Origin of the sequence: Vibrio sp. 10N.222.54.A3, assembly GCF_041474095.1 — a bacterium.
Classification (GTDB): domain Bacteria; phylum Pseudomonadota; class Gammaproteobacteria; order Enterobacterales; family Vibrionaceae; genus Vibrio; species Vibrio crassostreae_C.
This window is the reverse complement of the sequence record NZ_JBFRTN010000084.1, coordinates 1-110,586: the sequence shown is the minus strand read 5'-3', so window position 1 is coordinate 110,586 and position 110,586 is coordinate 1. Positions and strand designations below refer to the sequence as shown.

105 protein-coding genes and 1 riboswitch are annotated in these 110,586 nt (G+C 44.5%); of the genes, 45 read left to right on the top strand and 60 right to left on the bottom strand.

What is annotated here, in order from left to right:
* The 5 genes from AB4507_RS18075 to tagD all read right to left on the bottom strand — a co-directional run.
* On the bottom strand, nt 1–982 hold a 982-nt coding region (locus tag AB4507_RS18075; RefSeq protein WP_372183050.1), incomplete at its 3' end, for a lipopolysaccharide biosynthesis protein.
* Nucleotides 972–1,910 (bottom strand): glycosyltransferase family 4 protein, encoded by a 939-nt coding sequence (locus tag AB4507_RS18070; protein ID WP_372127693.1) that lies wholly within the window; start codon nt 1,908–1,910, stop codon nt 972–974. The genes AB4507_RS18070 and AB4507_RS18075, both read right to left, overlap by 11 nt.
* A gap of 94 nt (nt 1,911–2,004) precedes the next feature.
* Entirely contained in the window at nt 2,005–3,102 is a 1,098-nt protein-coding gene (locus AB4507_RS18065) for a glycosyltransferase family 4 protein (protein WP_371725393.1), read from the bottom strand.
* Nucleotides 3,102–4,271 carry a CDP-glycerol glycerophosphotransferase family protein gene (locus AB4507_RS18060; RefSeq protein WP_372127695.1) on the bottom strand — a complete coding sequence of 390 codons (1,170 nt, stop codon included), beginning with the start codon at nt 4,269–4,271 and terminating at the stop codon, nt 3,102–3,104. Before AB4507_RS18060 ends, AB4507_RS18065 begins: the two co-directional genes overlap by 1 nt.
* Before the next feature lie 43 nt (nt 4,272–4,314).
* Complete coding sequence (gene tagD, locus AB4507_RS18055) at nt 4,315–4,779, bottom strand: glycerol-3-phosphate cytidylyltransferase (RefSeq protein WP_371725391.1); 465 nt, start codon at nt 4,777–4,779, stop codon at nt 4,315–4,317.
* Nucleotides 4,780–5,279: 500 nt separating this feature from the next.
* On the opposite strand from tagD, the gene AB4507_RS18050 reads away from it, so the two are divergent.
* The 5 genes from AB4507_RS18050 to AB4507_RS18030 all read left to right on the top strand — a co-directional run bounded on the left by AB4507_RS18050 (nt 5,280) and on the right by AB4507_RS18030 (nt 9,699).
* A complete protein-coding gene (locus AB4507_RS18050) occupies nt 5,280–5,714 on the top strand; it encodes a rhodanese-like domain-containing protein (RefSeq protein ID WP_372183049.1) in 435 nt (144 codons plus the stop codon).
* A 106-nt stretch (nt 5,715–5,820) separates the two neighbouring features.
* Entirely contained in the window at nt 5,821–6,288 is a 468-nt protein-coding gene (gene secB / locus AB4507_RS18045) for a protein-export chaperone SecB (RefSeq protein ID WP_009847959.1), read from the top strand.
* A 178-nt stretch (nt 6,289–6,466) separates the two neighbouring features.
* A complete protein-coding gene (gpsA, locus tag AB4507_RS18040) occupies nt 6,467–7,531 on the top strand; it encodes an NAD(P)H-dependent glycerol-3-phosphate dehydrogenase (RefSeq protein ID WP_372183048.1) in 1,065 nt (354 codons plus the stop codon).
* 47 nt (nt 7,532–7,578) lie between these two features.
* Nucleotides 7,579–8,400 (top strand): serine O-acetyltransferase, encoded by an 822-nt coding sequence (cysE, locus tag AB4507_RS18035; protein WP_009847961.1) that lies wholly within the window; start codon nt 7,579–7,581, stop codon nt 8,398–8,400.
* A 147-nt stretch (nt 8,401–8,547) separates the two neighbouring features.
* Nucleotides 8,548–9,699 (top strand): murein hydrolase activator EnvC, encoded by a 1,152-nt coding sequence (locus tag AB4507_RS18030; protein WP_372183047.1) that lies wholly within the window; start codon nt 8,548–8,550, stop codon nt 9,697–9,699.
* A gap of 62 nt (nt 9,700–9,761) precedes the next feature.
* On the opposite strand, the gene AB4507_RS18025 is transcribed toward AB4507_RS18030, so the two are convergent.
* Nucleotides 9,762–10,400, bottom strand: a complete 639-nt coding sequence (locus tag AB4507_RS18025) for a TetR/AcrR family transcriptional regulator (protein WP_372183046.1) — start codon at nt 10,398–10,400, stop codon at nt 9,762–9,764.
* A 108-nt stretch (nt 10,401–10,508) separates the two neighbouring features.
* Nucleotides 10,509–11,672: a nucleotide sugar dehydrogenase gene (locus AB4507_RS18020; RefSeq protein WP_372183045.1), complete on the bottom strand. Its 1,164-nt coding sequence runs from the start codon at nt 11,670–11,672 to the stop codon at nt 10,509–10,511.
* 151 nt (nt 11,673–11,823) lie between these two features.
* On the opposite strand from AB4507_RS18020, the gene rfaD reads away from it, so the two are divergent.
* The 5 genes from rfaD (at nt 11,824) to AB4507_RS17995 (ending at nt 16,895) form a co-directional block, all read left to right on the top strand.
* On the top strand, nt 11,824–12,765 hold the full coding sequence (gene rfaD / locus AB4507_RS18015; protein ID WP_017063102.1) for an ADP-glyceromanno-heptose 6-epimerase: 942 nt from the start codon (nt 11,824–11,826) through the stop codon (nt 12,763–12,765).
* Between the two features lie 134 nt (nt 12,766–12,899).
* Nucleotides 12,900–13,856 (top strand): lauroyl-Kdo(2)-lipid IV(A) myristoyltransferase, encoded by a 957-nt coding sequence (gene lpxM / locus AB4507_RS18010; RefSeq protein ID WP_372183044.1) that lies wholly within the window; start codon nt 12,900–12,902, stop codon nt 13,854–13,856.
* Nucleotides 13,857–13,872: 16 nt separating this feature from the next.
* Nucleotides 13,873–15,072, top strand: a complete 1,200-nt coding sequence (locus tag AB4507_RS18005; protein ID WP_372183043.1) for an O-antigen ligase family protein — start codon at nt 13,873–13,875, stop codon at nt 15,070–15,072.
* Nucleotides 15,065–15,811, top strand: a complete 747-nt coding sequence (locus AB4507_RS18000; protein ID WP_229648005.1) for a glycosyltransferase family 25 protein — start codon at nt 15,065–15,067, stop codon at nt 15,809–15,811. The genes AB4507_RS18005 and AB4507_RS18000 overlap by 8 nt, the downstream gene beginning before the upstream one ends.
* A gap of 4 nt (nt 15,812–15,815) precedes the next feature.
* Nucleotides 15,816–16,895 carry a glycosyltransferase family 4 protein gene (locus AB4507_RS17995; RefSeq protein ID WP_102413997.1) on the top strand — a complete coding sequence of 360 codons (1,080 nt, stop codon included), beginning with the start codon at nt 15,816–15,818 and terminating at the stop codon, nt 16,893–16,895.
* 49 nt (nt 16,896–16,944) lie between these two features.
* Here AB4507_RS17995 and AB4507_RS17990 read toward each other — a convergent pair whose 3' ends face one another.
* From AB4507_RS17990 to AB4507_RS17980, 3 genes are read right to left on the bottom strand one after another with little or no spacing between them, the layout of a single operon-like run.
* On the bottom strand, nt 16,945–17,877 hold the full coding sequence (locus AB4507_RS17990) for a polysaccharide pyruvyl transferase family protein (RefSeq protein ID WP_372104084.1): 933 nt from the start codon (nt 17,875–17,877) through the stop codon (nt 16,945–16,947).
* A gap of 3 nt (nt 17,878–17,880) precedes the next feature.
* Nucleotides 17,881–18,648, bottom strand: coding sequence for a glycosyltransferase family 2 protein (locus AB4507_RS17985; RefSeq protein WP_065100471.1), 768 nt, complete (start codon nt 18,646–18,648; stop codon nt 17,881–17,883).
* 9 nt (nt 18,649–18,657) lie between these two features.
* Nucleotides 18,658–19,689 (bottom strand): UDP-N-acetylglucosamine 2-epimerase, encoded by a 1,032-nt coding sequence (locus AB4507_RS17980; protein ID WP_372183052.1) that lies wholly within the window; start codon nt 19,687–19,689, stop codon nt 18,658–18,660.
* Nucleotides 19,690–19,821: 132 nt separating this feature from the next.
* Here AB4507_RS17980 and waaA point away from each other — a divergent pair, with 132 nt between their 5' ends.
* On the top strand, nt 19,822–21,084 hold the full coding sequence (gene waaA, locus AB4507_RS17975; protein ID WP_372183042.1) for a lipid IV(A) 3-deoxy-D-manno-octulosonic acid transferase: 1,263 nt from the start codon (nt 19,822–19,824) through the stop codon (nt 21,082–21,084).
* Between the two features lie 40 nt (nt 21,085–21,124).
* Here the strand turns inward: waaA and AB4507_RS17970 are convergent, their stop codons facing one another.
* On the bottom strand, nt 21,125–21,838 hold the full coding sequence (locus AB4507_RS17970) for a 3-deoxy-D-manno-octulosonic acid kinase (RefSeq protein ID WP_108020216.1): 714 nt from the start codon (nt 21,836–21,838) through the stop codon (nt 21,125–21,127).
* A gap of 96 nt (nt 21,839–21,934) precedes the next feature.
* Between AB4507_RS17970 and AB4507_RS17965 the strand changes: the two genes are divergently transcribed.
* The 3 genes from AB4507_RS17965 to AB4507_RS17955 all read left to right on the top strand — a co-directional run bounded on the left by AB4507_RS17965 (nt 21,935) and on the right by AB4507_RS17955 (nt 24,496).
* Entirely contained in the window at nt 21,935–23,017 is a 1,083-nt protein-coding gene (locus tag AB4507_RS17965) for a glycosyltransferase family 9 protein (protein WP_017063093.1), read from the top strand.
* 1 nt (nt 23,018) lies between these two features.
* Nucleotides 23,019–23,501 carry a pantetheine-phosphate adenylyltransferase gene (coaD, locus tag AB4507_RS17960; protein WP_010433787.1) on the top strand — a complete coding sequence of 161 codons (483 nt, stop codon included), beginning with the start codon at nt 23,019–23,021 and terminating at the stop codon, nt 23,499–23,501.
* A 242-nt stretch (nt 23,502–23,743) separates the two neighbouring features.
* Nucleotides 23,744–24,496 (top strand): glycosyltransferase family 25 protein, encoded by a 753-nt coding sequence (locus AB4507_RS17955; protein WP_016792613.1) that lies wholly within the window; start codon nt 23,744–23,746, stop codon nt 24,494–24,496.
* 131 nt (nt 24,497–24,627) lie between these two features.
* Here AB4507_RS17955 and AB4507_RS17950 read toward each other — a convergent pair whose 3' ends face one another.
* From AB4507_RS17950 to radC, 6 genes are all read right to left on the bottom strand, one after another.
* Nucleotides 24,628–25,632, bottom strand: coding sequence for an NAD-dependent epimerase (locus AB4507_RS17950; protein ID WP_372183041.1), 1,005 nt, complete (start codon nt 25,630–25,632; stop codon nt 24,628–24,630).
* Nucleotides 25,633–25,723: 91 nt separating this feature from the next.
* Nucleotides 25,724–26,533 (bottom strand): bifunctional DNA-formamidopyrimidine glycosylase/DNA-(apurinic or apyrimidinic site) lyase, encoded by an 810-nt coding sequence (mutM, locus tag AB4507_RS17945; RefSeq protein WP_372183040.1) that lies wholly within the window; start codon nt 26,531–26,533, stop codon nt 25,724–25,726.
* 2 nt (nt 26,534–26,535) lie between these two features.
* The gene (locus tag AB4507_RS17940) at nt 26,536–27,060 is read right to left on the bottom strand and encodes a hypothetical protein (protein WP_032546317.1); all 525 of its coding nucleotides are present in this window, start codon (nt 27,058–27,060) and stop codon (nt 26,536–26,538) included.
* A gap of 204 nt (nt 27,061–27,264) precedes the next feature.
* On the bottom strand, nt 27,265–27,432 hold the full coding sequence (gene rpmG / locus AB4507_RS17935) for a 50S ribosomal protein L33 (protein ID WP_002535344.1): 168 nt from the start codon (nt 27,430–27,432) through the stop codon (nt 27,265–27,267).
* A gap of 13 nt (nt 27,433–27,445) precedes the next feature.
* Nucleotides 27,446–27,682 carry a 50S ribosomal protein L28 gene (gene rpmB, locus AB4507_RS17930; protein WP_004728407.1) on the bottom strand — a complete coding sequence of 79 codons (237 nt, stop codon included), beginning with the start codon at nt 27,680–27,682 and terminating at the stop codon, nt 27,446–27,448.
* A gap of 291 nt (nt 27,683–27,973) precedes the next feature.
* On the bottom strand, nt 27,974–28,648 hold the full coding sequence (gene radC, locus AB4507_RS17925) for a DNA repair protein RadC (protein WP_372183051.1): 675 nt from the start codon (nt 28,646–28,648) through the stop codon (nt 27,974–27,976).
* Between the two features lie 223 nt (nt 28,649–28,871).
* Here radC and coaBC point away from each other — a divergent pair, with 223 nt between their 5' ends.
* The 3 genes from coaBC (at nt 28,872) to lpxL (ending at nt 31,863) form a co-directional block, all read left to right on the top strand.
* A complete protein-coding gene (gene coaBC, locus AB4507_RS17920; protein WP_372183039.1) occupies nt 28,872–30,113 on the top strand; it encodes a bifunctional phosphopantothenoylcysteine decarboxylase/phosphopantothenate--cysteine ligase CoaBC in 1,242 nt (413 codons plus the stop codon).
* Between the two features lie 139 nt (nt 30,114–30,252).
* Nucleotides 30,253–30,843 (top strand): nucleoid occlusion factor SlmA, encoded by a 591-nt coding sequence (gene slmA, locus AB4507_RS17915; RefSeq protein WP_004741428.1) that lies wholly within the window; start codon nt 30,253–30,255, stop codon nt 30,841–30,843.
* 39 nt (nt 30,844–30,882) lie between these two features.
* Complete coding sequence (gene lpxL, locus AB4507_RS17910) at nt 30,883–31,863, top strand: LpxL/LpxP family Kdo(2)-lipid IV(A) lauroyl/palmitoleoyl acyltransferase (RefSeq protein WP_372183038.1); 981 nt, start codon at nt 30,883–30,885, stop codon at nt 31,861–31,863.
* 138 nt (nt 31,864–32,001) lie between these two features.
* On the opposite strand, the gene pyrE is transcribed toward lpxL, so the two are convergent.
* Nucleotides 32,002–32,643: an orotate phosphoribosyltransferase gene (gene pyrE, locus AB4507_RS17905; protein WP_017059267.1), complete on the bottom strand. Its 642-nt coding sequence runs from the start codon at nt 32,641–32,643 to the stop codon at nt 32,002–32,004.
* 107 nt (nt 32,644–32,750) lie between these two features.
* The gene (gene rph / locus AB4507_RS17900; protein WP_009847983.1) at nt 32,751–33,467 is read right to left on the bottom strand and encodes a ribonuclease PH; all 717 of its coding nucleotides are present in this window, start codon (nt 33,465–33,467) and stop codon (nt 32,751–32,753) included.
* Nucleotides 33,468–33,715: 248 nt separating this feature from the next.
* Between rph and AB4507_RS17895 the strand changes: the two genes are divergently transcribed.
* Nucleotides 33,716–34,582 carry a YicC/YloC family endoribonuclease gene (locus tag AB4507_RS17895; RefSeq protein ID WP_017063084.1) on the top strand — a complete coding sequence of 289 codons (867 nt, stop codon included), beginning with the start codon at nt 33,716–33,718 and terminating at the stop codon, nt 34,580–34,582.
* A 404-nt stretch (nt 34,583–34,986) separates the two neighbouring features.
* Here AB4507_RS17895 and AB4507_RS17890 read toward each other — a convergent pair whose 3' ends face one another.
* The 3 genes from AB4507_RS17890 to AB4507_RS17880 form a co-directional block, all read right to left on the bottom strand.
* Nucleotides 34,987–35,199: a cold-shock protein gene (locus tag AB4507_RS17890; RefSeq protein ID WP_017071067.1), complete on the bottom strand. Its 213-nt coding sequence runs from the start codon at nt 35,197–35,199 to the stop codon at nt 34,987–34,989.
* 310 nt (nt 35,200–35,509) lie between these two features.
* Nucleotides 35,510–35,935, bottom strand: a complete 426-nt coding sequence (locus AB4507_RS17885) for a phosphate-starvation-inducible protein PsiE (RefSeq protein ID WP_017062464.1) — start codon at nt 35,933–35,935, stop codon at nt 35,510–35,512.
* Nucleotides 35,936–36,156: 221 nt separating this feature from the next.
* The gene (locus AB4507_RS17880) at nt 36,157–37,527 is read right to left on the bottom strand and encodes an NCS2 family permease (protein WP_017062465.1); all 1,371 of its coding nucleotides are present in this window, start codon (nt 37,525–37,527) and stop codon (nt 36,157–36,159) included.
* A 58-nt stretch (nt 37,528–37,585) separates the two neighbouring features.
* Nucleotides 37,586–37,685: riboswitch (purine riboswitch) on the bottom strand.
* Nucleotides 37,686–38,033: 348 nt separating this feature from the next.
* Here AB4507_RS17880 and gmk point away from each other — a divergent pair.
* The 4 genes from gmk (at nt 38,034) to recG (ending at nt 43,485) form a co-directional block, all read left to right on the top strand.
* The gene (gmk, locus tag AB4507_RS17875; protein WP_017062466.1) at nt 38,034–38,657 is read left to right on the top strand and encodes a guanylate kinase; all 624 of its coding nucleotides are present in this window, start codon (nt 38,034–38,036) and stop codon (nt 38,655–38,657) included.
* Nucleotides 38,658–38,776: 119 nt separating this feature from the next.
* On the top strand, nt 38,777–39,049 hold the full coding sequence (gene rpoZ / locus AB4507_RS17870; protein ID WP_009848003.1) for a DNA-directed RNA polymerase subunit omega: 273 nt from the start codon (nt 38,777–38,779) through the stop codon (nt 39,047–39,049).
* A gap of 53 nt (nt 39,050–39,102) precedes the next feature.
* Nucleotides 39,103–41,229, top strand: a complete 2,127-nt coding sequence (gene spoT / locus AB4507_RS17865; protein ID WP_017062467.1) for a bifunctional GTP diphosphokinase/guanosine-3',5'-bis pyrophosphate 3'-pyrophosphohydrolase — start codon at nt 39,103–39,105, stop codon at nt 41,227–41,229.
* A 177-nt stretch (nt 41,230–41,406) separates the two neighbouring features.
* Complete coding sequence (gene recG / locus AB4507_RS17860) at nt 41,407–43,485, top strand: ATP-dependent DNA helicase RecG (RefSeq protein ID WP_017062468.1); 2,079 nt, start codon at nt 41,407–41,409, stop codon at nt 43,483–43,485.
* A 276-nt stretch (nt 43,486–43,761) separates the two neighbouring features.
* Here the strand turns inward: recG and envZ are convergent, their stop codons facing one another.
* Complete coding sequence (envZ, locus tag AB4507_RS17855) at nt 43,762–45,057, bottom strand: two-component system sensor histidine kinase EnvZ (RefSeq protein WP_102398527.1); 1,296 nt, start codon at nt 45,055–45,057, stop codon at nt 43,762–43,764.
* A 153-nt stretch (nt 45,058–45,210) separates the two neighbouring features.
* Nucleotides 45,211–45,930 (bottom strand): two-component system response regulator OmpR, encoded by a 720-nt coding sequence (gene ompR / locus AB4507_RS17850; RefSeq protein ID WP_008218409.1) that lies wholly within the window; start codon nt 45,928–45,930, stop codon nt 45,211–45,213.
* Nucleotides 45,931–46,108: 178 nt separating this feature from the next.
* Between ompR and greB the strand changes: the two genes are divergently transcribed.
* Nucleotides 46,109–46,591: a transcription elongation factor GreB gene (gene greB / locus AB4507_RS17845; RefSeq protein ID WP_017062470.1), complete on the top strand. Its 483-nt coding sequence runs from the start codon at nt 46,109–46,111 to the stop codon at nt 46,589–46,591.
* 663 nt (nt 46,592–47,254) lie between these two features.
* Entirely contained in the window at nt 47,255–49,585 is a 2,331-nt protein-coding gene (locus tag AB4507_RS17840; protein WP_102428474.1) for a Tex family protein, read from the top strand.
* 251 nt (nt 49,586–49,836) lie between these two features.
* On the opposite strand, the gene AB4507_RS17835 is transcribed toward AB4507_RS17840, so the two are convergent.
* Both AB4507_RS17835 and bioH read right to left on the bottom strand, forming a co-directional pair.
* Nucleotides 49,837–50,310: a hypothetical protein gene (locus tag AB4507_RS17835; protein ID WP_017063078.1), complete on the bottom strand. Its 474-nt coding sequence runs from the start codon at nt 50,308–50,310 to the stop codon at nt 49,837–49,839.
* Between the two features lie 355 nt (nt 50,311–50,665).
* Nucleotides 50,666–51,442, bottom strand: coding sequence for a pimeloyl-ACP methyl ester esterase BioH (bioH, locus tag AB4507_RS17830; protein WP_372169731.1), 777 nt, complete (start codon nt 51,440–51,442; stop codon nt 50,666–50,668).
* 93 nt (nt 51,443–51,535) lie between these two features.
* Here bioH and AB4507_RS17825 point away from each other — a divergent pair, with 93 nt between their 5' ends.
* From AB4507_RS17825 to cysQ, 4 genes are all read left to right on the top strand, one after another.
* On the top strand, nt 51,536–52,249 hold the full coding sequence (locus AB4507_RS17825; protein WP_170962812.1) for a ComF family protein: 714 nt from the start codon (nt 51,536–51,538) through the stop codon (nt 52,247–52,249).
* A 109-nt stretch (nt 52,250–52,358) separates the two neighbouring features.
* Entirely contained in the window at nt 52,359–52,943 is a 585-nt protein-coding gene (gene nfuA, locus AB4507_RS17820; RefSeq protein ID WP_004741449.1) for a Fe-S biogenesis protein NfuA, read from the top strand.
* A 289-nt stretch (nt 52,944–53,232) separates the two neighbouring features.
* On the top strand, nt 53,233–53,784 hold the full coding sequence (gene nudE / locus AB4507_RS17815; RefSeq protein WP_017062476.1) for an ADP compounds hydrolase NudE: 552 nt from the start codon (nt 53,233–53,235) through the stop codon (nt 53,782–53,784).
* A gap of 36 nt (nt 53,785–53,820) precedes the next feature.
* Entirely contained in the window at nt 53,821–54,648 is an 828-nt protein-coding gene (cysQ, locus tag AB4507_RS17810; protein ID WP_017062477.1) for a 3'(2'),5'-bisphosphate nucleotidase CysQ, read from the top strand.
* Between the two features lie 119 nt (nt 54,649–54,767).
* Here the strand turns inward: cysQ and AB4507_RS17805 are convergent, their stop codons facing one another.
* The 12 genes from AB4507_RS17805 to gspC all read right to left on the bottom strand — a co-directional run bounded on the left by AB4507_RS17805 (nt 54,768) and on the right by gspC (nt 66,300).
* Nucleotides 54,768–55,547, bottom strand: coding sequence for a type II secretion system protein N (locus AB4507_RS17805; protein ID WP_017062478.1), 780 nt, complete (start codon nt 55,545–55,547; stop codon nt 54,768–54,770).
* Between the two features lies 1 nt (nt 55,548).
* Entirely contained in the window at nt 55,549–56,037 is a 489-nt protein-coding gene (locus AB4507_RS17800; RefSeq protein WP_017062479.1) for a type II secretion system protein M, read from the bottom strand.
* Nucleotides 56,038–56,057: 20 nt separating this feature from the next.
* Nucleotides 56,058–57,287, bottom strand: a complete 1,230-nt coding sequence (gene gspL, locus AB4507_RS17795; RefSeq protein WP_017062480.1) for a type II secretion system protein GspL — start codon at nt 57,285–57,287, stop codon at nt 56,058–56,060.
* Complete coding sequence (gene gspK / locus AB4507_RS17790; protein WP_102398531.1) at nt 57,256–58,305, bottom strand: type II secretion system minor pseudopilin GspK; 1,050 nt, start codon at nt 58,303–58,305, stop codon at nt 57,256–57,258. The genes gspL and gspK overlap by 32 nt, the downstream gene beginning before the upstream one ends.
* Nucleotides 58,289–59,056, bottom strand: a complete 768-nt coding sequence (gene gspJ, locus AB4507_RS17785) for a type II secretion system minor pseudopilin GspJ (protein ID WP_065585035.1) — start codon at nt 59,054–59,056, stop codon at nt 58,289–58,291. Before gspJ ends, gspK begins: the two co-directional genes overlap by 17 nt.
* A complete protein-coding gene (gspI, locus tag AB4507_RS17780; protein WP_048612449.1) occupies nt 59,043–59,438 on the bottom strand; it encodes a type II secretion system minor pseudopilin GspI in 396 nt (131 codons plus the stop codon). The genes gspJ and gspI overlap by 14 nt, the downstream gene beginning before the upstream one ends.
* Entirely contained in the window at nt 59,425–60,018 is a 594-nt protein-coding gene (gene gspH, locus AB4507_RS17775; RefSeq protein WP_017062484.1) for a type II secretion system minor pseudopilin GspH, read from the bottom strand. Before gspH ends, gspI begins: the two co-directional genes overlap by 14 nt.
* 78 nt (nt 60,019–60,096) lie before the next feature.
* Nucleotides 60,097–60,540, bottom strand: coding sequence for a type II secretion system major pseudopilin GspG (gene gspG / locus AB4507_RS17770; protein WP_017062485.1), 444 nt, complete (start codon nt 60,538–60,540; stop codon nt 60,097–60,099).
* An 88-nt stretch (nt 60,541–60,628) separates the two neighbouring features.
* A complete protein-coding gene (gene gspF, locus AB4507_RS17765) occupies nt 60,629–61,849 on the bottom strand; it encodes a type II secretion system inner membrane protein GspF (RefSeq protein ID WP_017070113.1) in 1,221 nt (406 codons plus the stop codon).
* A gap of 1 nt (nt 61,850) precedes the next feature.
* Nucleotides 61,851–63,353 carry a type II secretion system ATPase GspE gene (gene gspE / locus AB4507_RS17760; RefSeq protein ID WP_102320992.1) on the bottom strand — a complete coding sequence of 501 codons (1,503 nt, stop codon included), beginning with the start codon at nt 63,351–63,353 and terminating at the stop codon, nt 61,851–61,853.
* On the bottom strand, nt 63,353–65,377 hold the full coding sequence (gspD, locus tag AB4507_RS17755; protein ID WP_102394589.1) for a type II secretion system secretin GspD: 2,025 nt from the start codon (nt 65,375–65,377) through the stop codon (nt 63,353–63,355). The genes gspE and gspD overlap by 1 nt, the downstream gene beginning before the upstream one ends.
* Before the next feature lie 41 nt (nt 65,378–65,418).
* A complete protein-coding gene (gene gspC / locus AB4507_RS17750) occupies nt 65,419–66,300 on the bottom strand; it encodes a type II secretion system protein GspC (RefSeq protein ID WP_017062489.1) in 882 nt (293 codons plus the stop codon).
* A 331-nt stretch (nt 66,301–66,631) separates the two neighbouring features.
* On the opposite strand from gspC, the gene hslR reads away from it, so the two are divergent.
* The 4 genes from hslR (at nt 66,632) to AB4507_RS17730 (ending at nt 72,018) form a co-directional block, all read left to right on the top strand.
* Nucleotides 66,632–67,018, top strand: a complete 387-nt coding sequence (gene hslR / locus AB4507_RS17745) for a ribosome-associated heat shock protein Hsp15 (protein ID WP_017062490.1) — start codon at nt 66,632–66,634, stop codon at nt 67,016–67,018.
* A gap of 18 nt (nt 67,019–67,036) precedes the next feature.
* The gene (gene hslO / locus AB4507_RS17740) at nt 67,037–67,930 is read left to right on the top strand and encodes an Hsp33 family molecular chaperone HslO (RefSeq protein ID WP_372169725.1); all 894 of its coding nucleotides are present in this window, start codon (nt 67,037–67,039) and stop codon (nt 67,928–67,930) included.
* Between the two features lie 337 nt (nt 67,931–68,267).
* Nucleotides 68,268–69,893 (top strand): phosphoenolpyruvate carboxykinase (ATP), encoded by a 1,626-nt coding sequence (gene pckA / locus AB4507_RS17735; protein ID WP_136977385.1) that lies wholly within the window; start codon nt 68,268–68,270, stop codon nt 69,891–69,893.
* Between the two features lie 154 nt (nt 69,894–70,047).
* On the top strand, nt 70,048–72,018 hold the full coding sequence (locus AB4507_RS17730) for an AsmA family protein (RefSeq protein ID WP_372183037.1): 1,971 nt from the start codon (nt 70,048–70,050) through the stop codon (nt 72,016–72,018).
* A gap of 28 nt (nt 72,019–72,046) precedes the next feature.
* Here AB4507_RS17730 and AB4507_RS17725 read toward each other — a convergent pair whose 3' ends face one another.
* Genes AB4507_RS17725 through AB4507_RS17715 form a run of 3 tightly spaced genes read right to left on the bottom strand, consistent with a single transcriptional unit; the run spans nt 72,047 to nt 74,346 of the window.
* Nucleotides 72,047–72,982, bottom strand: a complete 936-nt coding sequence (locus AB4507_RS17725; protein ID WP_010433534.1) for a bifunctional GNAT family N-acetyltransferase/hotdog fold thioesterase — start codon at nt 72,980–72,982, stop codon at nt 72,047–72,049.
* A gap of 16 nt (nt 72,983–72,998) precedes the next feature.
* The gene (dtd, locus tag AB4507_RS17720; protein ID WP_010433531.1) at nt 72,999–73,433 is read right to left on the bottom strand and encodes a D-aminoacyl-tRNA deacylase; all 435 of its coding nucleotides are present in this window, start codon (nt 73,431–73,433) and stop codon (nt 72,999–73,001) included.
* Entirely contained in the window at nt 73,405–74,346 is a 942-nt protein-coding gene (locus AB4507_RS17715) for a virulence factor BrkB family protein (RefSeq protein ID WP_372183036.1), read from the bottom strand. Before AB4507_RS17715 ends, dtd begins: the two co-directional genes overlap by 29 nt.
* Before the next feature lie 42 nt (nt 74,347–74,388).
* Here AB4507_RS17715 and AB4507_RS17710 point away from each other — a divergent pair, with 42 nt between their 5' ends.
* Together AB4507_RS17710 and AB4507_RS17705 are read left to right on the top strand one after the other, a co-directional pair.
* Nucleotides 74,389–75,030 carry a DUF2959 domain-containing protein gene (locus AB4507_RS17710; RefSeq protein ID WP_029235101.1) on the top strand — a complete coding sequence of 214 codons (642 nt, stop codon included), beginning with the start codon at nt 74,389–74,391 and terminating at the stop codon, nt 75,028–75,030.
* A gap of 31 nt (nt 75,031–75,061) precedes the next feature.
* The gene (locus tag AB4507_RS17705) at nt 75,062–75,592 is read left to right on the top strand and encodes an AAA family ATPase (protein WP_065585028.1); all 531 of its coding nucleotides are present in this window, start codon (nt 75,062–75,064) and stop codon (nt 75,590–75,592) included.
* 162 nt (nt 75,593–75,754) lie between these two features.
* On the opposite strand, the gene typA is transcribed toward AB4507_RS17705, so the two are convergent.
* Nucleotides 75,755–77,590, bottom strand: a complete 1,836-nt coding sequence (gene typA / locus AB4507_RS17700) for a translational GTPase TypA (protein WP_017070104.1) — start codon at nt 77,588–77,590, stop codon at nt 75,755–75,757.
* A 562-nt stretch (nt 77,591–78,152) separates the two neighbouring features.
* Between typA and glnA the strand changes: the two genes are divergently transcribed.
* From glnA to AB4507_RS17675, 5 genes are all read left to right on the top strand, one after another.
* Complete coding sequence (gene glnA, locus AB4507_RS17695; protein WP_017059221.1) at nt 78,153–79,562, top strand: glutamate--ammonia ligase; 1,410 nt, start codon at nt 78,153–78,155, stop codon at nt 79,560–79,562.
* 214 nt (nt 79,563–79,776) lie between these two features.
* Complete coding sequence (locus tag AB4507_RS17690; protein WP_017059222.1) at nt 79,777–80,346, top strand: DUF4124 domain-containing protein; 570 nt, start codon at nt 79,777–79,779, stop codon at nt 80,344–80,346.
* A gap of 168 nt (nt 80,347–80,514) precedes the next feature.
* Nucleotides 80,515–81,591 carry a nitrogen regulation protein NR(II) gene (glnL, locus tag AB4507_RS17685; protein ID WP_019826501.1) on the top strand — a complete coding sequence of 359 codons (1,077 nt, stop codon included), beginning with the start codon at nt 80,515–80,517 and terminating at the stop codon, nt 81,589–81,591.
* A 121-nt stretch (nt 81,592–81,712) separates the two neighbouring features.
* Nucleotides 81,713–83,116, top strand: coding sequence for a nitrogen regulation protein NR(I) (gene glnG, locus AB4507_RS17680; protein ID WP_017063059.1), 1,404 nt, complete (start codon nt 81,713–81,715; stop codon nt 83,114–83,116).
* 108 nt (nt 83,117–83,224) lie between these two features.
* A complete protein-coding gene (locus tag AB4507_RS17675; RefSeq protein ID WP_372183035.1) occupies nt 83,225–85,807 on the top strand; it encodes an EAL domain-containing protein in 2,583 nt (860 codons plus the stop codon).
* An 83-nt stretch (nt 85,808–85,890) separates the two neighbouring features.
* Here AB4507_RS17675 and hemN read toward each other — a convergent pair whose 3' ends face one another.
* The 5 genes from hemN to AB4507_RS17650 all read right to left on the bottom strand — a co-directional run bounded on the left by hemN (nt 85,891) and on the right by AB4507_RS17650 (nt 90,432).
* Nucleotides 85,891–87,282, bottom strand: a complete 1,392-nt coding sequence (gene hemN / locus AB4507_RS17670) for an oxygen-independent coproporphyrinogen III oxidase (RefSeq protein WP_372104539.1) — start codon at nt 87,280–87,282, stop codon at nt 85,891–85,893.
* Between the two features lie 284 nt (nt 87,283–87,566).
* Nucleotides 87,567–88,055 carry a DUF2489 domain-containing protein gene (locus AB4507_RS17665; RefSeq protein ID WP_017060164.1) on the bottom strand — a complete coding sequence of 163 codons (489 nt, stop codon included), beginning with the start codon at nt 88,053–88,055 and terminating at the stop codon, nt 87,567–87,569.
* 6 nt (nt 88,056–88,061) lie between these two features.
* A complete protein-coding gene (yihI, locus tag AB4507_RS17660; RefSeq protein WP_102394314.1) occupies nt 88,062–88,619 on the bottom strand; it encodes a Der GTPase-activating protein YihI in 558 nt (185 codons plus the stop codon).
* The gene (locus AB4507_RS17655; protein WP_010433503.1) at nt 88,619–89,257 is read right to left on the bottom strand and encodes a class I SAM-dependent methyltransferase; all 639 of its coding nucleotides are present in this window, start codon (nt 89,255–89,257) and stop codon (nt 88,619–88,621) included. Before AB4507_RS17655 ends, yihI begins: the two co-directional genes overlap by 1 nt.
* Before the next feature lie 557 nt (nt 89,258–89,814).
* Entirely contained in the window at nt 89,815–90,432 is a 618-nt protein-coding gene (locus AB4507_RS17650; protein ID WP_012602993.1) for a cytochrome c, read from the bottom strand.
* Nucleotides 90,433–90,580: 148 nt separating this feature from the next.
* Here AB4507_RS17650 and yihA point away from each other — a divergent pair, with 148 nt between their 5' ends.
* On the top strand, nt 90,581–91,240 hold the full coding sequence (gene yihA / locus AB4507_RS17645) for a ribosome biogenesis GTP-binding protein YihA/YsxC (RefSeq protein ID WP_017060162.1): 660 nt from the start codon (nt 90,581–90,583) through the stop codon (nt 91,238–91,240).
* 218 nt (nt 91,241–91,458) lie between these two features.
* Complete coding sequence (locus AB4507_RS17640) at nt 91,459–92,058, top strand: GTP-binding protein (RefSeq protein ID WP_372123836.1); 600 nt, start codon at nt 91,459–91,461, stop codon at nt 92,056–92,058.
* Nucleotides 92,059–92,564: 506 nt separating this feature from the next.
* On the opposite strand, the gene polA is transcribed toward AB4507_RS17640, so the two are convergent.
* From polA to hemB, 3 genes are all read right to left on the bottom strand, one after another.
* Entirely contained in the window at nt 92,565–95,363 is a 2,799-nt protein-coding gene (polA, locus tag AB4507_RS17635) for a DNA polymerase I (RefSeq protein ID WP_372183034.1), read from the bottom strand.
* 679 nt (nt 95,364–96,042) lie between these two features.
* The gene (locus AB4507_RS17630; RefSeq protein WP_372118381.1) at nt 96,043–96,477 is read right to left on the bottom strand and encodes a GNAT family N-acetyltransferase; all 435 of its coding nucleotides are present in this window, start codon (nt 96,475–96,477) and stop codon (nt 96,043–96,045) included.
* Nucleotides 96,478–96,553: 76 nt separating this feature from the next.
* Nucleotides 96,554–97,597: a porphobilinogen synthase gene (gene hemB, locus AB4507_RS17625; RefSeq protein WP_017060158.1), complete on the bottom strand. Its 1,044-nt coding sequence runs from the start codon at nt 97,595–97,597 to the stop codon at nt 96,554–96,556.
* 208 nt (nt 97,598–97,805) lie between these two features.
* Here hemB and AB4507_RS17620 point away from each other — a divergent pair, with 208 nt between their 5' ends.
* On the top strand, nt 97,806–98,567 hold the full coding sequence (locus AB4507_RS17620; protein ID WP_102394317.1) for a TatD family hydrolase: 762 nt from the start codon (nt 97,806–97,808) through the stop codon (nt 98,565–98,567).
* A 530-nt stretch (nt 98,568–99,097) separates the two neighbouring features.
* Here the strand turns inward: AB4507_RS17620 and tatC are convergent.
* The 7 genes from tatC to rmuC form a co-directional block, all read right to left on the bottom strand.
* Nucleotides 99,098–99,853: a twin-arginine translocase subunit TatC gene (gene tatC, locus AB4507_RS17615; protein ID WP_017060156.1), complete on the bottom strand. Its 756-nt coding sequence runs from the start codon at nt 99,851–99,853 to the stop codon at nt 99,098–99,100.
* Nucleotides 99,854–100,001: 148 nt separating this feature from the next.
* Nucleotides 100,002–100,409, bottom strand: coding sequence for a Sec-independent protein translocase protein TatB (gene tatB / locus AB4507_RS17610; protein WP_048612432.1), 408 nt, complete (start codon nt 100,407–100,409; stop codon nt 100,002–100,004).
* Nucleotides 100,410–100,412: 3 nt separating this feature from the next.
* Nucleotides 100,413–100,667, bottom strand: coding sequence for a Sec-independent protein translocase subunit TatA (gene tatA, locus AB4507_RS17605; protein ID WP_017060154.1), 255 nt, complete (start codon nt 100,665–100,667; stop codon nt 100,413–100,415).
* Nucleotides 100,668–100,720: 53 nt separating this feature from the next.
* Nucleotides 100,721–102,355, bottom strand: a complete 1,635-nt coding sequence (gene ubiB, locus AB4507_RS17600) for a ubiquinone biosynthesis regulatory protein kinase UbiB (protein ID WP_052880270.1) — start codon at nt 102,353–102,355, stop codon at nt 100,721–100,723.
* Nucleotides 102,352–102,957, bottom strand: a complete 606-nt coding sequence (locus AB4507_RS17595; RefSeq protein ID WP_102394318.1) for an SCP2 domain-containing protein — start codon at nt 102,955–102,957, stop codon at nt 102,352–102,354. Before AB4507_RS17595 ends, ubiB begins: the two co-directional genes overlap by 4 nt.
* Nucleotides 102,958–103,055: 98 nt before the next feature.
* Complete coding sequence (gene ubiE / locus AB4507_RS17590; protein WP_029235100.1) at nt 103,056–103,835, bottom strand: bifunctional demethylmenaquinone methyltransferase/2-methoxy-6-polyprenyl-1,4-benzoquinol methylase UbiE; 780 nt, start codon at nt 103,833–103,835, stop codon at nt 103,056–103,058.
* Nucleotides 103,836–103,900: 65 nt separating this feature from the next.
* Complete coding sequence (gene rmuC / locus AB4507_RS17585) at nt 103,901–105,433, bottom strand: DNA recombination protein RmuC (RefSeq protein WP_372183033.1); 1,533 nt, start codon at nt 105,431–105,433, stop codon at nt 103,901–103,903.
* A gap of 138 nt (nt 105,434–105,571) precedes the next feature.
* Between rmuC and AB4507_RS17580 the strand changes: the two genes are divergently transcribed.
* Nucleotides 105,572–106,465: a DMT family transporter gene (locus AB4507_RS17580; protein WP_048617749.1), complete on the top strand. Its 894-nt coding sequence runs from the start codon at nt 105,572–105,574 to the stop codon at nt 106,463–106,465.
* A gap of 145 nt (nt 106,466–106,610) precedes the next feature.
* Here the strand turns inward: AB4507_RS17580 and AB4507_RS17575 are convergent, their stop codons facing one another.
* The 3 genes from AB4507_RS17575 to ftnA all read right to left on the bottom strand — a co-directional run bounded on the left by AB4507_RS17575 (nt 106,611) and on the right by ftnA (nt 108,974).
* A complete protein-coding gene (locus tag AB4507_RS17575) occupies nt 106,611–107,804 on the bottom strand; it encodes an NAD(P)/FAD-dependent oxidoreductase (protein WP_029235099.1) in 1,194 nt (397 codons plus the stop codon).
* Between the two features lie 250 nt (nt 107,805–108,054).
* Nucleotides 108,055–108,378, bottom strand: a complete 324-nt coding sequence (uspB, locus tag AB4507_RS17570) for a universal stress protein UspB (protein WP_048661272.1) — start codon at nt 108,376–108,378, stop codon at nt 108,055–108,057.
* A gap of 68 nt (nt 108,379–108,446) precedes the next feature.
* Nucleotides 108,447–108,974 (bottom strand): non-heme ferritin, encoded by a 528-nt coding sequence (ftnA, locus tag AB4507_RS17565; RefSeq protein WP_004735556.1) that lies wholly within the window; start codon nt 108,972–108,974, stop codon nt 108,447–108,449.
* A gap of 189 nt (nt 108,975–109,163) precedes the next feature.
* Between ftnA and uspA the strand changes: the two genes are divergently transcribed.
* Nucleotides 109,164–109,598 (top strand): universal stress protein UspA, encoded by a 435-nt coding sequence (gene uspA, locus AB4507_RS17560; protein WP_017060149.1) that lies wholly within the window; start codon nt 109,164–109,166, stop codon nt 109,596–109,598.
* Nucleotides 109,599–109,650: 52 nt separating this feature from the next.
* The gene (locus tag AB4507_RS17555; protein ID WP_372112744.1) at nt 109,651–110,529 is read left to right on the top strand and encodes a carboxylate/amino acid/amine transporter; all 879 of its coding nucleotides are present in this window, start codon (nt 109,651–109,653) and stop codon (nt 110,527–110,529) included.
* The last annotated feature ends 57 nt before the right edge of the window (nt 110,530–110,586 follow it).

Genomic DNA, 110,586 nt, shown 5'->3' with positions numbered 1-110,586 from the left:
TTATTATTGGGATTATTTTAATACTTTCATAATAATCAGCCGATGAGAAAATAACAACTATCTCTTGCGTGTATAATATAGTAAAAATAGACAGAACCAATAATATTAAAGTTGAGCTTTTGCTAACTTTAGATATTTTATCTTTATCGCCATTCTCAATCAGTTTATACAGTCGAGGCTGCCATGAAGAGTTCCAAGCCATAACAATAACAACAATAGCCATAGACAAATTGTATGAAAATGAGTATATGCCTGTGGCTGCTGTACCTAACTGGTCATCAATAATTAGTCTATCAACTTGGGCTAATAGGCTATTGGCTAAAACATGAGGGAGTAAAGGAATTGAGAAGTATAGCGCTTCTTTTACGTATGAAAATTTAAAATTAAATGTCAATAACTGATAGAACTTAGGAGCCACATACAACAAAGACAATAGTACAATTATACTTTGTGCATATATTTTTGACAAATACTGGTTATTCGACAAATATATAGCGAAGAGAAACAATAAAATCACTTCACCTACTTTGGTAATTATATTTATCAATGAAAAATCTTTACTTTGCCTAGAAGCTTGCAAGTAACTAGTATATGTATAGAAAATTGACAGCAATGAACATATTAGAAGTACAAAAAAAATATCCCTTTCAGAAAGGTTGAATAACCCAGATAAGTAAGGTAAATAGAATGGCGATATCGATATTATTACCACCTGAATAGGTATAATAACCGCTATATTTGAGAATAGATAACTCCCAAAATCGGCATTATTTCGCATATATCGATTCGAAACAGCATTCTGTATATTGAGACTGAGAAATACAAACATAATCATTATTGCTGCATTAATCAAGGATAGCTTACCGTACTCTTCAGGAGACATAACTCGAGACAATAAAGGCAAGGATATAAAAAGAAAGCCTTTCACAAACAAGTCAGAGACAAGGTAATTTAAAAAGTCACTAATAGTTTTATTTTTCATTATTTAGACAATAAGCATTTATTTGAGCCTGATCTCTAATCGAAAAATCGACCGCTTGAACCTTTTTTTGATAGAAGTCATAATTGGACTCCAATGAGCAGGATGCACGTGCAAAGCTCATCTCATCAGATAAATCAAAAACAATACCCGTATCTGCTCTAGAAACAAGGTCTTCATAACAGCCGACATGATTACTTACAATAACAGGTAAACCATAAGAAAGAGCCTCTTCAACAACAAGCCCCCAAGGTTCAGACTTAGAAGGGAGTATAAATATATGGTGGTCTCGATAAATCCCTCCTAAATCTGCATTGTTAACATATCCAGTAAATTTTATATTACCATGACTTATGCTTTCTAATTCACTTCTTTGAGGACCATCTCCAACAATAGTCAACGACTTCCCATTGTTATTAAATTCATTAACTATAAAATCTAAGTTTTTCTCTTCTGAAATCCGACCAACATATAGATACTTATAGCTTTTTGATTTCCTATTTATTATTTCTTTCACTACACGCTTAGGTATACCAACACCATGCGTGACATGCTCTTCACCATCAAAACCAGCATGTGACAATATGTCAGATTGTAACTTACCTGAAGGGTAAGCATGTCCCATATTCCGTATAATTAATTTTTTAACCAGCCATAGCGGGCCAGTAGTTATTGTTTCTATAATACTACTTTCTAAAACGATTCCATTTTTTGACTTTTTACTTAATAACATAATGGGTATCAACTCAACTAACTCCCAACCCGGAAATATTATCTTATCAAACTTATGGTTAAAAATAACACCTAAGAATTTCAACAAACTTAATAATTTATTTCTTTTCTCATAACTTACATCGTGTAATATTTCATATTCAAATTTCATTTCCCCATCAATAAAATCAGAATTTCTAATATCAGAACTGTCTGACATAAAAATCACTTTTATATTAAGATATTTTGAAAGCTCATTATACAAATTTATCTTATAAAATGCCGGGAGGTTAGTTACAATAAGATAGTCGTAATTAGTGTTCCCCATATATCCCCCCCAACATTACATTCCATTTGTTAACAACACTAACTTCACTAAACTCTTTTATTGAATCAATTGAGTTTCTAGAAAATTCATTTCTTAACTCTTCACTTTCCATCAGTTCACTAATAGCATTAGCAAGCTTCTCTATATCACCGGTAGGTACTAACGTTCCATTTATTCCGTGTTTGATTATAGTTTTAGGCCCAGCAGGACAATCAAAACTAATACAGGGTAGTTTATGTGCTAGGGCTTCAATTAAAACCATTCCTAAACCTTCGAACCGAGAGGATAAAACAAATATACTTGAGGATTGATACTTTTCATCTATATTGGGAGTAAAAGGGAAAAGCTTCACATTATTCAAGTAATACTCTTCTATCATATTACTCAACAACTCTTCATCCTCTCCTTCACCATAAATATGTAGGTTCCAAGATCTATTATCAACTTTCTTCCATGCTGAGATTAGTAAATCGAACCCTTTTTGATGACATAGGCGACCAACAGCTATTACAGTCTTATCTTTATTCACTGATTTTAGACTATGCTTAACACTTACGATGTTTGGTATAGTATGTATCTTATTATTACCGAACCAAGAGTATTTATTTCTATCTTCGTCAGTCAAGATAACAACGCCAGAAACCCAACGATAGATAAATTTTCTAATTTTCTTAAGAAGATAGCTGGGTACATCGTATTCAAAATGTTCAATAACAACAACTTTTCTAGGAGTAAACATTGTTGCTAACAGCGCAATTACCGTCATTTTGATATCGCAAGATATAACCACATCACTACTATTTTTTCTCAAAGCTTTTCTCAAAGGGCTAGCCTTGAGCAACACATATATTAGATCAAAAAACACCCCAAACTTTCCAGTGCGATTATACATACTCTTCTCATTTCGAGGTTTCAAGTATGTTATTGGTACTTCATTAGCCTCAAATGATGATTCACTATTACTCTTATAAAGACTAATTATTGAAGTAGGCGTATGTTTGCAAAGGGCACTAGCTAAAGTCATCGTCACCTTTTCGATTCCCCCTTTAGCAGTACAATCTCCAAGTAAAAAAGCTAAATTCATTAATCCTCACTAAAAAAAAACTTATAAACGCGTTCACAGTTCTTATTATCATTGAACTTGTTTATTATGTGATTCACTTGATTACGTTTATCTGAATATTTGTCGTTACCATTTTTAATTTCAGATATTTCATCTAATAGAGCTTTCTGTGTAACAACTTTACTTCCAGGAGTCCAGGATTCGAAAGGTTCGAGAACAAAGCCGCCCCGTGATTTTTCATATTGCTCTTTATCAGGAACAAGAAAAACAATCGGTTTATTTAATATCATGAAGTCAAAGTAAATAGATGAATAATCACTAATTAAAACATCCGTCATTGACAATATATGATTTATATCTAACTCTTGTTCCTTTAAATTTTGACTTGTTACAACTCGAATGTTACTACCTAGAGTAGAATTAGTGATGCTTTTTTCTTCAAACGGGTGCAGCTTTAATAATAACAGAGTGTTATTATCAGCGAAATATCGATTAAGTAAATCCAAGTCAAAATCACTAGTACGTAAGAAGTTATGCCCTTCGATTTTAACTCCATCAGAATAGCGAGCGTCTTCTTGGTTTTCTCTGAAAGTCGGTGTATAAAACACGATTCTTTCATACTTACTTTTAATATCTTTGTAAAAGTCTGTCTTTCTAATTGAGTTATCAAAAAGATAATCATTACGAGGCTGACCAGTAACATAAACATTGTTAGCTTTTTCTCTAAAACAAGCAGATATAATTGAGCGCATAATTTCTGATGTTGCTATTCTCAAAGACGAATAATCCTCCATTCCTTGATGATCAAACTCACCTAGATAACAGATTTTTTTCATCGGCATTCCATGCCAAAGGCTAATATATATCTGATTATTAGCTCTAGTTCCTATCATCTCATTGTGAGTAGTAATTATATATTTGCTTGTTACATACAGCCAGAGTGCTTTAAATGTCCCTTTTTTCGCGATAGTTATGCCTTCCATAAATTCAGTCGAGCAATCTGAAACAATCCAGACAACATCGTATTTACACTTAACATTTAATAGGTAGTCACTAAAAGCTTTTCCATTTCCTGAAAAATCGGGGTTTGATTTAAATACAACACGCTTACTATTCTTAGGTATAATTCCACTTAAAATCCTGAACAATATTTTTATTGACTTAACAATTTTTTTTCTAATCTCAATCATTACTCATTACAACCTAAAAATAGTCGACTAAATAAATTAAAAATCAACTTGATGAAATAGCTTTTACAATTGATATTACATCATGAAGTGAGCTTTCAATTCTGTCTAACTCAGAACTTTTTAAAGTTGACAGTTTATTTTTTATTTTTGTTGTTGATATATCTTCAGTTCTCTTTAGGTAAACAACATCACAAATATCTTCCAAGAAATCAAACTCACCTTTCCAATCATCACCCATAGCAAAAATAGCAGCATCAAATTTTTTTATGTCATGAACTTTTTGATCCCAATCATTTTCAGGAAAGACTTCATCGACATACCGACAAGAAGATAATATCTCAGCTCTTTCTTCGTATGAGAAAAACGATTTTTTCCCTTTTATTTCATTAAATTCATCCGATGAGATACCTACGATTAGTCTATCTCCAAGTTCGCTCAATCTTTTAAGTAAGCGGACATGACCAACATGAAAAAGGTCATATGTGCCATATGTTATTACTGTAATCATATAATAAAGCCAAATCTTAATTTTACAGGATAGTTTAACTTTTTAGTCAACAGCCTAACCACTCTAAAGTAGACCAAAATCCCACATAGATACACTTGTCAAGTAGGTAACATTACCGATTAGAATCACATTACGCTAACTATGAGGACTTCCCTTGATACTTTTATAGTTGGCGTTGTCAAAACTACTCTTCGCAATATTTAGGAACGCTACCGCCCTTAGGTTTAGCTCCCAGAGGCAGACTCCACTAAATTCGCACAAAAACAATCAGTGCTCTTGTGATTTATAAGCCACTCATCTTAGCAAAAGGTGTGTATCAACGGCAACACAATGATTATTGACAAATCAAATAATAACTTAATGCTCGTGAAGCTTGGAGCTATATGCGGTGAGTAACCAAAATTATGATCTTCACTATGCTTATTCTGTATTCTCATTCCCTTTCTCGCTATACTCCTGACCTATAGTTTTTCGCCCAATAACGAATAAGAGTTCAAGATATGCAAGAGTTAGTTCCATTTGTTCAAGAGAATATGATTTTAGCCATCGTATGGATCGGCTTGGTTGTTGCCATCATTGCGAACGTTATCAAGACATCAAACGCAGCCTACAAAGAGATCACGGCAGCGCAAACCACACACATGATTAACCGTGAAAACGGCATTGTGGTTGATATTCGTACTAAAGATGAGTTCAAAAAGGGCCATATTACGGACGCAGTTCACATTTTGCCGTCAGACATCAAAGCAAATAGCTTTGGTAGCCTTGAAAGCCGCAAAGCAGACCCAATCATCGTAGTATGCAAGACAGGTCAAACCGCTCAAGAAAGCGCTAACCTAATGGTTAAAGCAGGTTTCGAAAACGTAAGCGTACTGAAAAGTGGCTTAGTGGCTTGGAGCGAAGCTAACTTACCTTTGGTTAAAGGTAAGAAGTAGTTCAAGGCAAAAAGTAAACTGACCTGATTACACGAATATGACTTTAAGGTTTTGTTCGGCTGATATGACGAACAAAACCTAATTATAAATTTTTAAGGACAAGAAAATGGCTGAAGCAGCACAACAAGACGCACAACAAAACTTCGCAATCCAACGCATCTTCCTAAAAGATGTATCTTTCGAAGCGCCAAACTCTCCAGACATGTTTCAAAAAGAGTGGAACCCAGATGTAAAACTGGACCTAGACACTCAAAGCCGTGAACTTGGCGAAGGCGTTTACGAAGTAATCCTACGTCTAACTGTTACAGTTAAGAACGCAGAAGACACTGCATTCCTTTGTGAAGTTCAACAAGGCGGTATCTTCTCTGCAAGCGAAATGGAAGCTGGTCAACTGGCTCATTGCCTTGGTGCATTCTGCCCGAACATCCTGTTCCCATACGCTCGTGAAACGATTTCTAGCCTAGTGGTTAAAGGTACGTTCCCACAACTGAACCTAGCACCTGTAAACTTCGATGCTTTGTTCATGAACTACCTACAGAACCAAGCTCAGCAAGCTGAAGGCGAACAGGCTTAAGTCTCAAAGTAGAACTTAACTCTAACGATTCAAGCGCTAGTTCGCTTTTAAATGCACATCGCAACTTCTGCGATGTGCATTTTTTCTTTACACTGTACTAAAGTTGAAAGCTCTTCTTATTTTAGTGGAAAGCTTTTCCAGAATTCTTCGATTTCCCTCAATATTTTTAGGTGGAAGCATGACAGACACAACTCACCCGACCAACACGACAGACGCTTACGGTAAAGACAGCGCTTACGGAAAAGAGATCGCCATGACTGTCATTGGTGCAGGTTCTTACGGAACCTCTTTAGCTATCTCTCTAGCGCGTAACGGTGCAAACGTTGTTCTTTGGGGACACGACCCTGTTCATATGGCTCGTCTTGAATCTGAGCGTGCTAATAATGAGTTCCTGCCAAATATCGACTTTCCAGAAAGCCTAATCATCGAATCCGATCTTGAGAAAGCAGTAACAGCAAGTCGTGACCTTCTCGTTGTTGTGCCTAGCCACGTGTTTGGTATTGTTCTAAACAGCCTGAAACCTTACTTAGGTACGGATTCTCGCATCTGTTGGGCGACCAAAGGCCTAGAGCCAGAAACAGGCCGCTTACTTAAAGATGTCGCGCACGATGTGCTGGGGGATGGGTACTCGCTAGCGGTTCTATCAGGGCCTACTTTTGCCAAAGAGTTAGCGATGGGCATGCCAACGGCTATCTCTGTCGCTTCACCAGATGAAGTATTCTTAGAAGAGCTGCAAGAGAAGATTCACTGCGGTAAAACATTCCGCGTATACGCAAACTCAGATTTCATCGGCATGCAACTTGGCGGCGCGGTGAAAAATGTTATCGCAATTGGCGCAGGCATGTCGGATGGCATTGGTTTTGGTGCCAATGCTCGTACTGCACTGATCACGCGTGGTTTAGCTGAAATGAGTCGCTTAGGCGCTGCACTGGGTGCACAACCCGAAACCTTTATGGGTATGGCAGGGCTGGGCGATCTAGTACTAACCTGTACTGATAACCAATCACGTAACCGTCGTTTTGGATTGGCTTTAGGTTCAGGTAAAGACGTCGATACTGCACAAGAAGAAATTGGCCAGGTGGTAGAAGGCTATCGCAACACTAAAGAAGTTTGGTTACTATCAGAACGTATGGGCGTTGAGATGCCAATTGTTGAACAAATTTACCAAGTGCTGTATCAAGGAAAGGATGCACACTTAGCTGCGCAAGATCTGCTTGCTCGAGACAAGAAGTCAGAGCGATAACATCGCTTATTAAGTCGTGGAATGAAATAGATAAAATGGATGGAAAAATGAAACACTGTGAACAACAAAAAGTTTGGCAATGCATTGTGAAGGAAGCTCGACAGCAGTCGGAGCAAGAACCTATGCTTGCGAGTTTTTACCATGCCACCATTATCAACCACGAAAGCTTAGGCGCTGCGCTTAGCTACATCCTAGCAAATAAGCTAAAAACAGCATCAATGCCAGCAATGGCAGTGCGTGAAGTGGTTGAACAAGCATTCAAGCAGGACCAATCGATTATTGATGCGGCCGCTTGTGATATTTGCGCGACGGTAAATCGAGACCCTGCGGTTGAGATGTACTCGATGCCTCTGCTTTATCTAAAAGGCTACCACGCTCTTCAAGGTTACCGAGTGGCTAACTGGTTGTGGAAGCAAGGTCGTATTGCGCTTGCCACTTACCTACAGAACCAAATTTCAGTTGCTTGCCAAGTGGATATTCACCCGGCGGCTCGTATCGGTAAAGCTATCATGCTCGACCACGCGACAGGTATTGTGATTGGTGAAACCGCTGTCGTTGAAAATGATGTATCGATTCTTCAAGACGTTACTTTAGGTGGTACGGGGAAAGAAGGTGGCGATCGTCACCCTAAGATCCGCGAAGGCGTAATGATTGGTGCTGGCGCTAAAATCCTTGGCAATATTGAAGTGGGTGAAGGCGCGAAGATTGGTTCTTGCTCTGTGGTTTTGCAAGCCGTACCACCTCATACAACAGTCGCTGGGGTTCCTGCAAAAATTGTAGGCAAACCAAAAACCGATAAACCATCTTTAGATATGGACCAAGGGTTCAATGGTCGCTCTCAGAACTTCATCCATGGTGATGGGATATAAACGTCAGTAACGGGATACGAGTATCGAGATGAGAAGAGCTTAAAAGCAGATTCGGGATGCGCGTAACCGAGATACCAAGAACTTAAAAGCAGATGTGGATTCGATTCAGCGAAATTCGAACAATTAAGAGCAGATGAATACAACTAAATGACGATAATGATGAAACAAATTCGAGCCATTAGCCGGACTCTTTTGATATCTGCCAGCCTTTGCGCTGCTTTTCTAGCTACATCGTCATTTGCCGCCTCTCAGGGGGAACTGAAAGGCGTATCGAGCGAAATATCTCGCCAACAAAAAAATCTTTCCTCACAGCAGAAAAAACTCGACAGCTTGCAAGCAAACCTCAAGAAACAAGAGCTATCCATCGCTTCGCTTGAAAAAGCGATTCTAGACAGTAAAAAGCAACTCAATACCGCTAATGCTAATATTGCTAACTTAGACACCAAGATTAAAGCGCTTACGGCTCAGAAAAAAATCCATACCGACAAATTAGAACAACTGATTCAGACTTACTACATGACAAGTCGAGCTAAAGCGTCTTCTCACATCCTCAACACTGGCGTGGAAGAAGATCGCATCAGTCACTATTACCAGCACCTTGCCAAAGCGCGCTCCGCAACAATCAAAACGATTGAACAGACGCAACTTGAATTAGAAGAAAGCCACAAACAGCGTCAACTTGAGCAAGAACAGATAGCAACACTGCTAAAACAGCAAACCACCAAGCGCGATACGTTAGCCAAAACTCAAACGCAGCGTAAGAAAACCGTTGGCAGCATCAAGAAAAACATCTCGGGTGACAAGAATTACTTGGCAGAGCTTCAACGCAATGAAACTCGCTTAAAAGCTGAAATAGCGAAAGCAGAGAAAGCGGCTCGAGAACGACGTAATGCAGTCCCGATGGATGGCCTAGCAAAACGTAAAGGTAAGCTGCCTTGGCCGATCAAAGATAAAGTTCTACATAACTACGGTTCACGTCAAACGGGGCAAATTAACTGGAAAGGCATGGTGATAAACGCCAAGTACGGTCAGCAGGTAAAATCGGTTTACTCTGGCACGGTGGTATTTGCAGAGTATCTGCGTGGCTATGGATTAGTGGTGCTACTTGACCACGGTAAAGGTGATATGACGCTCTACGGCTTTAACCAAGCACTTTTAAAGAAAGAAGGTGACAAGGTTAAAGCTGGCGAAGCGATTGCGCTTGCTGGTGACACTGGCGGCCAAACGCGCCCTTCACTGTACTTTGAGATTCGCAGAAACAGCCAAGCCCAAAACCCGAAGAGTTGGTTAGTTCGATAAAGAGCAGATACGGGATGCGAGTATCTTTCTTCGAATCCCGTATACCGCTTACTCGTCTCTTTCTATTTAGAGTTCAACGCCCTTACACCATCTTCTAATAATGTCAGCTGTTCAAAACCTTGCGCGGTCGCAATTGGTTTAACGGTCGCTATCATCTGCAGCATACCTTGATGAACCACCTGTTCCGTTATTTGCGCTTTTGGAGACATTGCTGATTGGTAAGCCAACCAACCCGATGCAATCAAGTGAAGAGAAGTCACCATCGACTTCATTTCTGCATCTGTTGCCTTGAGCAAGTTCAACTCAACAAAAGCTCTCATAATATCGACAAGGTTAGTTTGCAACCTTTCTTGCACAGCCATGTAATCGAGGTGAAGCTGCTCATCACGAGACAAAATTTCAGGGAGGTTTGCGTAGAAAAATCGGTACTTCCACATCAAAGTGAATATAGAATCTAAGTAAGTCTTTAGTAACGTCAGGCTTTCTTGTTGGCCTTGAATCGGTGTGAACCTTTCAAGTAACTCTGTCGAATAGAGAGTAAAGATGTCACGGACAATTTCTTGCTTGTTACGAAAGTGGTAGTAGAGGTTACCAGGGCTGATCTCGATGTGGTCAGCAATATGATTAGTCGTAATACTACGCTCACCATGCTCGTTAAAAAGCTCTAAAGCAGCGTAAACAATCTTGTCACGTGTTTTCATTATTTATTAGTATCCCTATCCGTTTAGTGGTTCAGTATATCGCCACTAAACAGATAGATCGAGCTGTTAACATCTGGTCTAATTAGCACTAGCTAAAATAGAACCAAATCAATCACTACCAAACAGATCTCGTGTGTAAACCTTGTCTGCTACGTCTGCGATCTCTTCTACCATTCGATTAGAAACAATCACATCGGACACCGCTTTGAACTCAGCAAGATCAGAATAGACTTTCGAGTTAAAGAAGTGCTCTTCTTTCAATACCGGTTCAAACACAACAACTTCGATACCTTTAGCTTTCAAGCGCTTCATGATCCCTTGAATTGAAGAAGCACGGAAGTTGTCCGAGCCTGCCTTCATGATCAAGCGATAGATGCCGACCACTTTAGGAGAACGCTTGATAATTGAATCCGCAATAAAATCTTTGCGGGTACGGTTTGCATCAACAATCGCACCCACAATGTTGTTTGGTACATCTTGATAGTTTGCTAATAGTTGCTTGGTGTCTTTTGGTAAGCAGTAACCACCGTAACCAAATGAAGGGTTGTTGTAATGATTGCCGATACGAGGGTCTAAGCCAACACCTTCTATGATCTGACGAGAATCCAAGCCATGCGCTTCCGCGTAAGAATCAAGCTCATTGAAATAAGAAACTCGCATCGCTAGATAAGTATTTGAGAATAACTTTACTGCTTCTGCTTCCGTTGAGTGAGTAAACAGTACGTCGATGTTTTCTTTTTCCGCACCTTCCACAAGAAGATTCGCAAACACTTTAGCGCGTTCAGAACATTCACCAACGATAATACGTGATGGGTGTAGGTTATCGTACAGGGCTTTGCCTTCGCGCAAAAACTCCGGTGAGAACATAACGTTTTCACAGTTCAGCTCTTGCTTAACACGCTCAGTATAACCAACAGGGACCGTTGATTTGATCACCATAACAGCATTTGGATTGATATCCATGACGTCTTTAATGACCGATTCTACAGAGCTGGTATCAAAGTAATTATTTTTTGGATCATAATCGGTTGGTGTAGCAATGATGACAAACTCAGCATCTTTGTAAGCCGCTTTATCTGTTGTCGCCCTGAAATTCAGCGCCTTATTTGATAGAAAGTGCTCAATCTCATTATCTACAATCGGTGACTGCTTATTATTCAGCATTGTCACTTTTTCATCGATGATATCTACCGCGACTACTTCATGATGTTGTGCTAACAGCATTGCGTTTGATAGACCCACATACCCAGTACCGGCTACTGCAATCTTCATGATAATACCTATAGTTTTGAGTAATTAACTCAACATAATTTATAACTTAGCTTGCCGTATCATACTCTGGTTGGGGAATTATTCCACTAGCCCGCTTTATCCATTCCTTGCTATACTCGTGACAGTTTTGTATTCAAAAGAGTTAGAAATTATGATTATCGTAACTGGTGGTGCTGGCATGATTGGCAGCAATATTGTTAAGGCGCTTAATGAAGCGGGCCACAACGATATTCTAGTCGTCGACAACTTAAAAGATGGTAAGAAATTTAAGAACCTTGTAGACCTAGACATCACGGATTACATGGATCGTGATGACTTCCTAACTCAAGTCATGGCCGGTGATGATTTTGGTCATATTGAAGCTGTTTTCCATGAAGGAGCATGCTCTGCTACCACTGAGTGGGATGGCAAATACATGATGCTCAACAACTATGAATACTCAAAAGAGCTACTTCATTACTGTGTTGAACGTGAAATTCCTTTCTTGTATGCCTCTTCAGCTGCAACTTACGGTGAAACCGACACTTTCATTGAAGAACGAGAGTACGAAGGTGCATTGAATGTCTACGGCTATTCAAAACAACAATTTGATAACTACGTTCGCCGCTTAACCGCGGATGCAGCAGCACACAACGAAAAGCTTTCGCAAATCGTAGGGTTTCGTTACTTCAATGTTTATGGTCCACGCGAGCAACACAAAGGCAGCATGGCCTCTGTCGCTTTCCACCTAAACAACCAAATGAATTCCGGTGAAAACCCGAAATTGTTCGCAGGTAGCGAAACCTTTAAGCGTGATTTTGTGTATGTGGGTGATGTCGCGGCTGTAAACTTGTGGTTCTTAGAAAATGGGGTATCTGGCCTCTTTAATCTAGGTACTGGCAATGCTGAGTCGTTTGAAGAAGTCGCCAAGGCAGTTATCAAGCACCATGGTAAAGGCGAAATCGAAACGATTCCTTTCCCTGAGCATTTAAAAGGTGCTTACCAAGAATTCACTCAAGCAGACCTAACGAAGCTTCGCGGTACAGGCTGCGATATCGAGTTTAAAGCAGTAGCCGATGGCGTTGCTGAGTACATGAAGATCGTAAACGCTTAACGGTATATTTCAGATTAGGACCAATAATACACCCTACTTTTAGCGTGTATTATTGGGAATGTCTAACGAATATAATCATTCCCAGAGTGACCGATATTAAGTTAACTCTCTGATTTAAATAATGTAGTGAATGAATGACCACACAACGCAATGATTTTGATCCAAAAGCTTACAATCCTGAGTTTGAATGGGGTTTTCTAGCACCTAAATACTGGGGAACTTGGATTGCTGTTTTGTTATCGTCTTTAGTCTGCTTCTTACCTAATAGCATTCGTTTAGCATTAGCTAAGTTTATGGCTAAGCAAGCTGTAAAAATTAAGAATAAGGCTAACCGCCGGGCTCGAGTGAATCTTGAGATGTGTTTCCCTGAGCAATCTATCGAAGAGCGCGAAGAAACTCTCTATCAGTCATACGTTACTTCCATCTCATTTTTGATGGGATTTGCTTCACTGACACTCAAGAGTAAAACTTGGTTAGAGAATAATACTTCGATAAACGGCCTAAGCAACCTAACCGATATTATAGACAGTGGCGAGAATGTGATCTTGCTGGTGCCACACACATGGGCTATCGATATCCCAGCGGTATTATTAGCTTCACGCAATTTACCTGTATCTGCGATGGCGAAAGCACAAAAAAACAAACTCAGTGACTGGCTAATGCACCGACAGCGCGTGCAATACGGCGGTCGTGTTTATGATCGCAGCGGTGGTATCAAACCTTTCATCAAGTCGGTACGTGATGGGTACCTGGGTTACTACCTCCCTGATGAAGATCTTGGCCGTGAGCACAGTGTCTTCGTTGACTTTTTCGCGACTCAAAAAGCAACTATCTCAGGCCTTGGTCGCCTATCAAAACTGAGTAAAGCTAAAATTGTGCCCTTGTTTGCTCAATACGATAGCAGTACAGGCCAATACACCTTGGACTTCTACCCTGCTCTACCATTCCCAACAGGAGGCGAAGAGGAGGACGCGCGTATGATGAATCAATGTATTGAAGACTACGTAAGCAAAAAGCCTGAGCAATATATGTGGATCTTAAGACTGCTTAAGACTCGTCCTGAAAGTAATATAAATCCTTATAGTGGTTAGCATTACATTAAACAGTATGAATATTATTAACAGAAAGCAGATTTATACAGCAATCTTACTATTACCTTACTTTTTTGCTGTTACAGGCATGTTAGTTTTAGATAGTGGTGATAAGAAAATGATCCCACTATTTTTGATTAGTATCATCGTCAGTATATTAGTATTTAAAAAAGAAACTATATTAAATAACATACAGAGCCAGTTTGTGTGGTTAATTGGCATTTCATGTATATATACTATCTTTAGCTATTATTATCACGGATCCAGTTCTAGAGAGCTAAGAGCACTGATTGGACTTACTCTTTTCCTTATAGCTTTTCCATACCATATACTTACTCAAAAAGTAATTCAATGGGTAGTTTTGATCGGTAGTTTGGCAATATTTGTCAATAGCGTCTATTTCAATGTTTATATCAGTACAGGGCGTAATGCTGGTTATATAAATCCGATACCTTACTCAACTGCATGCGCATTGATATCCATAATCGCGTTTTCTTTATTGCTAGGTAATTCTCCTTTAAAGGGTAAAACCCTTCCTTTGGTCGCTTTTCTGCTGTCGTTACCTCCTATAATCCTAAGTGAAACTAGAGGGATTTGGTTGGCGTTTACTTTAAGTATCTTTATTATAATCGCAGTTAAATGTATTAAAAATCCTCCTTCGAGAAAATATATACTATTTACACTTATACTCACAGCCATTCTAACTTCTACTGGCGCCTTCTTATTTAAAGATAAAATAAATGAGAGATATAACCAAACCATCTATGAAGTCAAAAAGATTCAATCAGGCGATTATAGTACATCCGTTGGGCTTAGGTTACAAATGTGGATGTTAGTTCCGGAATTAATAAAACAAAAACCAATACTAGGGCACGGACAAGAACAACGGGATATATTAAAAGGTAAGTTAGAACATGGTGAAATATCTAGATCGCTATATCACTATGCTTCAGCCCACTTCCACAATCAGTTTTTAGATAAAATGGTTAAGTCTGGGGTTATAGGAACGATGCTAGTAATTGGACTTCTGCTTTATCCACTAATGATGGTGAGGAAATCACCACCATCCGATGCATATATAATAATTGGTTTGGTTAGCTTATTTTTCATCGCAGGTTTAACTGATGTACCTTTTAATCACCCTCAACCTTTAATGTTATATTTATTATTTCTAATTCCTATTTGCTCAAGATGTAAGAGAGTTACCAATGACTAAAATATTTGTCATAAATTTAGAATCTTCCACAGATAGAAAAGAAAACATTAGTCGCCAACTAGATGAACTATCTCTTCCTTTTGAGCTATTTTCTGCTGTGGATGGAAGAACATTCCCCCCTCACCCACTACTAAACCTTTACAATAATGATTTAAGCCAAACATACCGAGCAAAAACACTAAGCGCTGGTCAGTTAGGGTGTTATGCAAGCCATTACTTATTGTGGCAGAAGTGTGTTGAACTCAATCAACCAATAGTCATAATTGAAGATGATGCTCTTATATTTAAAGAGGCATTCCTTAACTTCATACAAGATATTAGTGACATCCCCGAAACTGTAGAGTGCATAAGATTATTCAAAAACAAGCGCCGTAAATATGATTCTTACGAAGTGCTCGAAGCAAAATCTACTAGTATTCACAAGTTCACTAAAGGGCATATGAGTGCCACGGCCTATTTCTTAAGGCCTTCAGGAGCTAGAAAATTCCTTGAACACTCAAAAGAGTGGTATATGGCTGTAGATATTTATATGGACCGATTCTGGCAAAACGAAGTCGAGTGCTACGGCACTGCAGTACCCTGCTTAACGAACGACCCTAAGTTTGATTCCGATATCGGTTATGAAAAACGCACAAGCACCAGAAGTTTATTCAAGAAATGTAAGCGTGAATGGTTCAATTTAAACGAAACTATCCAGCGTCACCTACATAACATAAAATTCAAATACTCGAAGCGGTAATCCAATGAAAATTCTTATTGCTAGTTCCTACTATCATGCTCGAAATAGTGTACGTCCTGAAGCCGAAATGTTTATAGAAATGGTAAAGCAAGGTCATGAGGTCACAGTTCTTACCCAAGGCGATGCAGAATACGCTCAACGGTTTCAAGAAAATGGCGTAAGAGTTGTTGATGCCTACCCAAATAAAAAGATTTGTTTAAAGACTATCAAAGCTTATAGGGCTGAACTGAACAGCAAAGCCTATGACATTTTTTATGCATTTAATTCTAAGACGATACCAAACGCTGCGTTTGCTTGTATTGGTAAGAAAACAAAATTAATCACATATCGCGGGACTACAGGTGGCCTGTATCGCCATGATCCTTCAGCCTACCTCACTCACCTGCACCCAAAAGTCAGTGGTGTTGTATGCGTATCAAAAGCTGTCGCCAATGACGTTAAAAAGAGAGTTTGGTGCAATAAAGATAATGTAGTTACCATCTACAAAGGTCACGAACTAGACTGGTATACTGTTCAGGAAAATAAGCCAGAAGAGTTTGGCTTAGACTCCAATAATGTCATTGCTGTGTGTGCTGCTCATGTTAGGCCCAGCAAGGGAATTGATGTTCTAATCAGAGCTACACACTTTGTTGATAACCCAAACTTTCATCTTCTTTTAATTGGCAGTGGTTACGAGCCTTATTTTGATATGGCGAAAGATAGCCCTATGTCAGAGAGAATACACTTCATTGGTCACAGAAAAGATGTTCCATCCATTATGGCTATGGCTGATTTTCAAATTCAACCATCAATCAGTGGAGAGGGGCTCCCAAGAACGATTGTTGAAGCTATGGCAAATGGGACACCGTCAATAGTGACAACAACGGGCGGCTCCCCAGAGCTGATCGAAGAAAACGAAACTGGCCACATTGTTCCTGTAAAAAATGCTCAGTCTTTAGGTGAATCTATAAACAACATGGCAAAGAGTAAAGAACGATGTTCAGAAATGGGACATAAAGCAAAGATCAGACTCCAACGCTACTTTTCGTCATCAGAAACAGTTAAACAACACATTCGCTTTTTTGAGAAATTAACGAACAAATAGCTTAGCAATCAAAGGGCAAGTAAGTGGATAACCAACTTGCCCAAACGACCTACTTGTGGTCTTGAATAATTCTGTTTACCACTGCTTTTTGAGTCTCGACTATCGCATTGAGTTGTGCCAAAGAGCTCAATTGGTAATTGCTCTTGTCATTGGCTAAAACTTTAAGCTTCAATTGTAAATTTTTCATATCGTCATTAGAGGCCAGTTTGTACACAGTCACGAGTGACAGCCACTTTCTCGATGAAGATTTAAATAATTTAGCTACATTTCTCTTAAACGTATTTTCTAACAATTTACCAATGGGCATCTTATTAACACTCATAAAAGGTAAGTCGTGTAATATTAGCTCTACATCCATAGATTCAGCAAAGTCATACCACTTTTCATCGTCAAATGCAGGAGAGAAACGAACTCCTTTCCAAGGGATGCGAAGTACGTCCGCAATAATAGCACCGTGCATAGCCTCAGTCACAACGGATTCACACTGTTGAAGTGCCAACAAAAAGTCCTCGACTGGTTGTTTTGCTGTAATATATGTTAAACCTATCTTCTGGCAAACTTTATCCCAATCGATAAAATCTTCACTACGATGGTGTGGAATAAATCCAATCTTCCCTTCTTGTCTTTCTGCTTTAGGGAAATCAACTTCACGAAGAAGATAAGCGCCATCTCCAACTACTAACTCTGGCTTTAACCCTAATTTTTTTGCCGTCCTAGGACCTCTTACACCATAAACGGTACACTTATCAGATAGCTTGGGGACATTCCACTCCCATGAACCTGATGAGAAAATAATGATTTCGTCCGCACCTGAAAGAGTTTTATCTAATCGCTTCTCCGTCAAAATCGTCCCTATGCCTAAAAAATAACGAGAGCTATCTTCTACAATCAAGTCACCAAAAAGTTGTGGCCACAGCCAAGGGTTAAGATCATCCCCTACGTTGTAAGTATCTGACAGACAGTACTCTAATTTAAAAGCCACTGGTTAGCTCCTTTCTTTTTCAATAAGCCATAAGCCAACATATTTATTGAAATTCACTTGAGCGTAAGTCATCGCCATAATGAAGCCGACACTGCCATCCATAAAGCCACGGCGAATGATATACACAAGGAAGAACGTCCATATTGCACGTAATAAAGCTAAAAATAAGCCGTGTGATTTCTTACCTTTGCGATGATACTTTTGCGATCCAAGCCAAGCGTACTGCGCTGCTTTGTCTAAACCATGACCATAATCGCGATGGGTGTAATGAAGAAGAAACCCCTTCAGTACTCCTGTAGAGCCTTGCTCAGGAACGACGGTCTCGTGAACCTCGTCTAACGTATATCGAGAGCCTTCTCTCTTAAACAGTCTTAATACTGCACGAGCACTGCGGCCATGTTTTAGAGTCGTGCCATAAAGAGTCACTCCCCAAGGCAGTTTGTACGCAGTGTGTTTGATTTGGTCTTGTTTTAATAGTTCAACAAGAGCGTCGCTCATCTCTTTATCGAGAGCTTCGTCAGCATCAATTGATAGCACCCAATCACATGTCGCTTTATCTAGCGCTCGCTGTTTTTGCTTACCAAAGCCAGGCCAATCTGTGATTGTCACGTTATCTGTATATTTTTGGCATATTTCAACGGTTGCATCTGTTGAGCCACTGTCTAAAACAATCAGTTCATCGGCAATATCAACAACAGATTTAAGGCAAGTTTCAATTCGGTCTTCTTCATTCTTGGTAATAACAATGACAGACAGGGTATGTTTTCTCATTATTCAGCCCTAGAATTTCCAATAGTTTAATGATTTACGGATTTTAAAGTTACGAATCCAATTTTTTGGCTTGTTATCTTGCCAGCCGCTTTCTAGCACATCAGTAATAGCACTCAGAACTCTCGCTGAGGATTGCCCATCTAAATATGGTGTTATTGACGGTCCGTAATGAGCGATAGCGTTATCTCTTTCTTCATCAGGTAGCATTGCTTGCTTAATTGCTGACTCTAATTGCTCGGCTTGAGTAATGTTAATAAAGCTTGCTTGAGGGTCTCGATTATTTACCGTGACAACAGGCTTATTGAGCAACAAGAATTCCTGAAATATCGATGAGTTGTCACATACCATCACATCAGCACGATGCTGCATCTCAATCACTCGATCATTATCGAAGAACAGAAGATTATCACCTTCCAACGCTTGGTATTTCTCTCGTGTCTCTAGCTTCATTTTAGGGTGCAGTGTGACTAACCATTGCCACTGGCTCAGTTTGCTTAAGCGCTTAAGCTCTTCATAAACCAATTCGGCACAGGATAAGCTTGGCGAAAAAGTGGAAGCAAATAGAATTTGCGGTCTTTCAAAATGCTTGTCACTGGCTTGGTAATTAAACAAGCTATCGAGCTTCAGCCACCCGGTCTCTTTTACTTGAAAATAGCCGCGCTGTTTAGCTAGTGGTTCCAATGAGCTCGTTCTTTCATGGCCTTCGGTGCAATACAAATCAAATAGACCACGTTCAGGGTATAAGTTCCCACGTTTGCTCTCGTTCAAACCATGAAATACTTGTACCTTCAACCCTGCAATAAACGCTGGAACACGATCACCGGGCACTAGAACGGCAGAAGGATTAAAAGCAATAGCTTCTGTCAAAGAGACGCTCTGCTCTTGATCCAGTAAAAGATGTTCAGAAGCGTCTTCACCAACAAGCAACCACTTAACCTCATGGCCGAGTTGCTTCGCGTAATCATAGAATGGGCGAAGAATAGCAAATGAATAATTTTGCTCGACGTAGAGCAAGAAACGATAGGTTTGATCGGTTTGCATAAGCGATGAGATAAAATTCACCATGTCCGTTTGAAAGCGCAACTAAGCATTTAATTATAACGCTCTTTACTTTCGAGATTGAAGAAAATACTCTTCTGAATATTGATTTTACCTTCTGGTGTCACTGTTCTTATGCTTATACGACTTATATACACTCTTATATTGTCATTGGCCTCTCCACTACTCCTCTATGGGCTTTATAAGAGCAAACCCGGCAAACCAAGTTTCGGCAAGCGCTGGAAAGAACATTTCGGCATTACGCCGCAAATTCAAGGTAAAAGCCCTATCTGGATTCATGCGGTGTCGGTTGGTGAATCTATTGCTGCGATACCTATTATCAAACAACTAAAGCAGCGAGATCCAAATCAAGCCATCATCGTTACCACGACAACCAGCACAGGTGCAGAGCAAATAGACAAGTTTGGTAGTTTGGTCGAACATCGTTACATGCCTATTGACTTTTCTTGGTGTGTAAGAGGCTTCCTTAAGTCAGTAAAACCAAAGCAAATGTTGATTATGGAAACAGAACTTTGGCCAAACACGTTGCATTGCGTCGCGAAAGCTGGGATTCCTATTTCAGTACTCAACGCTCGCCTATCTGAACGTTCATGCCAACGCTACGCCAAATTCCAATCCGTCTTTAACCTTCTAGCGAAAAACCTTTCTCAAGTACTCTGCCAATACCCAAGTGATGCTGAGCGTTTTATACGATTAGGGTTAGATAAAGCATCGGTGCATGTGACAGGCTCAATCAAGTTTGATATTGAAGTCTCTTCTGAACAAGTAGAAAAAGGTAAAGCTTTGAGGGATCAAGTCGGCTTTAATCGTGATGTCTGGATTGCTGCGAGTACCCACCAAGGTGAAGATGAAATTGTTTTAGATGCTCATAAGCAACTTCTAAAAGACAAACCAAGAGCGTTATTGATGATTGTACCTCGTCACCCTGAACGATTCAGCCAAGTGACGGAACTGGCTAAACAGCAAGAATTCAACACCATCACTCGAACAAGTCAACAACCTATCGCCTCTGATGTTGAAGTGTATATTGCTGATACGATGGGAGAAATGTTGACCTTACTCGGTGGTGCTGATGTGTGTTTTATGGGAGGAAGCCTTGTAGGCGATAAGGTAGGTGGCCACAATCTTCTAGAACCAGCAGCCCTACAACTACCTTTATTGAATGGTCCTAGCTACTTTAACTTCAGCGAGATCACAGACAAGCTACTGGAAGCCAATGCCGTGGTTATATGTCAAGATAGCCAAGATATCGCAGGCCAACTCCAACGACTGTTCAAACAATCAGAGCTGCGCAAAACTAAAGGCTTAGCGGCTTATCAAGTGGTTGAGCAGAACCGAGGAGCGTTGGATAAAACCTTGGCATACATTCTTAATTAATGACCATTCTTAGCTAGTCACCACTCTTAACTAACAGCAACTAACCTTGGTAACCTTGCAATAACGGTTCCCAATCCTGCTCTTGCCATTGAATCTGGCGCTTGTTCACTTCTTTTAAGAACGAGCGCTTTAAGCGATCCAAGTTGCCTTCTTTCCAGTCATCACCCGCTTGATGGCCACACTTATCAAAGTCAATAATCCACACCTTTTGCGAATCATCAAGCAGGATATTATGGATATTGAGATCAGTGTGATTGACCCCAGTATCGTGCATTTTGCGTATCTCTTGGCCAATTTTTTGATAAATATCCGCATCAATCGGGTTAGTAACCAATACATCAACTAGATCTCTGGCATTGGGAATTCGTTCAGACATCAAGTCCGCTCGATAAAGTAGTCCGCTTTTAATGGCTCTAGCAGCAATGGGCTTCGGTACATTCACACCTGCGTTTGCCAATATCTTTAGGACATTAAGCTCCATAGCGCAGCGAGTACTCTCCCAATCAGAGAAACGATATTGGTCTTCGACTAGCTTCCCAAACAATCCGCCACGGCGATAATGGCGCAATGCGGCCTGTATTCCATCAAGCTGAATGAACCATGTGGTACCGCGCCCTTGAGCACTGCCTGAAATGGCGTCTTGTTGCTGCCAATATTCAGCCTCAAAAATCTGAGCGATATCGCCCTCTGGTACCTGAGCCAAAAGTTCAGGGTCGTACCAAATTGTTTGGTTCTTGGTGCTAATCGTTTCCATCTATGAGGCCTTTGGGTCGCTTTTCGTCATTGCTATTTTACAACTAATGCGAGTATCTGCATAATTCTGATGTTATTCACTTTTTTCGGGCACTTTATGTCACTGTTCTCAACTGCACCTCAATCTCTTTGCATACTTCGCCTCTCCGCGATTGGCGATGTTTGTCATGCTATTTCTGTGGTTCAAGCCATCCAGAAGCAGTGGCCTGAAACGAAAATCACTTGGATAACGGGCAAAATAGAAGCCATGCTGATCGGCGATCTACCCGGTATTGAGGTGATTGTTTTCGATAAGAAACAAGGCTTCAAAGGAATGCGTGAATTATGGCGTCAGCTATCTGATCGTAAATTTGATGCACTTCTGCATATGCAAGCCGCACTCAGAGCCAGCGTGCTATCTTGGGGAATAAAGGCGAAGTGCAAAGTGGGATTTGGCAAAAACCGTACTCGTGAAATGCAGTCACTCTTTACCAACCACCATCTACCTATTTCAGATAAGTTTCATGTGTTGGATAACTTTGCCGAATTTGCTCGCTACATTGGTGCCCCCTTCGATAAGCCTCAATGGGATATCCCTTTAACACCTGAAGATGAACAACTCGCAATTAGCACCATGGCAGACAAGCCGACCTTGGTTATCTCCCCAGCTGCAAGCAAAGATTCACGCAATTGGTTAACTGAGCGATATGCAGCTATTGCTGATTATGCTGTCGAACAAGGCATGCAAGTGGTGTTATGTGGTTCTCCGGCACCAAGAGAAGTTAACCTTGGTAGCGACATCGAAAAATTATGCCAGTCGCCAGTAACCAACTTGATTGGCAAAACGAACTTGAAGCAACTGACTGCCGTACTGAAACATGCAACGGTGGTATTGGCACCTGATACTGGCCCAGCCCACTTGGCAACTACGCAGTCAACGCCTGTAATCGGCTTGTACGCACACAGCGACCCTCGTAGAACAGGACCTTACAACGATCTCGATATCGTAGTGAGTGTTTATCAACAGCACGTAGAAGCACAACAAGGTAAACCAGTCGCAGACCTTCCATGGGGAACCCGTGCTAAAGGCGATGACCTGATGAAAGACATCACACTCGATATGGTAAAGCAGCAACTCGATAAGGCCTTAAACTCTAGTAAAGCACCGAATTCGAACACTACATTAAGCAAGGACAGCTAAAATGAGCACACACGTTATTTATCCAGGAACTTTTGATCCGGTGACCAATGGCCACCTTGATATCATTGTTCGTGCCGCTAGCATGTTTGACCATATCACTGTTGGAGTAGCAGCGAGCCCAAGTAAAAAAACCATGTTTGAGTTAGATGAACGTGTAGAGTTGTTACGTGATGCGGTGTCTCACTTACCTAACGTATCTGTAGAGGGATTCTCAGGGTTACTAGTCGACTTTGCTAAACAGCAGCAAGCAAACGTATTAGTACGTGGTCTAAGAACAACCATGGACTTTGAGTACGAGTTTGGTCTCACTAGCATGTATCGTAAGCTCCTACCTGGCCTTGAAAGCGTATTTCTGACCCCTTCAGAAGAGTATGCTTTCCTCTCTTCAACCATTGTTCGTGAAGTCGCTATACACGGAGGGGATATTAGCCAGTTTGTACCACAAAAGGTGGCAGCCGAGATAAAGCTGAAGACTGCCAAGTAATTCTCTTTACCTACACCGAAAAAAATAGCGCTCATTGAGCGCTATTTTTTGAGACAGATAAATTCATTTAGACCCCTACATATTAGCTCTGACACTGCAGAACCTATGAATCAGATAATGCGAACCCCGAACACTCTTGAGGTTCGTCACAACCATAACCTCTAACAAAGCGAACAATCATTACAAAAAGCCAAACGAGTGATAACATAATTTCTTGTGAATAAATACATCAATATAGCTTTATGAAATCATACTGTATTACCTTAAAAGCAAACCATTGTAGGCAAAAATCAACAGCTAACGCCCTTAAGGATGCTCAGGTTGATTTTGAGTTTTTTATCGGAGTGGATGCACGAACCGATGAACATCCTCTACTAACAAGAATTCACGATAGAGCTTTTTTACACAATATGGGTAGACCGCATGCAATTGGGGAAGTGGGGTGTTATGCAAGCCATTATCTTATTTGGCAAAAATGCATAGAGTTAAATGAACCCATTTTAGTCTTCGAAGATCATGCCGATATTGATATCGATATATTTCGCAATACTTTGACTATCGCCGAGCAGCATATTGAGCAGTGTGGTTTTATTCGCTTACAAGACAGTAAGAATAGACTACATTATTCAGTTGATAAGTACGATACACAGCATCTTGTAAAGTATTTGAAAGTTCCTCAAGGAACCGCCTGCTATGCTATATCTCCCAAAGCGGCACAAGCTTTCATCGAACAAAGTTCAACTTTTAATTATCCAGTTGATGTATTCTTAAGGAATACTTGGATTCATAAGCACCCCATGTTTGGTGTTTCTTCTGCTGGATTACAGCGTAGTAAACGGCCGTCAATTATCGGTAGTCGTAAACATAAAGGTAGAAAAGACTATTCTGTCGCCTTTATGAAGATTGTGAACAAAATAAAGAGTATGGCACTTAATCTATCAACAAACCTTTATCACCTTGCAGTACTAGATAAAGAGTTCAGACCAAAATTCTAGGTCTAGGAAAAGTACACTCACATTAAATTGCCCCCTCTCTTTATGCTTATACTTATACCTAAAAAGCAATCATGCGATTACCTATAAAAATAGCGCTCATTGAGCGCTATTTTTATAAGAGAAACTAACTCTTATAGTGAGTAGTAAGCTTTATACCAATCCGCAAAAGCTTTCGCGCCTTCTTGGATCTTCACTTGAGGTTTATAGCCAACCGCTTCAAACAAATCTTCCGTATCAGCGTAAGTCGCGTACACATCACCAGGCTGCATTGGCATGAAGTTCTTTTTCGCTTCAACACCTAGAGCACCTTCTAATGCTTCGATGTAGTCCATTAATTTAACCGGGCTGCCATGACCGATGTTAAACACGCGATACGGAGCAGAACTGGTTGCTGGTGACCCTTGCTCAACGGTCCAATCTGGTTGCTTAGCTGGAATACGGTCTTGAACACGAATAATACCTTCAACGATATCATCGATGTAAGTGAAGTCGCGCATCATGTCGCCATTGTTGTAAATGTCGATCTCTTTACCCGCCACGATTAAGTTCGCAAACTTGAACATCGCCATATCAGGGCGGCTCCAAGGGCCGTAAACCGTAAAGAAGCGAAGACCTGTCGTTGGTACGTCGTATAAATGAGAATAGGTATGCGCCATCAACTCATTCGACTTCTTAGTCGCGGCGTACAGTGAAATCGGGTGATCAACACTGTCTGCTGTATGGAATGGCATTTTTTGATTCAAGCCATAAACGGAACTCGATGAAGCATAAACGAGGTGTTCAACCTTATTATGGCGACAACCTTCAAGAATAGCTAAGTGACCGACAAGGTTGCTATCGGCATACGCCATTGGGTTATCAATTGAGTAACGAACGCCAGCTTGCGCTGCTAAATGAATCACACGGTCAAACTTTTGCTGTGCGAAAAGCTCAGCGATACCTTCTCTATCAGCGAGATCCAGCTCGATAAAGGTAAGCTTTTCATGCTCGATACGCTTAAGGCGATCATGTTTCAGAGAGACTTCGTAGTAGTCATTTAGGTTATCGATACCAACAACCTCATGCCCTGCCGCACATAGTCGCTCTGACACTGTAGAGCCAATAAAACCAGCAACGCCAGTTACTAAATATTTCATTCTACTATTCTCAATTCATATAATTAGTACAATTGTAGCCACTCGCTAGCCTATCGACTAGCAATAAAAAGTGAACACGAGTTCAGATTTTCTATACTTGGCACTCTTCGCAATAAAACGTATTGCGCTGTCCGATTTTTAGCTCTTGAATCAATGCTTCACAGCTTGGGCACTTTTCACCCGCTTTCCCATACACTTGCAGCTCTTGGGCAAAGTACCCGGGCTTGCCATCTGCTTGTGCGAAATCTTTTAAGGTAGTACCGCCTTGTTTAATGGCGGTGGCGAGCACTTGTTTGATCTCTTTGGTCAACAAGGCCCACTCTGCTTTTGTCACTTTGCTTGCCGGGCGCAAAGGGCTAATACGTGAAGCAAATAGCGCTTCGTTGGCGTAGATATTTCCGACACCAACCACCACTTTGTTGTCCATAATGAACTGTTTAACAGCGACTTTACGTTTTTCTGCCTTCTCAGCGATGTAGTCGGCGTTGAAGTCGTCAGTGAGCGGCTCAGGGCCAGATCCCAGTAGCACAGGATGCGTTTCGTCAGGAGCAGACCATAACCACGCACCAAAGCGGCGAGGGTCGTTATAGCGCAGTACTTTGCCGTTGGTGAGCTTAAGATCCACGTGATCGTGCTTGGCTGCTGGAAAGTCAGCGTCTAATACGCGTAGTGAGCCAGACATACCAAGGTGAACAATGGCAGTGCCAGTATCCGTTTCAATCAATAGGTACTTTGCACGGCGCGAGATGGAGCGAATCATCTGCCCTTCTAATGCTTTTAACTCTTGTGGGATATCCCAACGCAGCTTGGGCGTGCGAAAAGTAAGAGTTTTAATGGTCTCACCGACTAAATGAGGCGAGATCCCCATTCTGCTTACTTCGACTTCGGGTAATTCAGGCATAGTTAGTCGTCCGATTTAGAGGAGTGGTTAGCGTTAAAGCTTGGAAACAGGTAGCTCTCTTCAATAGACACCGCCAACCACTGATCATTCCAGTTTTTTAACAACCAGAACTCAGGCAATTGATAATAGGTAATACGCTGGGGCTCTTCTTGGTCTTGATACCATACTTCGATGGTGTGTGGTGTATTTAACCGAGGCGTAAGGTCTGTGTAGGTCTGTGAGTCGACTTCCGTGCCCACAAGCTCTTTCCAACGTTGTGACAGCTCTTGTGCATTGGTGGCTTGAGGAAAGTCAGTATCTTCGAACTGGTAAACCCATTGATTATCTTGTTGAATGACAGACCACTTAGCAAAGTGTAACGCTTGAAGCTTTGCTGTTGGGTTCAGGAGATAAGGATAAGGGCTATCAACCTGCGGTTCAGGCTCGATAAGGTACGCTTTGATCAATGTTGGAAGGTTTAACACGCCAATAAAAGCGATCACACTGAACATGAGTATGTTGTTCCACCGGCGTCCACGATATCTCATCTGATTCTGCTCATCTAACCTATTGAACATTCAGTATATCGTGAAAGTGGCAATACTTTCTATGTTGTGCAGTTTTCTATCGATCAGACGCTATATCAAGCAAGAACAATTGAGTTACTCAAATTTTAGATATAAAAAAACCCAGCGATTAAACTGGGTTTTTCAATTCTTTCTTCTACTGAAGAAGAGCAAAAAAAGCATCAATTACTTGATTTTAGCTTCTTTGTACATAACGTGTTGGCGAACTACTGGATCAAACTTTTTGATCTCAAATTTGCCTGGCATGTTACGCTTGTTCTTATCAGTTGTGTAGAAGTGACCAGTACCTGCAGAAGATACTAGACGAATTTTCTCACGAATGCCTTTAGCCATTGCTTAATTCCTCTTAAACGTTTTCGCCACGTGCACGGATATCAACAAGAACAGCATCGATGCCTTTCTTATCAATGATACGCATGCCTTTAGCAGTTAGACGTAGTTTAACAAAACGTTTTTCGCTCTCTACCCAGAAACGATGAGTTTGTAGGTTCGGCAGAAAACGGCGCTTAGTAGCATTGCGTGCGTGTGAACGGTTGTTACCCGTTACTGGACGCTTACCAGTTACTTGGCATACTCGGGACATGAATGTCTTCTCCAATCGTTTCAGCTCGATATCAACCTTGGTGGCCGAACCTCTCTATCAATTAAAATAGAAGGTAAAAACCGTTATGGAAAATCCATACAAGGCTATCAAAGGTCGCGCATTATACTAACTTGACACGCATTGCTCAAGACCCGAACAGATCCTTTTTACGGATTTCGTGATCTTTTTTTGTGCAGCGCAGCTTGCTTGAGTAATCAGAGCTGATTTTAGGTCTAAAAATGTGGGCGGAATAATAGCAGATTTAACGCAACTAACAACCTAAAATGTGATTCAAATCCATCCACGCTCTGCAAAAGAGACAACTTCGCCATCTCCAACGACAAAATGGTCGAGAACTCGGATGTCCACCAGCGCTAATGCGTCGGTTAATCGGCGTGTAATCCGCCTATCCGCTTGGCTGGGCTCAGCAACACCTGAAGGATGGTTATGAGCTAAGATTAATGCCGCCGCATTATGATGAAGTGCCCGTTTAACCACTTCCCGCGGGTAAACCGATGCGGCATCGATGGTTCCTTCAAACATCACCTCGTCCTTTATTACCCTATTTTGGTTATCGAGGAACAATATATAGAAGGCTTCTCGCTGGCGATCACGCAACATGCTCGAAAGATAAAGCTTAGTATGGCTAGGGCTCGTAAGCGCATCTCCACGAGATAAAGTCTCTGCTAGATAACGCTGCGTCATCTCTAATACAGCCTGTAATTGAACATACTTGGCCTGCCCCATCCCTTTATGGGCACAAAACTCAGTCTCGGTTGCAGAAAAAAGTTGGCGCAACGAACCAAAATCTTTGATCAACTTGTCAGAAAGCTCTAAAACATTCATTCCTTGTGTGCCCGTTCGAAGAAATATCGCTAACAACTCCGCATCACTTAGAGAATCTGGCCCTCGACTCAATAACTTTTCTCTCGGCATCGATTCGGCAGGTATTTTATCTATTGGCATATAAAGACAATCATTGGTCATGAACACAACCCATCACCTTAATGAGATCGTAATCAGAGATCCTTCGATAGAGATCAAAGGAAACGAGACACTAACAAAATCGTGTAATTGATAAGTTTGATAACACCAACTTGATGAGCGTCAACTCTGTTCGAGTTCTGCTTCTAGGCACTTATCCTTTGTTCTGATATCGTAAGTCGCAGAGAAATTAAGGAACAGAATCATGCAAACATTGGTTAATCAACTGGATAACGCTGACCTACAAGGCCTGGCTGGGAAAAAAATCCTAATTGGCATTAGTGGTGGTATCGCTGCGTATAAATGTGCCGAACTGACTCGACGCTTAATTGAACGTGGAGCACAAGTACAAGTCGTGATGACGAATGCAGCCAAGGAGTTCATTACTCCTCTCACCATGCAAGCCGTCTCTGGAAGGCCAGTGTCTGATAGTTTGCTTGATCCTGCTGCTGAGGCTTCCATGGGGCACATTGAGCTCGCAAAATGGGCTGATTTGGTATTACTAGCGCCAGCAACCGCTGATCTGATTGCTCGTATGACAGCGGGCATGGGTAACGACCTACTGACCACTTTGGTTTTAGCAACCGATGCGCCAGTTGCGGTATCTCCGGCAATGAACCAACAAATGTACAGCCACCCTGCGACTCAAGAGAACATTGCGACACTAAAACGTCGTGGTTGTGAAGTTTGGGGGCCAGCGGCTGGCGAGCAAGCGTGTGGTGATGTCGGTATGGGTCGTATGTTAGAGCCAATGCAGCTCGTGCATCGCTGTGAAGACTTCTTCCAACCTAAGCCACTTGCTGGCCGTTCTGTGCTTATTACTGCAGGCCCGACTCGTGAAGCGATTGACCCGGTGCGTTACATTACCAACCACAGCTCGGGCAAGATGGGCTATGCACTGGCTGAAGCAGCCGCGAAACAAGGCGCAACAGTGACTCTAATCAGCGGCCCTGTTTCATTAGCAACGCCAAATAAAGTTAATCGTATTGATGTCGACAGCGCACAACAGATGTTTGATGCCGTTACTGCTAACGCTTCTCAACACGATATTTTCATCAGCTGCGCCGCAGTTGCCGATTACCGCCCTGAGACCATTGCAGACCAAAAGCTTAAAAAGGTCGACGGTAAAGACGACATGACCATTCAAATGGTTAAGAACCCAGACATCGTCGCTTCTGTCGCTTCGATGACGGAAGGACGCCCATTTACTGTCGGCTTTGCAGCAGAAACTCAAGATGTTGAGAAGTACGCACGCGGTAAACTGGAAAGAAAAAACCTCGATATGATCTGCGCCAACGACGTCTCTGTCGAAGGTCAAGGCTTCAATAGCAGTAGCAATGAACTACACCTTTATTGGAAAGGCGGCGATAAATCTCTGCCACTGGAAAGCAAAGACACACTTGGTTTCCAGATCCTCGATCAGATCCAACAGCTTATTGATGCATAAACGCACAAATTTGCTCTGACAATCTGCTGACACCTCTCGATTCTGTTGACCTAGGGCTCACAAAACTAGGAAACAGAATTGAATGGTGTTTATAATCCTTCTTCACTCAATCCTCATCTTTAGGAAAGGAAGTAAATAGATGGCTGGTACTCGAAAATCAAACCGTCGTGAAGAAATCCTACAAGCTCTCGCACAAATGTTGGAATCGACCGAAGGTGCTTCTCGTATCACAACGGTAAAGTTGGCCAAGCAAGTGGGTGTTTCTGAGGCTGCGTTATACCGCCACTTCCCTAGCAAAGCTCGTATGTTTGAAGGCCTAATCGAGTTCATTGAAGAAGCGTTGATGTCTCGAATCAACCGTATTCTGGATGAAGAGAAAGACACGCTAGAGCGCATACGCCTAGTGCTACAACTTATCTTAGTTTTCTCAGAACGTAACCCTGGCCTGACTCGAATTTTGTCTGGTCATGCTCTAATGTTTGAAAATGAACGACTGCGTGATCGCATCAACCAACTTTTCGAACGCATTGAGACGCAACTTCGCCAGATCTTGCGTGAAAGGAAGCTTCGTGAAGGAAAATCGTTCCCTGTTGATGAGAAGATCTTAGCGGCTCAACTGCTCGGTCAGGTTGAAGGCAGCTTGAATCGATTTGTTCGCTCAGACTTCAAATATCAACCGACAGAAAACTTTGATGCTTATTGGGCTCTGCTAAGCGCTCAGATTAAGTAGCAATCAAATTAAGTAGCAATCAAATCTTAAGTGATGGTTATGACGACGAAAACTTCTCCGACAAACAGTACGGCACAACACGTTATTACTAAGCCACCTTTTACTCTGGCATTACTCCACCCTAAATATTGGGGAGTATGGTTCGGTTTTGGGTTATTGGCGCTTATTGTTAACGTTCTTCCTTACCGTCTCTTACTGCTTTTAGGCCGTTCGTTAGGCTCTTTAGGCGCTCGCTATGGTAAAAAGCGCGTCGCGGTAGCAACACGTAACTTGGAGCTCGCCTTCCCAGACAAGCCAGCAGATGAAGTCGCGGCAATGGTCAGTGAGAACTTTAAGAACACCGGTATGGCACTGATCGAAACCGGTATTACCTGGTTTTGGCCGACGTGGCGTTTCAAGCGAATCCTAGTAGATAAAGACACTCAAATGCTGCGTACACATAAAGCCAACGGCAAAGGTGTTCTGCTGTGTTGTGTGCATGCCTTGAACCTAGAGATCACTGCGCGAGCAATGGCTGTTCTCGGTATTTCAGGTTTAGGTGTTTATCGCCCGCACAACAATCCGGCTTATGAATTCATTCAATACCGTGGTCGTACTCAAAACGGCAACCGCCTGATTCACCGTAAAGACGTGAAGCGTATGATTCGAATCCTGCGTCAAGGTGAGATCCTTTTCTACCTACCGGATCATGATTACGGCCGTAACAAATCTGTGTTTGTGCCTTTCTTCGCAGTAGAAGATGCGTGTACCACAACAGGCACCAGTATTCTGGCTTACACCAGCCGATGTGCACTTGTTCCGGGGTCTGGTTTTAGAAATGCCAACGGCAAATATGAAATCATGGCTGATGAGTCAATCGAAGAAAACTACCCGCAGAAAGATGAGAAAGCGGCTGCCGCCTACATGAACCGCTACCTTGAGAAGATTATCTTAAGAGCACCAGAACAGTGGATGTGGCTGCACAAGCGCTTTAAGACTATGGAAGACCCAGAAGCTGAACGCGGCATTCGTTACAAATAGAGCACCTATCTTCAGATAAGAAAGCAGCTCACCTCAATAGAAAAGTAAAAGGCCCGAAAGATATTTATCTCTCGGGCCTTTCTCGTTTTGAAATTCTAAACCTAGGGATCTAAACCATCAGGTTCAAAACTTCAGGCATTAGATACCATATTGAGCGCGGTACGCTTTTACTGACTCTAGATGCGCTGCGTCGGTGCCTTTCTCTTCAAGGAAAGTCACCAAGTCAGTCAGGCTAACGATTGAGATAATCGCACAACCGAAGTCACGCTCAACTTCTTGAATCGCAGACAGTTCGCCTTTGCCCTTCTCTTGACGGTCGATAGCAACAAGCACGCCCGCTAAATCAGCGCCATTTGCTTGGATGATTTCCATCGACTCACGAATCGCAGTACCTGCAGTGATCACGTCGTCCACTAACATGATGCGACCTTCAAGCGCGCTACCGACAAGGTTGCCACCTTCACCGTGGTTTTTCGCTTCTTTGCGGTTGAAGCAGTAGGGCGTGTCTACATCGTGGTGATCCGCTAGTGCAACCGCTGTCGTCGTTGCAATTGGGATACCTTTGTATGCAGGACCAAATAGTACATCAAACTCAATGCCAGAATCAGCCAATGCTGCTGCGTAGAAGCGACCTAAGCGCGCTAGGTCACGACCTGTATTAAACAATCCAGCATTGAAGAAGTAAGGGCTCTTGCGGCCAGACTTTAAAGTAAACTCACCAAACTTAAGTACTTCTTTCTCTAGTGCAAATTCAATAAATTCACGTTGATATGCTTTCATGCTCATCCTCTATGTTTACTCAATAAAACTTAACTTACGCCCTGTACCACCCTTTCAGGTTTTACAGACAAAAAAATAGCCCCCAAATTGGGAGCTATTAAAAATGACTAGTCGGCCAACGCAGCTTTCTGCGCTTCGACGATATCGGCAATGCCCTTATTAGCCAGGGCTAAAAGCTGCATCAGCTCTTCGTGGCTGAACGGTTCGCCTTCTGCTGTGCCTTGAATCTCAATCATTTTACCGTCTTCCGTCATTACAACGTTCATGTCGGTATCGGCTGCTGAGTCTTCAACGTACTCAAGGTCACACAGTGCTTGTGCACCAACGATGCCCACTGAAACTGCCGCTACGTGGCCTTTCATTGGGTTCTTTTTCAGTTTGCCGCTTGCTAGTAGGCTGTTGATAGCATCAGCCATTGCAACGCTTGCACCTGAGATAGAAGCAGTACGAGTACCGCCGTCTGCTTGGATAACATCACAATCGACAGTGATCATAATTTCACCCATTACTTTCAGGTCAACAACAGCACGTAGGCTACGAGCGATCAGACGTTGGATTTCCATCGTACGACCACCTTGCTTGCCGCTCGCCGCTTCACGACGGTTACGAGTGTGCGTTGCACGTGGCAGCATGCCGTATTCAGCCGTTACCCAACCCTTTCCTTGGCCTTTTAACCAACGCGGTACGTTTTCTTCTACCGTCGCATTACATAGAACTTTAGTGTTGCCGAACTCAACTAATACAGAACCTTCAGCATAAGCTGTGTAGTTACGAGTAATTTTAATTGGACGAATTTGATCTACAGCGCGGTCATTTGGACGCATTGGTATCTACCTTATTAACAGTCTGAAGTGATTTACTATCGAAAGAGTGCATCACCTAAGAAAGGGGTGAGACAGTTTTGATTGGGGCAAGATTATATAGCAGTTTATCGTGCAAATCTATTTACCGTTCAAAGCTATTTATCACGAAAGGCTATTTACAGTGAAAAGCGACAGGCTTCGAGAGCACACCATATCGTGATACTATGCGTGCGCGTTATTTTCAGAATGATAAAAGACAGGAAAATTCGATGATTTATAGTATGACCGCGTACGCACGCAAAGAAGTAAAAGGCGATTGGGGCAGCGCAGTATGGGAAATCCGTAGTGTAAACCAACGCTACCTAGAAACTTACTTCCGTATGCCTGAACAGTTCCGTGGTTTAGAGCCAATCTTGCGTGAGCGTTTCCGTAAGCGTCTAGCGCGCGGTAAGGTTGAATGTAACCTACGCTTTGAAGCAAACCCTGCTGCAAAGGGCGAACTAAGCATTAACGAAGGTTTGGCTCAGCAAGTAATCAATGCGGCGAACCAAGTAATGACGATGACTGGCGAAGAGAGCCGTTTGAACCCATTCCAAGTCATGAACTGGCCTGGTGTGATGGAAACGCCAGAGCAAGACATGGATGCCATCAACAAAGACCTACTTGAAGCATTCAACGATGCTATCGCAGAGTTCATTGATGCTCGTGCTCGTGAAGGTGAGAACATGAAGGCGCTAATCGTACAGCGCTTAGATGCAATCACTGAAGAAGTAGTGAAAGTTCGTGCACGCATGCCTGAGATCCTAGAGTGGCAACGTGAGCGTCTTCTTACCAAATTTGAAGATGCGAAAATCGAACTTGAAGGTTCTCGTGTTGAGCAAGAGCTTATCCTACTTGCGCAGAAGTCAGACGTAGCAGAAGAGCTAGACCGTCTAGATTCTCACGTGAAAGAAGCAAATGCAGTACTGAAGAAAGGTGGCGCTTGTGGCCGTAAGCTAGACTTCATGATGCAAGAGTTCAACCGTGAGTCAAACACGCTAGCGTCTAAGTCTATCAGCACAGACATCACAGCATCGGGCGTAGAGCTTAAGGTTCTTATCGAACAGATGCGTGAGCAAATTCAGAATATTGAATAACAGTTTGTCAGTAACACGCTGAATAGCCATTAACTGAATCAGTGTTGATTAACTAACAGTGTTGATTAGATCAAGATAAGCTCCTAGTTTTAGGGGCTTTTTTTGTGGATACAATAATGCCAATCACCGTAAGTAAATGAGCAAAAATCGGAGATCAGAGAGTTGAACCGGAAAAGTAACTTAGAACGAAGTATAGATTGTGGATTGCGATAAGGGGGTAACGAAGTAGTGGGTATAACGAAATAATGGGATAACGAGAGTAAAAAGGTATTAAGGGTATTTCAGAGGGAAATAAAAATTTCTAAACAGGAGATAAGAAGTTAAAGCAGAAGAGGTATAGAAAGTGAAGATTAAGCTGGGAAAGTGACGCAAGTTGCTGTTGCAACCTGCGCCGACTTAAAATCTTATAGAGCTACAACGTTTGCAGCTTGAAGACCTTTTTGGCCTTGCTCTACTTCGAAAGACACTTGTTGGCCTTCTTTAAGAGTCTTGAAACCTTCAGAAGCGATTGCACGGAAGTGTACGAATACGTCAGCGCCGCCGTTGTCTTGAGTTAGGAAACCGAAGCCTTTCTCTTCGTTAAACCATTTTACTACGCCGTTTACTTTGTTAGACATGATGTGTCCCTTATATAAAAATAAAAAATTAATCGCCAAAAGTGCGATGCGCTGAAAGCTTGAATTATTTAATGTATCTATGAAGCTAAGGGAAACACTGAGAATAACAATGAAGCAATACTAAGGGTTCTACTTTACAACTGGATGTTTCATTTAATAACCCTGAGAACAGAGCGACGCCATTCTTGGTGATCTGAGCCTGCTTGTAAAGCGTTATTTGGACAATTTGATGTTTTTTTGTTCGGTTGGCTTGAATTCAAGCCCAGCTAGGTCGCCGGGCTTGATTTGTAAGACTTTGATCTCAAAAAATTTACTCGTCCGGCTGCTTAGTTCTGAGATCGACATATGGCCAGTAATGGTGACCGACTCGAATCAACAGAGTTGCTGCTGCTAAGATAAATGCCGCTAAAGATAACCAAACGATCAATACCGCATCGAGTTCTTTCATGCCCAAAGTGATGTAACGAGCAATCGCCATCATCGCGATATAGATTGGGTATCGCACTGGGATCTTACCGTTCATCACAAACTGCTGAACCATCGCCAACACTTCTAAATAGATAAACATCAGCAGAATGTCGGTCAATTGCACTCGGCGTTCAGCGAAGACATGCATGAACTCTTCGACCATCGCAAACAAGGTCGCGAGCGTGATCGCCACCAGCAATACCGCTTCCATAATGTGGAATACTTTTAAAAACGGCTTACTAAAAGATTTAGGTAAGTGAGAAGGCATAGTCACTCTTCAAAAAATAATTAATCCAGTCTCTACAATAGCATGCATCAATATAAGTCGCGTACTGTCAAAGCACCGACTTTAGGCTAACGCCATCAACTCATCGGTAACCAACATTAAGAAGCAACGGTAAAAAGCAACAAATACAAAAATGGCCCCGCATTCACTGCAGAGCCATCTGTTTGTCTTTTACTTAGCGACTTCTTAGTGACTAATTAGCCTTAAAGCAGAATCAGGTAAGTTAAGAACACCACACACAGTCCGTAGATAAGCGGGTGTACTTCTTTGCGCTTACCTGCCACAACCATTGTGAATGCGTAGCTGATGAAGCCCATCGCCATACCGTTCGCTGGAGAGAAGCTTAGCACTGTGAACATGATGGTAAAGAAGGCTGCAATGCGTGACTCTTTCTTTTCCCAGTTGATCTGACCAAGACGACCTACCATGTAGATGCCGACTACTACCATCGCCGGTGCAACCATTGCAGCCGAGAAGATAGAGAAGATTGGGTATAGGAATAGCGAGATTAGGAACAGACCAGCCACCATGACTGCTGCCAAACCCGTTTTTGCACCTTGAGAAGAAGCGATGCCAGACTCAGAGAAAGCAGTGATCGATGTGGTACCAAGAATTGAACCAATCACAGTACCGCCCGCATCTGCTACTAGAGCCGATTTCGCGTTTGGCACCTTGCCGTCTTTATCGATGATACCCGCATCACGGCCAACGCCGACAATGGTGCTCAAGCCATCAAAGAAATCGACAATCAAGAAGATAAGTACGATGAACAGTAAGTCGAACATTTTCTCTGGCGTGAAAGCAGAGAAATCGAAGATAGCGCCGAAGCTGCCAGCCATGCTTGGTGGCATAGCAATGAACTGCTCTGGGATTGGTGCGTTTGAAGTGCCCATGAAGACGTCAGCAAGAATCGTCAACACGATAGCAGAAACGAATGAGATGAACGTTGCTAGCTTGATGTCACGAACCATACAACCCAGTGCGATGAAGATGCTCACGTAAGCGATGATCACTTTTGGATCAGAAATGTCGCCTAAGCCTACCAATACGAATGGGTTAGAAACGATGATGCCCGCATTCTTAAGACCTAAGAAAGCAATGAACAGTCCGAGAGACACGGTAATCGCCAACTTCAAATCTTCAGGAATCGATTCAATCATCGATTTACGAATATTGGTCAATGAGAACGCAAGGTACAAAATACCAGATAGGAAGATACCGAACAGCGCTTCATTCCAAAGCACGGCAACAGATCCACTTAACAGCAGACCTTTGAAAAAGCCGTTCATACTCATGCCCGGCGCTAGCATTACAGGGTAGTTGCCCCAAATGCCCATAATTAGGGTTGCGATTGCCGCAGACAGAGCCGTTGCAGTAAACACGGCACCTTTGTCCATGCCTGGAATATCACCCAAAATTGCTGGGTTAACCGCCAGAATGTAACTCATCGCCAAGAAAGTAATGAAACCCGCATACAGCTCAGTGCCAATCGTGGTTTTTCTTTCAGTGATTTTAAACATCGAATCAAGCGAGCCAGAGGTGTTCTGGGCTTTCAGGGTGGAATCGGTACTCACAACAAAACCTTTGCAATAAATTAAGAATTTGGTGATTCAAATGCTGTGAGAATAGAGAGGTCTCTACACTAAAAACTGTAGTCACCAAGGTAGGCTCGGTAGTAGAAACACCTAGTCCATATCACTAGATATATACAGCATTTAATCGTTTGCGCGGATTGTAAGGATTGAGATTAAAACTTCAACAAATTTTGTCCAGATCACATAAAAAAGTACCGATGACGAGTCATTACATTTATACAAAGATCCTTGAGAAGATCATTCGCTAATAAATAACGATCAAGCCAGTTGTTCTCAATCATCTAAATATGCTACTCTTCGCCTCCATTTTTCTGACCTAATTTTCACCAGTTGCTTCTATTAGTTTTACTCGTTATCTCTTTATAGACGTAACCAACGGCACAATTAGTAGATGCGCCATCGGAACAAAAATTAGAGTCAGTGCTATCTTTTAAAGTGTAGGTTTATTGCCTTCACTCAATCCAACCAACAGTGGAAATATACAGATGGGCAAAGGTACTCTTTACATCGTATCTGCACCTAGTGGCGCAGGTAAGTCGAGCTTGATCTCAGCAATGCTAGAAACCAATCCAACCTACGCAATGAAGGTATCTGTTTCACACACCACTCGCGGTATGCGCCCTGGTGAAGAAAATGGTGTTCACTACCACTTCGTAGAGAAGCATCATTTTGAAGACCTTATTACTAAAGGTGAATTCCTAGAGTACGCTGAAGTGTTCGGCAACTACTACGGTACTTCACGCGTTTGGATTGAAGAAAACCTAAACCGCGGTATCGATGTATTCCTAGATATCGACTGGCAAGGTGCTCGTCAGATCCGTGAACAAATGCCTCAAGCGAAGAGTGTATTCATTCTTCCACCATCAAATGGTGAACTAGAGCGTCGTTTGAATGTTCGCGGTCAAGACAGCGACGAAGTTATTGCGAAACGCATGAGCGAAGCAAAATCAGAGATTTCTCACTATGCAGAATATGATTATGTGATCGTGAATGACGACTTTGATGCAGCCCTAATGGACTTCAGAGCTATCATTCGTGCGGAACGCTTAAAAGAAGATAAGCAAGCAGCGAAATACAGCGGCATGCTTACTGCTTTATTAGCGGAATAATCTAGATCCCCTAGATTTTCTATTGAGATAAGTATACGGTGATCTAGAAAGTATCTAGTTAAACTTGTATACTTTCTCGTCATCAAAAATTTATTAGTTAATTACTATTTGGAGTCCTCATGGCACGCGTAACTGTTCAAGACGCTGTTGAAAAAGTTGGCAACCGTTTCGACCTAGTTCTTATTGCGGCTCGCCGCGCACGTCAAATGCAAACTGGCGGTAAAGATTCACTAGTGCCTGAAGAAAACGATAAGCCAACGGTTATCGCTCTTCGCGAAATCGAAGAAGGTCTTATCACTAAAGACGTACTAGATGCTCGTGAACGTCAAGAGCAACAAGAGCAAGAAGCGGCTGAACTTGCAGCAGTAAGCAGCATCGCTCACACTCGTTAGCTCATATTCGCAAAAAGCGTCATTCGAACTAATTAACCTTCCGGGCCTTTAATTTGTATCTATTCGATAGCCTCAAAGACGTTGCCCAAGAATACCTAACAGAGCCTCAAATTGAGGCTCTGCGTCAATCTTATGTGGTAGCGAGAGACGCCCATGAAGGGCAAACCCGCTCAAGCGGTGAACCATACATTATCCACCCTGTAGCTGTTTCAAGAATCCTGGCAGAAATGCGTCTGGATATCGAAACCCTGCAAGCTGCTCTGCTTCATGATGTCATCGAAGACTGTGATGTCACTAAAGAAGATCTAGAGGAAAAATTTGGCAATACCGTTGCTGAATTGGTTGATGGTGTATCTAAGCTGGATAAGCTTAAATTTCGTGATCGCAAAGAAGCGCAAGCAGAGAACTTCCGCAAGATGGTTCTCGCCATGGTGCAAGACATCCGCGTTATCTTGATCAAATTAGCTGACCGTACTCACAACATGCGCACGCTTGGGGCACTTCGTCCTGACAAAAAGCGTCGTATTGCTCGTGAAACCCTAGAGATTTATTCTCCACTAGCTCACCGTCTTGGTATTCATAACATCAAGACCGAACTAGAAGAGCTGGGCTTTGAAGCCCTCTATCCTAACCGTTATCGCGTACTTAAAAACGTAGTGAAAGCTGCGCGTGGTAACCGTAAGGAAATGATCCAACGTATCCATAGCGAAATTGAAGGCCGCCTTGAAGAGGTCGGTTTGCCTGCTCGCGTACTTGGTCGTGAAAAAAACCTGTTCTCCATCTACAACAAGATGAAAACTAAAGAGCAGCGCTTCCACACCATTATGGACATCTACGCTTTCCGCGTCGTGGTTGATACCCCAGATACTTGTTATCGCGTACTTGGTCAGGCTCACAGCCTGTACAAGCCTCGCCCTGGCCGCATGAAAGATTACATTGCGGTACCAAAAGCCAACGGCTACCAATCTCTGCACACGTCAATGATCGGCCCTCACGGGGTGCCAGTTGAGGTTCAGATCCGTACTGAAGATATGGATCAAATGGCAGACAAAGGTGTCGCAGCGCACTGGTCTTACAAAGGCAACGGCTCACGCAGCAGTAATGGCACAACCGCACAGGTTAAAGCACAACGTTGGATGCAGAGCTTACTTGAGCTGCAACAAAGCGCGGGTAACTCATTCGAATTCATTGAAAACGTTAAGTCTGATCTGTTCCCAGATGAGATCTTCGTGTTCACGCCGAAGGGTCGCATTGTCGAGCTTCCGGCAGGCGCAACAGCGGTCGATTTTGCTTACGCGGTGCATACCGATGTCGGCAACATGTGTGTAGGTGCTCGTGTAGACATGAACCCTTACCCACTCAGCAAATCGCTGAAGAACGGTCAAACTATTGAGATCATCAGTGCTCCGGGCGCACGTCCGAATGCAGCATGGCTCAACTACGTAGTGACCTCACGCGCACGTACAAAGATCCGTCAGGTTCTGAAAACCATGCGTCGTGAAGAGTCGATCACGCTAGGCCGTCGTTTACTGAATCATGCACTTGGCGAACACTCTATTGGCGATATCGGCCAAGAGAATATCGACCACGTATTGTCTGATCTTCGCCTAGACAATGTTGAAGACTTACTGGCATCGATTGGTCTTGGTGAGCTGATGAGTATCGTTATTGCTCGTCGTCTACTGGGTGATGCTGACGAACTGACTGAAGTGGAAAACAACAGCGACACACCAAGGAAGAAATTGGCTATCCGTGGTGCTGAAGGTCTACTACTGACGTTCGCTAACTGTTGTCACCCAATTCCAGATGATCACATCATTGCCCATGTATCGCCAGGTCGTGGCCTTGTGGTTCACCGTGAAACGTGTCCAAACGTTCGTGGTTACCAGAAAGAACCAGACAAGTACATGGCGGTGGAATGGTCTGACGATTACGACCAAGAGTTCACAGCTGAACTTCAGGTTGATCTGCAGAACCACCAAGGTGCACTGGCTGAGTTAACTAACGTTATCTCGAAAACAGGCTCGAACATTCACGGTATTTCAACTGAAGAACGTGATGGACGCCTGTACACAGTGACTATCTTGCTGACCACCAAAGATCGTGTTCATCTTGCAAGTATTATGAAAAAGCTACGTGTGATGCCACACGCGCTGAAAGTAAGACGTCGTAAGAACTAACGTTTAAACTTGATAATAGTTTTGCCAAAAATTTAAATCCCCTTAATGCTTTATCGCTTAAGGGGATTTTTATAACCGTAATCCTAGTATTTACCGCGCTCCCTCCCATTCCTGCCTGTACAAAAATCCAGTAAAATGCTTGAATAGATCATCTCTCTTACGTTTATGAGCCTTGTTATGTCACAGCTTTTATCTGCTATCCCTCTCAACTCTTTATCTGGAGTCGGCGCTAAAGTCGCAGAGAAACTGGAAAAGGTTGGGCTTAACAACGTACAAGATCTGCTTTTTCACCTCCCTTTGCGCTATGAAGATAGAACACGTATCTACCCCATCGTAAAACTGCACGCGGGCTTATGGGCTGCAGTGCAAGGCAAGGTCATGCATGTCGATACCATTTTCGGTAAACGTAAGATGTTGGCGGTAAAGATCAGCGATGGTAACGGCACCATTACCCTACGCTTTTTCAACTTCACCGCAGGTATGAAGAACAACTTTGCTGAAGGCAAACAAGTGCATGCCTACGGTGAGATCAAGCGCGGTAACATGGGGCTGGAGATTGTCCATCCCGACTACAAATTCTTTGCGCCTAGGCAACAGCCAGATGTTGAAGCCAATCTGACTCCGGTGTACCCAACCACCGAAGGGCTAAGACAAGTCACGCTGCGTAATCTTACCGATCAAGCCTTAGAGCTAATCGACAAGGCCGCAGTTAACGAGCTTCTCCCATCAGGTTTATACGACCACCAAATTACCCTCGCACAAGCACTGCATACCATTCACAGGCCGCCCCCGGGCATTGACCTAGAGCTGTTTGATGAAGGCAAGCACCCTGCGCAACTGCGCCTAATTATGGAAGAGTTACTGGCTCAAAACCTGTCTATGTTGTCTGTTCGTAGCAAAGGGCAGCAAGACAAGGCAATGCCTTTTCCTCCAGTAAACACCCTTAAAGATAAGCTACTGGCTCAGCTGCCGTTTTCACCAACCAATGCCCAAGCACGAGTGACCAAAGAGATCGAAGCTGACCTTGAAAAGCCGCACCCAATGATGCGTTTAGTGCAGGGCGATGTAGGCTCAGGTAAAACTTTGGTCGCTGCGCTTGCGGCTGTTCGCGCATTGGAACACGGTCAACAAGTAGCACTTATGGCACCCACTGAACTACTCGCAGAACAACACGCGATTAACTTTGCCAACTGGTTTGAGGCAATGGGTATTCAAGTTGGATGGCTAGCAGGTAAGCTCAAAGGCAAAGCTCGTGAAACTGAACTAACACGTATTGCCAGTGGCGAAGCGCAAATGGTGGTCGGTACTCATGCCCTGTTCCAAGAGCATGTCGAGTTCAAAAACCTTGGTTTAGTGATCATTGATGAGCAACACCGATTTGGTGTCCACCAGCGATTAGAGCTACGTGAGAAAGGCGCAAAGCAAGGCTACTACCCACATCAGTTGGTCATGACCGCTACCCCAATCCCACGAACGTTAGCAATGACGGCCTATGCCGACCTCGAAACTTCGATTATTGATGAACTGCCACCGGGACGAACCCCAATTCAAACCGTGGCAATTCCTGATACCAAGCGCGATGATATTGTCGAACGGGTGCGTAATGCGTGTCTCAATGAAGGCAAACAAGCCTACTGGGTATGTACGCTGATTGATGAATCCGAAGTATTAGAAGCGCAAGCCGCGGCCGACACTGCAGAAGAGCTGCAACGCAAACTACCAGATGTAAAAATTGGCTTGGTGCACGGCCGAATGAAACCCGCCGAGAAACAGGCGGTGATGAGAGAGTTCAAAGAGAACAAGCTGCATCTATTGGTTGCGACAACCGTGATTGAAGTGGGCGTGGATGTTCCGAATTCGAGCTTAATGATCATCGAGAACCCAGAACGTCTTGGCCTAGCGCAACTGCACCAACTGCGTGGCCGTGTCGGCCGAGGTTCGGTCGCAAGTCATTGTGTATTGTTGTATCACTCTCCGCTGTCTAAAACCGCTCAGAAACGCCTAGGTGTGCTACGTGAAAGTAACGATGGCTTTGTGATTGCACAGCGCGACTTAGAAATCCGTGGTCCCGGTGAATTGCTCGGTACCAAACAAACTGGCTTGGCTGATTTCAAGATCGCCGATCTAATTCGTGACCAACGTTTGATACCTGAAGTGCAGCGTATTGCGCGTCATATTCACGATAGCTACCCAGACAATGCTAAGGCGATCATCAACCGTTGGTTGGGTGAACGCGATGTTTACTCTAAGGCGTAGTTAACACTAAGGCGTAGTTAACACTGAGACCGTGTTCAAACGTAAAAAAGGCTTCCTCAAGGAAGCCTTTTTAGTGTGCGTTACTTTCATCAAGCAAGAGCGAGATTCCCTATTCGCTCGTTCCTCACGATAGGGAATGACGATCAAAGTAAACTTTCATCATCAAAGTCCATGGTTAGCAATTCGTCATCCTCGGAGAGGGAAGAATGACCGAGTCGGGGATCTCTTAACCGTTCCCCGAACCGAACTTATCGTCATCAAACGGACCGATGATAACTAGGGCTTAACCGGGAAACTGATCTGCGCTTTTAAGCCACCTTCACTGCGGTTATTGACCACAACAGCACCTTGATGCTGGCTAACGATACGTTTCACAATTGCTAAGCCCAAGCCCGTTCCTTCGCTACCACGAGCCGTGTCACCACGCGTGAAAGGTTCAAACAGCTTTCCGATCTGGTCTTGTGGAATACCCGGCCCGTTATCTTCTACCGTCACCCAAGCAAGCTTGTTATCCGCCGTCATACCAGTTGATACCTTGACCCAACCATTACCGTAACGCAGCGCATTCACCACCAAGTTGCTCACAGCACGCTTCATCGCGATCGGATTACCTAGCGCTGGCTTCATCGATTCTGGAATATCGGTTTCAATCTGAACCTCGTAGCCACCCTCAGAGCTCGATACCTCACGAGCAATATCATCGACAAACACCGCTTGGAATGAATCTCGGTCGACAGGCTTTAGGTAATCCATGAACTGGCTGATGATTTCATTACACTCTTCGGTATCACTGATAATCCCCTCAGCTAAGTAGGCATCCTCTGGTGACATCATCTCAGTCGCTAAGCGAATACGCGTTAACGGAGTACGTAAATCATGGCTGATACCCGCCATCAACAAGGCGCGGTCTTCTTCTAGCTCTTGGATGCCTTTCGACATCTGGTTAAAGGCTCGAGTTACCGAGCGAATCTCTTGTGCGCCTTGAACTGGCAATGGCGGTGGAATATCACCTCGCCCGACACCTTGCGCCGCTTTCTCTAGCGCTATCAACGGACGGTTTTGCAATCGGATAAACAGCCAACCACCTGCGACAATCAACAGCGCCATGATCAGACTGTTACGAAACAGTGGTGCAAAATCCTCTTCTTGCAGCTCTGATAACGGAATACGAATTAAAGAGTTGGGTAACTGCGCAATGTCCATCCAAAGCACATAGCTCTCTTTACCCAAGATCAGCCGCACTTCAGTTTCAGAACCCAGCTCCTTGGTCATCTCCTCACTCATCAGGTCGATTGCGACCGCATGGTAATACTCACCCGCCGCTTCGCTGCCCTTGGCGTGAACGGTTACCCCGAGCTGTTCAAGCACACGCTGACGCAATGGCGCATCGATCTCGATATCACTGCCTTGGTCCAATACCAGGTTTAGCTCGTGAGCCAAAATCTTATTAAACTGCTGCAAACTTGGCATCAACGCATAGTTAAACACCGCGTAATAAGAAAAAATTTGGCTAGCGACCAATAGCGTTAAGAAAAGCACTATCGACTGAGTAAAGGAGCTACGTATACGCATGGGGTACCCGAGATGTAGAAAGATAAAGAAAGTGTTATATGACTATAACTCTAAACCATTGTGCTGAATAGAAAACGGGCCATCGCATATTAATGAGATGACCCGTAAGATTCACAGAATCGATAAAGCTACTGTAGAGCTTATTAAGCTGAATTACACAGCTTTGCCATCTGGAACGAATACATAACCCAAGCCCCACACCGTTTGGATGTAGCGAGGTTTGCTTGGATCTTCTTCCACTAGACGACGCAGACGTGAAATCTGAACATCGATAGAACGTTCCATTGCTGAATACTCACGGCCACGAGCCATGTTCATCAGCTTATCGCGAGACATTGGCTCACGAGCATTCGTTACCAAGGACTTAAGAACCGCAAATTCACCCGAAGTAAGCGGCATTGGCTCTTCACCGCGGAACATTTCGCGAGTACCTAAGTTCAAGCGGAACTCACCAAACTCAACCACAGACTCTTCTGTGCTTGGTGCACCCGGTGCTTCAATGACTTGGCGACGCAGTACCGCTTTAATACGAGCAAGCAGTTCACGTGGATTAAATGGTTTTGGCAGGTAATCATCAGCACCCACTTCCAAGCCCACAATGCGATCCACTTCATCACCCTTTGCAGTAAGCATCAGGATTGGTAGCGAGTTGTTTGCGTTTCGTAGACGACGACAGATCGATAGACCATCTTCGCCCGGCAACATTAAATCCAATACCATCAAGTGAAAATTTTCACGGGTTAACAGGCGGTCCATCTGCTCACTGTTTGCCACGCTACGCACTTGAAAGCCCTGCTCTGACAGATAGCGCTCTAACAGTGCACGTAAACGAGCATCGTCATCGACCACTAAAATTTTGTAGTTTTCTTGCATGTAATGGTTCCACCTATTAAAGCTTAAACCTAAGGTTAAGCATTCTTGGTAAATTGTATATTGGTATAAGACATTAAAAATGTAACATTATTGGAGAAAAAGTCGCCTAAATAATTGTTAACGTATGTTGCCTTTCTATATATTCTATCTTAGATCATCATTTCATTAAGTCAGATTTATGAAAACCAAACTTATTACTCGAGAAGGTTATAACAAGCTCAAAGCAGAACATGACCACTTATGGCACGAGAAACGCCCTGAAATTACTAAGATAGTCACTTGGGCGGCAAGCCTTGGAGATCGCTCAGAAAACGCAGATTACACCTTCAATAAGCGTCTACTTCGTCAGATCGATCGCCGAGTGCGTTTTTTAAGAAAGTTCCTACCTGATGTCACGATCGTTGATTACTCGCCACAACAAGAAGGTAAGGTCTTTTTCGGTGCTTGGGTCGAAATTGAGAATGATGATGGGGAAATTAAGAAGTTTCGAATTGTCGGCCCAGAAGAGATCTACGGCGATGCTAAAGGCTATATCTCTATCGACTCACCAATGGCTAGAGCTCTGCTCAAGAAAGAAGTAGATGACGAGTTTACGGTAAAAACACCGGAAGGCGACAAAGAGTGGTTCATTAACTCGATTCGCTACGCAGACAACGAATAACCAAACTTAATAAACACTTAGCGATAAACTGAGTGTTCAGCAAACCCAAACTCCAGATAAAAGAAAACCCCGCAAGGCTTTCGCCTAGCGGGGTTAAGTCTCTATCGCAGCAATCCGGCTACTGTTTATCTCTTCGAGATAAGGTGCTCCCTGCATCTTTCCTTGATAGTGGCTAAATCCTTTAACCAATTTCCTTTTTGTTCATCGCCATCCTAGCGGTGTCCATTCTAGCCTGTCATCCTGACTGGCGAATCTCATCCAGAGATTATCACTTCCTTGCTGACCACTCATCCTAAGTAATCAAATCTTCATCCTGAAGATACCTAGTCCATTAGGCTTTTTCCTGTTCCTGCCAACTCCCTGTCGACAAGTTAAATATTACGGCAAATGGCCGTGTTTCCTAGATAGTCTTAAAAAACATTTCAGGTGAGAAATACGCCCACAAACACACAATCAAATAAAATCAGCAACTTAGTGTAACATCAAGACGATTTCATCGGTCTAAAGCGACTTAGTCTCACATCACTTGTAAGAGATCTCGCACAAAGCGGGTATCAGAAACGGAAATTCGACTTCTGACAGGATAATTACACAGCCAAAGCTAGAAAAAGCGTACGCTCACCCCCATGTATTTGTCATGATATTAAATAAGAGATTCATCGGATGAGCCAAGCTATCTGTCGACTGATCGCTGAAGAACTGAATGTCCGTTCTGAGCAAGTCACTGCCGCAGTAAACCTAATTGACGACGGTAACACCGTTCCCTTTATTGCCCGCTACCGTAAAGAAGTTACGGGTGGCTTAGACGATACCCAACTACGTAACCTTGATAGCCGCCTTTCATACCTTCGCGAGCTAGACGATCGTCGCCAAACAATTCTTAAGTCGATTCAAGACCAAGGAAAACTCACGCCAGAACTCGAGCGTGATATCACTCAAGCAGACAGCAAGACTCGCCTAGAAGATTTATACCTGCCATACAAACCAAAGCGCCGTACTAAAGGCCAGATCGCGATTGAAGCGGGCTTAGAACCACTTGCCGACACACTGTGGAATGAACCACAGCACGATCCAGAAACGGAAGCGGCGAACTTCATCAGCAACGATAAAGGCATTGCCGATACCAAAGCTGCTCTCGATGGTGCTCGTGCGATCATCATGGAACGCATTGCGGAAGACGCAAACCTACTAGAAAAGATTCGCCAACACCTAACACGCAACTCAGAGCTAGTCGCTCGTGTAGTGACAGGTAAAGAGCAAGAAGGCGAGAAGTTCAAAGACTACTTCGAGCACAACGAAACACTCAGCAAAGTGCCGTCTCACCGTGCTCTTGCAATGCTACGAGGCCGTAATGAAGGCTTCTTAACACTGGCAATGAACGCAGACCCGGAGCAAGAAGAAGGTGTACGTGGTTCATACTGTGAGAACATTATCTCTGATCACTACGGCATTACCCTAAGCAGCGCACCTGCGGATGCTTGGCGTAAGCAAGTGATTAGCTGGGCATGGCGCATCAAGGTTTCTATGCACATGGAAACTGAATTGATGGGCGCAATGAAAGAGCGTGCAGAGATCGAAGCGATTGAAGTATTCGCAACCAACCTAAAAGACCTACTCATGGCAGCGCCAGCTGGTCCTCGAGCAACCTTAGGCTTGGACCCAGGTTTACGTACCGGTTCGAAAATCGCTGTCGTGGATTCAACCGGTAAGGTTTTGGCAACAGAAACTATTTACCCTCACCCACCTCAAAAGCAATACGACAAATCGGCACACGTGGTTGAGCAGATGGTTCGTCAATTCAATGTTGATTTGATTGCGATTGGTAACGGTACGGCTTCACGCGAAACCGACAGCTTTGTGGCTGACGTAATTAAACGCGGCAACCTAAAAGCGCAAAAGATCATTGTTAGCGAAGCGGGCGCATCGGTGTATTCCGCGTCTGAACTAGCTGCAAAAGAGTTCCCGAACATGGATGTATCAATTCGTGGTGCGGTGTCTATTGCTCGTCGTCTGCAAGATCCACTGGCAGAGCTAGTGAAGATTGACCCTAAATCGATCGGTGTGGGCCAATACCAACACGATGTGAGCCAAACTATGCTCGCTAAGCGCCTAGATGCGATTGTCGAAGACTGTGTAAACGCCGTAGGCGTTGATGTGAATACAGCGTCTGCCGCGCTACTTACTCGCGTAGCCGGCCTTTCTAGCACCATCGCTCAGAACATCGTGGATTTCCGTGATGAGAATGGTCGCTTCGAAGCACGTACTACGCTAAAGAAAGTCGCTCGCTTAGGGCCAAAAGCCTTTGAACAGTGTGCTGGTTTCCTACGTATTATGGATGGTAAGAACCCGTTAGATGCATCATCGGTTCACCCAGAAGCTTACCCAGTAGTGAAAACCATTGCCGAGAAAAACCACAAAGACATCAAATCTCTGGTAGGTAACACCGACTTCTTACGTGGTTTGCACGCGGTTGATTACACCAATGAAAACTTTGGTGTTCCAACGGTCACCGACATCATCAAGGAGCTGGATAAGCCGGGACGCGACCCTCGCCCTGAGTTCAAGACTGCAACCTTCGCAGATGGCGTAAACAGCGTTTCAGACCTAGAACCAGGCATGATTCTAGAAGGTGTGGTATCGAACGTGGCTAACTTTGGTGCCTTCGTTGATATTGGTGTTCACCAAGATGGCTTAGTGCATATTTCAGCGCTCACCGATCGCTTTGTCTCTGACCCACGTGAAGTGGTTAAAGCGGGCGACATCGTGAAAGTGAAGGTGATGGAAGTGGATGTTCAGCGTAAACGTATTGCACTAAGCATGCGTATGAAGGACGAGCCGGGACAAGACAACCGTGCTCAACGTTCAAGTGCACCTCGCACACAAAACCGCTCGAATCAAAACTCGCAAGGTGGCCAACGCCGTCGTGAAGAGCCGCAACAAAACGCTGCAATGGGTGGAGCATTCGCTGCCGCTTTTGCTAAAGCGAAAAAGTAATCCATTAGCTCATCTAAAAAGCTGATGTGCTTAAAACAGAAAACCTGCATCCCTTAGGGTATGCAGGTTTTTTTATTATGTGTTCAAAAAAGACATCGAAGCTTGGTTGTATTCTTCGTGTTTATACTCAAAATAATTGGAGTTGCAGCTAGGCAACAAGTAAGTTCAGCCCTATGAGCATAGGGGTTCTATGTGATTAGGGTGAACTTACGCAGTTAACAACGCTGCAGCTTCAAGTATGAAGAGTATAATTATAATACGACCAACATCTCTGACGGAGCATGAGGCGCAACAGCATGACCATAATGATACTTTATGACCTTACGTCGTTTCTCCATCTGTCCTTCCTGAATCGCCGCATCTAAAACATGCTTTGGCAGGCGGAAACGCATGGTATAGCCTTTGCCTTGATCAGCACTGTATGTTTTCAGTGCCAATAAGCTGAACAGCCGATCAAAAGGGTCTTGTGGCTCTTCTTGGCTAACCGAATTGGCCTCTGACTCGTTCTCCATTTCATAACCTGGATGGTCTGAAGGATCCCAAGCCGACTGCTGCCTTCGTTTATCGTCTGATTTTACCTTACGCTCTGCATTGGTTCTCGCCAATGCTACTGCGGGAGCAACAGGCTCTCGGACTCTATTATCACGCGCAACTTGCTCTGTTTGCACATTAACGGACGGGGCGATTAGTGGCACACTCACTGCAGTTGCAGGTGACACAATCATCGCGAACTCTCCTCAAGAATCGCCCATCGTTTTTGCTATAACGCTGTTGTACTGTGAGTCAGCACAACAGGCATAGCCCAACTTATCGCAATCAGCTCAGGAGAGAGTTAGGTCTGAGTATCAAGCAACACGTTGGTGTTATACCAATCGTAGTAAATAACTGATCATCCTAGCTTGTTAAAATGCTCGATAACGGCGTTAGATTTTTTGATTGTAGAATAACTACTTATCGAAACTACTTGTCAAAAAAAAGCTGCCTTGTTCTCAAGCCTTTTACCTACGCTATTTTTGAACACTTACTTACTGTGATTGGTATTAGCTTATATATCGACCAAGCCGGATATATATTTAGCAATTATTTTTGTGCGAAGCTGACAAGCTCACTGCAAAAGGCATCCGCTTCGGTCATAAACGGTGCATGCGAAGACTGGGTAAATATGTATTGCTCGGTATGAGGCAAGGCTGTGCCTAAGTCTTTCGCAACCTTGATTGGCACCAATCCATCTAATCGACCATACAAGCGTAGCATTGGTACTGAAATCTCAGGCAGTTGTTCACGCAGATCGACATCCGACAGCATCTTTAATCCTGCCAATAATGAGTCAGGGTTCGGCAACGGGCGAGACAGCACCGCTTGCTTGAGTTGTTTTACATCTTGCCTTGCTGAAGGGCTGCCCATGGCTTGCAATGCCATAAAGCGTTCGATGGTGGTTTGGAAATCTTCAACCAGTTGCTCGGTGAATGCGCTTAATACTTTGGGCTGAATGCCTCGCCATAACACGGGCTCTTTTGCAGCGGCGAATTTGGGAGAACTGGCGACAGTCACCAGCTTGCTCACGTAATCTGAGTGATGGAGAGCCATGTGCGTTGCGACCAAGCCTCCAAGTGACCAACCCACCCAAATCGCTTGCTTTGGTGCTTCGGCCAAAAGCTGCTGAGCAATCTCTTCAAGATCTTGAGCGTGGCAGTGCGCGCTGTGTCCATACCCTGGTAAATCGACAACATGCACTCGAAAATCAGCTTGTAATGCATTAACGGTTTGTTGCCATACCGCACCGTTCATTCCCCAGCCGTGAACCAGTACTAAATCAGGCCCTTGCCCAGAAACATGCCAATATAACGCGTCACTCATTCTCAATATTCCCTACTTTTTCCATCAGCGATAATCCGCGCTTTTCAGTATGGTGAGCAAAAGGAACACCATAACCCAAAAGCATCACGAGCTATGTTATCCGATTGGCTACAAAAACACACACCACGTCTGGTCACACCTCAATGCCACCTGTGCAAACTTGATAAACTGCCCAGTGATACACATCCTCGATGGTGCAATTCTTGTCTCAAACTCTTTCAGCCAGTACCACGCTGCCAACGATGTGGTTTAAAAACACTGCTCACAGTAGAGCAGTGCGGACAGTGCTTATCTCAACCTCCACCTTGGCATCGCCTCTACTGTGTCGGCGATTACACCTTCCCTACAGCAGGTTACATTCAGCAAATGAAGTACGCTGATAAGTTTTGGTTTGCACGTGATCTATCTAAGCTATTGGCATCACGTATCGAATATCCTGCTCCGCTGATCACCAGCGTGCCGCTGCATTGGCGTCGATATACTCATCGCGGCTTTAATCAAAGTAAGCTGCTAGCCGACTACACGGCTCAAGAGCTTGGCGTTGAAAGTGATGTGCTCTTTCGTCGAATTCGCTCAACGGCTTCCCAGCAGGGGCTGACTAAATCCGCACGATTACACAATCTAAAGAGCGCTTTTGCGCTGCGAAAACAAGACGTTCAAGGAACTATCCCCTCTCACGTCGCGATAATTGATGATGTTGTAACCACCGGCAGTACTGTGTATCAATTATGCCAATTACTACTTGAAGTGGACGTTAAAAGGATTGATATTTACTGCATCTGCCGCACTCCTGAGCCCTCTGGATAAAAGCTGTGAATCACTACTTGTACAGCAATCCAACAAAAAAGGGCTGAATTACAAATCTGACAGGAGTAGAATGGCGCTAATAACCTACAAATCTACTCAGGTATTCGTCGTGTCAAATATTACTATTACAGAAACAGCTCAAACTCATTTTGCCAATCTGCTGTCACAGCAGCCTGAAGGTACAAACATTCGTGTGTTCGTGGTAAACCCGGGTACACAAAACGCAGAGTGTGGTGTTTCTTACTGCCCAACAGATGCTATCGAAGCGTCTGACACAGAGCTTAAATTCGAAGCTTTCTCTGCATACGTAGATGAGCTAAGCCTACCGTTCCTAGATGAAGCTGAAATTGACTTCGTTACTGACAAAATGGGCTCTCAGCTAACGCTTAAAGCACCAAACGCTAAGATGCGTAAAGTCGCAGACGATGCACCACTTCTAGAACGTGTTGAATACGCAATTCAAACACAAGTTAACCCGCAACTTGCTGGTCACGGCGGTCACGTTAGCTTGGTAGAAATCACTGAAGACGGCGCAGCTATTGTAGCATTCGGTGGTGGTTGTAACGGTTGTTCTATGGTTGATGTAACGCTAAAAGAAGGCATCGAGAAAGAACTTCTTCAACAGTTTGAAGGTGAACTGACTGCTGTTCGTGATGCAACTGAGCACGATCGTGGTGAGCACTCTTACTACTAATCACTGATTTAGTGTTAGTTGTTATTTGAAAGGTTGATGCGCAAGCATCAACCTTTTTTGTTATGTGGATAAGCAAGTTAGGACTATCGCGTTCTCTCTATACTCTTTTGCTATACAACCATATTTTCACCTCGTTACCATCTTGAGTAAGGTATTCAAGTGATCGTAATCGATTCCTGCTTCAATAATTTTCGGATATGAAAACTCGGATCTAGGAACTCAAGGTCATTTCCCCTATATTAGAATGACTTTATAAGAAAGAATTCCAATGAGCTAAGGAGCGAGCGCAATGACGAAAAGGACCAAGCCAGAGATTTTGGCTAAACAAACTGTCGCTCAATCAAGACTATTCTCTATCGAGTCTCTCGACTTACGCTTTTCAAACGGCGAAGAGCGCACTTACGAACGCATGAAGCCCAGCGGGCGCAACGCAGTGATGATGGTTCCTATTACTGAGCAAGGCGATATTCTATTAGTACGTGAATATGCAGCGGGAACTGAACGCTACGAACTTGGCTTTCCAAAAGGGCTGATTGATCCTGGTGAGCAGCCAAACGAAGCCGCCGTTCGCGAACTCAAAGAAGAGATAGGCTTCGGTGCCAACAAGCTTACTCCGCTGAAGGAAGTGATCCTTGCACCCTCTTACTTCTCTAGCAAAATGACGCTGTTTATTGCAGAAGACCTCTACCCAGAAAAGCTAGAAGGTGATGAGCCAGAGCCTCTCGATATTGTGCGCTGGCCACTTGCTCAAGCCGAAGAACTGTTAACACATCTCGATTTCTGTGAGGCTCGGAGTATTACAGCCCTGCTTTTAAGCCTTCGTGTATTAAACAATAACTAGAACATTCAGGCTCGCTCTAAGAGTAAGAGAACATTTATGCCAATAACAAAAGATTTGTCTCACCTCCTACCCTCTGTCATTGAGATTGCTCGCTCTGCTGGTCAACTCATCTTAGAGATCTACGAGAAAAAGGATTACGAAGAGTTCATTAAGAGTGATGACACTCCAGTAACCAGTGCCGATCTTGCAGCACATAAGCTGATATTAAAAAAACTCAGTGAATTGACGCCTGATATTCCCGTATTATCCGAAGAAGACGCCGACATCAGCCTAGAGCAACGCTCTCAATGGGATCGCTACTGGTTAGTTGACCCACTGGACGGCACCCAGGAGTTCATCGCACGAAGTGGTGATTTCGCGACAATTATCGCCCTAATCGAGCATAACAAGCCAGTGATGGGCGTGGTATACGCACCCGTTTCAGGTGTGAGCTATTACGCTTACAGTGGCAAAGGCGCTTGGAAGATCCCAGACCTTAATGACAGCGTGAAAATCAAAACGCATCGTCACGAGCTGCCAAACCAGTCAATCGCCATGGCGATCAGCCGTCGCCAGGACATCAATCGCATCACTAGCCGTATGAGCTCAGCATGGAATTATGATTTGGTTCCTCTAGGCTCAGCAGCGCTTAAGGCCTGTTTAGTCGCAGAAGGCGCTGTGGATTGTTATCTGCGCCTTGGACCAACCGGAGAGTGGGATACCGCCGCAACGCAGTGCATTGTTGAAGAAGCTGGCGGACGTATCTTAAGTACTCAACTAGAACCGCTTTCGTACAATGAAAGAGAAACGCTAGAAAACCCGAACTTCATTGTACTCGGTGATGCAGATTTACCGTGGGTAGAAATTTTGCAAGGCAAAGACTAGGCGAGTTTGCTCCCTTTAACTGTCAGATATCCTCTAGATTCTCAGAACAAACAAAACGGGCACCTCAGTGAGGTGCCCGTTTTTTATATCTCGTAATTTAGTGACCCTTAGCCGTTTAGCTAAAAACGACCTTGATAAGTAAACTGGTACTTACCTTGGCTATCAGGATTACCCAACCATTTAAGCTGATTTTGCATCGTTGGCGGGAATTCAACACCCGGTTTAAACCACGCTGCAGATGTGTAGCGCTGGTTAGATGTTAGACTCGCTGAGAACTCACTGTCTACTTGAGTGCTCTTCTGAACGCCTTTGGCTGCAATTGTACTGTCTTCACAGGTTATGTCCGCAATCACAGGACCAAGGTCTAACGAACCAACAGGTGAATCGACTGCAGCACCAGACCAAGCCACAGTACCTTCACCAGACTGACACCAAGGTTGAGCATGAACCGCATGCTTGATCGTCAGCTCAACCTGTCCACCAATTGAAACCGGGACTGGAATGGCTGGAGCATATTTCATCACGTTAGCAGCGGGCATTGATGCGACTAAGTTTTCCGCATACGCACCACTCATGCTGTACCCAACACGCCCTTTTCCTGACAAGTTCATGTCGCTATTACGACCAAAACGAACCGCTAATTCAGCTTTGGCTTGGAAGAGTTTAGAGAACTGAAAGTCCCACTGTACTGAACCGTAATTAACACGCTGCCAGGCGATATTATTGGCGCTGCCCTGCCAAACCGTTCCTTCAACACCTTCAATATTCAAGCCACGCACAGCCGGTGCATGTTTGAGTACAAAAGAGGCCGGTAGATGCAGCAACAGACTAACCGAGAAAAAGACAATAAAGATGCCGCCAAAAAGTAAACCTAACTTCAAAGATAAACCGCGTTTCACATTAACCTCGTTTAAACTGTAGTCGGTTGACCTCAATAACCCCTGGGTTATCGGAGCGATCAATGTCCATAAACTCAACTTCGACACCCTGCTTCTCTTTCAAGTATGTCAGCCAATCTAAGAACTGATTAAAAGGCACAGGTTTCACCCAGACTTGCAGCATCTCGCCACGTGGTTGCACACGTATTAGCTCGATATTAAAGCGACGCATAGAAGCAGGCACAGATTGATTCAGAGGTTGACTGGCACTAATGCCGCCACTGCCTCGTAGTTCAACCACTTCATTGGCTTTATTGGTTACCCAAGCCAGTAGTTGCTTCTCGCTTTGAATGCGGGTCTGCGCAAGTTCAGCTCGCTGACTGAGTGGCTGGATTAGCCCCCAATAAACGACACCGACCACCAATAAAATTGAGCAACCAATCACTAATCGTTGCTCTCTTTGACTTATTGAAGTCCACCACGCTTGGAGTGGCTCAATCATATTTCTCATCACTGATCTCCTTACGCAGGTTATTGATGGGGTTTAAGAGTAAAGCTGCCAAATACGGCATCACCATTACGATTCAATGGCCCTTGCTCAACGGTAAACTTCTCTTCAAGTTTCACTCGCGCAGTCTCGAAATATTGGAAGTCAGTACTTTTCGCTTCCAATCTCACCTCTGAGCGGTTGCCGTCGTAGCGAATACTATTCACTTCGATGGCTTTCACTTGTCCTAAAGTTTCTGGCAGTAACGCTAGCCATCCAAGTAAGGAATCACCATCACCCGAGCCACCATACTTCTTAGCTTCGTCGTTCATCTGGCGCTTAAGGTAGCTGACCGTCGGAATACGTTGCTTGCCCGGAAGTACGCTTCTAAAAATACGTTCACTCTCCGTTCGGTACGCTTCGGCTTGTGCTTCGTACTGCTGAACCTTTAAGACTTGCTGAGTGACGATCACCGCCACCAGCAAACAAGCTGCGATCGCTACTTTTTGCCATACACGCCAGTACTTACTGAATGAAGATTTGGTTTTAAAGGTGCCAGTCAGTAAGTTTACGCCACTTGTAATGGCTTGTTGGCTCAGTAAAGACATCACCAGTTCCGCAGGTTTAGCTTGCCACTCAATGCCACTTTGCAGTTGAACGTCATCACTTGGCAGTGCGGTGTAGCTAAAAATCGTTGGTGATTGCTCTTCGTCATCTAAGGCAACCCAATCGCTTTGTAAGAACATCGCTAGCCACGCCTCATTGATCGACACTGCTTGATAGTTGCTTTGACGCAATAACCAATGTTGGTCGATCTGCAGCGCACTGATGCCCTGATCTTCTAAAGGCAACGCTAAGGTATCAGGCAATACTTTACGAAAGATAATGTTCGCTTCGCGGAAAGTATCCAGCGCCTGCTTAAGCCAATCACGTTCCACACCACACACTGTCGCGTGCGTTGCGTCTTTCTCTAAAATAGTCAGGTGTAAGTCTTCGATATCTTGTGCGACTTCGTCTTCTAATAAAAACGGCAGCATAGAATCGAACTGGCGAGCAGCACCTTTCGGGATCTCAACACGCTTAATTAAGCATTCATTTCCCGGCAATAAAGCGATACAGCTACGCTTTTCAGCGTAAGGCGTTAACTCATCCAGCTGCTCCCAGCTAGACAGTTCGCCACTTGCTATCACTTCTTGTTGGCTTGTCGACCAAACTAACCACTGCACAGGGCTTTGTGGTTCGCTACTCAGTCGAACGGTCAGAAACTCGCTCACTGATTCCTCCAAAACGACGGCGTACTACCGTCACTGTTTCTCGATTACTACTATAGAAAAGCGTCCGTATACGTACACGTGACTGCTCAACTAATACCTCTGCATCTAGCTCAAAATAGGCGCTATCTACAGTTAAATATGCTTTCGCTTTTTTGCTGACTTCGGCACTCACACCCACAATAGCAGGCTCAGCCATAAACGCATCCACCGTATCCCAACCATCGAATGGGCGTTTGTCTATCAGCTGTTTGGCATCCGATTCACTTAAGCCGGGGGCAAACATCGCTTCCAATAACGGCGCCTGCTTTTCCGTAAGAGTATTCACATTCAAACGGAAATCGTCGCTCGGCAAAGCACAAACAAAGGGGCGAACCTTATTCATCACCTCACCCGTGACTTGATAAACCGCGCGTAGCTCGGACTCATCGGCCATTAAGCCATTCGCTGCCAAATAAGATGGCTTCATCGCCTCATAAGTACTGTCTTCGACACCTGATGAAGAGGTGGTTCGGGTATCACTATCAACAAATTCCCAGCTTGAATGTGCGATAACCTCGGCCTGATAAGGCTCAACATCTTGGTTTTCCAACAAGGTTTGCCAAACCGTAATTAAATAAGGTGTTTGGTTACTTGAAGTCGTCGCCACACCAGCCAACGCATTGAGATTAAAACATGCCTGAGCATCAACAATACGGCCTTTAACTTGACCATAATCCAACGGGTATACCTGTTCTTCTAACGCCCATGGTTGACTCAAGTTGACGGTATCACTGTCTTTGTAGCTTTGCCTAATGCCGTCTTGCACCAGCGCTTCGACACCAATGCTGTACCAGTAAGCCTGTTGGTAATTCAGTTGATTGCCCACGCGCTTAAATTGAGTAAACAGGCGTTCCGACATACTGCCTGCGATGGTTGCCATTATCGCCAGTAGCATCAGGATAATGATCAGCGCAACACCTCGCTGCTTGCGCCCCATGGCAGACCTTGTCAGTGCAAACTTATTAGTTCGATGAGTCATTATTCCCCTCATTACTACTTGAAGAGTCACTGTTTGAAGAATCATCGGCCTGATCTAGCGTGCCACCAGGGGTGAGATAAATACGCTCTATCTCACCATAATCTTTCAAGGTTAGCTTTAACCTTACCGCTTTCGGTAGCGATTTGTCGGCTTGCCACTCTTTCCCCCAGCGGCTTCCGTCATAAAACTCGAATTCCAAGCTTTCAACATCATCAAGCAAAGGCGTAATCACACCTTCTTGTCCTGCAGGAGTATCGGGGTAGCGCCACCACACACGCTCAAGCGTTTCTTCTTTAATGCGGTAACCCACTTTGGTGACTTCTCCGCGAGGAAACTGCTGCTGTGGGTTATGCCAGCCAAGGCGAGTAAACATGATGCCAACGCTGTCGGAATCCAGTAAATACTCTTTAATTAAGATCAGCTTAGATGATGCTTCTTCACCGTTGGTACGAAATTGTCGCACCGCCATCTGGCGAAAATCATTATCTAAAATGACTAAGCTACGTTGCAGTTGATTTAAACGAGCACTGCGCTCGATTGAAAGCTCGTTGCTGCGTTGAACCTGATTGACTACCTGATAAGCCGCCATGCTTAACGTGGCAAAGATAGCGATCGAGACCAAAACCTCAATTAAGGTAAAGCCTCTCCCTTTCGAAGATAGTCCTTGTTTACGAGGCACACGCTTATTGGCGGACATGCTCTTACTTAGCGACTTGCTCTTAGCTAACGCCACGCTTTTACTTGACCACATAGCTGCGCACCGTGACCACTGGAGAAGCTTGTTTACTGGTTGCCACACTCACATCAAACGCCTTTAATAAATCATCGCTAGTATCGATTGGCGTGACCTTCCAAAACCACTCTCTCTCGGCCAACTCTTGTGTGCCCTGCGCTTTTTTTAGCTTCTCAGGATGCAACATCACCAAAGCCATTTGATTATCAACGACCATAGCCGCGAAGGTTTTTTCTTCTAGATAACTGAGGGTATTGATGTGCTGAGTGACAGCACGAATCACACTGATCGCCGCAGTCGCAAAGATAGCGAGTGCAACCAATACCTCAAGCAGCGTCATTCCTCGAGAACCAAGGGTCATACCACGAGAACGATAAGGAGAACGGTTATTCCTCTTCATCTTCTTCTCCCGGTTCTAGCAGTCGAATCACACCATTGTCCAATACTCGAATACGCCAACCATCTTGTATGGTGTCTCCGGTATTTGGATAAAACGACAATACAAATGGCGTCATTTCAGCACTCGACAAGATGTAGATCTGTGGTGGTTTCGGCTTCTTTTCCTCTTCAAGATCAGCAAACATATCTTCATCAAACAAGCTTCCTGGGTTGAACAACCGATCATCGTCTTCCCATGCGCCACCACCTAGAGTCAGTGACAAGGCGAGTTCTTCCGGTAGTTCAGTTAAAGAGGGGATTTTTTCAAAATCGACTTCTTGCCAGCCTTCGGACTTAAGCGCCATCAGTACATAGGTCGATTTCTTTTCATCAACACGAACGCCAAAATCCAAACCACTCAAAATAGCCTCTTCATTGAGTAATTGAACTCGCTGATAAAAGCTTTGAGCGTATTTTTTAGCAACATCTTTGCTATTGGTAGGAATGGTCGCGATCACCGCGACCGCCGTTACTGACAGTAATACCAACACCAAAAGAATCTCAATTAAGGTGAAACCTGGCTGTGTTTGCTTAGTTTTCACCTTTAGACTCCATCTGTTTACTTCCTACCATCAATAACGTATCAAGCATCAATAACGAATCAAACAATAAGCTGAAGCTTATTGGAAATCCTGCATGTTCCAGTTGCCGATATCCGCCGCAATACCTTCACCACCTTCTTGGCCATCAGCACCAAGAGTGAAAATATCAATAGTGCCGTTATCACCAGGGCTTAGGTATTGGTACTCGTTACCCCATGGGTCGTTTGGCAGACGCTTGATGTAGCCACCGTCGCGGTAGTTACGAGGCTCTGGGCTGCTTGGCTTAGAAACCAATGCATCAAGACCTTGATCCGTTGTTGGGTAAACGCTGTTATCCAGTTTGTACATATCTAGCGCGTTCTCTAGCGCCACAATATCAGTGATGGCTTTTTGTTGGTCAGCCTTCTCTTTGTTACCCAATAGGTTAGGTACAACAAAGCTCGCCAATACGCCAAGGATAACCACAACAACCATCACCTCGAGTAGAGTAAAGCCTGATTGTTTCTTCATTCTGTTTTTCATTATTTTCTCCAAATTACAGACAGCGAGTTGAAGGTAATAATGTCCTTCTTCTCGATAATCCAAAAACTAACGTTTTATAAGCGGTAGGTTAGCCGCTCATTAAATTATTCATTTCAAGCATCGGCATCAGAGTCGCCATCACAATGAACAGCACTAAGCCTGCCATCAAAGCGATAAGTGCTGGCGTAAAGATACCTAACGCGATATTCACGGTCGATTCAAAGCTTTGATCCTGGTTATCTGCCGCTCTTGTTAGCATTTGCTCTAACTGACCACTCTGCTCACCACTGGCGATCATATGCAGCATCATTGGAGGGAAGAGTTTGGTTTGATCGAGCGCTTTACGCAGGCTTGCCCCTTCTCTAACACTGTCTGACGCCTGCAGTACTTGTTGCTTCACATGGTGATTCGACATTACATCAACCGCAACCTTCATCCCCTCAAGGATAGGAATCGCACTCGAGGTACAGATAGAGAGTGTTCGTGCAAAACGAGAGGTATTAATTCCTTTCGCGATCTTGCCGATCAGTGGAATGCTTAATAGCTTGCGATCCCAACTCATGCGAACACCCGGCTTTTTCAGAGCGGTCTTAATCAACACAATCACACCGATGATCAACAACAGTAATTGGATGCCCCAATTCTGGATAAATTCACTCGATGCCAATAAAAATTGTGTCGATTGAGGAAGTTCTTGGCCCATTTGGATAATCGGTTCAACGATCTTAGGTACCACGGTTGCCAGCAGGAACGAAACAATCGTCACCGCAAACACCACCAGCACCACAGGGTAGATCATCGCTTGCAGCAACTTAGAGCGCATCTTCTGACGGTTTTCTGCGTAATCAGCCAGTCGCTCCAATACCGCATCTAAGTGACCCGATTTCTCACCAGCCGCGACCATGGCTCTAAACAGTTCATCAAAGATATGTGGGTAATCAGCCAAGCTATCGGCTAGCGAATAACCTTCCGTTACCTTCGAACGAACCGCCAGTAACATGGTTCGAATACGTGGCTTTTCAGATTGCTCCGCCACGGCTTTCAAGCACTCTTCTAGCGGCATGCCTGATTGCACCAAGGTGGAAATTTGGCGAGTAATCAAAGCAAGGTCTGGCGTGCTGATACCACGCTTAAAGCTGGTCGAAGGCTGTGCACCTTTCGTCGTTTTAGCTTTAGCTTCGGTCATCTCAACCGGCATCAAGCCTTGTTCTTTGATTCTTTGGCGAGCCTGACGAGCGTTATCCGCTTCAATCGAGCCTTTTTTACTTTTGCCTTTGGCATCCAGTGCTTTGTATTCAAATGCCGCCATACTAGACTTCCTTGGTCACTCGCATCACTTCTTCTAAGGACGTTACCCCTTTCAGAACTTTGCTCAAGCCATCATCTCGAATACTTGGTGTTGTGCCACGAATTGCTTTCTCAATCGCCTGTTCGCCAGCCTCACTGTGAATCAGCTCTTGTACTGAGTCATCAATCATCAGCAGCTCATGAATACCAGTACGACCTCGATAACCCTTATGGCCACACTCTTCACAACCTTTGGCATGGTAAAGCGTCAGGCTTTCTTTCTTCTTCAACCCAAACAGTTTCTTCTGCTCTTTATCGGCTTCATAAGGTTCTTTACATTCGTTACATAAAGTGCGAACCAAGCGCTGAGCCAAAACACCCAGCAGCGAAGAAGAGATCAAGAAGGGTTCGATGCCCATATCACGCAGACGCGTAATTGCACCGATTGCCGTATTGGTGTGAAGGGTCGACATCACTAAGTGACCGGTCAAAGAGGCTTGAACAGCGATCTCTGCGGTCTCTAAGTCACGTATCTCACCAATCATTACCACATCGGGATCTTGACGAAGAATCGCACGTAAACCACGCGCAAAGGTCATATCAACCTTAGGGTTCACTTGTGTTTGACCAATGCCATCGATATCGAATTCGATCGGGTCTTCAACGGTTAAAATGTTTCGTTCATTGCTGTTGAGTTCTTGCAGGCCTGCGTACAGGGTCGTCGATTTACCTGAACCTGTCGGGCCGGTCACCAAGATAATGCCGTGTGGGCGCTGAATCAACTTACGGAAGTTTTCATGGTTTTCTGCTGTCATACCTAAACTGTGCAAGTCTAGACGAGTGGCGTTTTTGTCCAACAGACGCATTACCACACGCTCACCGTGCGAAGAAGGCATGGTTGAAACACGAACATCAACCGCTCGGCCACCAATACGCAGAGAGATACGGCCATCTTGTGGCACGCGTTTTTCCGCAATATCTAGTTTAGCCATAACCTTGACACGTGAAACCAATAGCGGAGCCAGTTTACGGCTCGGCGCCAACACATCACGTAACACACCATCAATACGGAAACGGATCGACAGTGATTTCTCAAAGGTTTCGATATGAATATCCGAAGCACCCTCTTTGATCGCCTCACCCAGCATCGCATTGATTAACTTGATGATTGGTGCATCATCCTCTGATTCAAGTAAGTCTTCGTCTTGAGGCAGTTCTTCCGCTAGTGAGAAGAAGTCATCACTATCAGCACCAATGTCTTCCATGAGCTGACGAGCTTCTGACGAGTCACGCTGATAAGCATCGGTCAGTTTTTTATCAAACTCATCGAGAGTAATCGCTTGTGGCGTGAAACCATTTTTCACAACACGACTCACTTCAATGATCGCCGCCGATTTCAGTGGCTCAACATAATAAAGTATCGGTGCGCGCTCTGGATGTTGATACTCCAACACCATCTTATAGCGATTCGCAAAGCTAAACGGCAAGCGCTGATAAGTACGTGCCGCCCCTACCAATTCAGCCATTATTCTGTTTCCATCTGATCAATGAAGGCTTGAAGTTCAGCCGGGTAATTCATGCTTTCGCCAAATTTAGGCAATACCGGGATGTTATCGTCTGCCATTAATTTCAGCCCTTGCTCAGCCTTGTACAACTGCTCAGCACGGATGAAGTTGTATTTACGCTGAGTGATACCATCGGCTGTCATGCCATCACGAATGATGGTTGGCTTAATGAATACCATTAGGTTCTTTTTCTCAACCTGAGTGCTGGTAGATTTGAACAAGTGACCTAGCAATGGGATATCACCCAAGAATGGCACCTTAGATTCACTTTCCAATGCACGCTCATCAATCAGACCACCAAGCACCAGCATTTGACCGTCTTGAACAATCACTGAGGTATTTAGCTGACGCTTAGCAAAACGCACATCAACCGCACCGTTCGCGCCTAATACGTTCGATACTTCTTGTTCTATTTGCAGCTGAACCGAGTCACCTTCGTTGATTTGTGGCACCACTTTAAGCTTGATACCCACTTCTTTACGATCAACCGTTTGGAATGGATTATCGTTACTTGAACCTGCGGTAGAGCCAGTTAAAACAGGCACCTCTTCGCCCACAATGAACGACGCTTCGCCGTTATCCATCACGGTGATACTTGGAGAAGATAGGATATTTGAATTTGAATCGGTCGCTACTGCACTGATCAAGGCAGTCCAGTCACCCATCACTACGCTCATTGCCGCGCCATTAACGCCAGAAAGAGCAGAAGCTAACGTTGAGTAGTCACCGGATTCTGTGGTCGTTTCATTACGCAAAAAGGCGCCATTATCATCATAGACTGCGGTGGTCGTTTCAGTGTCTTTCGCTTCTTCTAAACCAACCATTACGCCACCGATTGACGCACCTGTGTTGCCATACTGAATCACAGCACCAGTATCAAGGTTACCCCATTGCACACCAAGGTTAATGCCATCACCCTCTGCCATCTCGACAATTAGGGCTTCAATCAATACTTGAGCACGACGAATATCCAACTGTGCGATCACATCTTGAAGCGCATTCATGATGTCCGGTTGTGCGGTAATCACCAACGAGTTGGTATCACTGTGAGCGGAGATCATCACTTGGTTACGTTGCGATGAGCTGCCTTTGGTTGAAGATTGCTTTTCTGATTGCAAGTTGTCCGACACGCCTTTCAGCACATCGACTAAATCTTCTGCTTTGGCGTATTTAAGGTAAATTACTTGGTTGTTGCCCTTGGTTGCCATTTCCACATCAAGCTGTTCAATCAACCTTCTTAAACGGCTACGTACCTTAGGGTCACCTGAGATAAGAATCGCATTGGTACGCTCATCGGCAACCAATTTAGGCTGTAGAAATGCAGGCGTATTCTTCGCATCTGTGGTTTTGCTTAGAGCATCAACAATGCGCACCATTTCTGCCGCTGATGCATTCTTTAGCTCAACGACTTCAATCTCTTTATCACCCGCTTGGTCAACACGCTTGATGATTTCTGCTAAACGGTTCACTACCGCCGCACGACCGGTAATCAAGATGATATTGGCTGGGTCGTAGTGCACAACGTTACCCGCGCCAGCATTGTCGTTTAGTTGACGAAGCAGAGGAGAAAGTTCACGCACCGAGACATTACGAACCGTCACAACACGTGTCACCACGTTGTCGCCTTTGATCGTATCACTGTCTCCAACGACTGGAATTGCCGATGTTTTCGAATCCTTGGCCTTGATGATCTTAAGAACACCCGAGTCCATTTCGACAACCGCGTAGCCATACACTTCCAATACGTTTAGGAAGAAGCTGTAATATTGCTCTTCATTGAGTACGTCGTAGCTGCGTACATCAATTTTTCCACGCACCGAAGGGTCAACGATGATCGTCTTCTCTAGGTTACGACCAACAATATTAATAAACTCTTGAATATCAGTGCCTTTAAAGCTGGCACTAAAATCACTCGCGATGGCTGCGGGTGTGCAGATCAAGCTTCCTGCCAATAACCATGCACTTTTCTTAAACCAATGCTTCACGTACTTCTCCTACACTTTCGTCCTTCGTTAGACGCAAAGTTTTAAAATTCAATAAACACTTCATGTTGTTGACCATCTCTCTCGACCACCAGATTTAGCTCTGTTAGTTCTGAGATGGAACGGAATATGTTGCCCATAGCAGCAGGGTCTGTCAGGTCTTGTCCATTTAACTGAGTGGCAATATCTCCGTTTTGGAGCCCAACAGAGTTAAAAAGTTCTGAATCTTTGCCCGGGCTCACACGATAACCGATCACTTTATCGTCACGCTTCACCTGAGACAGTCGAACATATTGGAAGATTTGTTGCGGATCTTTCATTATCTTCGCTTTAATTTCATCAAGCTTCTCTTCTGCTGAAGCCGGATTATTACCACGAACCGAAGAAGAGCTACGAGGTGGCGCAGGCGCTGATACAGCCAAACGCTTGTACTCAATACCTTCAAGCATCAAGGTTTCGTCTCGTCCTGAGTTATCAATGATAACGCGGTCGATTAATACCGCTTTTAACTTGGCTCGAGTGCCTTCAATCTCTTCATTAATTCCGTAGGTCGCTTGCGTGCCGCGATTGGCGATCACCGCTAAGCTCAGTTTTGGATTCGAGCTCGCGACTGCACCCACTAAAACGAGGTTTAATCGCGTCTTAGGCGCATCTTGGATAACTTGCTGTTCAACCACAGCGGGCGTGCTTGGGTTGTAAGCACCAAACATGTTGCTCTGCTGCAAAGAAGAGATATCAAGGGTCGATTGAGGTGCTGAAGACGATGAAGCCGTTGCTGTCCAAGGCGCGATAGTTTGCTCAGCAGGTTCGATAAACCATGCAAGCTGCCCTAAGATCCATGCGGAAGCTGCAATCAATACACAACAGGTCGCTAAGCTTAGTTTCTGCTGAAGTACAAATCCATTCTCTAATAAGCGGCTCAACATAGGAGAATTCCCTACGCGATTTTTGAGCTCTAAAAAGTTCACTTTCCTAGTCCCTTTTCATGACGACAAACGCTGCAAATCATTAAACTTTCAGCTTTTTTATTCATTCGTTCGATACCAAGCTTATTTAAGCAATAAGATCCTGAACTATATCATAGCAAATCGATAAATCGGCATAACATGGCTATTTTGTATTATGACTTGAAAAAAATGCCAACCGCCTCCACTTTAAGCTTCTACTTAATGTGATAAGCATCATCAAAAACATGTTGCGCACTGTTCGTTACAGTTAAACCGCATTCATTTCTCACTTAATAAGGCACAGCCCTATATGAAAACTGCTAATGAAGCTGTCAGACTCGATAAATGGTTGTGGGCAGCTCGTTTTTACAAAACCCGGTCTATTGCTCGCAACATGGTCGATGGTGGCAAAGTCCACTATAATGGTCAGCGCAGCAAGCCAAGTAAAATTGTCGAACTTGGGGCTGTGATTACACTGCGCCAAGGTAATGAAGAAAAGACGGTAACGATCGAGAAAATCTCAGCCCATCGTGGTGGAGCCCCGATCGCTCAAACCCTCTATGAAGAAACCACCGAAAGCTTGGCAAAAAGAGAAGAGTTTGCACAACAGCGCAAGCTAAATGCTCATAGCCCAGCACCAGAACGTCGCCCAGATAAAAAGCAACGTCGTGACATCATCAAGTTCAAGACTCAATAAGCTAGAAGGAATAGCCAAATGGCAGACCCAATGTCTACAAGTAATGTTTTAAATCGCTACCTATTTGAAGACCTATCAGTACGTGGTGAATTGGTACAGATGGACGAAGCGTACCAACAGATTATTTCTAGCAAGGAATACCCAGCTCCAGTACAAAAGCTGTTGGGTGAGCTACTGGTTTCAACGACGCTACTAACGGCGACCCTAAAGTTTGAAGGTTCTATCACGATGCAGCTGCAAGGTGACGGCCCAGTATCTCTAGCAGTTATCAATGGCGATCACGACCAAAAGATCCGCGGTGTCGCTCGCTTTGAAGGCGAGATTGCTGATGATGCTGGCCTACACGACCTAATGGGTAAAGGCCACCTAGTGATCACCATCGATCCTAAGAAAGGTGAACGTTACCAAGGTATCGTTGGTCTGGAAGGCGAAACGCTTGCTGACGTTCTTGAAGGTTACTTTGCTAACTCAGAACAGCTTAAGACTCGTCTATGGCTGCGCACTGGAGAACATGAAGGCAAAGCTCACGCTGCAGGTATGCTTTTACAAGTTATGCCTGACGGCACAGGTACGCCAGATGATTTCGAGCATCTAGAGCAACTAACCGACACCGTTAAAAACGAAGAGTTGTTCTCTTTAGAAGCTAACGAACTGCTTTACCGTCTATACAACCAAGAGAAGGTTCAGGTATTTACACCTCAACCGGTTGAGTTCTTCTGTGGCTGTTCACGTGATCGAAGCGCTGCGGCTATCATTACTGTTGCTCAAGAAGAGATTTACGACATTCTAAGCACGGAAGGTAGTGTGGGACTACACTGCGATTACTGTGGCACAAACTACTCGTTCGACAAAAATGATGTAGATGCTCTTTACGCAGAAGCGGCAGATAAAGGCAGCAATACGGTTCATTAATTTACGGCATACCAAAAACACGTAATTTACCCCAAAAAGGTCAGCACTCAGCTGGCCTTTTTTGTGATCAAAATAGCGCAAACTCCGTAACATCTCGTAATAAAATCACCGCTTAATTTTAATCAATTAATAATGTTCTCGCCCCTAGCGCAAAGGTTTGCGTACAGGATAGACTAGTTGGGCCAATATGTGACGAGGCGCTTAAAACCCCAAGGTTAATATGGATATTTTTTGAGCTGTATCCCTGTTTCCCCCGAGCCTCGTTGCTAGCATGGTGAGCAGATAACAATAAAAAATTATTACAAAATCCCTACAAAATATCCTACAAGGAGCACCTATGACCGTTATGGAACATACTAAGGCTGCACAAATTGATCTAACTAAGCACGGACTGACTGGCGTTACCGAAGTTCTTCGTAATCCTAGCTACGAGCAGTTATTCGTTGAAGAAACACTGCCGGGTCTAGAAGGCTACGAAAAAGGCGTAGTAACGGAACTAGGCTCCGTTGCGGTTGATACTGGTATCTTTACTGGCCGCTCACCAAAAGATAAGTACATTGTTAAAGATGACACAACACGCGATACCATGTGGTGGTCAGATCAAGGCAAAAATGACAACAAACCGATTACCACTGAAGTATGGGACGAGCTGAAAGAGCTTGTAACAACTCAGCTATCTGGCAAGCGTCTGTTTGTCATCGACGGTTATTGTGGTGCTAACCCAGATACGCGTTTAAGTGTGCGTATTATCACTGAAGTAGCGTGGCAAGCGCACTTCGTTAAGAACATGTTCATTCGTCCAACCGACGAAGAGCTAGCAACGTTCGAACCTGATTTCGTGGTAATGAACGGTGCTAAAACAACTAACCCTAACTGGGAGAAACAAGGTCTAAACTCTGAGAACTTTGTCGCTTTCAACCTGACTGAACGTGTTCAGATCATTGGCGGTACCTGGTACGGCGGTGAGATGAAAAAAGGTATGTTCGCAATGATGAACTACCTACTACCTCTACAAGGTATTGCTTCAATGCACTGTAGTGCAAACGTTGGCGAGAAAGGCGATGTCGCTATTTTCTTCGGTCTATCAGGCACTGGTAAAACAACCCTATCAACCGATCCTAAACGTGAGCTAATCGGTGATGATGAGCACGGTTGGGATGACGATGGTATCTTCAACTTTGAAGGTGGTTGTTACGCGAAGACAATTCGTCTATCTAAAGAAGCTGAACCTGAAATCTACAACGCAATCCGTCGTGATGCACTACTAGAGAACGTAACGGTTCGTGGCGATGGTTCTATCGATTTTGATGACGGTTCAAAAACTGAGAACACTCGTGTTTCTTACCCGATTCACCACATCGATAACATCGTTAAACCAGTATCAAAAGCCGGTCACGCTCAAAAGGTTATCTTCCTGACTGCTGATGCATTCGGTGTACTGCCACCCGTTTCTAAACTGACTCCAGAGCAAACGAAGTACCACTTCCTATCTGGCTTCACTGCAAAACTAGCGGGCACTGAGCGTGGTATTACTGAGCCAACGCCAACGTTCTCTGCGGCATTTGGTGCGGCATTCTTAACTCTCCACCCAACTCAGTACGCTGAAGTGCTTGTGAAGCGTATGGAAGCAGCTGGCGCTGAAGCTTACCTAGTGAACACAGGTTGGAACGGTACTGGTAAACGTATCTCTATCCAAGATACGCGAGGCATCATCGACGCTATCCTAGATGGCTCAATCGACAACGCTGAAACTAAGGTTATCCCTATGTTTAACCTAGAAGTGCCACTAGCGCTGCACGATGTTGACCCAGCGATCCTTGACCCACGCGATACGTACACTGACCCTCTACAATGGGAAAGCAAAGCGAAAGATCTAGCCGAGCGCTTCATCAACAACTTTGATAAGTACACAGACAACGCTGAAGGTAAGTCACTGGTTGCAGCTGGTCCTCAACTGGACTAATCCAACCATCTGCTCGGGCTTAGCCAAAAGCAAACGCCCAATTTAAAATGATATTTTTGTAGCAAGCCCCTCTTTTGAGGGGCTTTTTTGTTGATGCTTGACCCTTTTTGTTCCACTCTGTTTTAAGACTATTGAAATTTAAGGCTTTCAGGGAATGAAAAAGGTATTCATGGTGTTCGGCATTGTGTTGGCTATCGCCGTTGCAACTATCGCAGCGCTGCTATTAAGCCTGCAGACCCAATACCGTGCGGATGTTGCCAACTTTTTTATCAAACATACGATTGAACAACCTGTATTCATTGAAGATGTTGAGTATCAGGCGCCTTATCACATCACCTTAATGGGCATTACCCAAAGCCAACCAGAAAAGCAAACACCTCTGTATATCGACAAGATCGATCTTTGGTTCAGCCCCAGCTCGATGACAGAGGCCAAACTGGTCTTTGAATCTGTTTTGATCAGCGGCCTACAATTAGAGGCAGACGATCTAAAAACACTGACTTCTTTATTTACCCAACCAAACATCAAGCTCCACCAGCTGGCCATCAACAATCTCGACTTTTCGACGCCAGAGTTTAATGCGCGAGGCATCGACCTACAGATCTCCGCCCCAACGTGGAACAACGATAACTCGCTGCTACCTTATGGAAAAACCCAACTCTCTGCCTCACAACTGTATTGGCAAGGTGAAGCATTCGATAATCTGTTGATTGATCTAGACCTCAAGCCGAGTGACAGCACCCTTTATGGTGCTTCGTTTGACTGGCGTGGCGCCAAGATTTCCGGACAAGCAGAGCAATATCAACAAGATTGGTCGTTGGTGAATGTGACCGTCGATGGCTTACGACTCAACCAGGAACAGACCCAAAACCTACTAAACAAAGAGTGGGATGTGGCAGGTATTCAGATCAATCACATCAATAGCTTAGATATTCTACGTAGTGACGTAGAGTGGCAAGATGGCCACCTCGCTGCCTTTGATGCCTCACTAGAAAATATCCAACTGCCTTTTGAAATCTGGAAGCAACAGAAAGGCATTTTCTCTCTGCAAGCAGAAGGAGTGACCATTGATGATGACATGTTCATCGAGCCAAGCCTCAAGCTCAACCTAGAAACAAACCAGATTCTGATTGAGGATTTCTATACTCAATTCCTGCAGGGCACTGTTCAGCTCAATGGCGAAGTCGCCCCTAGCAGCATTCAATTGGCGCAGCTCGACCTGCAAGGCATCAAGTGGATTACCGAAAACCAAGATAGCCCTCTACCGGCCGCTCGCCTATTGCCTTGGCTCACACAGCTCCAGAACGTCGAGATTAACCGACTTAATATAGAACGAAGCCAACTTATCCAACTAGCACAAACGCCTTACTGGCAGGTCTCTGGATTACATGTCGAGGGGCATCAAGTTCAACTGCTGCAAGATAGAAAACTGGGCTTGTGGCAAGGGAAGCTGATGGCGAGCGCCAATGATGCCAGCTACCAAAATATTCTCAGCGCACAGCCTGTGGTTGAGATGAATAGCGAACAAGGAAAATGGACGCTGACTCGTCTGTTTGCACCACTCAGGAATGGCTACATTGAAGCCAATGCAACGCTCGATTTTAACCAAATCAGCAAGCCATGGAGCTTAGATATTTCTGCCGATGGGTTACCCATTGCGCCTATGCTGCAGCGACTTGAATTACCACTCGATGCAACCGGCTATGGCGAGTTTGAACTTCAAGCCGCAGGTTTATATGGCGACTCACTGATGCTCGGTTACTCAACCACAGGGCAACTCACTGGCAGCGTTCGCCAGGGTGTGATGACCTTTAATGACAAGCTTTCTGAAACATCGACTGATAACGTGTTTGAAATTCCAGAGCTTAATGCGCATTTTGACCGTGGGCGCTTCACTCTCGAACCGATGCACATTATTGGTACGTCAGCAGCAGAGCAAGGCGAACAAAGGGTTCAAACGCTCAATGGCGAGGCTTCTGGAGAACTCGACTTGCTTAAAGCCGAGCAACACACCCTCTCGGTTACCCTATCGGACCCATGTCATCAAATCTCAGGAAAGCTCGACCAAGCGAAATATTCGGAGATTAATAACTGCCAACAAAAAAGCGCCACTCCACAGGAGTAGGCGCCTTGTATCTGTTAGTCAGTGTCAGCTATACGCTTACGTTAGTGTCTGTTGATAATCGCTTTTTGTAGTCAGGGATCAGCATATAAGTGCCCGTGAATTCAACCGCTTCAACATCGCCACTATGAATAGTCACGTGGATAATGATACGAGCCTTTCGACCTGAAGCGAGACGATCTAAATCACCACTGATTCCATCCAATGAAGTAGCAGCAACTGGGTTTTGCTCAACCGGGTGACGATAACGAATATTACTGTCAGCCAGAACGATATCACCAGTAAGTCCACGCTCTTTCATCAACAACCAAGTCATTCCCCAGCCTGTTAATGTCGCTAAGGTGAAAGCTGAGCCTGCAAACATGGTGTTGTGAGGATTAAGGTTTGGGTTCAACTGAGCACTACATTCAAACTGATAACCCGTGTATTGGTTAATTTTGATACCCATCTTGTCACTGATCGGAATTTGATTTTCCCAGCGCTGTTGTAGCTCATTACACCATTCAGGCTTACGCAGTACATCAGCCATCGGATCAAGGTGCTTCACCATCTGCTGATGACGAACTGGACCACGCTGGTCATTAATTTCACCACGACGCTCAAATTCGTTTTTCTCATAGAATGAGATCGCATCTTCACGTGCATTACACACCAAGCGCTTAGCACCCTCTTGGCGAGCCAGTGACTCTAACGCCACTAAAATCAATGAGCCCATGCCTTTACTTCGACGAGAGTTCTTTACCGCCATATAACGGATCTGACCTTCGAGGTCTGGAGTGATGTAAAGGCGGCCAATCGCCATCGGACGGCCACGACCATCGACAATCATGCGATGGTGACTCATGGCATCATATTCATCACGCTCGGAACCTACCGGCATTCGCCAAGGTTCACGCAGCATCTGCCAACGAAAATGGTAATACTTGTTCAGTTGATTTTCGGTGGTCGGTGTTATCAGTTTAAACATGCTTATCCTTTTAAGTTTAAACCTGCAGCCAGAATGTTACTGGGCCATCATTAACCAATGACACTTTCATGTCGGCTGCAAATCGGCCACGTTCCGTTGGCAATACTGATTCACATTGGTTAGAGAAATAATCGTAAAGACGCTCCGCATCTTCAGGGTTTGCTCCACGAGAAAAGCCCGCTCGAGTTCCCTTTTTTGTATCGGCTGGCAGTGTGAATTGAGAAACCACCAACACTTTACCTTCAACCTGTTTTACGTTGAGGTTCATTTTTCCGTCTTCATCTTCAAAGACACGATAAGTGGTCACTCGTTCCATCAAACGTTTGGCTTTGGCTTCGTCATCACCTTTTTCTACGCCTAATAGAACCAATAAGCCTTGTTCAATCTCACCAACTACTTCGCCATCAACTCGAACGGCAGCTTCACTTACTCTCTGGATCAGTGCTATCACTGTTGTTTCCTTGCTCTGTGATTTTGTCTTTATCCGACGAGTGTACCATTTCTTGAGAGTCACTCCACTGTTCCTGCTCGCCCAACGCGGCCGTCACCTCAGCACCCACCAACACAATCAACCAGCACAAATACACCCAGACAAAAAGAATGGGAATCGCCGCTAATGCGCCATAAATCAACTGGTAAGAGGGGAATTGAGTAATGTAAGCCGCGAAGCCTTTCTTACTGAGTTCGAACAACAGAGCCGCAACCAGAGAGCCCGCTGCCGCATGAGAAAAGTGTATCTTTTTGTTGGGAACCAACAGGTACAGACCGAAAAACGCAAAGAAAGAGAGAATCAAAGGAAGTTTGCGAATCACGGTGTTAAAGGCGCCAGACACCACTTCGTTTTGCAACAAGCTCAATGATGTCACATAAGAAGTGGCTGCAATGCTCGCCCCAACTAAAATAGGTCCAAGCGTGAGCACCATCCAGTACATTGAAAAGGACAACACGGCTCGACGCTTTTCTGTTACTCGCCAGATGTAGTTAAGGTTCTTATCGATGTTGGAGATCAGCATCAATGCTGCAATGAATAAGAACACACTACCGACCGCCGTCATTTTTCCGGTATTGGCAACGAACTCTAACAAGGCACCGTGTACGGCATCCCCAGACGCGGGAACAAAGTTGGTAATAACGAAGTTTTGAATCACGATACCAACATCAGCAAAGATGGAGAATGACGACAAGATAGAGAGCAGAACCGTCAACATCGGTACGATCGAGAGCAAAGTAATGTACGCCAAGTAGCCCGCATTCACGTTGACTCTATCGTGCGTCATTCGCGCCAAAAGATAGCGAGAAAACTGAATACTGAGTGTGGCGACCTTTTTTATCTTCAACTTGTAACTCCCTTGTAACTCGTTCATAGTCCTAATTAATATTCCGTTACTTAACTATAGGAAACTAGGATGCCTTATTTAATAGTTATAGTCCTCTCTATTTTTACTCTTACTGGATGCCAGTCAGCTTATTACTCCGCCATGGAGCAAGTGGGTTACCACAAGCGTGACATTATGGTCGATAGAGTGGAAGACGCTAAAGAGTCGCAGCAGGATGCTCAGGAAGAGTTTACCAGCGCACTTGAAGCCTTGAGTAGCCTGACTAATTTCAGTGGCGGCGACCTTGAAGACATGTACAACCAAATCAACGATAAATACCAAGACAGCGAGAAAGCCGCGCAAAATGTCAGTGACCGCATTGCTGCGATTGAAGATGTGTCGGATGCGCTGTTTGAAGAGTGGCAGAGTGAGTTAGATCTCTACACCAGTGATTCACTGCGCCGCTCGAGCGAGCAAAAGCTTCGTGAAACTAAATTGTCTTACCAAACGATGCTGTCAGCAATGAAGCGCGCCGAGAAGAAAATGGACCCTGTGCTCAATACCCTTCGCGACAACACGCTTTACTTGAAGCACAACCTCAATGCGAGCGCTGTCGGCTCGCTGCAAGGTGAGTTTATGAGCTTAGAAAAAGACATCGCCTATGCAATAGAGCAGATGAATGCGGCAATAGCAGAGTCGGATAAATTCCTAGCTCAACTCAATCAGAAGTAGTGCCATTAGAAGCGAATTAAGATAAACCCGTATGAACCCAATCATTGTTACTGGCGGCCCAGGGGCTGGTAAAACCACACTAATTAATGCCTTGGGTGACATGGGTTACCCGATATTCGCTGAGTCCTCTCGCCAGTTAATCGAACAGCAGAGTCAACTTGAGAACGGTATCTTACCTTGGTTAGACCTTCCAGGCTTTGCTCGCCTATGTTTAACCGTCATGAGCGAACACAAAGACCAAGCCAGTCAGCATCCTGTTGCCTTTCTCGATCGCGCCATTCCAGATATCTGTGGCTACTTGGCTCAGGCGAAACTAGAGATAAACACAACCTACCGAGAAGCGAGCCAAGGTTATCACCCCCAAGTGTTGTTCTGTCGCCCTGAGGCTTCAATTTATGTACAAGATGATGTGAGACCTTATCCGTTTGAGGAGGCGTTAGAGATTCACCACGCGTTAGAAAGAGTCTACCAAGAACTTGGTTATGAGGTGGTTGAAGTGCCGTTTATGCCAGTCGAAGAACGGCTTCAATTCGTTGAGCGTTACTTAGGTATCAAAAGCTAGATCCCCAACTCGGTCGTTCCTCCCTCTTGAGGATGACGAAATCTCGTTTAACCGTATCTAAACAAACTAAAAAACAAAAGCCCCGAGCAGCTAGGCTACTCGGGGCTTTCTTACTTATTCTAAAACGTATTGCTTGTTAGCTAGAAGCTAGTCAGCTGGCAATTAAGCCTTAGCTGGACGTGCTGCACGCTTACGTTCGTTTTCAGTAAGAAGCTTCTTACGGATACGAATGCTTACTGGCGTTACTTCTACTAGTTCGTCTTCGTCGATGAACTCAAGAGCTTGCTCTAGAGTGTGACGGATAGGTGGCGAAAGAACCTGTGCTTCATCAGTACCAGATGCACGAACGTTCGTTAGCTGCTTACCTTTCAGACAGTTTACTGTTAGGTCGTTTGAACGGTTGTGAATACCGATGATTTGACCTTCGTATACTTCATCCGCGTGCTCAGCAAATAGACGACCACGTTCTTGTAGGTTGAATAGTGCGTAAGTCAGAGCTTTACCAGTTGCGTTCGAGATTAGAACACCGTTGTTACGTTGACCGATTACGCCGCCTTTGTGAGGACCGTAGTGATCAAATGAGTGGTAAAGAAGACCAGAACCAGACGTTAGAGTTAGGAACTCAGTTTGGAAACCGATAAGACCACGAGAAGGCATCATGAAGTCCATGCGAACACGGCCTTTGCCATCTGGAGACATATCAGTTAGCTCACCTTTACGTAGACCGATGTTTTCCATGATGCCACCTTGGTGCTCTTCAAGCACGTCGATAGTCACAGTTTCAAACGGTTCAGTTAGGTTGCCATCTTCGTCTTTCTTGATGATAACTTCTGGACGAGATACAGCTAGCTCGAAACCTTCACGACGCATGTTTTCGATCAGGATAGATAGGTGAAGTTCACCACGACCTGAAACACGGAAACGATCTGGGTTATCAGTTTCTTCAACACGTAGTGCAACGTTGTGTACTAGTTCTTTCTCTAGACGCTCAAGGATGTTACGTGAAGTAACGAACTTACCTTCTTTACCCGCGAACGGAGAAGTGTTTACTTGGAACGTCATTGTTACTGTTGGTTCGTCAACAGAAAGCGGAGTCATTGCTTCAACATTGTTTTGGTCACAGATAGTGTCTGAAATCTTCAGCTCACCAAGACCAGTGATTGCAATGATGTCGCCAGCGTTAGCTTGCTCAACTTCGTGACGGTCAAGACCTAGGTAACCAAGAACTGTACCTACTTTACCGTTACGTTTTTTGCCTTCTGCATTGACGATAGTTACTTGTTGGTTTGGTTTAACAGAACCACGAGTAACACGAGCAACACCGATAACACCTACGTAAGAGCTGTAATCAAGTTGCGAAATTTGCATTTGTAGTGGACCGTCAAGGTCAACTGCAGGCGCGTCTACTGTATCAACAACAGCTTGGAACAATGGTTCCATGTTCTCGCCAGTTTCGCCTTCAGTCATTGTTGCCCAACCGTTCAGAGCTGAAGCGTAAACAACTGTGAAGTCTAGTTGTTCATCAGTAGCACCTAGGTTGTCGAAAAGGTCGAATACTTGATCCATAACCCAATCAGGACGAGCGCCTGGGCGGTCAATCTTGTTGATTACAACGATTGGCTTAAGACCGTGTGCGAATGCTTTTTGCGTTACGAAACGAGTTTGAGGCATTGGGCCATCAACTGCGTCAACGATAAGCAGAACAGAGTCAACCATAGACATGATACGCTCAACTTCACCACCGAAGTCCGCGTGTCCCGGAGTATCTACGATGTTGATGCGGTAATCATTCCAGTTGATTGCTGTGTTCTTAGCAAGAATGGTAATGCCACGCTCTTTTTCGATGTCATTCGAATCCATGACACGCTCTTCAGCTTCACCACGAGACTCAAGAGTGCCTGACTGTTGTAGCAGTTTATCAACCAAAGTCGTTTTACCGTGGTCAACGTGCGCGATGATCGCGATATTTCTTAACTTATCAATCTGTGGAGTAGACATGGATTCTCGATTCACTCATAAAAGTAGCCGTCACTTATCTCAAAAGTTTGGATAATAACCGCTAGCTTGATTTAAAAAACGGTCAATAATATACCAGATTCTAGACAAAAACCCAGAAATATGTGATCTGAACCAAGGCTTTTTTCTTTATTAGCGATTCATATCCGCTTAACTTTGATTCAGTACAGTGTTGAGCAGCCAAATTCGTAGGACTCTAAAAAAGTATCACCTACGAGTGGCGAGCCAAATCTCCCGCAAAATAACAAAAGTGGATTGACAACTTAGGCAATTCATTGCTGAATGGTGCTCGCTTATGTCTCATATTGGTGCACAGACAAACAATTGCACCAATAAGGTGCGCCCGGAGATCATTTTGGTGCAAAAACCAAATTAAGCAAAACCGAAAAACAAGTAAATCATTGAAATTAATGGAATAATTTTTTTGGCACGTTTTTGGCAGTAGATAAATCAGCATCGATTAATGCACTTATAGACATTAATCAATGCTAGTTTCAACCGAATCGAGCTAATACCGAATTAATAACACTGGAGGTTATCCAAGATGTCAGTAGAAAATGTACTATCCCTGATCCAAGAGAACGAAGTTAAATTTATCGACTTACGTTTTACTGATACAAAAGGTAAAGAGCAGCATATCTCTATTCCTTCTCACCAAGTTGATGCAGACTTCTTCGAAGAAGGCAAAATGTTTGACGGCTCTTCAGTAGCTGGTTGGAAAGGCATTAACGAATCTGACATGGTAATGATGCCAGACGCAGCATCTGCTGTACTGGACCCATTCACAGAAGACGCAACACTAAACATCCGTTGTGACATCCTTGAGCCTGCAACAATGCAAGGCTACGACCGTGACCCACGCTCTATCGCTAAACGTTCTGAAGAGTACCTACGTTCTACAGGTATCGCAGACACAGTTCTAGTTGGTCCAGAGCCAGAATTCTTCCTATTTGACGACGTTAAGTTCTCAAACGACATGTCTGGTTCTTTCTTCAAGATCGATGACGTAGAAGCAGCTTGGAACACAGGTTCTGACTTCGAAGGCGGTAACAAAGGTCACCGTCCTGGCGTTAAAGGCGGTTACTTCCCAGTAGCTCCAGTAGATTCATCTCAAGACATCCGTTCAGCAATGTGTCTAGTAATGGAAGAGATGGGCCTAGTTGTTGAAGCTCACCACCATGAAGTAGCAACTGCGGGTCAAAACGAAATCGCTACTCGCTTCAACACGCTAACAGCGAAAGCTGATGAAACTCAAATCTACAAGTACGTTGTACACAACGTTGCTCACGCATTTGGTAAAACAGCGACATTCATGCCTAAGCCACTAGTTGGTGACAACGGTTCTGGTATGCACGTTCACCAATCTCTAGCAAAAGACGGCGTTAACCTGTTTGCTGGTGATAAGTACGGCGGCCTATCTGAAATGGCTCTTTACTACATCGGTGGTGTAATCAAGCACGCTCGTGCAATCAACGCGTTTGCTAACCCATCAACTAACTCGTACAAGCGTCTTGTACCTGGTTTCGAAGCACCTGTAATGCTTGCTTACTCAGCACGTAACCGTTCTGCTTCTATCCGTATCCCAGTAGTACCAAGCCCTAAAGCACGTCGTATCGAGCTACGTTTTGGTGACCCAGCAGCTAACCCATACCTATGCTACTCAGCAATGCTTATGGCTGGCCTTGACGGCATCAAGAACAAGATTCACCCAGGCGAAGCTATGGATAAAGATCTATACGACCTTCCTGCAGAAGAAGCAGCTGAAATCCCAACAGTTGCAGAATCTCTACAAGAAGCTCTAGCAGCGCTTAGCGAAGACCGTGAGTTCCTAACAGCTGGCGGCGTATTCTCTGACGATTTCATCGATTCTTACATCACTCTGAAATCTGACGACGTACAACGCGTGAACATGGCTACACACCCACTTGAGTTTGAACTGTACTACTCAGTTTAATCTCCTGTAGAGATAAGCCATTTCTTACTGCAACCTTGTAAGAATCGCTGACTAAATATTAGGCTCGCCTCGCAGGCGGGCCTTTTTTATATTCTCCCTCCCCCCGCTTCCTCGTACCATACCTTAGACAAAAGCCCTCAGAGGCTGTCGCGCTAAATACAATAAAACCAACGCCAAACGTGAAATCACCTAGCGGTGAAAAGAGGCTAAAGATATGAAAAACATACTGTTCCTAATCGGGTTAACAGTCGCGCTCTCGTGCTCTGCTCAAACGGTGTATACCTGGATAGATGAAGATGGCGTGCTCCACTTTAGTGATAACCCTAGCGCTCAAGATGCCGAGGCTCTTCGCCTGCCAGATGTGCAAGCTTCAGCACCCGCCCCTAAATTTGAGGCCTCAACTCCGGTTGACGCTGCTGCTTCCTCTACAACTAAAACGGCAACGCCAGCCAAAACTCAGGCAGAAACCGAAACCACAAAGCGCGAGGTTCCTACTCAATTAGCCCTCACCATGTTGACTCCAGTTCATGATCAAACCATTCGTAGTAATCGCGGCTTAATCCCGATTCAGATAGAGCTCAACCGAAAACTTGGTATTGGGGAGCAATTACAATTGATGCTTGATGGCCGTCGATATGGCGCCCCACAGACCCAGCCTATTTGGGAATTAAAAGGTATCGATCGAGGTACTCACACCATTGCAATTCAAGCACATAGAAGCGGCAAGCTTATTGCATCTACTAGTCCAGTCACCGTGTATTTACATCGAGCGACGCTCAAGTAGGCCAATGTGTTAAAAGAGGCCAAATAACCTCTACTTTTCACCTAATCGAAGCAGCTTTCAGCGACTCTAATGAATTATCTTTAGCTTCTGGTTGATATGCGCCATACTTGAACTTAGCTACGCACCAATTTGGTGCAGTGAGAAAAACACCAGTTCAAGGACGAAATAGTGAATCGATCAGCCAAAAGCGACAGCATAGATACACACCATCTTTCCAGCGCCATTCTCGACAATATGGTGACTTCGACATTAATGCTCGATGAGCAATTGTATGTCCGATACGCAAATCCGGCGGCTGAGCAGCTCTTTTCACAGAGCGCACGACGCATCGTTGATCATCCACTGAGCCAACTTATCCAACACGCTTCACTTGATTTGGCGCTTCTGACGCAACCGCTACAAAGTGGCCAGAGCATTACCGACAGTGACGTTACCTTCGTTGTTGATAACCGCCCACTGATGCTTGAAGTCACGGTTAGCCCAATATCTTGGCAGCGAGAGACGCTGTTATTGGTTGAGATGCGCAAGATAGACCAGCAAAGACGCCTTAGCCAAGAGCTCAACCAACATGCACAACAACAAGCGGCTAAGTTGCTGGTACGCGGGTTAGCACATGAGATCAAAAATCCACTCGGTGGCTTAAGAGGTGCGGCGCAGTTACTTGGGAAAATGCTTCCTGATCAGTCTCTTAATGAATATACGCAGATCATTATTGAGCAAGCCGACCGCTTAAGAGCATTAGTCGACCGTCTGCTTGGCCCACAGAAGCCGGGGACTAAATCAGAAGAGAACCTTCACCAGATACTTGAGAAAGTCAGGCAGCTCGTAGAGCTCGAATCGGGTTCAACGCTCGCCATCGAAAGGGATTACGACCCGAGCCTACCGGACATCTTGATGGATTCGGCACAGGTTGAACAAGCGATGCTCAATATCGTGAGCAATGCAGCGCAGATTCTAAAGACTCAAGATTCTGGCAAAATCACCATTCGCACCAGAACGGTGCATCAAGCAAATATTCACGGGCAGCGACACAAACTCGCAGCGCGCATTGAGATCAGCGATAACGGCCCCGGCATCCCCGATGATTTAAAAGACACGCTGTTTTACCCAATGGTCAGCGGACGAGAAGGTGGAACAGGGCTGGGGCTATCGATTTCTCAAAACCTGATCGATCAACACAATGGGAAAATTGATGTTGAAAGCTGGCCAGGCAACACCACATTCACGATTTATCTACCGATTTAGGTCATAAGAACCTCGCTATTGGACAGCGAGATGAAAGGCTTAGCTCGGTAACACAAAGATTAAGACATCATAAAAACAACAATGATTATCACAATAGATTTGGCTGCAAAGGAATTGAATTATGAGTAAGGGATACGTTTGGGTCGTCGATGACGACAGCTCTATCCGCTGGGTAGTAGAGAAAACACTTTCATCTGCGGATATTAAGTGTGAAACATTTGCTGATGCTGAGAGCGTGTTGCTTGCGCTTGAGCGCGAGACACCGGACGTATTGGTGTCTGACATTCGCATGCCCGGCATTGACGGGATTGAGCTGTTGCATCAGGTTCATCAACGCTCTCCCGACCTGCCCGTGATCATTATGACCGCGCACTCAGACCTTGATGCGGCGGTGAATGCTTATCAAAAAGGCGCCTTTGAATATCTTCCAAAGCCGTTCGATATTGATGAAACACTGACTCTAGTCGAACGAGCGATCGCGCACAGCCAAGAGCAGAAACGCGAACAAGCCAGTGAGGTCGCTGAAGACACCAACGCGCCAGAAATCATCGGTGAAGCACCGGCAATGCAGGAGGTTTTCCGAGCGATTGGCCGTTTGTCTCGCTCATCCATATCCGTGCTGATCAATGGTGAATCGGGTACCGGTAAAGAATTGGTCGCTCACGCTCTGCATCGTCACAGCCCAAGAGCTAAGAAGCCCTTCATTGCCTTGAACATGGCAGCAATCCCCAAAGATCTGATCGAGTCTGAACTGTTTGGCCACGAAAAAGGTGCCTTTACCGGTGCTAACAGCGTTCGCCAAGGACGCTTTGAACAAGCCAACGGCGGCACCCTATTTCTGGATGAGATCGGTGACATGCCACTCGATATCCAAACTCGCTTGTTGCGTGTACTTTCTGATGGTCAGTTCTATCGTGTCGGCGGTCACTCTGCAGTTAAGGTAGACGTTCGTATCGTTGCCGCAACCCACCAAGATCTTGAGCGCTTAGTGCATGAAGGCGACTTCCGTGAAGACCTTTTCCACCGACTCAACGTTATCCGAATCCATATCCCGGCACTTCGCGAACGTAAACAAGACATTGAAAAGCTCACTCATCACTTCCTAGCATCCGCCGCCGAAGAGCTCGGTGTTGAAGTGAAGACACTGCATCCTGAGACCATTTTGAAGCTCAACCAGCTCAATTGGCCGGGTAACGTACGTCAGCTTGAGAATATTTGTCGTTGGTTAACGGTGATGGCTAGCGGCAGCGAGATACTGCCTTCCGATCTACCACCGGAATTGTTGGAAGAAAAAGTCGTGACCACTTCAGGTTCTGGGGATAACTGGCAGCAACTGCTCGCGAATTGGGCGAAATGTGCGCTTGATTCAGGAGAAAAAGAGCTGCTCACTTACGCTCTACCAGAGTTTGAACGTATACTGCTCGAGGCTGCACTCCACCACACTAATGGTCATAAACAGGATGCAGCTAAGGTTTTGGGATGGGGAAGAAACACCCTAACTCGTAAACTCAAAGAACTGTACTAGACCTTATATGATTCTCGATGCAGCTACTTTTTAACCAAAAAAGTGTCGCTTGGTTTGAATAGTGTCGGTACAATTACAGTACACTATTCACCAAATTTGTAGCTAAAGATGTCTTTGAAAACACAAATTACTTTGAGAACCGCAGTGGTTCTGCCATTCGTGATGATTTTTCTGTTCACTATGGGTGTAATGGTTTTCACTCAAAAGCTAAGCTACAAAGAGATGGTGAGTGATGTTAGTGCACGCCAGCTGACATCACTGACTGACAATGTTCATCAAAGCCTGTCTAATTTTTTAGAAAAGCCATTTCACGCCAACCTCTCGCTCAGCCATAACATCGGCTACCACCATCTTTATCAAGCAGGCAATCTTAGTAAGGTCCAAGACTATATTTTTTATACGTTTTCAGACCATTACACTGCTGTACCTCAACTCGATGCGATCGGCTTTGGTTCTGAAGATGGTAACTACGTCGGTTTCCGCAAAGAAGCCAACAAAGGCTACACCTTGATGGTGCAAGACGAACGCACCAATGATCAGCTGGTCATTTACCGTGGCAGCAAAATTAGTGAAGACATTCGATCGGTGATTTCAGGTTACGATCCTAGAATCCGTCCTTGGTACACACCCATTGCGACACAGAAAAAACCGTTATGGTCACCAATTTATGCCAATGCTGACGAACGTCAAGAAATCACCTTATCTGCTCTAGCGCCTATCTATGATGATAATGAATTCAAAGCCGTCGTAGTCAGCGACATCAAAATCAATACCTTCAATGCGTTTCTCAGAAAGCTCAAAGATAGAACGGATGCCTCTGTTTACATCATCGATAAGCAGCAACGCTTGGTCGCGCACTCAGGCGGAGGCAGTGTCGTTTCATGGGGCACAGGACAAACCAACAAAGGGCAACGCAAACTAGCAACAGAGAGTGCTAATCCAGTCATACGTGAGAGTGCTAGCTACGTAGAGCAATTCCACCTAATCGAGAATTTGGGTGAGCAGCGCTTTAGTTTTAACCTAGACAACGAACGCTACTTCAACCAAATCACCCCATACGAAGATGAGCACGGGCTCACGTGGTTTATTGGGGTGTCGATCCCTGAAAGCAATCTGCTCGGTGAATTGCCAGAAAATCAAAGAAACAGTTGGTTGCTTGGGCTAGCACTGAGCTGCATTGGGGTCATTGCAGGATTAATTGCCTTTAATCGCGCAACCCAACCCATCACCTCGACAGCGGATGCGGCAAAACGCCTTGCTAAGGGCGATTGGGACGCGAGCATGCCAAAAACAGGGCATATATATGAAACCAGCATGTTGGTCGAGTCATTCAATGAAATGACCAACAACTTAAAGGCTTCGTTTCATGCATTACAGTCTCAACTTACCTATGACTCATTAACCAAGCTATACAGCCGTGAAGGCTTTATTGACGCTGCCAAGAAACACCCCGACAACGAAAAAGGCACACTGTATTTGATTGGTATTGATCGCTTCCGAGACATCAATGACAGCCTAGGTCATTACAATGGCGACCAGCTACTTATCATTGCGGCCGCTCGTTTAAGAGGCACACTGCCATCCGAATACCTACTAGCTCGCACTGGTGGTGATGAGTTTGCCATCTACGCGCCAAACGTAACGCAAAGCGATGATGTTCAGCTGCTGACTAACCGCTTACTTCAAACCTTCGCTTCCCCATTTTCAATGGAATCGGAAAGCGTGGTGATTAAGGTATCGATGGGGATAGTGAATGTCTCTAATCTTCACGACATTACACTCCTGCTACGCAGCAGCAGCATTGCATTGAGCAATGCGAAACAAGACAAAACCAGTGTCTGTATTTATAGCCTTGAAATGGGCAAAGCATCGAGACATCGCACCAAGATGTTAGCGCGGATGAACCGAGCGATTGAGCTTCAACAGTTCGAACCGTTTTATCAGCCTATTATTGATCTGGAATCTGGCTCGACCATAGGAGCAGAAGCTTTAGCTCGCTGGATAACGGATGAAGGGGTGATCTCGCCACTCGAGTTCATTCCTCTCGCGGAAGAGAGCGGGCTCATTGACGATATCGGAAAACAAATTCTGCATAAGTCGTGTCGAGATACCGCCATCGCGATTGAGTCAGGAAAATGGAGCAAGGACTTCTCGATTCACGTTAACCTGTCGGTCGATCAACTGAGTGAAAGTGGCTTTGTGGAACAAGTAAAAGGCACGTTGCGAGACACAAATCTGCCAGCAAGCAACCTGACACTAGAGATCACCGAATCACGCATCGTCGACAACGACCCGACCATCATCGATAACATGCTGACTCTAAAAGCACTAGGGATATCAATTGCGATTGATGACTTTGGTACCGGCTATTCGTCACTGGCTTACTTACACAAACTGCCATTCGACTGCCTTAAGATCGATCGCAGCTTTGTCAGCAAACTTGATAAAGAGAACCTAGATAGCTCCATCGTCGCGGCCATCGTTAACATCACTAAGGGCTTCAAAGTAAGCTTGGTGGCAGAGGGCGTTGAAACACAGCAACAGGCTGAACTTCTCAAGCAGCTGCAGTGCCCGCTTGCTCAAGGCTTCTTATACAGTCGCCCAGTTCCGTTTGACCAATGGCCTACCGACCTCATCAACTCCAAGCAAAGTGCCAAGGTCAAACAAAATACCACTGAGAGTCTCACCTAAACCAGGCAGAAATCGAATGAGTCAGATACAAAAATGCCAGCATGATGCTGGCATTTTTTATTGTTCTATTCTCTATCGAGCGATTAGATAACGCGAGAGAATTGCTGTTGGCGAGCCTTTGCACGTAAGTATTTATCAAAACACATACAGATGTTACGGATCAGCAAGCGGCCACGCAGAGTAACGCGGATTTCTTTATCATCGACTTCAACCAACTCATCGTTGATAAAAGTTTGTAGAAGCTCTAAATCTTCTTTGAAGTAGCGATTAAAGTTAACCGAGAACTCAGATTCGATCATTGTTTTATCAAGCTTGAAGTTACAAATCAGCTGCTTGATCACTTCACGACGTAGAAGGTCGTCACTGTCTAGAGCAACACCTTTCCAAAGTGCATGACGCAGGTCATTCACCTGAGCGTAGTACTTCTTCAGCTCTTTCTGATTTTGTGCGTAAGCATCACCAACCATAGAAATCGCAGAAACACCGAAACCAATTAAGTCAGCTTCACCTTGGGTGGTGTAGCCTTGGAAGTTACGATGCAGAATACCTTCACGCTGTGCTACGGCTAGCTCATCTTCAGGTAGTGCGAAGTGATCCATACCAATGAACTGGTAACCCGCTCCCGTTAGCGTCTCGATGGTATCTTGCAAGATAGCCATTTTCTCTTTCGCTTCAGGTAGATCTTCGTCTTTAATCTTACGCTGCGCCGCAAACAGCTGAGGCATGTGTGCGTAGTTAAATACCGATAAACGGCCCGGCTTCATTTCTAACACTTGCTTCAATGTTTCAGCGAACAAAGCTTGAGTCTGCTTTGGTAGGCCGTAGATCAAATCCAGGTTAGTTGAACGGAAGCCTAGCTCTTTCGCTCGTTTAACCATCGCAATGATGAAATCTTCATCTTGCTCACGGTTAACCAGTTTCTGCACTTCTTTATTGAAGTCTTGCACGCCAATGCTCAGGCGGTTGAAGCCTTCGTTACGCAGGTGGTCAAGTACGTCTAGCTCAATCTCACGCGGGTCAACTTCAATACTGATTTCAGCGTCAGCAGTGAAATTAAATTCCTCACGCAGAATCATCATCAAGCGAGTAATTTGTGTTTTGGTCAAGAACGTTGGCGTACCACCACCGAAGTGCAATTGCGTCACTTCACGGCCATTCAACAAAGAGGCGCGCTGGCGGATTTCATGTTCAATCACATCAAGGTACTCATCCGCTTTATGCGAGTGACGAGTAATGACTTTATTACAACCACAGTAGTAACAAAGCTTATGACAGAACGGGATATGCACGTAAAGAGAGAGTGGACGCTCAGGGTACTGAGTACACGCCATGTCGTAATCAGCGACGGTAAACGCTTCATGAAACTCCAACGCTGTTGGATATGAAGTGTAACGAGGTCCCGAATAGTTGTACTTGTTTAAGATCTCTTGATCCCAAACGATTTGCTGATTCGTTGTTACTGGCTTGCTCGACATAGCGGTAATTCCAATTTAGATCCGCGAGAACCTAAGGTCTCTCAAATCATTTTACATACATTAAAATATAGACGGGTTATTTTGCCACACGACCAGTAAGGTCGTTCCAAGACAAAATCAATTTTTCAGACAAAAACTCAGAACTGCTAGCTTGATCACTAACAAAGCGTCGGGATTAACGAGACGCAAAAGGTAAGAAGGCTCATTTAACACTATCTATAAAGATAAGGTGTCTCAAGAACACCCTGTATTAAACAAGCCTCTATTTTAAATAGTCTTAGCGACTAGATCATCTGAATGTTGATTTGGTTGTTGAGAGGTTTAACCTTCTCTTGCAACCTTTTCAGATCTTCAATGACCGCATCATTCAAGCGAGTCTCTGCCTTATGGCGCGTGAGATTCTGCTGCATGCGCTCTTTCTTCGTCAGTTCCTGTCTTGCCTCTCCGCGAGCCATATCTTTTACGATATGGTACAGCTCAGAAAGAGCAGGATACTCAGAATCAAAATCGACACGCTCATCACCCTGAACATTATCCATAATGATACACACTCGGATACTGATCTCAGGTAAGTCACATTGCCCTTGAATGCCCGCTAAGCACAAAGTATTTACGTTTTCGTAAATCGTCGCGTTGCGTTTTTCAATGGCTAGTGCTTGATGCTGCTTTTGCAACTCCGTCTGCTTCTTCACTTGAAGTAGAAGGTAACCTGCGTAAGAGCCCAAGCCGAGAATGATAATTCCACCAGCAATTGCTAATAAGGTTACGTTCACTGGCTATTAACCTTTAAAGCTGTCTAAATCGAAATCTTCGAATTGAGATAACAAGTCTTCGTCAGAGCTCGCTTTCTTCTTAGAGGCAACCGGTGCTTCTTCGAAGATCTCTTCTTCATCGTCTTCTGGCTCTAGTAGACCTAAGCGGCCCATTAGGTGTTCGATACGATCAAGTTTCTCATCAACAAACTTCTGTAGACCAGCACCTAGGTTTTCACCATTTTCGATACGATCTAGGAGTGTGTTCAGTTGAGCGTCATTCTCAAGCATCTCTAACTCTTGTTCGTTAGATAGCTTGCGCTCTTGTTTCGTCGGCTTCTTCGCTGGTTCAACGATCAGCGGAATTTTTTTCTTGCTGCCTAAACGAGGGTCGCGAGCTAGTGCAGCTTTGCGCTGTTTTGCTTCGCTACCATCTGAGTGACGGCTACCAGACTTAAGGCCTTTACGCTTTTTAACACGCTTACGTTCACGACCTTCAACATCAGATTCACTACGATTACGAGTAACCATAGGTTCCGGAGCGCCAAGTGCTCCTGGTTTTCTTGATTTCTTACTACGACCCATTACTGCACTTTCCTCAGTAAAATTACATCATTTCCAAAAAATTCTAGTTCGAGCTTATCCCGCTCTGCCAAAAACTGGAATGTTTGACGACTAAAGAAGACGACATGTGTCGGGTCATTCTTGTAGTGCCAACCAGCAAACGCGTCTACGTCTATTACTAGTTTAGTCATAAGACCAATCCAGCCCTTGGGTTTAACTAAATTCAACCATTGCTGCCACACTTTGTCTGGGTGATAAAGATGCTCTATCACCTCCGTGGCAGTCATAAAGTCATACGTTTTTTCCAACACAGAGGGTTCTGGGTGGTAATAGATATCGTACAACTCCATGGTGTGTCCGGCTTCTTCTAACATAATAGATAGCGTAGGGCCTGGGCCACAACCAAAATCCAACCCGTGTGAGTTAGATGAAATTTTGTCTGTTAGTGGATCCGCGATGCGAGATAAAAAGCGGCGATAGCCTGCATCACTAGGATCGTTCTCATGGAGATCATAGTGTGCTTTTTCTTCTTTTGCTTCTAACCTTTGTTCAGGTTTAACAAATACCAGTTCACATTGCTGACACTGCAGATAGGCTCTGCGTTTGTCTTCAAAATAGTGATTCACGCCTTGGTGATGGCATAAGGGACAAGTATACATAGCACATCCTTAAACAGGGATGCGAAACATACCAGAAACTGAGTTTATAGTGGAGAGGTATTGGGTGTTTTTTCATCAAATCAATAAAAAAAGCGATAGGAAAACCTATCGCTCTCTAAATCTGCCTATATCGGCCAAAATTTGCATACTCAACTTGGTACACAAATCTCCATTTGTTATTGGTGCTTTCCATGCCAAATTTGTTTGTTGTTCATCGTCCTGATGAGTTTTGGCTATCCTTTTCTAACACCTTGTTGCTGGGCTGTCCTAGCCTGATCCATTTCTGTCTATACCGTTAGACTAGATGATCATCCATATCTAAGTCAGCTCCTAGCTGATGGCGGTTACTTTACCGTGTTACAAAAAGACTACAAGAGTGCGACTTCACACTTTTGTACACAAATCGATCACACATTGATAAATCAGACATAAACACAAAACGCATTAATAAAACCAATACAAAAGAAAACGCCCCGACCATTACTGATCGGGGCGTCTCTTCAATCTCGCTCGAACGTACATTCCTTTACTCTGGCTAAGAGCAAGAAACCGACAAATTAGTGTAAACCACCAACGTACTTCGATAAGGTATCAATATCAGCGTCTGTTAACTTTTTAGCTACATCACGCATCATCGCATTCATGTCGTTATTACGGTCACCATCGCGGAATTTTTCAAGTTGAGCCTTGATGTAATCTGCGTGCTGACCTGAAATCTTAGGGAAACCAGAAAGTTCGGTACCATTACCACGAGGGCCATGACAAGCAATACACGCCGTTACGCCGCGTTCTGCGTTACCCGCTGTGTAAAGAACCTTACCTTCATCTACTACATTTTCAGGAGTAGAGTTACTAGAGATAGGTAGAGAGGCGTAGTATGCCGCTAGGTCAGCCATATCTTCTTCAGATAAAGGCATCGCCATTGCACCCATTACAGGTTCGTAACGACCTTGCTTACCACCACTTGTCATACCTAGCTTAAGCTCTTTTAACTGCTTCTCTAGATACTTCTCATGTTGACCAGCCAGCTTAGGGTACTGAGTGATCAGGCTGTTGCCGTCAGCACCGTGGCAGGCAACACATGTTTGTGATTTGGCTTTACCAGCTTCAATACTACCTTGAGCCCATACTGAGCAGCTGGCTAAAAGACTCAAAATTAGCGCTAATTTCTTCATGACATTCCATTATAATTATCAAGCTTCCAGTACCACTCTATGTTGCCACTCATGGTACAATAGGCGACCTTATGCCGAGCACGGTTATTTTACACAAATTCACAAAAAAGTAATCAATCGACTACACAAAGTCGAGATGGAGTTAACAGTGAGCGTAAAAATTCATTATCAAAACACGCATTTCATTACCAGTGCACCTGATATTCGTCATTTACCAGAAGACGAAGGGATCGAAATTGCGTTTGCAGGACGCTCCAATGCTGGTAAATCTAGCGCGCTAAATCGCGTTACAAACCAAAAAAGCTTGGCGAAAACCAGTAAAACACCCGGTCGAACTCAGCTAATCAACCTATTTAAGGTAACGGACGGTTGTCATATCGTCGATTTACCTGGATATGGCTTTGCTCAAGTACCACTTGAGATGAAGAAAAAATGGCAGAAGTCGCTAGGTGAATACCTACAACGACGTGAAAGCCTGAAAGGTTTAGTGGTATTGATGGATATCCGTCACCCAATGAAAGACCTTGACCAACAAATGATCTACTGGGCTATCGATAGCCGCATCCCAGTACAGGTTTTGTTAACAAAAGCAGACAAACTGAAAAGTGGTGCGCGTAAAGCACAGCTACTGAAAATCCGTAACGATGCAAAATCTTTCGGTGGTGATGTTGCGGTTGATGTCTTCTCTTCAATGAAGGGCATCGGCGTTGACCAACTGCGTGCCAAGATGGATGAGTGGTTTGCGCCTGCGCTTGCTGATCAAATCATTGATGAGTTAGCAGACGAAGAGCACAACGACTCAGAGTAGTTCCTCTACTTATCGCTATAGGTTAGAGCACTTACAACACGTGATTTAGCCTTATCAATGCCCCTCCTTATATAGGTGGGGTATTTTTTTGCCCAAAAATGAGTGAGTTAAGCCTAAGTTTTTAGTGTTAAAAATCGGATTTAGCCACTAAAACCAATAGAAGTGAACCATACTAAAAGACACATCTAAATAATCAGAACAATGAGAAAGGAATACTCATGTGGAAAATACCATTGGCCATCATTGCACTTATGTTGGTCTCACTGACAGGGTTTGCCTCTGAAGCAGAACAAGAACAAGCCCCACTGATCAATGTCGATATGACCTTAGACCTCGATGGCATGGAAAAGTACGCCCAAGATGCGAGTGAGTCTCTTGAGGTGATATCGCAATCTTTGCAGGCGATAGTCAACAACCCCAACCTAAGCGACGACCAGCAACAAGCCCTCAATCAAACGGTTGAAAGTATCAATAAGCTTGCGAGCTCCACCAAGACATCACTCAATCAACTACCACAAGCCTTAGACCAATCTCGACTCGCCTTTAAACAAACCAGTCAAATGCTGTTGGATGACATTCAGACCAAGATCATCATTGCGCTGGCGGCCGTTATCGCCGTCATTATTATCGCTTTGACCGCTATCTATCTGCTTATCCTGAAACCCATGCAGCAAACCTTGGTAAAAGCGACCAACAATATCTCTTCGATGGCACAATCCATCCAGATCACCGCCGAAGCACTGAAATACAGCACCGAGAAACAACAGAAAATCATGGATTACATTGAGCATTCACCGACTCAATACACTGATAAATAAGGCGTGATCCATCAATCCTTTATCGATAACTTGTAAAATAAAAGTTATTTCAAGTGATAAAACAATCGACTTAGAGACGGATTTAAATTACCAAAAGCTGATCGAATTCCAGATCTAAGGCAAATCAGGGGCTTATCACTGTGCTTGAGAAAGTGTAATAAAGGCACTAAAAATGAGAGGTTTTACGGGGGAATGGTAGGTTGGAAATATTTTTCTTTCGCACAAGAAAAAACGCCCCAGTCAAATACTGACTGGGGCGGCTGAATCAGCCTAATCCAATAACGTGAAACAAAAGGTCTGAAAGATAGAACATCTTACCTCTGTACCCTACAAGATTTAATGTACAACAATTGCTCAGAAATGAAAACAATTTTTGTAGTTTTTTTTCATGAATGTTTTATTAAAACACCTAAATTCTTATTACGACTTAACTTTATTTGAGACAAAAAAAAGCCAGTGTTTGTGCACTGGCTCATACTAATTTGCTTATTAAGGTCAAAAACTGATTAGTGGGCTTGATCCCAGTTGTCACCGTGGCCAGCTTCCGCGACAAGCGGCACTTCTAGCTCTGCAGCGGATTCCATCAATTCTTGTACTTTACTTTCAATTTCGGCTAAAGATGACTCTTCCACTTCAAACACCAATTCATCGTGTACCTGCATAAGCAGTTTTACACGACCATCGCCTTCCGCTTGAATCCACTCATCCACCAACAACATCGCTTTCTTAATGATGTCCGCTGCTGTGCCTTGCATTGGCGCATTGATCGCCGCGCGTTCAGCAGCTTTACGACGCATGCCATTACGAGATTGAATCTCAGGAAGGTGCAGTCGACGACCGTAAATGGTTTCAACGAAGCCTTGCTCTGAAGCCGCGCTGCGTGTGTCTTCCATGTACTGCATTACGCCAGGGTAACGTTCAAAGTAAGTGTCCATGTAGTGCTGTGCTTCCCCACGAGGAATACCCAGTTGCTTAGCCAAACCAAAAGCACTCATACCGTAGATAAGACCGAAGTTAACGGCTTTAGCACGACGACGCTGCTCAGTCGTTACCTGCTCAATATCAACACCAATGATCTCAGCAGCCGTTGCCGCGTGAATATCTTTGCCTTGTTGGAATGCTTCCAGAAGCGCTTTATCACCCGACAGGTGCGCCATGATACGCAATTCAATTTGAGAGTAATCGACCGCTAGAATCTTCCAGCCATGTTGTGCAACGAATGCTTGGCGGATACGACGACCTTCTTCATTACGAATTGGGATGTTCTGTAGGTTTGGATCTGTTGAAGACAAACGACCCGTTGCTGTCACCGCTTGGTGATAAGACGTATGAACACGACCCGTTTCAGCGTTGATCATCTTCGCCAGTTTATCTGTGTAGGTAGACTTGAGTTTCGCAAGACCACGATACTCAATGATCAGCTTAGGTAGCGGGTAATCAAGAGCCAGTTCTTGCAGCACTTCTTCGTTGGTTGAAGGTGCACCTGATGGCGTTTTCTTAATAACTGGCAAACCCATTTTCTCAAACAAGATCGCTTGCAGCTGTTTTGGCGAGTTCATGTTGAACTCTTGCTCTGCAATCTCATAGGCTTTTTGTTCTAACTCATCCAGACGAACCGCAATCTCTTGCGATTGAGCGCCCAGCAGCATGTCATCGATGAATACACCAGTACGCTCAATGCGAGACATTACAGGGATCAGGGGTACTTCGATTTCTTCATAGATGGCTTTTAGCTTTTCATCTTGCTCAATATTTTCCATCAAACGGTTATGAAGACGTAAAGTCACGTCAGCATCTTCTGCCGCGTATGGAGACGCCTCACCCAGCTCAATCTGGTTGAAAGTAAGCTGCTTCTTACCTTTACCTGCGATTTGCTCAAATGAGATGCAGCTGTGCTGAAGGAAACGCAGCGCTAGGCTGTCCATATCATGCTTGCCACCTACGCTATTGAAAACGTAAGACGCCAACATGGTGTCGTGCTTGATGCCTTTCATCTCGATACCGTAGCGCGCTAAAACGCTCATATCGTACTTCAGGTTTTGACCGACTTTAGCCTGTGCGTCATCTTCAAGAATCGGCTTAAGCTGTTCAAGTACCCAATCACGATCCAGTTGTTGAGGTGCATCTAGGTAATCATGGGCAACCGGCACGTACGCGGCAACGCCTTCTTCAGTCGCGAATGACAGGCCAACGAGGTTCGCCACCATGTAATCTAGGCTGTCGGTTTCAGTATCGAAAGCAAATACTTCAGCCGCTTTCAGTTTCTCTAGCCAAACATTGAATGACGCTTCATCGAGGATGGTTTCGTAGTTGCTGCGATCAATGGTCACGGCAGAGGTGTTCATTTCTACGGTAGAAGTGGTTGATGCCGTATTGCTGCGTACTGCGCCCGACTTTTCATCCGCCTCAACCACACCACTGCCACCTTCAAGTAGCTCGTTCAACCAAGACTTGAAGACCAGTTGACCATATAGCTTAATCAGCTCATCCGTATTTGGTTGTGCTTTTACAAGCGACTCAGGTGTCTCTTCTAACTCGACGTCCAGTTTGATCGTTGCAAGCTCGTAAGACATCTCAGCGTTGTCTTTATTATCAATCAGCTTCTTAGCCATGGTTTTTGAACCACGGAAGCCAAGAGCGGCAATATCATCCAGGTTTTGATACAGCTTTTCGATGCTACCAATGCCTTGTAGTAGAGCAGTTGCTGTTTTGTCACCAACACCTGGAACGCCAGGAATGTTATCCACTTTATCGCCCATCAGTGCAAGGTAGTCGATAATCAGCTCAGGTGGGATGCCAAACTTCTCTATCACGCCTTCGCGATCCATAACCACGTTGGTCATGGTGTTGATCAAAGTAACGTTGTCATCAACCAGCTGCGCCATATCTTTATCGCCAGTACTGATCAAAACCGGCATGCCCGCTTTAGATGCTTGAGAAGCTAGCGTACCAATCACATCATCCGCTTCAACGCCTGGGATCGAGATAAGTGGTAGACCCATTGCGCGAATCACGTTGTGCAAAGGTTCGATCTGACAACGTAGATCATCCGGCATAGGTGGACGATTAGCCTTGTACTCTGGGTACATGTCATCACGGAACGTCTTTCCTTTTGCATCAAAAATAACCGCAATACGATCAGAAGCAAATTGACGCATCATGCTGCGCAGCATGTTAACTACACCGTAAACCGCGTTAGTCGGGATATCACCATTGCTCATGGTGCCAGGGTAAGCATGAAACGCGCGATATAGGTAAGAAGAGCCATCGATCAGAATCAATGGATTATCAGGAATACGAGCCATAATGTTTGTGTATCCAGTAAGTACAGAAATTATCTGTTAAGAATGCCACGTCTGTTGGTTGGATTCCACGTTGTCGATCTGTATCCGTTCACTCGGTTGTGTTCGTTATAATCGATTTGTTGTTATTTTTTGTTCTTAGACGCAAGCGTTCTGTGGATAACTCTGTTTATATTATTTATCCACCCTGTTGAGAACTACGGTGAACAACTCAAAAAACACCAATAAACAACTGAAAATAAAGAATAATTTTACAGATCGAACAGATGATCAACGATCTTTTCTCGATCTTGCGTTGTGGAAAAGAATGCTGATGGCGTTTTATTCATAAAAATACGTGCCACTAAATATGCATCTTGTTGAAATGGTAGGTATAAAAAAAGCGACACCCGAAGATGTCGCCTAGCAAAAACCGGTAAAGCCATTCAAATTGAATACCACAGCTTTACCTAAAAGCTATAAATTACACTGGAAGCAATGTGAGCAATGTCGTGTCAAAAAGAACTTAGTACAAGTTCGCGAGAATTCTGTTGGGTAACCAAGTAGATACTTGAGTACTTAACATCCTTGTGAACATTTCCTCATTCCCTAAGACGAAGTTAATAATAATGATTCTCATTTAATAGTCAACACTTAAATGATAATAAATCTCATTTAATTTATAAACCGTTAACAGCAGTGCTTAAATTTGCTTCAAAAAATGAATTCTATGGTCATTAATGTCTTCTTTTTCTTCAAATCTTTCGATTAGGTAACCGTTTCTCAATAACAGGCGCAACATTGCAGGGAACTGGTTACGAGACTTAACCTTTAACTGTCTGTAGCCCTGCTCTTTCACCCACTGTTCCTGAACGTCTAATTGCGCCTGTGCAACGCCTTTGTTCCTCGCGAGCGGTGACACGCCACCAAACCAGCTGTAAAAAGTATCTTGATCCAATTCATAACCGATCTTAAAGCCAAGCAACACGCCAGCTTCTTCAGCCACTAAGATAAGGCTCTTTTTCCCTGCCAGCCGCTCTGACAGAGAAGCGACACTCTCTTTTTTAGCGAACTCAGAGATCTGCTCGACCACAGACACCACTTCTTCTAAAGAACCTTCACGTACGACAACTGACATCTTATTCATCCTTATAAACGAAAGGGCTGGCACAATGGCCAACCCTTTACTGATCACTTAAGTGAGATCTACACGGTTACTTTTCTTTTAAATGCTCAGCAGCTTGTGCGTTATCTTCAGCAAGCCACTCTGCGACATCTTTAGCGAAGTAAGTAAGAATGCCATCAGCGCCAGCACGCTTAAAGCACAACAGTGATTCCATGACGGTTTCGCGCTCTTTCAGCCAACCGTTTTGAATCGCTGCTTTGTGCATCGCGTATTCACCAGATACTTGGTAAGCAAACGTAGGCGCTTGCAGTTCGTGCTTAACACGACGAACAATATCAAGGTAAGGCATGCCTGGTTTCACCATCACCATGTCCGCACCTTCATTAAGATCCATCGCGACTTCATGAATCGCTTCATCGCTGTTGGCTGGATCCATCTGGTAGTTCTTCTTGTTACCACCTTTCAGGTTCGAAGCACTGCCAACTGCATCACGGAATGGGCCGTAGTAGCACGATGCATATTTTGCAGAGTACGCCATAATCTGAGTATGAATATGGCCCGCTTCTTCTAACGCTTCACGGATCTTACCAATGCGACCATCCATCATATCCGATGGGGCAACTACGTCAGCACCCGCTTCAGCGTGTGATAATGCTTGCTTGATCAAGACTTCAGTCGTCTCGTCATTCATCACGTAACCATCTTCATCGATGATGCCGTCTTGGCCGTGAGTGGTGAACGGGTCTAGTGCTACGTCAGTAATAACGCCAATGTTTGGCACATGCTCTTTTAGTAAACGTACAGCGCGCTGCACCAAACCTTCTGAGTTATGAGCTTCAGCTGCGCATAAACTTTTAGCATCTTGGTTCACGACTGGAAATAGAGCAATCGCAGGAACACCCAGTTTTGACAGGTAATCTGCTTCCTCGAGCATGTAATCGATCGACAAGCGTTCAACACCTGGCATTGACTCGACAGGCTCTCGGCGGTCTTTACCCATCAGGATAAACATTGGGTAGATTAGATCATCCACAGACAATTGATTTTCTGCCATTAGGCGACGGCTAAAGTCGTGCTTACGCATACGGCGCATACGGCGACCTGGGAATTGACCTTGAATTGAAACAGACACTAGATTCTCCTTGCCTAGTCTAAGCACCGAAATACTTAGATATGAAAAGTGCTAAATACAGGCAAAAGCATATCACTGATGGCTCAGGACGCTAGCAGTAAAATATGAAACCCACTCAAAAATAGGGATAAATGGCAAAAAATGACCTTCTCCTCACACTGCCGTATACTCATGACAACTCAGTAAAGACCGCTTTCAGGACAAAACAATGATCGACACCCATGCTCATATTTACGCTAGTGAATTCGATGAAGACCGCGAACAAGTCGTGCAGCGCGCACTGACTCAAGGGATTGATACCATTCTGTTGCCGAACATCGATTTAGAATCTATCGAGCCAATGCTCGCGACGGAAGCTCAGTTTCCTGATGTGTGTCGTTCAATGATGGGCTTACACCCTTGTTATGTGGATGCGAATATCGAGCAAACCCTCAAAACCATTCGAGCTTGGTTTGATAAACATGACTTTATCGCGGTGGGTGAGATTGGTATCGACTTGTACTGGGATAAAACCTTTAAAGCCGAACAAGAGATGGCCTTCGTGACTCAACTGCAGTGGGCAAAAGAGCTTGATCTACCTGTGGTGATCCATACTCGTGATTCCATTGAAGAGACACTTGCCCTACTTCGTAAAGAACAAGATGGCAGCTTACGCGGGGTATTCCACTGTTTTGGCAGTAGCTTAGAGGAAGCTCAAGCGATCAACGAGCTAGGCTTTCATTTAGGTTTAGGCGGCGTATCGACCTTTAAGAACTCGGGGATGGATAAGGTGATTCCACATCTTGATATGAATTACGTCATCCTAGAGACAGATTGCCCATACTTAGCACCAACACCGAATCGCGGTAAACGCAATGAACCAGCCTACACAGAATTAGTAGCAAAACGCATCGCTGAATTGCGCGGCAAAAGCATCGAAGAGGTGAATGCAATCACCACAAAAAATGCAATCAGCTTATTCAACTTGTAAAAACTTATACAATTCAACAAAAAATGTAAGTTTTGTATATTTTGTTGAATGAACTATTAAACTAGTACAACATAAGCCGCCTGAATATCTCGACGGTAATTTATGTGTAAGCACCCCCACTTAAGGCGTAAACATCGAACTCTATGGCACAAAGTAATTGGCATCAAAGAGCTGTATAATTGCACTCAATGTGGATACCAATTGAAAGTAAGATAGATACGCAAAATCAAAGCGGCTAGCGTCGCTTTTTTGTTTGTTCAGTGGAAAGTTAGAATTTACAGTTTAGTTTGAGTTACTATCTCATTCAATATATCATCAACCGCCTGCATATGGAGGTAGTTGATTATGTGTGACCATTCACAACACTTACAACGTCAACATCGAACCCTATGGCATAAAATTTTGGGCATCAAAGAGCTCTATATATGTCAGAACTGTGGCTATCAGTTAAAGATTCGATAAACAGACATAATAAAAAAGCGGCTCTAGGCCGCTTTTTTATTATGTGATTTTTACTGAAGCATTCCGAATCAAGATTCAGCTTCTTCCTCTTCATCCGCATCTGGCTTACGCGTATAAAAACGTGCGAAGAACAGACCAATCTCAAACAGAATACACATTGGAATCGCCAACAGTGTTTGCGAGATCATATCTGGTGGTGTCAGCATCATACCGATGATGAAAGCACCCACAACAATGTAAGGACGCTTTTCAGATAGAGATTGAGGCGTTGTTGCACCTGTCCAACACAACAAGATAATCGCAACTGGCACTTCAAAGGCAATACCAAAAGCAAAGAACAGCGCGAGTACAAAATCAAGATAGCTTGAGATGTCGGTTGCGAACTCTACTCCCCCTAATGATATGGCCGTAAAAAAGCCAAATACTAACGGGAATACAATGAAGTAAGCGAACGCCACACCACAGTAAAACAGCAATGAACTTGAAGCCAATAGCGGCATGATCAAGCGTTTTTCATGCTTGTATAAACCCGGAGCAACAAAAGCCCACACCTGATACAAAATAAACGGAACCGCGAGGAATATAGACGCGATCAAGGTTAATTTCAGCGGTGTGAAAAATGGCGATGCAACATCGGTTGCGATCATCGTCGCCCCTTCCGGTAGACGATCTACCAAAGGTGCTGATACGAATTCATAAATATCATTAGCAAAATAAATTAGCCCGACAAATATCACTAGCACCGCGACAATCGCACGTAGTAGGCGATTACGTAGTTCTAGAAGGTGGCTAATTAAAGGCTGTGTCTGCTCAGTCGAAGACATGTCAAACCTCTTAAACAGGAAGATCGAAAAGGAGTCGCGCGTGTATCTATCCAGTTGGATTGGTATCCACTTGAATAGTTATTTACTTGAATAGCTATCTATTAAAACATCTAGCGACTCAAGTATCCGGCGACTCCTCCTTGCGAGACTATTCGGCTTTCTTATCTGACGGTGCTGAAGCTTCGCTGTTGACCTGAATGGTTTCAGATTCCACAGTTTCCGTGACACTAGGTTTAGTCTCACTTGGCTTATCAGACTCAGGCTTAGCATACGGACGTTGAACCTCAGCAGCGGCCTGCTTGAGTTCATCGACTGACGCTTTAAGGTCTGGAGATAAATCTTCCATACCCATTTTTTCCGCCTTGCGTAGGTTTTCTTGCAGCTCTTGCACCTTAAGCTCATGAGAAAGTTCATCTTTCACACTGTTTGCCATGCTTTTCGCTTGTCCAACAAACTTGGAAATACTGCGAATCGCCACGGGCAAACGCTCAGGCCCTAAAACCACTAACCCAACGACAGATATTAATACCAGTTCCCAAAAACCGATATCAAACACGATTTACGCCTGCTCTTTGTCTTTCTTTGTTTCAGCAGTTGTTTCAGCGTGAGCTTCTGTCTTCTGCTGTTCAATATTCTTTGGTTCGAAGTCTGCATCTTTCTTATCTGCAGGCTTGTCTTCATCGCTCATCGCTTTTTTGAAGCCTTTAACCGCTGAACCTAAGTCACCACCCATACCGCGCAGTTTCTTTGTTCCGAATAGCAAAATTACAATTACAGCAATGATTAGAAGTTGCCAAATACTGATACCACCCATTGTCATTGTCCTCGGGTCTGTCTACACATAAAAATATTAAGAGAGTCTACTGTCTAACGACGGTAAGCTCGCCAACTAAGCAACCAAAATGTGACACCTGCGATGCCACAGCCCATAGATAGCTGCTCATAAGGGCTTGAAACTAATATTGCGGAGCATACGACTAAAGTGGCTCCAACGCCAAACAAAAACTTTCCAGTTGCTTGCTGACGCTTACTATCTCGGTAACCTTGATAAAGCTGATCCATTCTGTGGTTCATCGCTTTACCTTGGCGCAAGCTGTCATAAAGTAGCTCTGGCAGCTCTGGCAGTTTTTCTGCCCAGAATGGCGCACGCTCTTTTACTGCGTTGATCACAGCTTGCGGCCCCACCTGATTCATCATCCAGGTTTCAAGGAAAGGCTTCGCCGTTGCCCACAAATCAAGTTGCGGATACAGCTGACGGCCTAGGCCTTCGACATACAACAAGGTCTTTTGCAGAAGCACCAACTGAGGTTGAACCTCCATGTTGAAACGTCTTGCTGTATTAAATAAGTTTAGCAACACATGGCCAAATGAGATCTCGCCAAGTGGTTTTGCAAAGATTGGCTCACACACCATACGGATCGCGAACTCAAAATCATTGACGTTAGTGTCGTGTGGCACCCACCCCGAATCAACGTGTAGCTCAGCAACTTTACGGTAATCTCGATTGAAGAAAGCCAACAAGTTCTCTGCTAAATAGCGCTTATCTTCGCTATTGAGCGTACCAACAATGCCACAATCCAAACCAATCCACTGAGGGTTATCTGGATTCTCTGGGTTAACAAATACGTTGCCCGGGTGCATGTCTGCATGGAAAAAGCTATCTCGGAATACTTGGGTGAAGAATACCGTCACACCGCGTTCCGCGAGCAATTTCATGTTGGTGCCGTTGGCTTCTAGCGTCTCAATATCGGAGACTTGAATACCATAGATTCGCTCTGACACCATCAGGGTTTCGCTGCTTAGATCAGGGATAACCTCTGGAACATACAGCTCTTCACTGCCTTCAAAATTACGTCGCAGTTGAATGGCATTGGCCGCCTCACGGCGCAGGTCGAGTTCATCAAGTAACGTTTTCTCGTACTCGTGAACCACTTCAACCGGTTTCAAACGACGTGCTTCAGGAAGCGACTTAGCGACTATACGCGCCATTCGGTGCATCAGTTTTAGATCTGCGTCAATCACCGGGCGAATATCAGGTCGAATTACCTTCAGAACAATCTCACGACCGCTCTCTTTAAGCTTTGCGGTATGCACCTGAGCGATAGAAGCAGAAGCCAGTGGCTCGATATCAAAGTCGGTAAACCAGTTGTCTAAACTGCCACCCAACGCCTTTTCCATATCTTGCTTCGCCAGTTGACCATCAAACGGCGCAACTTGGTCTTGCAACAACGCCAACTGATCGGCGATATGAGGAGGGAACAGATCACGACGTGTCGACATCATCTGTCCAAACTTGATCCACACTGGACCAAGTTCTTGCAGCGCAAGGCGCAAGCGATGACCCAACTCTTTATCTTGATGCTTGTTCTTAAGCCAAAACAGTGACTTTCGCGCCAACAAAGGAGCTTTAGTCAGTTGGTGTTCCGGCATCAACTCATCAAGGCCATATTCCAACTGTACCTTGATAATATGATAAAGACGTTTCAGTTCTGTTGGGGTCATATTTTCTCCAACAGAGCGTTCAACTTAGCTTCAAGGCGAGCTACCGAGCTTTTTACGTCATCAACTTGGTCGCAAAAATGCGCGACTTCTAACGGTGCTGGTGCGATCTTCCACTCTTCAGTCAGAACTTGAGCAACATGGTTTTGATGCTTAGTCGCCTGTTTTGCTACAAAGCCACCGACGTTTTTAACGCCTTGCACCAAGGTATGCGCAACCACATCACCCGTCACACGCGATAACCACTCTTCCAAATCAGGCTTGCAGTCTGTCATCAGTTGAGCAAATTTCTGAGCCAGTTGAATATCACCCTCTAAGATCAGCTTATCTTGCTTGATCAGCTTGGTGATGTTCGATTGCTCACGCAATTCCGGTAATACCGATAGGTTCAAAGATAGGTAGCAATCAGGCTGCCCTTCATATTCCGACAACACATCAATTTGTTGGCTGAAAACGAAAGTGAGTGTTTTATTCAACTCTTTCAAATTAACTTGAATGATCTGCCCCTTTAAACGAGACAAACGACGAACCAAGGCTGGATCATCGTTCACGAAAGTATTTAAAGAGGTTTCAATAACTGCGGTGACCAATGGATCAAATGGCATGACTGTCCTTACCTTTGAAAACGGATAAGCCTTAACCTATCCGTTCTGTCTTTATTCTTATTGTTTAGCACGCCCTAAGAGCCTACTACCAAGTTCGACTAGAACTTGTAACCGCGGTGCAGCGCAACAATGCCGCCCGTTAGGTTGAAGTATTTAGTATTCTCGAAACCCGCGTCTTGCATCATGCCTTCCAAGGTTTCTTGGTTAGGGTGCATGCGGATTGATTCTGCAAGGTAACGATAGCTGTCTGCGTCGTTGGCAATCAGCTCACCCATTTTTGGCAACAGGTGGAAAGAGTAGGCATCGTAAACCTTTGATAGTGGCTCAAGCACTGGCTTAGAAAACTCAAGAACCAACAGACGGCCACCCGGCTTAAGTACGCGGTACATAGAACGCAGCGCTTGGTCTTTATCGGTTACGTTACGCAGACAGAAGCTGATCGTAATGCAATCGAAGTAGTTATCTGGGAATGGCAACTCTTCAGCGTTCGCTTGTACGTAGTGTACGTTGCCAACAATGCCGCTATCACGCAGCTTATCACGGCCAACATTCAGCATTGAGTTGTTGATATCAGCAAGAACCACGTGGCCTTTTTCACCAACGATACGCGAGAATTTCGCAGTAAGGTCGCCAGTACCACCACCAAGATCTAGGATACGCTGACCAGGGCGAACGCCACTGCAATCAATCGTGAATCGCTTCCACAAGCGGTGAACACCACCCGACATTAAGTCATTCATGATGTCGTATTTAGCGGCTACAGAGTGAAATACCTCTGCTACTTTCGCGACTTTTTCGTCTTTTGCGACTGTTTCGAAACCAAAGTGTGTGGTTTCTGACTCTACTGCTGAATTTGTCTGCACGCTTGTGTCCATAATGCTGTTATCTACCATGGTAAGTTCTCATCGACAGCGCTCTTTGTGTTTAGAGGCGCTGCGGCCGATTAGTTTACTTTATCCTCAGCAGGTTGTCTTTCTACTAAGGAGGCATTTTCTGAAAAAGCCTCATTTTGCGCCATTTCAGCCAAACCAATCGAGATCGGTTTCTTCACTTCAACACCCAATTGCTTGAAGCTTTCGGCCTGACGAATCACGTTGCCTCGCCCTGTTACTAGCTTATTCATCGCACCTTGATAGCTTTGGTTTGCTCTATCAAGTGAGCTGCCAAGGCCTTCCATATCATCAACAAACAGGCGCAGCTTGTCGTAAAGCTTGCTCGCACGTTCTGCGATAACCTGTGCGTTCTGGTTCTGTCTGTCGTTACGCCACAGGTTATCAATTGTACGCAGTGCCACCAGCAAAGTGGTTGGGCTGACCAAGATGATGTTTTGCTCCATCGCATCTTTCACCAAGCTAGGATCCGCCTGAATCGCCACTTGGAATGCTGGTTCAACCGGGATAAACATCAACACATAATCCAAGCTTTGGATGCCTTTGAGCTGATGATAATCTTTCTGGCTCAAACCTTTGATGTGCGCTCTTAACGACACCAAGTGATCACGCAATGCAGCATCACGCTGCTGGTCGGTTTCGGCATTGAAGTAGCGTTCAAATGCCACCAACGCCATTTTGGAATCGACCACCACTTGCTTATCTTGTGGCAGATGCACAATCACATCCGGTTGATAACGCTTGCCCGCATCGTTTTGTAGGTTCACTTGCGTTTGGTATTCGTGCCCTTCGCGCAGTCCTGATTCAGCAAGCACGCGAGCCAGCACCACCTCGCCCCAGTTACCTTGTTGTTTATTGTCACCCTTTAGCGCTTGAGTCAGGTTCACCGCTTCACGCGTCATACTCTCATTAAGACGCTGCAGGTTTTTAAGCTCATGCACCAAAGTATGACGCTCTTTGGCTTCTTGGCTGAAGCTGTCGTTCACTTGTTTCTTAAAGCCTTCCAACTGCTCTCTTAGTGGAGACAACAAACCTTCTAGGCTCTGCTTATTCTGCTGATCGACCTTGGCGGTTTTGGTTTCAAACAGTTGGTTCGCTAACAATTCAAACTGCTGCTTAAGTCGTGATTCAGCTTGCTCTAGCAACTGCAGCTTTTCGCTATTGGCGAGGTTTTCTTGGTCATGCCTTGCTTCTTGCTCGCGCAGCTCGGCTTCTAATTCAGACTTATGATCTTTAAGCACATTGATCTCATCAGCGTACTGCTGGCGCTCTTGCTTTACCGCCTCAAAGTAGCGCAGTTTTTCCATTGCAGCCATCACCTTACCGTGCGCCTGCTTGAGCTCGAATGCCGCTTTGTCTCGGTCATCATCTAACTCATCGAGCTCTTGTTGCGCCTCTGCGAGTGATGTTTTGAGCTGAGCTTGCTGAGATTCATGCAACAAACGATCGGACTCTAGCTGCTGCTCGAGCAATCGCTGCTGAAAAGAGAGCTTCTGTTTAATCCACCAACCCACGACACCGCCGCTGACGAGCGCGCCAGAAATTGCAGCAATAAGCGTTGCCTGATGTTCGATAATCCATTGCATGATAATGATTTAGCCTAATTTGAAATAACTCATTAAATGGTATTTTGATACTGGATAAATGTCCAGTTTGCCGTATTAAAATTCGACAGATAGACTAGGCGCTCCGTATTCTGTCCCATCAAATTAGAATGAGTTGCCATGAACGAACGTCGTGCCTTGGGCTTTGGCCTTTCCGCAGTACTGCTGTGGTCAACGGTCGCTACTGCTTTTAAGCTGACCCTTGCTGAGTTTTCACCGATTCAAATGCTGACCATTGCCAGTATTGTGTCGTCGATTGCGCTGATCGCAGTCTGCGCCTTTCAAGGCAAGCTTTCTCAGCTGAGTACAACGTTCCTTTCAAACCCTTGGTATTACCTGCTGCTCGGCTTGGTTAACCCATTGGCTTATTACCTGATTCTATTCAAAGCCTACGACCTGCTGCCCGCTTCTCAAGCTCAAGCCATCAACTACAGCTGGGCTATCACGCTAACCTTAATGGCGGCGGTTTTTCTGGGGCAAAAGATTCGTAAGCAAGATTGGATTGCGTGTACCTTCAGCTATGCGGGTGTGGTAGTTATTGCCACCAAAGGCGATGTGTTAGGCATGCAGTTCGATAGCCCACTCGGTGTGGCACTGGCGCTGCTTTCTACTCTGCTTTGGGCAGGATATTGGATTCTCAACACCAAAAACAAGGCTGACCCAGTGGTTGGCGTACTGCTTGGTTTCTTAGTGGCATTACCTTTCGCGATCGGTTTAACCCTTTTTGAGGGCGAAAGCTTTAGCCAAATTACGGCGAAGGGTTGGATGGCGGTGACTTACGTTGGTCTGTTCGAGATGGGCATTACCTTTGTATTATGGTTATCAGCACTCAAGCTAACCAACAATACGGCGCGTATCAGCAACCTAATTTTTGCCTCGCCATTTATCTCACTGATGCTACTTTCCACTATTATCGGCGAAGAGATTCACCCAGCGACCCTGTTTGGCTTGGTACTGATCATTGCCGGTTTGGTGATTCAACAGATCAAGTTTTCAAAAAACAAAGCTGCGTAAATAAGCGCTAAAAGATTCGATTGAGAGCGAAAAGCTATCAATAAAGTCGAATCTAGAGCTAGTACACAATGTTAGATACAAAAATGGCGAGTCCTATGACTCGCCATTTTTATGTAATTTAAAATCTAATGGATAGGCTCAAAGCTTAAACCCACTGACCTGCTGCAAAGCCAGAACTCCAACACCATTGGAAATTATAGCCGCCTAACCAACCGGTTACGTCCATCACTTCACCAATGAAATAGAGGCCAGACACGCTCTTACATTCCATGGTTTTTGAAGATAGGTGATTGGTGTCCACGCCACCTAGAGTTACTTCGGCAGTACGGTAACCTTCGGTGCCGTTTGGCGCGATTTTCCAGTTCTCTAAATGCTCTACAATGTCATTCAGCTGTTTTTCATTGAACTGCTTGAGTGGCTTGTCTTCCAGCTCTTTGCGGTCAATCAACACTTCAACAAAACGCTTCGGCAGTGCTTTCGCCAAGGTGTTTTTCAGGCTCTGATTTGGGTGCTTCTCGCGAGAGTTAGCCAGCAGTTCAGCTACATCGACTTCTGGTACTAGATTAATCGAAACCGACTGACCCGCCTTCCAGAAAGAAGAGATTTGCAGTACCGAAGGACCCGATAGGCCGCGGTGGGTAAACAGCAACGCTTCTTTGAACAAGGTTCCGTCTTGCGCGGTGATCTCGGCAGGAATTGCGATACCAGAAAGCTCTGCGAAAGCTTCTTTATCTTCTTTATGTAGAGTGAATGGCACTAAGCCTGCGGTAGTTGGTATCACAGACAAACCAAATTGCTCGGCAATCTTATAGCCAAATGGCGTTGCGCCCAGCTTAGGCATCGACAAACCACCTGTCGCGACAACTAGCGAGTCACACTCAACTTCGTCGGTATTGAGGTGCATCTTGAAGCCAGCATCTGTTTTTTCGATAGAGTGAACATCACAACGGTAGCGTTGTTCGACTTTCGCTTGCTTACACTCGTCAAGCAGCATACTCACGATGTCTTTTGCGGTATGGTCATTCACACAGAACAATTGGCCGTGGTCTCGCTCTTCGAACTCAATACCGTACTTGCTCACCATTGAGATAAAATCCCAGTTGGTGTATTGAGATAAAGCTGACTTCACGAAGTGAGGGTTATTACACAGGAAGTTGTTGGCTGAAACATCATAGTTAGTGAAGTTACAACGACCGCCACCTGAGATTAAAATTTTTCTGCCTGGTTTCTTTGCATGATCAACCACCAGCACTCGTCGGCCGCGTTTACCAGCTTCCGCAGCACACATTAAGCCCGCGGCGCCCGCACCAATTACGATTACATCAAATTTTTCACTCATGTGGTTCTGCTTTTCTTCACTTTTGCAGCCCGAGTACGCCCTGTTCTCGAAATGCCATCAATAAAAAAGGATGTGCATAAACAGCACATCCTTACTAATTGCTCGCTATTTTAGCGGCAATTTTAAACTTTGCAATTGATGTTCAATTGTACAATTTGCAGACAACATCAAAACCACGACTTGGCTTAGCAAACCAACAACCAAAGCTTTACACCAAAAACTAAGTTCTACTTCACACGCACTAAATAACTTAGACGATGAAAGAAGCCAGCAACGTTACACCCAGAAGGGCGGAAGAGAGTATGAATAACTGTCTCACACGATCACACTTGGAAGTGAACACTTCATCATGGTGATGGTGATACTCTTTGCTTTTGATGTAACTAAACAGACGAACCTGTTTGGTCATATTGCCATGAGTTGTGAAAAAACCGCCTCCGTCTACTTGTTGATAAAGTAGAGGATGCGCTTCTCGCATAATATAAATGAGCGTTCTTAGCGCAGTAAAATAACGCGCCCAGTTCACGCAAGTCACAACCATTAGTGCAAATAGAATAGTGTCGCCGCTGATCATCCTTTCCTCCCTACATCTTCATAAGAAAACTCAAAAGAAAAAGATAATCAGTGTCTTTCCCGTACTACCTAAACGGCAGGAGCTTCCATAATTGAAGATGAACCATCTTTTGCCAATTGCGCTAGGTCTTTATCAATAAAGAACAGTGCTTTACCGTCTTCACCAACAAGCTCTAGCTTATCCAATACACCTTTAAACAACTTCTCTTCTTCGTGTTGCTCTGCAACGTACCATTGCAGGAAGTTAAAGGTTGAGTAATCTTGTGTGCTGAAAGCAACGTGAGCCAGTTTGTTGATCTTTTGAGTAATCATTTGCTCATGTTCATAAGTTTCACGGAACACAGCACCAAGGCTATCAAATTCATGTTTTGGCGCTTCAATCGCACCTAGAATTGGCATTGCACCTGTTTCACTTACGTAAGTGAAAAGACGCTGCATATGTTCCATTTCTTCTACTGCATGAACACGCAGAAACTCTGCTGCACCTTCAAATCCTTTGTCTTCACACCAAGCACTCATTTGTAAGTATAGATTGGATGAGAAAAATTCTAGGTTAATTTGATCATTCAGTTGCTCAACCATAGTTTTTGACAGCATTTAAGACTCCTAATTACATCCTCAATTTTCTCTACTATATCACTATTTAATGAATATCTCGCAGGCCATTAGTTAACCAATATTTCGAGCTGTCATTACGCAAGACAGTGGATATGAGATCACTTCAGCAAAAAAAGCCATCGCATAGTGCTAATCTTAAATCAGACAATGAATAAAGGAGGTAGCGATATGAGTTACAAACATATTTTGGTCGCGGTCGATTTATCAGAAGACAGCAAATTAATTGTGGATAAAGCGGTAGCATTGGCTAAGCCATTGGAAGCCAAAGTCTCTTTTATCCATATCGATATTAACTACGCAGAGCTGTATACCGGCCTGATTGATATCAACATGGCCGAAACCCAGCACAACGCGATGGAAGCGTCTCGTATTCAGCTGCAAAATTTTGCGGAGCACGCCCAATACCCGATCACCCATACCCTAGTAGGCAGTGGTGATTTGAGTCATGAGCTGTGTGACACCATCAACGAGTTCAATGTTGATCTCGTGGTTTGCGGTCACCATCAAGACTTTTGGAGCAAGCTGCTCTCTTCAACACGCCAACTGATCAACGCCTCTCCGGTTGATATGCTGGTCGTGCCTCTAAGAGATTCAGAAGACTAATGATTTAAGGTTAGGTAACATACAGCTCATATCTTATTAACGAAGTTTTACTATGAGCTATTTAGCTGGTGTTACCCTCCTATGGGCCTTCTCCTTTAGCCTGATCGGCGTTTACCTTGCGGGTCAGGTTGATTCTTGGTTCTCTGTTTTAATGCGTGTTGCCCTTGCCGGCGTCGTATTTCTTCCTTTCCTAAAGTTTCGCGGCGTATCACGTAAGCTGATCGCTAAATTGATGGCAATTGGTGGTATCCAGCTTGGCCTGATGTACTGCTTCTACTATCAATCTTTCTTACTGCTATCCGTTCCTGAAGTCCTTTTGTTTACCGTTTTCACGCCAATTTACGTCACGCTTATTTATGACTTTCTCAAAGGGCAATTCTCTCCGTGGTACCTAGTGACAGCGGCAATTGCGGTATTGGGCGCGGTATTCATTAAGTTCGCAGGTATTAACGAAAACTTTTTAGTCGGCTTCCTCGTCGTGCAAGGCGCGAACCTGTGCTTTGCTATTGGTCAGGTGGGCTACAAGGTGGTGATGGAGAAGGAATCGACCGAGTTGCCTCAGCGAACCGTATTTGGTTACTTCTACTTAGGGGCGCTATGTGTCGCGTCAGTGGCTTTCATGCTACTAGGCAACCCAGAGAAACTGCCCACCACCACACTTCAATGGGGAATCCTGATCTACCTTGGCTTGATTGCGTCGGGGCTGGGTTACTTTATGTGGAATAAAGGCGCGTGCATTGTGAATGCTGGCGCGCTGGCAGTGATGAACAATGCCTTGGTTCCTGCTGGTCTGGTGGTGAATATCCTGATTTGGAACAGAGATGTCGATTTGGTTCGCTTGTCTATTGGTGGCGCCGTTATCTTATTCTCTTTATTCGTCAATGAGACGTGGGTGAAGAAGCGCGTAGCAAGATCCGCAAGCAACGCTTAGCTGATTTGAACGAGCTATATGAGTCAGCTCGGATAACCCCAATCGAGTAGGAGGAGG

Bases quoted from the DNA above. Each gene is read 5' to 3' on its own strand.
- AB4507_RS17835 (WP_017063078.1), bottom strand. From the start codon at position 50,310: ATGATTGTGTCACCTGCAACTGCAGTGAGTGTGCCACTAATCGCCCCG.
- AB4507_RS18020 (WP_372183045.1), bottom strand. From the start codon at position 11,672: ATGAAGATTGCAGTAGCCGGTACTGGGTATGTGGGTCTATCAAACGCA.
- bioH (WP_372169731.1), bottom strand. From the start codon at position 51,442: ATGAGTGACGCGTTATATTGGCATGTTTCTGGGCAAGGGCCTGATTTA.
- AB4507_RS17655 (WP_010433503.1), bottom strand. From the start codon at position 89,257: ATGTATACTTGTCCCTTATGCCATCACCAAGGCGTGAATCACTATTTT.
- AB4507_RS17970 (WP_108020216.1), bottom strand. From the start codon at position 21,838: ATGGAAACGATTAGCACCAAGAACCAAACAATTTGGTACGACCCTGAA.
- rpoZ (WP_009848003.1), top strand. From the start codon at position 38,777: ATGGCACGCGTAACTGTTCAAGACGCTGTTGAAAAAGTTGGCAACCGT.
- AB4507_RS17710 (WP_029235101.1), top strand. From the start codon at position 74,389: ATGCCTTATTTAATAGTTATAGTCCTCTCTATTTTTACTCTTACTGGA.
- slmA (WP_004741428.1), top strand. From the start codon at position 30,253: ATGGCTGGTACTCGAAAATCAAACCGTCGTGAAGAAATCCTACAAGCT.
- AB4507_RS17690 (WP_017059222.1), top strand. From the start codon at position 79,777: ATGAAAAACATACTGTTCCTAATCGGGTTAACAGTCGCGCTCTCGTGC.
- gspI (WP_048612449.1), bottom strand. From the start codon at position 59,438: ATGAAGAGGAATAACCGTTCTCCTTATCGTTCTCGTGGTATGACCCTT.
- AB4507_RS17965 (WP_017063093.1), top strand. From the start codon at position 21,935: ATGTCACTGTTCTCAACTGCACCTCAATCTCTTTGCATACTTCGCCTC.
- AB4507_RS18050 (WP_372183049.1), top strand. From the start codon at position 5,280: ATGCAAGAGTTAGTTCCATTTGTTCAAGAGAATATGATTTTAGCCATC.
- AB4507_RS18025 (WP_372183046.1), bottom strand. From the start codon at position 10,400: ATGAAAACACGTGACAAGATTGTTTACGCTGCTTTAGAGCTTTTTAAC.
- uspA (WP_017060149.1), top strand. From the start codon at position 109,164: ATGAGTTACAAACATATTTTGGTCGCGGTCGATTTATCAGAAGACAGC.
- AB4507_RS17725 (WP_010433534.1), bottom strand. From the start codon at position 72,982: ATGTTTAAACTGATAACACCGACCACCGAAAATCAACTGAACAAGTAT.
- coaBC (WP_372183039.1), top strand. From the start codon at position 28,872: ATGCAAACATTGGTTAATCAACTGGATAACGCTGACCTACAAGGCCTG.
- ubiB (WP_052880270.1), bottom strand. From the start codon at position 102,355: ATGACCCCAACAGAACTGAAACGTCTTTATCATATTATCAAGGTACAG.
- envZ (WP_102398527.1), bottom strand. From the start codon at position 45,057: ATGCGTATACGTAGCTCCTTTACTCAGTCGATAGTGCTTTTCTTAACG.
- AB4507_RS17840 (WP_102428474.1), top strand. From the start codon at position 47,255: ATGAGCCAAGCTATCTGTCGACTGATCGCTGAAGAACTGAATGTCCGT.
- pckA (WP_136977385.1), top strand. From the start codon at position 68,268: ATGACCGTTATGGAACATACTAAGGCTGCACAAATTGATCTAACTAAG.
- lpxL (WP_372183038.1), top strand. From the start codon at position 30,883: ATGACGACGAAAACTTCTCCGACAAACAGTACGGCACAACACGTTATT.
- greB (WP_017062470.1), top strand. From the start codon at position 46,109: ATGAAAACCAAACTTATTACTCGAGAAGGTTATAACAAGCTCAAAGCA.
- gspK (WP_102398531.1), bottom strand. From the start codon at position 58,305: ATGACTCATCGAACTAATAAGTTTGCACTGACAAGGTCTGCCATGGGG.
- yihI (WP_102394314.1), bottom strand. From the start codon at position 88,619: ATGGGTCGTAGTAAGAAATCAAGAAAACCAGGAGCACTTGGCGCTCCG.
- gspE (WP_102320992.1), bottom strand. From the start codon at position 63,353: ATGGCTGAATTGGTAGGGGCGGCACGTACTTATCAGCGCTTGCCGTTT.
- radC (WP_372183051.1), bottom strand. From the start codon at position 28,648: ATGCCAATAGATAAAATACCTGCCGAATCGATGCCGAGAGAAAAGTTA.
- tatA (WP_017060154.1), bottom strand. From the start codon at position 100,667: ATGGGTGGTATCAGTATTTGGCAACTTCTAATCATTGCTGTAATTGTA.
- polA (WP_372183034.1), bottom strand. From the start codon at position 95,363: ATGGCTCGTATTCCTGATAATCCATTGATTCTGATCGATGGCTCTTCT.
- AB4507_RS17950 (WP_372183041.1), bottom strand. From the start codon at position 25,632: ATGAAATATTTAGTAACTGGCGTTGCTGGTTTTATTGGCTCTACAGTG.
- AB4507_RS17825 (WP_170962812.1), top strand. From the start codon at position 51,536: ATGTTATCCGATTGGCTACAAAAACACACACCACGTCTGGTCACACCT.
- AB4507_RS17940 (WP_032546317.1), bottom strand. From the start codon at position 27,060: ATGAGATATCGTGGACGCCGGTGGAACAACATACTCATGTTCAGTGTG.
- hslO (WP_372169725.1), top strand. From the start codon at position 67,037: ATGGCAGACCCAATGTCTACAAGTAATGTTTTAAATCGCTACCTATTT.
- rfaD (WP_017063102.1), top strand. From the start codon at position 11,824: ATGATTATCGTAACTGGTGGTGCTGGCATGATTGGCAGCAATATTGTT.
- glnG (WP_017063059.1), top strand. From the start codon at position 81,713: ATGAGTAAGGGATACGTTTGGGTCGTCGATGACGACAGCTCTATCCGC.
- gspJ (WP_065585035.1), bottom strand. From the start codon at position 59,056: ATGTGGTCAAGTAAAAGCGTGGCGTTAGCTAAGAGCAAGTCGCTAAGT.
- ftnA (WP_004735556.1), bottom strand. From the start codon at position 108,974: ATGCTGTCAAAAACTATGGTTGAGCAACTGAATGATCAAATTAACCTA.
- gmk (WP_017062466.1), top strand. From the start codon at position 38,034: ATGGGCAAAGGTACTCTTTACATCGTATCTGCACCTAGTGGCGCAGGT.
- uspB (WP_048661272.1), bottom strand. From the start codon at position 108,378: ATGATCAGCGGCGACACTATTCTATTTGCACTAATGGTTGTGACTTGC.
- AB4507_RS17800 (WP_017062479.1), bottom strand. From the start codon at position 56,037: ATGAGAAATATGATTGAGCCACTCCAAGCGTGGTGGACTTCAATAAGT.
- hemN (WP_372104539.1), bottom strand. From the start codon at position 87,282: ATGTCGAGCAAGCCAGTAACAACGAATCAGCAAATCGTTTGGGATCAA.
- tagD (WP_371725391.1), bottom strand. From the start codon at position 4,779: ATGATTACAGTAATAACATATGGCACATATGACCTTTTTCATGTTGGT.
- AB4507_RS17620 (WP_102394317.1), top strand. From the start codon at position 97,806: ATGATCGACACCCATGCTCATATTTACGCTAGTGAATTCGATGAAGAC.
- AB4507_RS17650 (WP_012602993.1), bottom strand. From the start codon at position 90,432: ATGAAGAAATTAGCGCTAATTTTGAGTCTTTTAGCCAGCTGCTCAGTA.
- AB4507_RS17955 (WP_016792613.1), top strand. From the start codon at position 23,744: ATGAAATCATACTGTATTACCTTAAAAGCAAACCATTGTAGGCAAAAA.
- AB4507_RS18065 (WP_371725393.1), bottom strand. From the start codon at position 3,102: ATGAATTTAGCTTTTTTACTTGGAGATTGTACTGCTAAAGGGGGAATC.
- AB4507_RS17715 (WP_372183036.1), bottom strand. From the start codon at position 74,346: ATGAACGAGTTACAAGGGAGTTACAAGTTGAAGATAAAAAAGGTCGCC.
- coaD (WP_010433787.1), top strand. From the start codon at position 23,019: ATGAGCACACACGTTATTTATCCAGGAACTTTTGATCCGGTGACCAAT.
- typA (WP_017070104.1), bottom strand. From the start codon at position 77,590: ATGTCTACTCCACAGATTGATAAGTTAAGAAATATCGCGATCATCGCG.
- cysE (WP_009847961.1), top strand. From the start codon at position 7,579: ATGAAACACTGTGAACAACAAAAAGTTTGGCAATGCATTGTGAAGGAA.
- AB4507_RS17890 (WP_017071067.1), bottom strand. From the start codon at position 35,199: ATGTCTAACAAAGTAAACGGCGTAGTAAAATGGTTTAACGAAGAGAAA.
- AB4507_RS18030 (WP_372183047.1), top strand. From the start codon at position 8,548: ATGACGATAATGATGAAACAAATTCGAGCCATTAGCCGGACTCTTTTG.
- mutM (WP_372183040.1), bottom strand. From the start codon at position 26,533: ATGCCTGAATTACCCGAAGTCGAAGTAAGCAGAATGGGGATCTCGCCT.
- glnA (WP_017059221.1), top strand. From the start codon at position 78,153: ATGTCAGTAGAAAATGTACTATCCCTGATCCAAGAGAACGAAGTTAAA.
- AB4507_RS17675 (WP_372183035.1), top strand. From the start codon at position 83,225: ATGTCTTTGAAAACACAAATTACTTTGAGAACCGCAGTGGTTCTGCCA.
- AB4507_RS17895 (WP_017063084.1), top strand. From the start codon at position 33,716: ATGATTTATAGTATGACCGCGTACGCACGCAAAGAAGTAAAAGGCGAT.
- gpsA (WP_372183048.1), top strand. From the start codon at position 6,467: ATGACAGACACAACTCACCCGACCAACACGACAGACGCTTACGGTAAA.
- recG (WP_017062468.1), top strand. From the start codon at position 41,407: ATGTCACAGCTTTTATCTGCTATCCCTCTCAACTCTTTATCTGGAGTC.
- gspG (WP_017062485.1), bottom strand. From the start codon at position 60,540: ATGAAAAACAGAATGAAGAAACAATCAGGCTTTACTCTACTCGAGGTG.
- AB4507_RS17980 (WP_372183052.1), bottom strand. From the start codon at position 19,689: ATGCAAACCGATCAAACCTATCGTTTCTTGCTCTACGTCGAGCAAAAT.
- rmuC (WP_372183033.1), bottom strand. From the start codon at position 105,433: ATGCAATGGATTATCGAACATCAGGCAACGCTTATTGCTGCAATTTCT.
- waaA (WP_372183042.1), top strand. From the start codon at position 19,822: ATGCTTATACGACTTATATACACTCTTATATTGTCATTGGCCTCTCCA.
- AB4507_RS18005 (WP_372183043.1), top strand. From the start codon at position 13,873: ATGAATATTATTAACAGAAAGCAGATTTATACAGCAATCTTACTATTA.
- tatC (WP_017060156.1), bottom strand. From the start codon at position 99,853: ATGTCTTCGACTGAGCAGACACAGCCTTTAATTAGCCACCTTCTAGAA.
- secB (WP_009847959.1), top strand. From the start codon at position 5,821: ATGGCTGAAGCAGCACAACAAGACGCACAACAAAACTTCGCAATCCAA.
- rpmG (WP_002535344.1), bottom strand. From the start codon at position 27,432: ATGGCTAAAGGCATTCGTGAGAAAATTCGTCTAGTATCTTCTGCAGGT.
- AB4507_RS18070 (WP_372127693.1), bottom strand. From the start codon at position 1,910: ATGTCAGACAGTTCTGATATTAGAAATTCTGATTTTATTGATGGGGAA.
- AB4507_RS18000 (WP_229648005.1), top strand. From the start codon at position 15,065: ATGACTAAAATATTTGTCATAAATTTAGAATCTTCCACAGATAGAAAA.
- lpxM (WP_372183044.1), top strand. From the start codon at position 12,900: ATGACCACACAACGCAATGATTTTGATCCAAAAGCTTACAATCCTGAG.
- AB4507_RS17630 (WP_372118381.1), bottom strand. From the start codon at position 96,477: ATGTCAGTTGTCGTACGTGAAGGTTCTTTAGAAGAAGTGGTGTCTGTG.
- ompR (WP_008218409.1), bottom strand. From the start codon at position 45,930: ATGCAAGAAAACTACAAAATTTTAGTGGTCGATGACGATGCTCGTTTA.
- AB4507_RS17595 (WP_102394318.1), bottom strand. From the start codon at position 102,957: ATGCCATTTGATCCATTGGTCACCGCAGTTATTGAAACCTCTTTAAAT.
- AB4507_RS17580 (WP_048617749.1), top strand. From the start codon at position 105,572: ATGAACGAACGTCGTGCCTTGGGCTTTGGCCTTTCCGCAGTACTGCTG.
- cysQ (WP_017062477.1), top strand. From the start codon at position 53,821: ATGCCAATAACAAAAGATTTGTCTCACCTCCTACCCTCTGTCATTGAG.
- rph (WP_009847983.1), bottom strand. From the start codon at position 33,467: ATGCGTCCAAATGACCGCGCTGTAGATCAAATTCGTCCAATTAAAATT.
- gspC (WP_017062489.1), bottom strand. From the start codon at position 66,300: ATGTTGAGCCGCTTATTAGAGAATGGATTTGTACTTCAGCAGAAACTA.
- pyrE (WP_017059267.1), bottom strand. From the start codon at position 32,643: ATGAAAGCATATCAACGTGAATTTATTGAATTTGCACTAGAGAAAGAA.
- AB4507_RS17555 (WP_372112744.1), top strand. From the start codon at position 109,651: ATGAGCTATTTAGCTGGTGTTACCCTCCTATGGGCCTTCTCCTTTAGC.
- AB4507_RS17575 (WP_029235099.1), bottom strand. From the start codon at position 107,804: ATGAGTGAAAAATTTGATGTAATCGTAATTGGTGCGGGCGCCGCGGGC.
- AB4507_RS17640 (WP_372123836.1), top strand. From the start codon at position 91,459: ATGTGGAAAATACCATTGGCCATCATTGCACTTATGTTGGTCTCACTG.
- AB4507_RS17705 (WP_065585028.1), top strand. From the start codon at position 75,062: ATGAACCCAATCATTGTTACTGGCGGCCCAGGGGCTGGTAAAACCACA.
- AB4507_RS17995 (WP_102413997.1), top strand. From the start codon at position 15,816: ATGAAAATTCTTATTGCTAGTTCCTACTATCATGCTCGAAATAGTGTA.
- rpmB (WP_004728407.1), bottom strand. From the start codon at position 27,682: ATGTCCCGAGTATGCCAAGTAACTGGTAAGCGTCCAGTAACGGGTAAC.
- AB4507_RS18060 (WP_372127695.1), bottom strand. From the start codon at position 4,271: ATGATTGAGATTAGAAAAAAAATTGTTAAGTCAATAAAAATATTGTTC.
- gspF (WP_017070113.1), bottom strand. From the start codon at position 61,849: ATGGCGGCATTTGAATACAAAGCACTGGATGCCAAAGGCAAAAGTAAA.
- nudE (WP_017062476.1), top strand. From the start codon at position 53,233: ATGACGAAAAGGACCAAGCCAGAGATTTTGGCTAAACAAACTGTCGCT.
- AB4507_RS17885 (WP_017062464.1), bottom strand. From the start codon at position 35,935: ATGCCTTCTCACTTACCTAAATCTTTTAGTAAGCCGTTTTTAAAAGTA.
- AB4507_RS17985 (WP_065100471.1), bottom strand. From the start codon at position 18,648: ATGAGAAAACATACCCTGTCTGTCATTGTTATTACCAAGAATGAAGAA.
- hslR (WP_017062490.1), top strand. From the start codon at position 66,632: ATGAAAACTGCTAATGAAGCTGTCAGACTCGATAAATGGTTGTGGGCA.
- AB4507_RS17730 (WP_372183037.1), top strand. From the start codon at position 70,048: ATGAAAAAGGTATTCATGGTGTTCGGCATTGTGTTGGCTATCGCCGTT.